The following is a 98,585-nucleotide window of genomic DNA, read 5'->3' as shown; positions in this document are numbered from 1 at the left end:
TTCGGCTGAGCGTCCAGGTGGGCCAGCAGATCGGCCTCCCTCGGGCTGAAGCGCACCACGCGCTGCGCCATCTTCTCCCTGTTGTACTTCGCGCTCGCGCGCTTCTGGGCCTCGCTCGGCATGGTATACTCCCTTCGGCGAGGGGCCATGGTGGTCGGGGGGGGGGAGCCTTTCGGCTCCCCCTTGGCTGCTACCTCAGTAGCCTGACCCTCAGCGCCAAAGTGACTGAGAATCGCCAAATCCTTACCGTCACGCTCATGGCCCCTCCTTTCTTATCTCGTTGCCGCCTTACAGGTGATATTATACGGTATACCCTATACGTTGTCAACGTGAGATGAAAATAAGCTCTAGCCAATAAATAGCCAATGACTGCTAGTTTCCGCAGGTCAAACGCTTGCTTTGCGGAGTTCGATTTACCGTCACATCTGCCACCCCGTGAGGCACGCCCCAGAAATGCATCCCGACCATGCAGAGCACAATGATCGCCGTCCCGGCAAGTGCGATGACGATCCAGGGGTTTCTCGCACTCCAGAACGCATTGGTGTTCTCGTGCTCGATCCACCACAGAAGACCTCTCCGCTCCGATTTTCCCTCGCTCACAGCCAGCCTCCTTCTCTTGTCGAGCGCCCCGGAATGGGCGACCCGCCATCTATTATATCCCCTGGCGACTTCGCCCTCCCGCCGGCAGCCCGTTCGTGCGCGCACCGTTGCCGTGGGAAATGTTACCTCCGACTAACGTTTGGGCAGGAGGCGCTTCCGCGCGGGCGTGGATTGAAGCACAATAGGCGGCGCTGTGTGAAACCTTGAGGTGTAAGGAAGCCTGCATACTATGGAAGCAATGTCGCCGTTCGCGTTCATCACATTGGTCACGCTGATTTCCGGCGCGGGAGGCACAGGGCTCGGAGGCCTCATCGGCGCCCTGTTCAAGAGCGAGTCCAACCGCACCATCAGCCTGCTTTTGGCCTTCGCCGGCGGTGTGATGACCGCCATGGTGTGCTTCGACCTGCTGGCCGAGGCTGAGGAGGCCGCCAACCAGGTGGTCGAGCACGGCGTGCTGCTGGTTATCTTCGCCGTGGCCTTGGGCGTGGCCGTGGTGTATTTGCTGAACCACCTCATCGACCGCAAGACGCGGGCCGAGGTATCGCATACCGCCGACGCCGCGCACCCCGACACCCACGACAATATCGACGAGCTGGTACACGCCGACCACCTGAACATGCACAAGCGCCACAACGATTCGCGGCTGTCGCTGTTCGTGGCTGGCGTGGTCATGGCCTGCGCCATCGCGCTGCACAACATTCCCGAGGGCATGACCATCGGCGCAAGCTTCGCCGTGTCGAGCGACCTTATGTGGGGCACCGGCATGATCATGGCCGTGCTCATCGGCCTGCACAACATTCCCGAGGGCATGGCCGTGGCCGTGCCGCTCATCTCTGGCGGCACGAGCCGCGTGAAGGCCACCCTGCTCACGGCGGCCTGCGGCCTACCCACGGTGCTCGGTGCGTGGCTCGGTTTCTGGCTGGGCGACATCGGGCCTTTGGGCCTCACCCTGTCCCTCGGCTTCGCCTCGGGCGCCATGCTATATGTGGTGTTCGGCGAGATCATGCCCGAGAGCTACCTCATCTACCGCAGCAAGCTGCCCGCCTTCGCCGTCATGGTCGGCCTGGCCCTGGGCATGCTGATGATCTTCTTCTAGGACAGGTTTTCCAGCAAGCGGTTGAGCTTCTTGTCGAAGGTGAGAACTTGAGCCCCCTCAACCACCGAGCGGGCGGCGAGGATGCAGTCAGCGAAATCGAGGCTGTGATCCCGGTAGAGCCCAAGAGCGTAGCGCATGGCGGCCTCGTGCTCGCAGGCGACGTCGTCGAGAAGGAAGCCCATGGTGTTCGCCACATCGGCCCGGTCGAAGCCATAGACTGAGCCGCCGAGCACGTACACGCATTCCGCTATGAACTCGGGCGCCGTGCACGCACCCTGCTCCACGCAAAGGCGCACCGCCTCGAATTGGTCTTCGACATCGGCGAGCAGGTAACGCAGAAGGCAGTTCGTATCAAGGAAGGTCGGCATACTTGGCCTCCAACACCTGCCGATACGCGGCCCTCTCGGCCTCGCGCGATGCAACCGGCCGCTTTCCGGCCAGGGCCCCCGCCGCTCTCAACTGCCGTGGCGCCGGCTTGGGAATGGGCACGATCATAGCGCAGGGCCGGTTTCTCACCGTCACCACGAACTCCGCCCCCGTTTCGTCCACGCGCCGTACAACGGAGGAGAGGTTCGCCTTCGCCTCTGCCAGGGCAATACTCGCTGCCACGGAACCCCCTTCCAGAGTTGATTCTATACGACTGATTCTACCACCTTTTTGACTAAGTAACTAGTCATATAGTCACTTCTATTCTCGAGTGAGTCACTCACCCTCGCCGGATGCCGGCCCCCCTCGCGTTGACGCGGGACGGCCTCTGCTCTATAAAGAACCGGGGCGCCACGTGCATCCCGTCCCGTAAAGACCGTCTGCCCCGAAAGGAATCCCTATGCGAGCTGTTGTACAGTGTGTGAGCGAAGCCAGCGTGAGCGTGGAAGGGAACGTCGTCGGTCGCATCGGGCGCGGATACCTGATCCTTCTGGGCGTGGGCCACGGCGACGACGAGGCCCAGGCACAGCGGCTCTGGGAGAAGATCCGCAAGATGCGCGTGTTCGAAGACGAGAGCGGCAAGACCAATCTGAGCTTAGCCGACGTGGGAGGCGAGGTGCTCGTGGTCAGCCAGTTCACGCTCTTCGCCAACTGCCGGAAGGGCAACCGCCCCTCCTTCACCGACGCCGCCGCGCCCGCCGAGGCCGAGCGGCTCTACGAGCACTTCGTCTCCCTCGCCCGGCGCGACGTGCCCCACGTGGACACCGGCGTCTTTGGCGCCATGATGGACGTGAGCCTGGTGAACCGCGGCCCCTTCACCCTCTGCCTGGACACCGACAACCTGTAGGGCCGCCGCCGAGAGCGGCGGCATTCGATACCGGCAACGGGGCGCCGCGCTGCGGTAGACACCCGACAGCCGTAATGCCGGCGCCGCTCCGAAAAACAGCCCTACCAGTAGAGCTTCTCGTAGATGAGGCGGTGGGACTCATGGCCGTGCCAGTCGCGCAGGGCGATGGTGCCGGCGACGGTCCAACCCTCGCGGGCAAGCAAGTTGCGCATGGGGGCGTTGGCCTCGTACACATCGCAGCACAGGTTGTGGCAGCCGGCGTCGCGGGCGATGCGCTGGGCGGTTCCCAGGATGTAGGCGCCCACGCCCAAGCGGCGCGCCGACGGCGCCACGTTCACCCAGTGCAGCGCCCCGTAGTTGCCGTCACCTTCGGTGATCCAGGTAAGACCGCGGCCGCGCTCGTAGGCCGCGTCGCCTTCCACATCCACGTCGAACATGGCGATGATGCGGCTCTCGCCGACCTTCCCCGCGGGGCCATCCCCGCAACCTTCCGCAGCATCCTCAGCGGAAAGGCACGCGACCGCCGTGGTGTCTTCGGCGGAAAGGTTCCCGGCCGCCGGCGCCTCCTCCGACTCGCGGGCCTCCACGCCGAGCCAGGCGGGATTGCTCACCACCACGTACACACTGCCGGCATCCACAGCGCGCAAGAGGCGGCGCGACGAGGGGTAGCGCTTCGTGCCCTCCTTCACGCCGAGTTTCGCCATGGTGCGGCGCCCGTCGGCCAGAAGCTGCTGCAGCAGTGGCATATCCTCGCGCGTGGCCACCCGGGCCGCGTAATAGCCCAGCTCGCTCGCGCGCCCCTGGAACACGGGCACGTTGCCGCGAGCGCCGTCGTAGCGGCTTGGCGCCGCGCCCGTGCCGCCTTCCGCAGCATGATCGTCGTCGCCCTCGCCGCCCCGGTCGGTGACGAGGAACACCATCACCACGATCATGGCGCAGCCGAGCACGTCCATCGGCGTGACCGCGGTGCCGAGCCACGCCGCCGAGATGATGGTGGCCGACACCGGTTCCACGCACCCGACCAAACCGGCACGCACCGGGCCCGCATCGGTAATGCCCTGGAGGTAGAACAGGTAGGCCGCGAACGTGCCCACGAGCACCATGAGCGCCATGACGCCCACCACCGCCGGCGTCACCTCCACGCCGAGGGTCCACGGTTGCACGCCGGCCATGGCCACCGTGCCGCCCATGGCCATGGCCAGCCCCGTCACGATGAAGCTGCCCCACTTCGCCAGGGGCTTGCCGGGCATCAGCGTGTAGAAGGCCAGCGCCACCGCCGACACAAGGCCCCAGCCGAGACCTGCCGGCGCGATGGCCAGCCGCGAGAAGTCGCCCTGGGTGGCGATGAGCACGGTGCCGCCGATGGCGAGCACAAGCCCCGCCGCCTCGCGCGGACGCGGCAGACGGCGGGTGCGCAGGCACACATAGCCCATGATGAGCACGAGCCCCGTGCGCTCGAGCACGGTGCCCGTGCCGGCGTTGGTGTAGGCGATAGCCGAGAGGTAACTCACCTGCGTGAGCAGCACGCCCAGAATAGCGAACCCGGCGATATAGGCCAGGCTGCGCCCGTCGCGCAGGGCCGCCAGCAGATGACGCGGCTCGCGCACCAGGCAGATGGCCAAAAAGATGACGGCGGCCACCGTCAGGCGCACAGCGGTGATCCACATGACCGGCACGCCCAGCTCAGCCGTGAGCATTTGGGCGCAGTTGCCGGAAAATCCCCAGCAGATGCCGCCGAGTGCTGCGAACACGATGCCGCGCAGCACGTGGCTTTCTCCCGCCGCCGGCACCTTCTCGGCCGCCTTCACGTCCATCGCGCTCCCCCTGCTCTCATGCGCCCAGTCTTCAAGGCGATTTTGACAGGTTGCACAATTTCCGTAAAGGGGCGCGGGCGAAGTATCTCAGCCGCTTAGGCCCAAGGGTCCTCCTGGAAGAACGGCTCGGGCCGGGCGGGCCGATCGGAATAGGGATCATAGCCGTCGTCATCCTCATTAGCGGCCCGCAGGAAGGGGTCGGCCGGGCACGACATCTCCGCAGCACCCGGGCGCGCATCCGCACGCGCGCCCGCCCTGGCCGCCTTCCCCACCTGGCTCGGCAAGGGCTTCACCACGAAATGGGCGTGGGGGTCATGCTTCGGATCGATGGCCATGCTCGTCGGCACCTTCCTTCTCGCCAGCGCGGGTGATATCGTAGGGAGTCGTCTGGTACACATAGTAGTTCAGCCAGTTAGTGTACAGCAGCTGGGCATGGGAAAACCACGTGGCCTCAGGCGCGGCCGCAGGGTCGTCGCCGGGAAAGTAATGGGCCGGCAGCGCCCGGGCCTCGCCGCGGGCCACGTCGCGATCGTACTCGGCCCGCAACGTCTCGCGATCGTACTCGGGATGCCCGAACACGAAGAAGTTCGACGAATCGGTGGACTTCGCCACGTAGACCCCCGCCTCGTCGGACACCGCGATCAACTCCAGGTCGGGATGGGTCTCGATATCGGTCGCCCGCACCTCGGTGAAGCGAGAATGGGGCGCCCAGAACCGATCGTCGAACCCGCGCACGAGGGGCGAGGTGCGTTTCACCAGATCGTGGGAGAACACGCCGAACGCCTTCTCGGGCAGCGCGTGCTTGGGCACCCCGTAGTGGTAGTAGATGCCCGCCTGGGCACCCCAGCAAATATGGAACGTGGAATGCACGTGGGTCTTCGACCACTCCATGATGGCGCACAGCTCGGGCCAGTAGTCCACCTCTTCGAACTCCAGCTTCTCCACCGGCGCGCCCGTGATGATGAGGCCGTCGAAGTGGCGGTTGCGCACAGCGTCGAAGGTGGTGTAGAAGGCCTCCAGGTGGTCGGCAGCCGTGTTCTTGGCCGCGTGGGTGGCCATCTGCAGCAACTCCACTTCCACCTGCAGCGGCGTGTTCGACAGCTTCCGCAGAATCTGGGTCTCGGTGGTGATCTTGGTGGGCATGAGGTTCAGCAACAGCAGCTGCAGCGGACGAATGTCCTGGTGCATGGCGCGATGCTCCGTCATCACGAAGATGTTCTCGCTCTCCAAGGCAGCGGTGGCCGGCAGGGCGTCGGGAATGCGAATGGGCATGGCGGGCTCCTACTCTACGGCGGCCAGGGCCTGATCGATGTCGGCGATGAGGTCGGCGGCGTCCTCGATGCCGCAGGACAGGCGGATGAGATCGGGGGTGATGCCGGCCGCTTCCAGCTCGGCGTCGTTCATCTGGCGATGAGTAGCGTTGGCCGGGTGCAGCACGCAGGTGCGCGCATCGGCCACGTGGGTGGCAATTTGGGCCAGCTTCAGGTTCGCCATGAAGGTCTCGGCCGCGGCACGGCCCCCAGCCACACCGAAGCTCACCACGCCGCAGCTGCCCTCGGGCAGGTACTTCTCGGCCAGGGCGTACTCGCTATCGCCCGCAAGCGACGGATGGCGCACCCAGGCCACCTTCGGGTGAGCCGCCAAATGTTCGGCCACCGCGCGGCCGTTGGCAGCGTGCCGGGCCATGCGCAGATGCAGGCTCTCCAGACCCAAGTTGATGAGGAAGGCGTTCTGCGGCGCCTGGATAGACCCCAGATCGCGCATGAGCTGGGCCGTGGCCTTGGTGATGAATGCGCCTTCCAGCCCGAAGCGCTCGGTGTACACCACGCCGTGATAGCTCTCGTCGGGCGTGGTGAGCCCGGGGAACTTGTCGGCGTGGGCGTTCCAGTCGAAGGTGCCCGCATCCACGATGACGCCGCCAACGGAGGCGCCGTGGCCGTCCATGTACTTGGTGGTGGAATGCGTCACGATATCGGCGCCCCACTCGATGGGGCGGCACAGCACCGGCGTGGGGAAGGTGTTGTCCACGATGAGCGGCACCCCGTGGTCGTGGGCCGCCGCGGCGAAGCGCTCGATGTCGAGCACCGACAGCGCCGGGTTGGCGATGGTCTCGCCGAAGACGCACTTGGTGTTGGGACGGAAGGCCGCCGCCAGCTCCTCGTCGGAGCAGTGCGGGTCCACGAAGGTGCATTCCAGCCCCATGCGGGCCATGGTGTGGGCAAACAGGTTGTAGGTGCCGCCGTAGATGGCCGAGGAGGCCACCACGTGATCGCCCGCGCCGGCGATGTTGAACACGGCGAAGAAGTTCGCCGCCTGGCCCGACGAGGTGAGCATGGCCGCCGTGCCGCCCTCCAGCGCGGCGATCTTAGCGGCCACCGCGTCGTTGGTGGGGTTGGCCAGGCGCGTGTAGAAGTAGCCGGACTCCTCCAGGTCGAACAGGCGCCCCATGTGCTCGCTCGTATCGTACTTCCACGTGGTGTTCTGATAGATGGGCACCTGGCGCGGCTCGCCATCGCCGGGCCGCCAGCCGCCTTGCACGCAGATGGTTCCGATAGATTCGGTCATGGGGGCTCCTTTTGCTGATTCTGTATCTCATAGAGGGGTTCGCCCATTATAGGGGCAACGCGCCCGTGCCCGTTATAGGAAGTACCCAGCCAGTGCCATCGGAAAAACCGAGGAACGTGGCCGCCGCAGGTCAGCAAGACATTCTTTCTCTCTGTGAAGGCGAATCAGCGCCCTATTTTCCGCGCACCGCGTCGTCGGGGTGGATGGTCATGGACTGGAAGCGGTCGGCCATGGCCGCGTTGTCGAAGTGCTGGTCGTAGAACTGCTGGATGGGCGTGTCCACCCTGTTGCCCGAAAGACGCTCGTACCAGCAGTCCAGGGCCTGCAAGGTCATCACGGCGTCGGCCAGCATGAACACGGCGGCCACCACGGTCAGCCCGTAGCGCCAGTTCCATGGGATGAAATTCACGAGCCGCAGCATGAAGGGCAAAAGCAGCTTGATCCATACCACGCCGAGCAGTCCCCAGCAGGCCATGAACGGCAAGCAGGTGCGGCCGCCGAACAGCGACCCGGGCATGTTGGAGTAGTCCCAGGCCACCGCACCGTAGGCGTACTGCATGAACAGGCTGGTCAGCGCTTCGAAGCCACCGCCGATGACCGCGGCCACCAGAAAGATGATGAGCCAGTTGCTCTTGTGGAAGCGATTGAGAAACACCGTCATGAGCACCGCGCCGCACCCGTAGATGGGCGAGAACGGCCCGAACAGAAGCCCTGCACGATCCTGCCATTGGCCCGGCACCACGAACAGAAAGTGCACCACCTCTTCCATGATGAGCCCCAGGACGCTGGCCACCACGAAGATCCAGAACAGGTTGAAGAAATTCAGCGTGATGTAGCCCTTGCCCGTGAGATCGCGGCCCAGGGTGCCGGCCTCGCCCTCGGCGTGCTCCTCGGCCTCGCGCTGCTGGCGGTGGCGCCGGCGCTCTTCCAGAAGCGAGGGGTCCAGATAGCTTTGCAGCGCGATGGTCACCACGAAGGCCACCAGATAAAACACCAGATCCAGCGTGATGCCCTGCAGCATGATGGAGCACAGCACCCCGGCGATCAGCAGCACGTACAGCCCGTAGGAGATGATGGCGGCCCAGCGCCGCTGGTTGCGGAAGAGACGGTAGCCGAAGATGACCGCCGTCAGCGCCAGGGCCGTCAGCACGCCCAGGTGCAGGAAGTTCACCACCACCGTGGAGACGCCCTCGGTACCCAGGCCGTGGGCCTCCACGCTCGTCACCGAGCGATAGATGGCCGTGCCAATGCCCGGCAGCGTCGCCAGGGACACCAGAGCCAGCAGCACGCCGAACGCCTTCAGCACCCGGGGCAGCTTGCGCGCGTCGGCGGGGCTGGTGAACTCGGCGGCAATGGTGGCGGTGGTGCGGTCGAAGGCGGCCTTCTTGGCGGCCGCGGCGCGCCCGGCATCGGCGACGATCGCACCGGGGTGCTCAATGGCGCGGGCCGCCGAGGCCGCCTCCTCGGCGCCGTGCTCCACCCGCGCTTCCACCGCAGCGGCGATGCGCTCGGGGTGGCGCAAGTCGTCGACCGCCTGAGCGACTTTCTGCTTGTCACGAGCCACATCGGCACGCAGTTCGGCGCCGTCGTTGTGCAGCTGCTCGCGCCACTCGTGCTCGGTCTCGGCGAGGTCGGCCCGCTCGAAGGCCACGGCCGCCCGCGCCGTGTCGGCCACCTTCTCCTCAGCGGCGCGGACGGCCCGGGCAACGCGCTTTTCGCGCTCGGGACGCTCGGTGTTCTCGGGTTTCGGCGCGCTCACGGCTCCCCCTTCCCTGCTGACAGTGATTCACCCTGTCAGTATAGAAAGGCGCGGCGGCCATTGATGACCACCGCGCCCAGCATCTGCCAACCTGGCACGCCCCCGTCACGATACGGTTGCCCGCCTCGGAGTTGTCGGGGAGGCCGCGCAGCGCAGGAGCCGCGTGGGAACCGCCCGCGCGGCTCCCGTAAGCCGTCTCCTTTCGTTCTTCCCACACCCCTCCCTTGACCGAAAAGGAAAAAAAGGAAAAAATAGGAAAGAAAGGAAAACTAAGGAAAGAAAGGAAAGGGGCGCGCCCATGAACGACATGATCTTCTCGCCCTCTTTCGGGAACAGGCCCTCCTCCTTCGTCGGGCGCGACGAGATGCTGGAGCAGCTGATCGGCGGCCTCACCTCTGCCCCTGGCAGCCGCGAGCGCGCGGTTGTTCTTCTCGGGCAGCGCGGATCGGGCAAAACCGTGCTCCTCTGGGAACTGGCCGACCGCATGCGCCAGCAGAACTTCGTGGTCGCCACCCCCACCATCGTCTCCGAATCTATGCTCGAGCGCATCGTCGAAAAGATCATCGATGACGCCGATGCCACTTCGAAGGGCAAGACCCGCATCAGCGGGGGCAGTGTGGGAGTGCTCGGCTTCTCGGCCGGCCTTCAGCTGCAGCGCGAAGCCCACGAGCCCGGCAGCCCTCAGCACCAGCTGACCCAACTCTGTCGCACGCTGACCAAGCAGGGCCGCGGCGCCCTCATCCTGGTGGACGAATTGCAGGCCAATACGCCCGAAGTGAAGCAACTCATCATTACCTATCAGGAGCTGGTGGGAGAAGGGCTCAACGTCGCCATCGTGCTGGCGGGATTGCCGGGCGCCGTTTCCGCCACCCTGAACGACAAGGTGCTCACCTTCCTGAATCGTGCGCGCAAGATTGCGCTGGAACCCCTCGCACTCGGCGATGTGGACGCGTTCCTCGCCCGTTCGTTCCGCAAGATCGGTCTCTCTATCGATGGCGACCTGCGACGCACCGCCTCCGCGTTCACGGCGGGCTCGCCCTATCTTCTGCAACTCGTTGGCCACAACACCGTGCAGTATGCCGAACCCGATGGCGCAGTCACCGCAGAGACGCTGGCCGACGCCTTGCGCACCTCCCAGGAGGACTTCGAGAACGACGTGTGCCGCACCACCTTGGCCGCGCTCTCCGAAAAGGACGTGAAGTTCCTGGAGGCCCTCGCCGTCGAGGGAGCCGAGAGCAGCATAGCGGCCATAGCCGACCGCATGGGCGTCACTCCCGATTACGCCCAGAAGTACCGGAAGCGCCTCATCGATGCGGGCATTATTCAGGTCGCCGGGCGCGGTCGCGTGGCCATGGCCGTCCCCTACCTGAGCGACCACCTTCAACGCCAGCGCAATTAACACCTTACTTTGTACTCGCAAGGACACAACGATCCCGCTGGCGGAAGCCGGAACACGGCCTAGCAGTGAGGGTTGATGGGCATTTCGACAACCGCAATCCCACCGCAGCGGCACAAAGCGTGCCCCTTTCCCTCCCCGTGAACGCGGCCGGCCAGCTTGAGGGCAACTTTGCAGTGCCGCGGATCGGGCCCTCCGCTAGCCCCCACTTGAGGGTGCCCCTCTTTCGATAGCGCGGGGCGGGACACAGCCCCCTCTGTGTCGCGCCCCGCTGCTGGTCGCCGCCGGCCGGTGCCGTCCCCTCCTTCCCTGCCGCCCTCCTACGAGGCCTTGCAGGCGTATTCGAGGATACGGCGGGCGGTGCCTTGGCTTACTTTTGTGTCATCGCCTTTGCCGAGGAAGGCGTAGATGTTCCCCTTGTTCAGGCCCAAATCCTTGCAGAGACGGTAGACCGTGACGTTGCGGCCCTCCATGGCTTGCAGCGTTTTCTCGCGCATGCCCGCGATGATGCGGCGCTCGCCCGCGATGGCGTAGCGCTTCGCAATGTAGGCGTTCCACACCGCCCGGTACCGGGGCGGCGCCTCGGGCGACTGCAGGTAAAACGATACCTCTTCGGGATCGCGCAGCTGTTCGGCCATCTGGGCGTAGCTGGATTCCATCCACGTTCCCTGGCTGATGGTCGCCAGATAGCCCGCTTTGTCCTGAACAGCCGCGAACACCATGAGCGCCTCGGCAGCAGCTGGCATCGACGTCGCCACTGAATCGCGGAGTTTCCGCAGGTTGTCCGTCTCTAAACCCGTTAGTTCGCGACAGTACCAACGCAGAAAACCCTTGAACGTCAGGTTCACGCTCAACCCCTTTCTGAATAGTATTAATCGTAACGAGTAATACTAACATAAGCCAATTCGTCATCGCTGACTTTTTCGATGATTGGCCGCAAAAAAGACGCAGCGCATTGAAGGCTCAGGCGAATACCGGAGATGCGAAACCGCCGGCAATCGCAGCGCAAAGCAGCGCGACACCACGCGCTCTCCAGCAGCAAGAAAGCCGCCCCTCGGGGACGGCTTTCCGCGCTTGATGGGCTATTTCTGCCCGCAACGACGCGCCAACGGCCGACACGTTACTTGGTGAGCCATTCCTCAAGCCACACCTTGGATGGGGCCGCACCCTCAACCGGGTCGCTCGCCGAGCTCTCATCCGGCGCAGCTTCCCCATTGGAAGCACCCTCCGCCTCTTCCCGAAAGCGCGCCGGGTCATCCAGGTGCGTCTGGGTAAGGCCCCCGAAATCCCTGTCGTAGTGGGTCACGAAATCGTCCACGCGCTTCACTTGGTAGCACGTCGGACCATGCTGCACATAAGCCAAGCCGTCGATCTTCCCACCGATAGCGCTGGTGAAGGCCACATTCGCCCAGCCAACCTCCTCATGCTGCTCGTTGTGCAGCAGATATAAATTGGGATCCGCAGTCACCTTGAAGTACCCGTTCAGCGGCGCCGTACGCGAGAAAATCGGCAATCTGCCACACCCCTTCGTCGGCGTCGGTAAAGCCGAACGACACCGTGGTGAAGGGGCCTTCGTCACTGGGCACCCTCCACGTTCCCTGAAGTTGGAACCCCTGCTCGAGCCCCTCGGCGAACCGATTCGCCTGCGTGCCCAGCAAGTACGCAAGGCCGCCCGCCAACGCCAGCACGCAGACCATGGCCAGCTGCTGCTGCGACAGCCCGCGCGCCTCGCGAAACTTCCGCAGATTGCCCCTCAGTATAGGCCCTCCTTCGCCCGGCGCGTCTCGTTCGCCGCCCCCCCAAAGCGGGCAACCGTGTCAAAACGTGCCGAAGCAGCCGACCCCTGTCACGCCTTCCGTCCCTTCCAGCCTACCGCAATTGCGCTCCCAAACACGCAACGCTCGCTAACATGGGGCGTGCAGAGAGGAAAGGAGCCCGAACATGAAAGCCCCCAGCCAGGGATTTCCAGCTGGGGGCTTAAATCTCACGTGCCGCAGGCTCTGCTACAGAGCCGCGGCTCCGATGCAGCCGGCCAAAGCGGCGATGGCGAAGGTGAACAGAGCGGCTCCGGCGACGATGGTAATCATGGCGGATCTCCTTTCCGTGCGACGGGGCAATCTCTTTCGCCGCCCCGCCTTCGTGCGGAATAATTTCGATGAGACCACTATGACGGCCCTGACTTACCACCCCCTTGCGCGCCCATTACAGAAATGTCGCTTTCGGGACGGCGCTCGGCGACGTTCGGCGGCGTACTTCTGCATGCCGCTTCCGGGGCCGGGGCGGGGAGTTTTCGAGTAAATCTCGACGAAAGTGGCGCTGGATTGCGAAAAGTTGACGCCGGCGACAGGTTTTACGCGGTCCGGTGGCTATCGCTGCTGCCGTGACCCCTGTTTTCCCAGGTGAGCGCGATATGGCTCAGAGAGAGCCCAGCACTCCGAACAGACGGCGTCAACTTTTCGAAGTTCAGTGCCACTTTCAGCGACTCTTTCCGAAAAAGAAAGCCGTCCCGACACCACGCCCCTGCGGAATCGCCCTAGGCGCGCACCTTGTCGAGGAATGTCTCGGCAGTGAGGTCTTCCCAGGTGGGGATGAGCAGTTCGGCGCGCGCGACGAGGGCGTCCCACGAACCGGAAATGTCGTTGTCGTAGATGGCGCCGGTGCGAAAGCCCGCCGCCCGCAGGGTGTCCAGGGCATAGGCGGCGTCTTCGAAACCCCAGGTGTGGGCGCGATCGGTGCCGAGGAAACTGCGAGCATGATCGTACACGGCCGGCTCGCGCTTGCTCGTGCCCAGGTCGTCTACGGACACGACCGCCTTCATATAGGGCGCGAACCCGCAGCGCTCGATGCAGCAAGCCAGCATGTCGGGCGGTGTGGAGGAGGCCACGGCCATGGGCACGCCGCGCGCGTGCAGGCCCTGTACGAAGGCGAACGCGCCGGGCCGGGCTTCCACCTCGTTGGCGTAGAAGGCGCGCATGCGCTCGAAGATGAGGGCGAGCACGTCCTCGCTGCTGGCCCCCAGACCGCACTGCTCGTGCAGGTACGCGGAGGCTTCGGGCAGCGACATGGTGGTGATAGCGTCGGCGTCTTCCTTGGTCAGCGTAATGCCCGCCTCGGCCGCCAGCGTGCGGTCCACGTCGTGCCACGCGCCCATGGAATCCACGAGCGTCCCATCGCAGTCGAAGATAACACCGATACCACTCATTTTCTGCAACCTCACATTCCTGGCAAAGTCAGCGAGAGGCTCTGGCCCGTTGCAGATTCGCCCGCCTTTGCGCCAAGTTGGCTTCGGCCAACGTCGCGTGCAAAACCAGGGTGAAGATGAAACGAGCCAGAGCCTCGCAACGTCGGGCGGCCCGTGCGCCCCGTCAGGGCGCACGGAACAAGTTACTCCTCCACGCGGATGACCGAGGGAGTGTCAAGCACCACGTTGTCCAGGGAGAGGGCCTCTGCCAAAGCCTCGCGAATGTCGCGCTCGCTGCAGCGATGGGTGACCACCACCTGGTCCACCCGCTCGGCACCCGAGCGGCCGCGCTGCACGATGGACTTCACCGAGATGTTGTGACGAGCGAACACGCCGGCCATGGTCTCCAGGACGCCGGGGCGATCAGTCACCGAGAAGCGCAGGTAGTAGCGCATAACGAGCTCGTCCATGGGCAGGATGGGCAGCTCATCGGTGCAGGTGCAGCCCACGATGGGAGCCACGCCCTGCTGAATGTGACGCGCCACTTCCAGCACATCGCCCATCACCGCGCTGGCCGCCGCACCGGCACCGGCACCTTCGCCGAAGAACATGGTCTCGCCCACGAAGTCGCCCACCACGTAGATGGCGTTGAACACGCCGTTCACCGTGGCCAGCTGATGATTGGTGGGGATCATAGTGGGGTGCACACGCACGTCCACACCGCCCTCGCGGCGATGGGCGATGGCCAGAAGCTTGATGACGTAGCCCATGTCGCGAGCCGCCTCGATGTCCACGGGCGAGATGTTGGTGATGCCGTCGGTGAACACGTCGTCCAAGGTCACGCGCGAGTTGAAGGCGATGGAGGCCAGAATGGCGATCTTGGCGGCCGCATCGAACCCGCCCACGTCGGCCGTGGGGTCGGCCTCGGCGAAGCCCTTCTGCTGAGCCTCGGCCAGCGCATCCTCGTAGGACAGGCCGTTGTCGGCCATGCGGGTGAGCATGTAGTTGGTGGTGCCGTTCACGATGCCCATGACCGAGGTGATCTCGTTGGCGATGAGAGAGTGCTTCAGCGGGTCGATGATGGGAATGCCGCCGCCCACGGACGCCTCGAAGGCCAGCTCCTTGCCCGCGGCGGCCGCGGCATCCATGACCTCCTTGCCATGGGTGGCCATGAGCGCCTTGTTGGCCGTGACCACGTTCTTCCCCGCCGCCAGGGCATTCAGCACCACGGTGCGGGCGATGGTGGTGCCGCCGATGAGCTCCACCACGATGTCGATCTCGGGGTCGTTGATGATGTTGTTGAAGTTGTCGGTGAACAGGTGCCCCACGCCGTGGGCCTCGGCCTCTTCCGATGAGAGCGAGCACACGCGGGCCAGCTCCAGGTCGATGCCGAAGTGGCGGCGGAAGGCGTCGCCGTGCTTCAAGATGATATCGATGCAGCCGCCACCCACGGTGCCGGTGCCCACCAAGCCGATCTTCACTGCCATATTGCGTCCTCTCCCGAGCGCGAAGTCTTGCGGATGGGGACGATTATACGGGCGCACGGCGCAAAAGCTGCGACGGCTCAGGGGAGAGGGCCGTAATTCACGGCCGTCTGAGGCTTCGCGATGCTACGCGAAGATCTCCTTTTCCACGACGAGCTCGTTTTTGATGTGCCCAACGAGCTTCTGCAGGGCGTCGATGCAATTGGGGCGAATGTCGGCTCCGATGAGCACGTACATGAGCGAGTCGCCCACCTCGCAACGACCCTCGTTCAGCCAGGTGCGCACGTAGTACACACCGGGCCAAGTGAGCGCCTCGGCCTCGGCCGCCGCGAGCCCCTCGGCGTCGTAGGAAAACTCCACGGCCACTACCTCGCCGAGGCCCTCCACGCCTTCGCGCACCTGCTGCTTCGGCGTGATGCGCACCACGCCGTTATGGGTGAGGAACATGCCGCACTGGGCCGCCACCGGATCGGCCTTGGCCTCGGCCAGCCACTGGTCCACCGAAGGTTCGGTCTTTGCCATGATAGGTCCTTTCGCTGCGGCCGCGCCGCGCCGAGCAACGGGGCCGTATTATTCACTGACGAGAATATACCACAGCCACCGCACCCCTGGCGCCGCGTCCGGCCGCAGCCGTGAATTTCCGCGCCACTCGGTCTGAATTCTCATACGGATACCCACGGATTTTGCCCACTGGAAATAAACCCTTGCTACCATGGGCCCACCATTGAACGAGAGTAAAGGATTCACCATGGCCCTGCCTGCCTCCGACTTGACCAAGAAGCCCGACCTGCGCACCACCATGGAGCTGGGCGCCGTACTGCCCGAGACCGCGGAAGTGCGCGACGACCACCTGTTCATCGGCGGCGTCGACATGGTTCAGCTGGCCCGCGAAGAGGGCACGGCGCTCTACGTGTTCGACGAGGCCGACCTGCGCCACCGCATGGAAGCCTACCGCGAGGCCTTCCGCAGCCGCTACGAGAACTCCGACGTCATTTACGCCTCGAAGGCCTTCCTCAACAAGGAAGTGGTGCGCATCGCCCAGGCCGAGGGGCTGTGCCTGGACGTGTCGGGCGGCGGAGAGCTGGCCTGCGCTCTCTCGGTGGGCTTTCCCGTGGAGCGCGTGTTCGTGCACGGGAACAACAAGACGCCGCGCGAGCTGGAAGAGGCCATTGCAGCGGGCGTGGGCCGCATCGTGGTGGACAGCCGCATCGAGCTGGCCCGCGTGAACGAGATCGCCGGCCGCCTCGGCGTGGTGCAAGACATCTACATGCGCATCACCCCCGGCGTGGAGGCCGACACCCACGAGTACATCCGCACCGGCTGCGAGGACTCCAAGTTCGGCTTCACCATGCGCGAGGACTTCGCCTTCACCTGCGTCGCCGACGTGCTGGCAGCGGAAAACGTGCGCTTGGCGGGCCTGCACTGCCACATCGGCTCGCAGATCTTCGCCCTGCACTCCTTCCGCGAGGCGGCAGCGGTCATGGTGGAGTTCATGGCGCGCATCCGCGAGCGCTACGGCTACGAGATTGAGGAGCTGGACTTGGGCGGCGGCCTCGGCATCGCCTACCTGGCCGACGACGCCCCCTCCTCCATCGACGACTTCGCCGAGGTCACCTGCACCGCCGTGCGCGACCTGTGCGAGCGCCACGGTCTGACGCTGCCGCGCCTTTTGGTGGAACCGGGCCGCAGCCTGGTAGCCAACGCCGGCGTGACCCTGTACACCGTGGGCATCCTGAAGACGCTGCCGGGCATCCGCAAGTACGTGGCCATCGACGGCGGCATGTCCGACAACATCCGCACGGCACTCTACCACGCCGACTACGAGCCCACCATCGCCAACAAGGCATCCCAGCCGCGCACCGAGATCGTCACGCTGTGCGGCAAGCACTGCGAAAGCGGCGATGCCGTGGTGGTGGACATGCCGCTGCAGAAGGCCGATGTGGGCGACATCGTGTGCGTCTTCGGCACCGGCGCCTACAACATGACCATGGCCAGCAACTACAACGGCCAGCCGCGACCCGCCGTGGTGTTCGTGCGCGACGGCGTGTCGCGCGTGGTCACCCGCCGCGAGACTTACGAGGACCTCTACCAACGCGACCTGTAAGGGCCAGACACAGCTCCTGTCTCATGCACGGGCGACCTTCGGGTCGCCCTTTTCTTTTCGATTCCGTAGCAAGGGGTTCGCAGGTCAGTAATGGGAAGGGCCTTCGCCGCCTTCTGCGGCCCGCGGTCGCTAGAGTGGGAATCCGATGCGATCATCGCGCCCTCGGCGCGTTCTCGCGGCGGTCCGCGCCCTGGCAGCGCCTGCCGCCGCGCTCCACCAGCGAAAAGGATCGAGGCAGCCTCATGAACGCCATCTTCAAACGGAGCAGCGTGCGGCAGTTCACCGACGAACCTGTGGCCATCGACGACATCGAGCGGCTCATGCGCGCCGCCATGGCCGCTCCCTCGGCGGGCAACCAGCAGCCCTGGGAGTTTTACATCGCCCGCGACGAGACCACGCGCATGGCCCTGGCCGCCACGAGCCCCTATGCCGCGCCGGCCAAGCTCGCTCCCTGCGTCATCGTCGCCTGCGCCCGCACCGGCGGTCTGCGCTTTGCGCCCTGCACGCCGCTGGACATGAGCGCCGCCGTGGAGAACATCCTGCTGGAAGCGGCCAACATCGGCCTGGGAGCCGTCTGGCTCGGTATCGCGCCCGACCCCGACCGCATGGCGGCCGTGGCCGTGGCGCTCGGCAGCCCTCGGGGCATGGAGCCCTTTGCGCTTATTGCCGTGGGCCATCCCGATCATCGCCCCGAGCCCACAGGCCCCACCCGCTACGACGAAACCCGCATCCACTGGATTTGAGCGACCGCACCGTTGCGAGCGGTGGGCATCGGGCGGCAGTCAACGCAACTGCGCCGCATCACCGTAGGGACAGGCTTGAGCCCGTTCGGAAGCTAGTCGGACGTGCGGGATGGCACCGGCTGAGCGGGCAGCCTGAAGGCCGCCTCTACGGGTCGGCCCCGCAGGTCGGCCCCGCAAATCACTCCCGTTAATCGTCCCCGCAGGTCGGCCCTGTAGGTCGGCCTCGGGGCCGGCCTCGGGGTCGCCCCGCCAATCGTCTCGCAGGTCGGCCTCGGGGGCCGTGCTACTTCTTTCCAGATCTTCGGGCGTTGTTGCGGGCGGCGGTCACGTCGCTGAAGGCGCGAGTGAGACCGCGTAGGGCGTTCAACATCGTGGTGCGGTCCGATACGGGAGCGCGCATCACGCCGTCGCGCAGGATGGCCCACTCGCGACCGCCGCCGAACAGCTGGGCCGCATCGGTGACGCCTGCCGACTTCAGCGCGTTGAACAGGGCGTCCACCATGCGCTCGCGATCGTCGCCATCCATGGAGGCCAGCCACACGGCCAAGGCCTCGGCGCGCCGCTCGGTGCGCTCGGGCAGCGCCGCCGCTGTGGCGAAGCGCCCATCGTCGGCCACCACGTCCCAGCGATACACCGAATGCTGTTCGAAGCCGCGGCCTGCCGCCTGCACCACTTCGGTGGGCATACCCGACTCCATGAGGATGCCCACCATGGAATCGGCCGGCACCTGCTTGGTCATGCGCCCCGCCAGCGGCGCGTAATCGGTCGCCGAGAAGGTGCCGGGCATGAAGCCGGGACCGTCGTGATTGTACAGATGCACAACGCGCTCCCGCACCGCCGCCGGCGCCTTCAGCACCGCGTACTCGGCCAAGTTGCCGCCCTTGGAATGGCCGCCCACGATCAGATGCTCGGGCAGTCGCAGATCGGCGGCCACCGCCTCCAAATAGCGCAATGCCAGATCCTGGGCCGGCACGGGCACCATGTAGGCCATGTTGAAGTCCTCGCGCCATCCGGTGAGCGTCGTGTCGGTGCCGCGAAAGCCCACATAGGCGAACCGCCCCGGGCACACGAAGGTGGTCGCGGCGAATTGCAGGTCCTGCGTCTCGTCGAAGGCGGCCTCGTGATCGTAGATGAGCAGCTCGCGGAAGCGCGGGCTGGCCGCCATCCAAAACAGCTGCTGGATCATCTGCGCCCGATGCATGCCGGAAAACATAGTGGGAAACAGCTCGGATCGCAGCAGATCGGCGAAGCGCACCGGATGGCGCGGTGCCGTCGCGTCCTGAGCCACCTCGGCCCGATCCAACGTCTCGGCACTCGACATCCCGCCGGCAGCCGCCCGAGAGACCCCAGCCGCTCCCGAACCGCCCCTGGTTCCCCCGGCAACCGCGCCGACAGCGCCCGCAGCCCCACCAGCAGCCGCCCGCGCATCGCTCGAGCGCCGTCCCGCGCGCCGCAGCCGCCCCAGCAGCGCCGCCAGCCGGCGACGCCCCCGACGGCCGCCCTCAGCCTCGTCGACCGCCTCTTCCCCCGCACCTTCCACCGCCGCCAGCATACCCAAGCGCGGCATCACGCCCTCGCCCCGGGCCATGCAGAACTGCGCCAGCAGCGCCGAGTCCACGGCGTTGAAGGGCTCCTCGGCAAAAGGGGCCCGCTGGGTTTCCAAATATGTGAGTACATCGTTCATGGTTGCATTATGCCGCACCGCGCGGCCACCCGCGGCGCCTTCCACCCGCCAGACACAAAGCCGTTGCCTACGTTCCCGCCTTTGACCGCGAAAAGTGCCGATCGCCCGCGTGCCTTCCGCTACAATAGCCCCTGCAATTTCATACAAACGCGCCAAGAGAGAGCGCAGAACCACCGCAGCATCCGCTGCCCCACCCACCCAGGAGAGTTTCCCATGGCAACCGAACCCGCTTCCACCCCCACGGTGGCCCCCAACGCCACCTCATCCGCCCCCATCGGCGGCGACCGCGAGCACTTCGCCAGCCGCCTCGGCTTCATCCTCATCTCGGCCGGCTGCGCCATTGGCCTCGGCAACGTGTGGCGCTTCCCCTACATCGCCGGCGAGTACGGCGGCGCGGCATTCATCCTGCTGTACCTGGTCTTCCTCGTTGTCTTAGGCCTGCCGGTCATGGTGATGGAGTTCGCCGTGGGCCGCGCCTCCCAGCGCTCGGCGGCCCTGGCCTTCGACAAGCTGCAGCCCTCGCGCCGCTGGCACTGGTTCAGCTGGTGGGCCTACATCGGCTGCATGCTGCTCATGATGTTCTACACCACCGTGTGCGGCTGGATGCTCGCCTACACCGCCAAGATGGCCACGGGCACCTTCGACGGGCTGGACCCCGAGGGCGTCGGCGGCGTGTTCGGCGCCATGCTGGCGAACCCCTCCGAGATGGTGGGCTGGATGCTCGCCGTCATCGTCATCGGCTTTTTCGTATGCAGCTTCGGCCTGCAGAAGGGCGTGGAGCGCATCACCAAGATCATGATGATCTGCCTGCTCGGCGTCATGGGCCTGCTGGTCGTCCGCTCGGTCACCCTGCCCGGCGCCGCCGAGGGTCTGGCCTTCTACCTCGTCCCCGACTTCGGGCGCATGTTCGCCGGCGGCATCGGCGGCTTCGGCGAGGCCGTGTACGCCGCCATGGGCCAGGCGTTCTTCACGCTGTCGCTCGGCATCTCGGCCATGGAGGTCTTCGGCAGCCGCATCGGCAAGCAGAACTCGCTCACCGGCGAGGCCCTGCGTATCTGCGGCCTGGACACGCTCGTAGCCATTCTCGCCGGCCTCATTATCTTCCCCGCCTGCTTCGCCTTCGCCGTGGCCCCCGACCAGGGCCCCTCGCTCGTGTTCGTCACCCTGCCCAACGTGTTCAACCAGATGCCCTTGGGCCAGCTGTGGGGCACCCTGTTCTTCGTGTTCATGAGCTTCGCGGCCTTGTCCACCATCATCGCCGTGTTCGAGAACCTCATCACCTTCACCATGGAGAAATGGGACCTCTCCCGCCGCGACGCCATCAAGCGCACGGCCATCCTCGTCACCGTGCTCAGCCTGCCCTGCGCGCTGGGCTTCAACGTGCTGGCCGGCGTCACCGTGCCGGGCATCGGCGACATCCAGTCCATCGAGGACTTCATCGTGTCGAACAATCTGCTGCCTTTGGGCAGCCTCCTGTACGTGGTGTTCTGCGTGTCCCGCAAGGGATGGGGCTGGAAGAACTTCCTGGCCGAGGCCGACACGGGCACGGGCGCGAAGTTCCCCCGCTGGGCCCGCGGATGGCTTGCCTTCGGCCTGCCGACGCTCATTATCATCATCTTCATCATGGGCTACGTGCCGAAGATCATGCTGTGGTGCGGATTAGCCTAGCGGACCTCGCTCACACGTTGGCACCGTGCGACGGCGCACCGTGTCAACGCCACGACCGCCCCGGCACTTCCTCGCGCCTGTGAGCCGCGACTGCCACAGCCGATCCAGCGTCGAAGACCACTGTGGCCGAGCCAACCCCACCCCGCGTGGCGCCGGCATGCGGGCCTTCGACGGTTTCTTCTCGACGGCGCACCGCGTTTCCGCTATACTGCGTAGATGCGCATACGCCCGGGTGGTGGAACGGCAGACACGACGGTCTCAAAAACCGTTGCCGAAAGGTGTGCGGGTTCAAATCCCGCCCCGGGCACCACGAAACAGCAAGCGGCTCCCAAGGGGCCGCTTTTCTTATGCCCGCAGACAAGCCATGTCACCCGCTCGACCCTCGCACGCGACAAGTCCCCTCGCACGCGATGCCATAACGTCCACGATAAGCACCAGGCCCCGGCCCCTGGCCCTCGTCTCTTGGCCCCCGGACCCCGGTCCCTGGTCCCGGGCCCCCGGCCTCCGGCCCCCGGCTCTTGATTCTTCCCCGAGCCCCCAGTACACGACCACGACATCCAAACGCCTCCCTCCCCTTCCTCACCCAGACCTTCCGTGCAACAAACTCCGATAGGTAGACACTGCGACCGCCATTCCCGGAGCAATGAAAATTCGTATCCGACAAAACCCCTGTTCAGAGCCGAGTCGCACCGCGCTGGCCCTTCTGCGCACCGCTAATTCCCCTTCCGCATGTCTACTTATCAGCGTTTGTTGCGCAAAACGGCGTCTTTCGCAAACGAGAACGCAAAAGTCCCTCCTCGCCCGGCGTCAGAAATCTCCCCCGAAGTTCTCGTTGTGAAATTTGCGCACCTCGCGACGCAGTTTCATGTGCCGCTCAATCTGACCGGGCGCCCAACCGCGAAAGCGCTTCCCCACCTTCTTGGAAACAGCCGCCATGAGCTCGGAGAACTCGTAGACATTGGCGAACTGGGCCCCTGTCACCGTCGTCACATCAACGCCCTCGACTTGCAAGGCATCGCGCCGCCGAGAGTCGCGAATACGCGATCCCTCTTCGCTATGGCTGGCGCGACCGTCGTATTCGACCACTACGCGTCGCTCCCACCAGCACAAATCGCCCACGATCCTTTTCTGGCGCGCAATGCGCCGGCCCTTCTCGCTTAGGCGCAGCGGCTCGTTCAACTGCCCCTCCGGCAATCCCAATCCTCCTCGCCGTCGCGATGTCAGAGAAACGATGGCGACTTCCGTCTCCATAACCGACGCGGACTTTCGCCTTACCTGCAACGCCGCTGAACGCGCCAGCTTTACCGGTCGCGCATCTTCAAGCTGGCCAAGAAACGCCACCAACCGCTCGGGTGTCGTCAAGGGGCGACGAACGAGCACACCGTCCCCACGGGTGACGGGATAACTGCCGCACAATTCATATCCCAAGGCGAGTAATTCCCCGAACTCCAGACTGCCGGCCATCTGAGCGAAAATCAACTCGGGAGACGACAGCCACACACCAGGCGCTATCTCGAGAAACGCCCCGCGGGGAAGATTCAGCTGGCACCGATGGCGGCGAATGCGCGCCGTCGACCGCGTGCCGGGCCTCTTCCCCACAAGAATTTCGAGCGGCGCCGAGGGCGCGTCGGCCCCCTGGCCGCAAAACTCGCTCATGTCCCATGGCAGGCCGTGCAGAGCCCGGGCAATCTCATCCCGAGTAGACGCGCACGCCCTCATCCGCGACGACGATGGCAGCAGTTGCGCGGGCAAATCAAGCTTGCCGCGCTGCCCTGACTCGTGAAAATCACGGAGCGAAACCGGGTGGCTCGCCGACCACTTTCTCCAAAGCGCGAGTCCGAACCTATGACTGGGATACACATTCATGAGGGCAGCATAAAGGATGCGACCCACGACAGGCCTCTTGGCCTGAAGGAACCAACGAACCTCTATTCATGACCCGATTGCCGAACAATACCGCTGCCCATCAGGGACTTTCCGCTCAGCCAGAAAGCGAAACAGCCGACGGGCGCCGGCGCGGCCCCATCCAGCATGCCAAGGCCACCGTTGGGAGCGTCGTTGCTCGCAAGCTTCTTCAACAAGCGCCGTCCTTGGCGCAGGACGCCCCACCGTATGGCAACTTGGACTCGCATCTGGTTTCCGAAAACCTCCGATTTGCGCAACAAACTTCGATATGTAGACATTCTTCGAAGAGGAAGGCGGGCCACTCGGGGGAATTCCCGCGAAGAGAAGAAACTGACCAGGGGTTTTGCCAACTGCGAGGGCGCCTCGCCGCCGCAGTGGCTTTCCTGGTGTCTTCCTATCGGAGTTTGTTGCACAAAACATGCCGAAGAAGCCCCCCCCCCGGACTGAATAGAATCAAGAGAACCTGACATGTTGATGCGGATAATGCCTCAGGCGCCGCCGCACCCGTGGCGCCGCTGTGACCGCCTCGCCCGATGCGCCGGCCGCCTGCCATAGGCGCGTGGCCAGCGGCGGCCTCGGGCGGGCGCCCCGCACCCGTGGCGCGACCGTGACCGCCGCACCCGTGGCGCCCTCGGGGCTCGGGCCTGCGGCGTCCGCGCAGCGTCCCTGAGGGCTCGAACCCGGCGTTGCCTCGCCCATGGGGCACGAGTGGCCGCGCAACGCGCCCTACGCGCCCTATTCTACGGGGCGGTAGTACAGATGGATGTCCTCGTAGACGCCCTCCACATTACGGAAGCCACCCGGGACGGTGCCGACGCGACCGAAGCCGAGCTTCTCGTAGAGGGCCACGGCGCCCGCGTTGCTCGCTACCACGGCGTTGAATTGCAAACCGCGGAAACCCAGCTTGGCCGCTTGGCGCAGCGAGTCTTCCACCAGCAGCTGGCCCAGGCCGTGGCCCCGCAGACGCTCAGCCACGGCGTAGCTAGCGTTAGCCACATGCCCGCAGCGCCCCACGTTATTGGGATGCAGGATGTAGAGCCCCACGATACGACCCGCTAAGGTGGCCACGGCCGTGTGCGACTGCGCGGCGAAAAACTCCCGAGCCGTATCCACATCAAGCAGGTCTTCCTGGGGAAACGCCCGACCGGCAGTCACCACGGCGTTCCAAATGTCCACCATGGCCGGCAGATCTTCCTCCCGATAGGGCCGCGTCATCTTCACCGAAATCTTGTCCAGCACGCTCACGGCATACCCCTTCTCACTTGCGTCTCTCACAACCCCATTGTATCCGCCAGCCCCGCGTCTCCAACGCAGAAAACGAGGAGGGGAGGCGCGCGCCTCCCCTCCTGGCGACTAGATGGTGATGTCCACCCAGCGTTTGGCCTCTTCCTCCTCTTCGCGGCGCCGCAGCAGCGAGAGGATGAGCATCATGGCCGCGAACCCGGCCACGGCCGCCAGTACCAGGCGCACCAGCGAGGTGGGATCGCCCGTCTGCGGCAGCAGCACGCGGATGATCTTCGTGAGCCAGTCGTTGAAGATGCGCGTGATCCAACCGTCGGTCTCGGGCAGCGGATCGGGATCCACGTAGTAGCCCGGATCGATGGCGTGACCGCCGGCGCGGGTCCAGCCGTAGGCCCCGGCCGTGTGATAGGCCAGGCCGTAGGCGTCGGCGTAGCCGCGGGCGCTGATCACCGGCAGGGTCTCGGTCACCGCCATGTTCTCCGGCGCCTCCTCGCCCCGCAGGTTCAGGTGGGCCACGTCGTTGTCGAGGTTGTCGTCCTTGCCTGCGTTCAGCGGCACGAACTCGGCCTCGCCCGGTTTCTCCAGGCGAATGCGATACACGTAGGGCTTCCCGTACTCGTCCACGATGGGCGCCCCGGAGAACAGGTAGTTGCCCTCCAGGTCAGTTGTGGTGGTGGCCACGATCTCCCAGGTGCCCTCAGACAGGATGCCGTCGTCCTCAGCACGCGGCAGCCCGGCCTTCGGGTCGGGAATGTCGCGACGCAGCAGCTTCTCCAGGCGCTCGGCCGCCAGCGGATCGTCGCCGTCGGCGTCGGCGTCGGCGCTGCCCGTGCTTGCCGCGGCCCGCGGAGCCACCGAAGAGACGACCGCACCGCCATCGGCGTCGGCGCCCATATCGGCCCCGGCATCGCCGGCGTCACCGGTGCCCGCGCCCGAGCCATCGCCCGAGCCCGCGCCGCCGTCGCCCTCTCCGTCGCCCGCGCCGTCCGGCGTCTCATCGCCGTCGCCCTCGCCGTCGCCGTCGGCGCCCGGCTCGTCGGGGTCGGCCACATCGTCGTCCACGATCCAGCCGATGTTCAGCCAGCGATCGGTCGTCTGCAGCGGCTCGCCATCCACATCCAGATCGCTCGTCGCCACGCCGTCGGTGATGCGGCTCATCCAGCCGGCCGCCACGGCCGCGGCGAAGGTGGTGGACTGGCGCTCCAGCACCAATTCCTTGCCCACGACCAGCTCGTCGTCCTCGGCCTGCAAGCCGTCCTTGTCGGAGTCGATCCACACATGGCCGCCGAAGCTGGCCCCGCTGAAGGGCACCAGGCCGGCGTCGTTGTGCATGCTGGACACCGAGCCCAGGGTGGACCACTCCACCCCGTCGGGGCCGAGGATCTTCGACTCCGGCGCGTCGGCCTCATCGGCCGGCATCGCCAGCACCATCAGGCCGTCGCACACCACATCGCCCTCGGGCACCATACGGGTGTTGCGCTCGTCCAGGTCGGAATCAAGCTCGGTATCGGCGCCGCGGTTCAGAGGCGCCACGCTGAAGCCCGTGGGGATCTCGGTCACATGGACGCGGTAACCGTAGATCACCTCGATGCTGGCATTGCGCACCACGATCTCGTCGGTCGCCGGTAGATCCTCGAAGGAGTAGCGGCCGTCGGGACCGGTCACCTGGAGGCTCGGGGTCTCGTCCTCGGTGGGGATGCGCTCGTTGAAGTCCTTGTCATACACCCACAACCCGTTGTCCACGTCGTACCAGTAGCGGGTCAGACGCACCGTGGCCCCGGCCACGCCGCGCTCGCCGCTCTCGCGCACGCCGTTGTTGTTGTCGCGCCACACGATGCCGGCGATGGTGTTCAGGTTCGGCGCCTTGGCACCGGCGTCCAGACGGTGACCCAGCGGAGCGGGCACGTCGAACAGCACCTTCTCACGCTCATCGTCGTACTGGGAACCGAAGGCCGTGACCCCGCCGTTTAACGTCTCGCGGCTCGCGTACACGTGGCCGTCGTTGATGGTGGCGCCGCTGGCGTAGGTCATGGCCTTGTGCAGCACCAGGGCGCCGGTCTCCTCGTCGCGGGTGAGGTCGGAGTCCAGACCGCCGCCCACGTGGTAGCGCGACATCACATAGCCGTTGTTCAGCTCGGCCATGTACACGGTGTAGCGCGTCTGCAGCACCTCGTCGGTGGCGCCGCGATCGTTGTAGCCCACCAGCTTGCCGTCAGCGCCCTTCTGCACATAGCACTGCAGGTTGTTGAAGCGGTAGATGCCCTCGTGATCGGTCTCCACCGCGCGGGCTCCCGGAGGCGCCGGCTTCACGGAATCCTGCGGGCCGCTGCCGTTGGTGGGCTCGTAGTTCTCCGACTCGCCCAGCACCGAGGGCACCGTGGTCAGCGCGTAGTTCTCAGCCAGGCCGAACTGGTCATGCTCGCCCATGGCGTACAACGAGACACCGCCGAAGGCCTCGGCCGCGAACAGCGGCAGCCCCGCCTGATGCATCAAGGCGGCACCGGCACCGAAAGCAACCACCGAGACCGTCTCCGGTCCGTCGGGATCGGGCGTCTCCGGCTGATCGGGATCGGGACCCGGCTCGGGCTCCGGTGCAGGGTTGGGCTCGGGCTCCGGCTCAGGCTCGGGCTCGGGCTCCTTCACGCCCAGCGACACAACGAGCGTCACCGTCATGCCCGGGCGCATCGAGGTGCCCGCAACGGGATCGGTGCCGATGACCAGGCCCTTCTTCACCGTGTCGTGGTACTCCTCGCGCACCGCGTCCTCGTCCACCACCAGACCCTGGGCACGCAGCGCCGCGGCAGCCGCAGCCACCGTCTGGCCCTTCACCACGGGCAGATCGAACTCGTCGTAGGCACGAATGCGGGCCACCACCTGATAGGCAGTGCGCGGTGCCAGGTTGCCCAAGGTCACCACGCCGGTACCGTCGGGGCGCACCCACGCGGTATTGGCGGGCACCGTCGCAGAGCCGGCGGGAATGGCCGCGTACTCCCAGCCATTGCGGGCATCGGCGTCTTCCCAGCCCGCCGTCTCCAGCCACCAGTTCTCCTTCTCGGTGAAGGTGATGGTGCTGGATGAGGCCTCCAAGCCGCCGTCGGCGAAGGCCACGGCATCCAGCCTCGACTGGCCGCGCGTGCACACGTAGAACGGATCGCTCACCGACCACGTGCCGTCGGAAGCCTGCTGGCGGCAGATGACGCCGTACTCGGTCAGCGGCTTGATGCTGAGCGTGGCGCCGCCGGCCAGGGCCATGCCGTCGCTGAAGCGCCCGGTGTTGTCAGCCGGCCACGGGAACACGGTCGCGTTGTCCACCGTCGGGTCCTCCTCGTCGGTGAACCAGGTGGCCCCGCCGTCGATGGAGTACTGGGTATTGGCCGTCACGTAGCGCACCGTGACCGAGCGGTCGGTGGCCGTCAAGTTGCCCACCTGGGGCTTGTCGCGATTGTCGCCGAAGGCCGGGTTGGGCACCCAGCGGCCCACGCCGCCCGCGGCGTTGGGCACCGTCGGGTCGTAGTATTCCTGGGTCACGTACACAGTCTCGCCCACGAGCGGGTCTTCCAACGGCACCACGGAGCCGGGCCCGTCGCCCTCGCCCGCATCGCCGGAGCCGCCACCCGCGCCGTCGCCGGCCTGAGTCGCCGGCTCATCGGCACCGTCCGCCGCAGCCGCGGCAGGCGCAGCCGCCGACCCGTCGGCACCGTCACCCTGGCCGTCGCCCTCGTCGCCCTCACCCTCGGGCACATCCAGAGACGTCTTGTAGTTGCGGATACCGTCGTAGTTGGCATCGTCCCAAGCCACGCCCGAGATGCTCGCCTGACCAAAGGGACCGAAGCCGCCGTTCATGCAGTCGACATCGCGCGTGGTGGACAGGTCGAAGGCCATGCCGTTGGCATTCACGTAGTAGGCCGGATCGGTAGCGCCCACCGCGTCGGCCTCGGTCGTGGCCGCATCGGCCAGCACCAAACGGCCGTCCAGCACGGTCACATCATCGGTCTGCTTGTTCACCTCGTTCAAAGTGATGGCGTAGCGGCCCGTCGTGTAGCCGGCATTATTGGCCACGCGATCGTTCAGCGCCGTCACGTCGCTCGGGCGATGCACCTTGGAAGCCGTCTGGGGAGCCTCCACCACTTCGCCGTCCACCACAGTGTCGGTCAAAAGGCGCGTCACCGGCAGACCCAGCACGCCGTCGTCGGCCGCCGAGCCCTCCACCTCCAGGGTGTAGCCCAGCATGTACCAGGGCTTGAACGCGTCGCCCAGGTAGGCGTCCTCGTTCACCACCTCGCGCGTGGCCGAGGGCAGATCGTCGAAGGCGAAGCGGCCCTCGCCGTCGGTCACCGTGCTGATGGTGCCGTCCTTCTCAGCCACCCACTCCCAATGGTAGGTCGCACCATTGATCTCCACCGGGCCGCCGTCCACGTTGGTCGCGGCGATAGCCCCGGCCGAAGCCGGCAGCTGACCGTCGCCGGGCTGAGCCGGCGTGGTGCACTGGCACTCCGCCGAGCCGTCGGCCACCAGCTTCAGGCCCCAGGCGTGCAGGTACACCGTCTTGCCCTCCAGGCGCTTCTCGCCGCGGGCCGGGGTGCCGTCCAGCTTGCCGTTGTAGTTCTCGTCCTGGAACAGCACGCCCTCGATGGTGCTCGTGGGCTGCTTCAGCAGGGCCGCGTCGTTGTAGGCGCGATCCGAGCCGGCCGCCAAGTCGTACTGGTCCAAGGTCGCCGTCGCGTCGCGCGGCGCGGCCACCTCGGCCGCCGCCATCACCGAAGCGGTCAGCACCGCGGCGAAGGCACCGGGCGCCATCCGCGCGCGCGTTGCCGCGGCCCGGGTGACCGCATCCTTCTTCTGATCCAGGGCCTCGTCCAGGCTCAGCAGGCCCAGGTCCTGGTTGTCGTTGTTCGAGGCACTGCTCTCGTGCACGTTGCCCAGCACCGAGCTGTCGTCCTTGCGGTTCAACAGCACGTCGTACTCACCGTCGCTCATCAGATTCGCATTGAAGTTGATGAGGTCGGAGTCCTGAGTGAAGTTGTCCTTCTGCTGGTACTTCGCGATCATCCACGCGCGCTGCTTGTAGCCGGCGTCGGTGTAGCGCACCTTGTAGCCGTAGACGATCTTCTTGCCCGTGACCGGATCCATGGTCTGGGTGGGCAGGTCCTCGAAGCGGTACACACCGGCGCGGATAGTGCCGTCGGAGTACTCCTGCACCGCCGTGTACTGCACGTGCTGGCTCGCGTCGAAGGTGGGCGTCTCGTTCCAGGTGTTGGCCGGGTTGGCCCGGTAGGCATCCCAGGAATCGGTGCCGACGACCCATTCCTCGTCTTCCACCCACACGCCGTCCACGGACTTGTAGCGCTCCAGGGTCACGCGGGCGTTGTTGATGCCGTCCTCGCTGACCAGCTCCTCGTACACCGTGCCGTCACGATAGGCCTCGCCCAGCTCGGCGGGCTCGTAGATCGCATCCACCTCTTCGGTGGTGCTACCGTTGTGCACGGTGCGCTTCATCAGCACCCAGGCGCCGCTGTCGTCCTTTTCGTAGATATACAGCTTGCCGTCGGCGCCGAACTCGGAGTATTTGATCATATCGCCGCGCAGGCCGTCCTCGCCAAAGCGGTAGGCCTTCATGGTGCCGTCGGTGGCGTAGTCGATCACCACGCGCTCGCGCGCGCCGTTCTCGTCGGCCGGCCCGTACAGCACCGGGTCGCCCGTCAGCTCGTCGATGGTCTGCACGCCGTCGTTGTCGGCATCGTTCCAGAAGATGCCCACGATGTCCTGGGTCGGAGGCGGCAGCTCGCCGGCGTCGCCGCCGCCGATGGTGTCGAAGCCCTCCTCGTAGGCCCGCGCGCTCATCCAGTCGAAGGTGAGCGGCTCGGCTCCCAGGTTGTTGGCGAAGTCGCTGCCCGCGATGGCCTGCTCGGCCGTCACGGTCCGCGGCGCGTCGGTGCGGTCGGCCAGGATGATCTGGCCCTCCAGCATCTCCTGGCGCATGCCCAGGTAGCGCTTGGGCGTCACCGTGGTGGTGGGGTTGCCGTTCTCATCGGTGCCCTCCACCGTGTCGGCCACGAATTCCTCGCGCCCGATCAGCGGGTAGTCCTTGGAGATGCCCAGGTTGTCGGGCAAATCGGAGTCCACGGACAGCGCCGTCGCCTGATCGCCCTCGTGGTAGCGGGTCATCATCCACGCGCCCTCGTCGGTGTCGTTCAGCATACCCAGCTTCACGCGGTAGCCGGCCAGGTACTGCTTGCCCGTATCGTCGGTGTAGGCCGTGGGCAGGTTGTCGAACTGGTAGCGGCCGTCGGCGTCGGTCTTCACCGTCAGCACGCCATCGGCGGCTGCGGCATCGGCCGCCCAGTCGTCGCTCACCAGCGGATGCTCGGCGTCGTCCAGGGTGGTGTAGATGTCGGCACCGAACTGCTCGTTACGGAACCAATGGTTCTCGTAGGCGGCATCGATCTTGCCCGACAGGTTCAGGCTGTCATCGTAGTCGGTCATGAAGGCCGGCAGGTCGGGGTTCGTCCGCGCCGGATCGTAGTACCACTGCTCCAGGGTGATGGTCTGCCCCTCCACGCCCGGTTCATCGACGCTGTACACGGGCACCTTGCGCTTCACGGGGTCGCCGTTCTCGTCGGTCACCGTCTCCTCGCGGTAGGTCACCTCCTGCAGGCCGTCGTAGTTGGCGTCCTCCCACACGCGGCCCGACACCGAGCGGGTGGGCACCGGCAGCTGGCCGGCGTCGCCGCCGTTGTAGGCCTCGGTCGCGCCCTTGCGGGCACGCATGATGTCAAAGAGCACCGAGCCCGTGCCGCCCTCGACCACATCGGCCTCGGGCACGGTGACGAGCGTGGTCTTGGCGCCGTCAACGGTCACGCTGTCGGGCTTGGGCCCGGCCAGGATGATCTGGCCGTCCTGGGCGCGCACGCCGGCGGCCACGCCGTCGGCCACCGCCTCGCGGCCCAGCAGGTGGTAGCTCGCCTCGGTACCGGCCAGGGTGTCGTCCAAATCGGAATCGGCTTCCAGTTCGTCGCCCACATGGTAGCGGGTCATCAGCCACGGCACCTTCGACGTGACGGTGTTGGTGGCGGGGTCAACCACTTCCTGCTGCTCCAGGCCCGCCAGGGTCAGACGATAGCTGGCCAAATACAGCTTGCCGTCGGCGCTCACATAGGCCGTCGGCAGGTTCTTGAAGCTGTACTCGCCGTCGCCGTTGGTGGTCAGGGTCACATAGCCGTCGTCGGACAGGGCCGCCGCCAGGGCGTCGGCGTCGGTCTCGTCTACGGCCCAATCATCGGTGGCCACCGCCGCCAGCATGTTGAAGCCGTCGCGGCAGAACTGCTCGTTGCGTACCCACGCGCCCGCGCCATCGGCGGCCGCCGGGTCGAAGTACCACTGCGACAGGGTCACGGCCTCGCCCTCGATGCCCGGCTCGTCGTACACCTTCACCTTCTGCGTGACCGGGTTGCCCTCGGCGTCTTCCACAACATCGCCGTTCCCGTCCAGCACCGGCTCGTCTTCCTCGCGGAAGTCCTGCACGCCGTCGTAATCCTCGTCGTGCCACACGCGACCGTTCACCTCGCGGCGCGGCACCGCCACCTCGCCCACGTCGCCGCCCTGCACCTCGGTGGCGCGCGCGGTCAGATAGTCGTACAGCACGGTGCCAGTGGCGTCCTGGTACACGTCGCTGCGATTCACCTCGATCTGCGAGGGCTGATAGCTGTTCTCACGGCCCGTCTTCACGGTGTCGGCCAGGATGATCTGGCCGTCCAGCGCGCGCAGCTGGGTGGTGCCCGCACCGTCGGCGCCTTCCACCTCGCGGCCGATCACCGGGTAGGTGGTCTGGCGCAGGCCCTGGTCGTCGCGCACGTCGGAATCACCCAGCACATCGTCGCCCTGGTGATAGTGGGTCATCATCCACGGCGTCTCGTACAAAAGCTTCGTGGGATCGTCCTCGTCGTACACCTTGTCGCTGTGCAGCCCCACCAGCACCACGCGGTAGGCGGCCAGGTAGTGGGCGCCGTCGCCGTCGGTGTAGGCCGTGGGCAGGTTGTCGAAAGTGTACACGCCGTTCTCGTCGGTGTGCACGAGCACCTTACCATCCTCGGCCGTCTCGCCGGACGGATAGGTGGCGCCCTCGGCCACGTTGCCCTCGGCGTCCAGCAGCGGATTGCCGTCGGAATCGGTCTCGGCCTTCATCTCCACGGGCACCTTCTGGCCGGCCGCGTCGGTGTACTCGCGCAGCCACCAGGTCTCGTCGATACCCTGGACGTTCTTGCGCACCTCGGTCTTCCAGTTCGCGCGCACGCTCGTGCGCTCGTCGTCGCCGAAGCGGTCGTTGCGCACCCAGGTGCCATCCTTATAGTAGTACTGCTCCACGGCCACGGTCTCGCCGACCAGGCCCGCTTCGTCCTCGTCCATGATGCCGTCGTAGTTCTCGTCGTTCCACACCGTGCCGGTGATAGACGAACGGGGAACCTCCACCAGGCCCACGTCCCAGTGCTCGATACGCTGGGCAGCACCCAGGTCGTAGCCGGCACCCTCGTCGAAAAGGCCCTTCTTACGCGCCACCAGGCGGACGTTCTCGGTCACCACGCCCTCAGCGTCCGGGCTCTTCACTTCGCCGGCCACCACGATCATCTGATCGAAGGACACATCGGCGTCGTGGCCGCCGGTCATGGGCAGCGTGCCCCCGCCCAAGCCGGGCGAGGTGAGCGCGCCGGAATCCAGCTCGTTCAGGTAGTAGGCGTACACCGGCTTGCCGTTCTTCAGGTAGTCGGTGCCATCGGGGTTGGTCACCTTCACGGCCCCCATATTGGCATCCGAGTCCAGTTCCTCATCGAACTCGCCCGTGATCAGGTTCTTGGCCGTATTCCGCAGGCTTAAGCCCCAATCGCGCGTGACCAGCTTCAGGTTGTCGCGATCGATGCGCACGCGGTAGCCGGCCAGGTACTTGGCCTTGTCCTCCTCGCGCACGGTCTTGGGCGCGTTCGGGTCGGCCACGTAGGTGGACACGCCCTTGAACACGTAGCTGCCGGCATTGGAGGTGCGGGCCGTCTTGTACTCCAGATCGTTCAGCACCCACCGGCCGTGCCCGGTGCCGTCCAGGCCGGGCTTGCCCGGGTCGTAGCCGTTCGGGTTGTCGGGATCGGCATCGTCGGGCAGCCAGTAGTACTGCTCCAGCGTCACGGTCACCTGGCCCACGCCGATGGTCTTCACCAGGTCGGTGGGCACATCGTCCTGCACGCCGTTGTAATTCACATCGTTCCACACGTAGTTGCCGAGGAAGCCCTTGGTGCCGTCGATCCAGCCTAAGGCCAGCTTGTCGTACACCTTGTAGCCCAGCCACGGCTTGGTCGGATCCTCGTACACGGCCTTGTTCGAGCCGCCGCCCACGGTGGGCACTTCGGCCCGGAAGCTGTTGGTCTCGGCGATACCGCTCTTCAGCCACAGGTCGTTGTCCCACATGGCGGCCACCTGGTTGGCCAGGGTGCCGCGATCGGCCTCGGGCTGGTCCTCCACGTTCTTCTCGGGACGGGAAAGCGGGCTGTCCTCCCAGTTCATCACCGAGGGCTTCAGCACGCGGTTCTTCATGTCCTTGCAGACGATCTTGTACAGGTGTCCCGGCTCCAGCTTGAAGGTGAAGGCGCCCGTGGATTCCACCGACGTGCCGTCGGCGTTCACGCGGGGCTCCCACTTCCACTGCAGGGTGTCGTAGTCCTCCACGGCCACCAGCTTATTGCCGGCGTCGTCGAAGGCGCGCTGCCAGTTCTCGTTGTCGCTGGCGCGCACGTACAGGTCGTTGTCGGTCTGCACCACGGCGCGGTTGCCGTCGGCATCGTAGGCCTGGCTCCAGGTCTTGTCCTGCTCGTTGTACACCTGCACCGACACTTCCATGTTCTTCAGGCGCAGTTCGTTCACCGGCAGAGCCGTCACGGCATCGGAATCCGAAGTGAGCGGGTTGTCGGCGTCCAGGTCAACGTTCACCCAGTCCAGCACGCCGTCGATCAGCTCGGGATCCACCGAGCCGTCCAGCTCCACCATCTTGTCCAGATTCAGGGTCTTCTTGCCGTCCACCATGATGAAGTAGTCAGCCTCGCCCGCGGCCTTGTCCACCTCGGGCGCGTTGTCCGGGGTCAGGGCCAGAGGCATGATGCCCGCCTCGGCCGCCGCCGCGACGTTCGGGTCGGCCGCGTCGCCCGCAGCCCCGTCGCCTGCGCCAACCACGCCGTCGAGGCCCACCGCGCCGGTCTCCACCATGGCATTCAGCTTGGCCACACTTTCAGCCGTAGCCGACTTCCCGAAGATGTCGCCGGGATTGTCGCCGCCCTCGCCCTCGCCCTCGCCGTCGCCATCGCCGTTGCCATCGCCGTTGCCGTCGCCGAAGTCGGGATCCTCTTCCATTTCCTCGTAGCCGGCCAGCTTGTCGTCGCGGAAGGCCACGCCCGTGTAGGTCACCGGCATGGCGATGCCCACGTTGTAGCTGGTCATCTTCGCGTCGTAGATCTCGTTGCCGGTCTTGGGCGAGCCGGCCTCGTAGGCATCGGCGTTGTACTCCATGGCGTCCACGGTGATCACGTCGGAGGTGGCCGTCATAATGCCGTTCTTGCGCTCCACCTGCATGTACGCGCTCGCATCCTGCGTGCCGCCCACCTCGGTGCCCAGCTTATCGGTTACGGGCACCTCGCTCGCGCCGATGCGCTTGGTAGTGAGCGCATAGTGGCTGTAGGCCTGCGGGAAGGTGAAGCGCAGACGGTACTTGCCCGGCTTCAGCATCGAGAACATATAGTGTCCGCGGTTGTTGTAGTAGTCGCTCTCGGTGGTGTAGACGTAGGCGCCCAGATCGATGTCCTCGTTCGTGGAAGCCAGATCGTAGCCGCCGTACACGTTCAACAGGGCCGAGCCAGTCTGCGGATTGGCCTTCACCCAGATCAGCTTGTCGGAGTTCTTCGACTCCTTCACCTGCACCACGGCCTCGCCGTTGCGGTTCACGGGAATGCCGTACTCGTTCAGCAGTTCCACCTTCACGCCGTTGATGCCCGGGTCTTCCTTCACGTCGTCGTGATTCAAGTCGCGGAACAGGGCACGGGTGTCCTGGCCGCCGTCGTAGGTGTACTTCACCTCGCCGGTCTCGGGGTCCACCGTGCGCTCGTTGGACAGCATGTAGCGGCCGTTCACACCCTTGTGGTAGGTGGTCTCGTTGCCGAAGAAGTCGGTGGTCTTCTCGCCGTCGGTGTCGTTGGTCAGGCCGTCCCAGTTGTCGTCGAGCCACACGTAGCTGCCCAAATAGCCGTAGCCCTCGGGCGCGTCGATGTACACGCCGGCCTGTTCGAGCTCCTTGTTCTTATAGGTCATGCCCGTGGGGCCGGTGCGGTAGTCCACCATGGACAGGAAGGTGTTCCACTGGCTCGTCTGGTACAGGTACTTCTGCAGCGGCGTGGCCTCTTCCATGTTGATGCCGTCGATGGACTTGTAGGTGGAGCCGGCGCTGCCCAGGAACTTGGGCAGGTTCAGCGGCGCGTGCATCTCGAAGGCGATGCGCACATCCCCGCTGTTCTCCATCAGGTGCAGCTTCTGGTCCACCACGCGGGTCCACAGCATGCCGATGGAGCGCGTCAGCTCGTCGGCCTCGGTGGGATGGGCCTTCACGTAGTCCTTCAGGTCGTTCAGGTTCACCATATTGATGCTGGCCATGCGGGCCGTGGCCGACCACTTCGCGAAGCTGGATGCGTTCACGCCGGCGTTGGCCTCGATATTGCTGCTGGTGTGAATCCAATCCACCAGCTTCTCGTCCATCTGGTCGGTGGTGGAGTACGCCGTCACCCAGCGGGTGACGAACTCGCCGTACTCGTCCTCGCCCCAATCGTAGCCGTTGGCCTTGGCGTAGGCGCGGGCCTCGTCGACGGGCAGCACCTTATCGGCCGGCGAGGCCGGCGACAGCTTGCTGATAGAGCCGTCGGTGTTGCGCTCCACCTTCAGCGGGCCCAGCCACACATCCACCTGCTTGGGGTTCATCACGCCGGTGATGGGATCCACCTCGTCCTTGGTGCGAATCTCGTACATGCCCACCTGGTTCTGGGTGGCATCGTCTACCGTGGTGTCGGTGTAGTAGGCCTTGATGGCGTCCAGATCCTTCAGCCAGCCCGACCACTGGGACTGGCGCAGGTTGTACACGTCGCCCGAGGAATCGTAGGTCGAGGCCTCGTAATCGTCCTTCTCGGGCAGGCGGTCCACGAAGGTGGCGTGCTTGTACATCAGCGCCGACGCGGCGCTGCTGCCGGCGTACTGGTCGATGAGCCACCAGCGGTAGCTCGAGCCCTCGGTGACCGCCGCGGTGCCCGAACGGTACTTGAACATCTCGTCGGTGTAGTGGGGCACCACCTGCTTATCCTGCTTCACATCGTCGTTCTCCTTCCAACCCACGGAAGGCGCGTCGATGCGCAGCAGCGTCTCGGAGGAGTCGCCGTTGCCGTTGCCGTCGGACAGGTCGGAGCGGTAGGAGGAGTCCTTGTTCACCGTGGAGTCCGACGAGTTCAGCATCTCGTTGGTGTAGTACTGCAAGCGGCCGCTGGCATCCAGGGTGGTGAAGGGGTAGTCGTAGAACTCGTAGCTGCCCGCCTTGTCGGCATAGGCCTGCATCACCAGCGCCGTGCCCGAGTCGGTGGTGGCGTTGCGGTTCTCATCGAACTGCATCATGAAGTCCACGATGAGGGCCTCGCCCGGGTTCAGCGTGCCGCGGTCGCCGTTGGCGCCGGCGAAGCTGAACACCAGCGAGCGTCGCGTGTTGGTGGTGGCCGAACCGGTCACGTTGTCGGTGAAGGCGCTGTTGGGATACAGGTAGGAGAACTGGTCGGCACCGGAAATGGTCGAGCCGCCGTAGGCGCGGATGGTGCCGCCGGCGTTGCTCGTGCCCGACAGGCTGGTGTCGCGGATGGCCGCAGCCGTGTCGTCGATAGGCTGCTTGCCGTCGGCGCCGAACAGGATGTCGTCGTACTCGGTCAAGCTGCCGGCCAGATACACCTTCTTGTCGCCCTCGTCGTCGCCGTCGCTCTCGCGCACGGCATCGGAGGAAAGCGTCATGATCTCGCCTCCGTCGCCCAAGGCGAACACGGCATCCTCGTCGGCCGCGTCGGCCGCATCGGCCGCCTGGGCGGCGGCGCGGGCGCGCGACGCGGGGTCAGCGGCACCCTCGGCCTTCCATTGGGCGTACAGGGTCAGCGACAGCGAGGGCACCGTGAAGGCCTCGTCGGGATCGTAGGCGGTACCGGTGCCGTCGGCGCGGCTGTTCCACCCATCGAAGGTATACCCGGCCGGGGCCGTGAAGGTGCAGAAGGGCAGCACCACCACCGAGCCGTTGGCGTACAGCATGGCCTCCATCTCGCCGGCGCCCCCGTTGGCGTCAAAGCTCACCTGCGACTGCACTGCCTCGTCCAGCTCCCACTGGGCGAACAGGCCCGCGCTCGTATCGGGCACCTGGTAGGCATCGCCGGGCTGATACATCGTGCCCGAGCCGTCGCTGACGGTGTTCCAGCCGATAAACTTGTACCCGTAGCGCGTGAAGGAGCACTCGGGCAGGGTGATGGTGGCGCCATTGGCGGCCACCACGTCGGCCATGGTGCCTGTAGCGGCATCGTGGTTCTTCACGAAGTACACCGTGGAGTTCACAGACTCGTCTTCCACCGGATTGCCGAAGCGGTCCAAGGTCTCGCCATGGGGACCCTTCTCGGTACGGTAGCCCGTCTCTTCCTCGATCTCGTACTCGCGGAACTTCACCAGGCGGTAGGACCACAGCGGCACCTGGGTGTTCATGGGCTTGGCATCCACCGAAGTGGCGCTCGTGGGGCGATGCTGGTAGTCCACGTTCAGGGGGTTGGTGGCCTTGCCGTTGGCATCGGTGGCCAGCATCTGGGTATAGGGGACGTACTGCAGCACGCGCGAGTAGGGGCGCTCGTCGGACACCTGAGTCTCCAAGGAGTTGGCCTGGGCCGCGATGGTAGCCGAGGTGGTGACCACGTCGCTCGGCTTCACCAGCGTAATGTCGTAGTGCTCGGGCGTGACCAGGTTGCCCTCTTCGTCATAGGTGGCGCGTTGGAAGCCGCGCAGGGCCTTTATCTGGGCAGCCACCGACGCGCTGATATTGTCCACCGTCTCCTTGCTGGCCGTGGGCACCTGGTCGCCGCCGATGATGTCGATCGCCTCCAACTTGGCGATCAGCGCCTCCAGCTTGGTCACGAAGGCGCGGCGCTCGGTATCGCTCGCGTCCACGCCGGGCACGGCACCCGCGGCAATGTCCTCGGGATCCATGTCCACGGGGTTCCACTTCCATTCCGAGGGCACGTAGCCTTGGGCCATAGAGGCAAGTTCCTCGGACAACTTGCGAATCTCGGCCGCCTGGGCCAAGCGCGCGTTCTGGGTGGCGTTCAGCGCCGGCAGCTTATCGAACATGGTGGCCGGCGTGGGGCCGAAGTTCTGGATACGGGGCAGCAGCGCCGACAGCTCGGGGTTGGTGGCCGTATCAGTGGGGAAGGCGTCCTCGTTGTAGCCGAGCATGCGCAGCTGCGACTGGCTGATGTTGTACAGCTTGATCTCGTAGCGCATGAACAGCGAGTCCTCGGGATCCAGCTTGATATTCTTGCTCGTCCAGCTGTAGCCCTCCGAGGCGGTGCCGGTGAAGTACCACTGGGCCACGTCGATCTTAATGGTGGGCTTCTCGTCGGAACGGAAGAAGCCAGCGCGGGCACGCTCGAACTCGGCGTACTTCGTGTCGTCGTAGCGCGGCACCGCCGTGGCGAAGTGGTTCACGTGCACCGAGTCGGACACCGAGCCCTGGGACCACTGGGCGTACAGGGTGATGTCGCCCTGGAACTGGGCCACCTGCTTGTCGCTGTACCAGGTACCCAGGCCATCTTGGCTCGTGTTCCAGCCGGCGAAGGTGTAGTTCACGCGGGCATAGCGATTCAGCGGCAGCGCGAAGTCCTGGTAGGACATGGCGTCCACCACGTAGTTCTCCTTCAGGGCCAAACTGTTGCTCGGGTCCTCGCTGTTGGTGATCTCGCCGCGCGGCGCGTTGGAGTTGAAGGTGATCTTGATGGGCTTCGGCTCGTGCTTCCACTGGGCGTACAGGGTGATGTTCTCCCCCACGTTCAGGCTGTCGCCGGGCTGGTAGGCAAGGCCCGACCCATCGGCTGCGGTGTTCCAGCCGTTGAAGAGGTAGTCCTTGCGCGAAAGGCCGGTGCCGGCCGCCACGCTGACGGCCTCGCCCGTGGTCACGGTCTGGGCGGCGGGCGGGGTGCCCGTACCACCGTTGGCATGGTAGGCCAACGTTACCGTGTCGGCGTCGCCGTCGCCGTCGAGCGGGTCGGCGCCGCCCTCGGCCACCGGAGCCGCGCCCGCGCCCATCAGGGCTGCGCCGGGCGCCGCCGCCAGGGTCGCCGGGGCCGCCGACGCAGGAGCGGCCGCCGCGGCTGCCGCCGTCTCGTCACCATCGGCAGCGGGCACGTAGTTCACCGAGTCCACGGTGAACATCTCGGACACCGCGTCCACGATGCGCTCGTCGGTACCCTCGTCCACCAGCAGGTTCACCGCATCCTTGTCAGCCGGCTCCGAAAGAGGGGCCACGCTGTACAGCGGCTGGGCGCTGCGGTCGATCTGGATCTTCGGCAGCTCGGTGATGAAGGCGCTGCCGTGGATCATGGCGGCGTTGTCGGTGATGGAGTCGGGCATGGACGAACCGGTCTGGCGCATGGGCGTCAGGGCCTCGATAATCAGGTTGCCCTGCATGGTGCGGGTCCAGCATTCCTTCTCTGCACCGCTCGCGCCCTCGGCCTGCCAGCGCTTGTAGGCCTCCTCCGAGTACTCTTCCTTGCAGTCCTTGCACACATACACCGTATAGGTTACGGGGGCGCCGCTCGCGTCGGTGGTGGTGCGCGTCTCGGGCTCCACGTGGTTGATACTGCAGCCCAGGCGGGTGGTGATCTCCTCGCCGAAGAACGACAGCTTGTGGGGGCCGATGCGCTTCACCTGGCTCATATCCAGGTTGCTCACGTTGCCCAGGTTGCGCTCCACATAGCGGTACAGGATAGACTTATCGATGTCCAGGCCGTCCTCGAAGCTGCGCTGCATCGCCCAGGCGGTGTTGCTGCGCGTGGGGTCAACGTCGTCGGGCATCTCCACCTCGGCGGTATAGGGATCGGCATCCACGGCCAGGCGGAAGCCCGTGGGCACGGGCACCTCCTGGGCCAGGCTGTCATCCACCACCACTTGGCGGGTGCGGTTCACCGAGGCCGTAACGGCCGCGGCGTCGATGGGCTTGCCCGTGGCGTCCACGGGCATGGTGGTGCCGTTCACCTGGGCGGTGTCGCAGGCCTTCACCACCCAGCGCACCTGACGCACCTGGCCGCCCGTGCCCAGGTTCGTGAAAGTGCGGTTGCTCTTGTCGCTGACGCGGGCATAGCCCACCAGCGTCCAGCGGAAGTTCTTCTCATCAGCGGTATTGTAGTCGTAGGTGTCGTCCTCGCCGTTGAAATAGTCGCGGTCGGCGTCGGTGCCGGGCTTCGCGAAGTTCTCGCGATCCTGATAGAAGTTGGCGTTCTGCTCCACGTAGCCGTTGTTGGCCGTCTTCGTGTCGGTGACGTTGCGGCGCACGTACACGAACACCCACAGCTTCTCCTCGATCGCGCGGTTGGCGGCGGCCTCTTCAGCCTCGGCCTTCTTCGCGGCGATCTGCTCGGGCGTCAGGTTCTTGGTCTGCTCGGGGTCGGTCTCGTCGAAGGTGACGGGCACCCGGCGGGCGTTGGCGGCGATGACGTAGCGGTAGATCGGCGTCTTGCCGTCGCCCTCGTACTTCACCACAGGGATCGGGTTGCCGTTGTCGTCCAGAATCAGCTTGCCCGCTTCGTCCTTCTCGTATTTCGTGGTGCCGTCGGCCTCGGTCTCGTACTCCACGGCGTAGTCTTCCTCGCCGGTGCCGATGAAGTACCGGTAATGGGTCACGCCGTCGATGCGCTTGGTGTTCTTGAAGCTGACGCGCCAGGCGCCCACTTCCTTGCCCTTGTCGTCGTAGTAGTGGATGCCCTCGCCGGCATCGTAGGTCTCGCCCGTGCGCGGGTTGGTAACTTCCCACTTATAGGTGCCGGGAATCTCCCACACGCCGCTCTTCACCGAGGTGATGGACGGCGTCACGCGACCCACGGGCGTGGAGATGGAGTTCAGCGGCGCGTTCTCGCTCGACTGCGAGCCCAAGGCCCACAGCGGCACCTGCCAGTCCACGATGAAGCTGTTCACCGCGGCACCGGTGTTGATGGCCTGGGTCACGTACAGGTCGTTGGAGCCAGACTGGGTGGAGTCGATGGCATTGGAGTCGTCGGTGGGCGAGCGCACGGCGCCGGTGTCGGCGCGCACGCTGGCCGAGGGCTTGCGGATGTCGAAGGTGCCGCTTACGCTGGCCAGATGGCGCTCGGGGAAGCCGCGGTTCACGGACACGTACTGGTCTTCGCCGTCCTCGCCCGGCACCGCATCGCCGTTCTCGTCCACCACCAGCTTCTGGCGCTCGTCGCCGCTCGTGTCCTTATGGTCGCGGTCGTAGTCCACATCGGGCACCACTTCGCCGGTGTCCGGGTCAATGTGGGACAGCTTGTCGTCCACCAGCACGCTGCCGGCGGCCCACTGGAAGTACGAGGGCGACTGGCTGTTGAACCAGTCAGTGCCCAGCGAAGTTACCGAGTCGACGGCCACGGTGGGCTTCAGGTAGGTCTCGCCGGCCTCGAAGGTGAACGTCGTGGCCGCGCCCAGCGCATCCAGGATGGGCGTGAAAGTGGGGTTGCCCTCGGCGTCGTAGACGATACGGCCTTCCGCGTCGCGGTTCACTACGTAAATGGTGGCCGCATCGTCGCGAGTCAGGCGGATGTCGCCCTTCACGAACTGCGAAGTGGCATCGGCATCGTCCACGATGGTCACGTCCACCGCCTCGTCGAAGGTGTGGGACCAGCCCGTGGCCTGGGGCAGCCAGGAGGCATCTTGATTCTCGGTGGCGAAGTAGGCCTTGGAGGCCTCGGCGCTCCACGTGCGGATGGCCTCCAACTGCTGGGCATAGCCGAGCGCATCGCCGTCGGCGTCGGTCAGACCCTCCAGGGCCGACTCCTCATCGCCCACGTTGTCGATGCGGGTGCGCACCTTCAGCGTGATGGAGTCGCCGGGGCCCACGTAGCCGTCGGCCCGCACGTTGTCCCAGAACGCCGACAGCATGCTGGGATGCTTCACGAATTCCAGGTCGGAGGCATCATCGGGCGGCGTCAATTCGAACACCACCACTTCACCGCCGTGGATGCGCTGCTTCACATCGGGGCTCTGGGGCAGATCGTCCAGATCGTCCACATCGCCCTTGGCGTAGTCTTTCTGCACGTAGCCGTCGGCGTCGTAGTCGGGCTGCACGCGCACGCGCAGGGTCCACCCGGCCTCCACCAGCTGCTTGGGCGTCAGGCGCTCGTACTTCGTCTGCTGCTGCGAGCGCTTGGGGAACTTCGCCGAGCCGGTGAACTCGTCGAAGACGGTCTTGGTGCCCGTGGTCACACCGGTGTCGGTATGGCGGTCCTTATAGGTGCGCTCGATGTAGAACGAGTAGTTATCGCCCACGTAGTCGGTCAGCAGCTTCTCGTAGTTGGCGCCGTTCACGTCCTCGCCGAGGTTTCTCAGCAGGGCCTCGTCGTAGAAGGTCACCTGCTGCGGCAGGTACAGCGAGAACACCAGCTTGGCGTGTTGCAGCGCGCCTTCCTTGCCCTGCTGGCCCGAAGCGGCGTTGTTGGCGCCCTGGTCCTTGGTGCTCTGGTTCTTCAGGGTGGCCGCCAGCCATACCTCGTCGTCGTACTGGAACGGATCGCCGTCCTGAGTCAGCTTCGCGCCCTCCGAGGCGCCCTTGCCCGTGGTGCTGTGGGCGCTGTCGGACACCGTGCCGTCCTGGGGACGGTCGGCCGGAGCGGTCTCGATCTCCATGGCCGAGCCCAGCGTGGGGGTCTTCAGGCGCATCTTGTTCGCCGCGAACACGCCGCCGTCGATATGGGTGGCCTGGGTCACGGTGGGGTTGCCCGCATCGTCCACGCCGCGGCGACCGAAGGGCTCGGTCTTCGCATCGGCAATGTTCGTGTCGGTCTGGCCCGTGGTCATGTTCGTGGCCGTGGAGTTCAAGCGCTTGGTGGTCTCCTCGGACAGGGCGTACTGGGTGCGCCAGTTGAACTCGGAGATGTTCAGGCCCTTGTTGCCCGTGGCGCCCGTGAGGGGCACCAGCGTGCCGCCCGAGCGCTTGGTGCCGCTGTTCTCGGTGTAACTGCCGAAGTAGCCCAGCAGATGCGTGTACTGCACCTGGTCGTTGGTGGCCGTGCCGCTGTTGTAGTAGTTGTAGGGCAGGCGGGTGATGTTCTGGAAGCTATGGTAATGATGGCTGCGGTGGCTGTTCCAGCAATCGGACGCGTAGGAGCCCGGGAACACGTTGTCGTATTCCCACTGGAAGCGGTAGGCCGCCGAGCCGTGCACGTCGTTGTACGCGGTGATCGACAGGTAGTCCGTCGTGCGCCACACCACATTGTTCCAGTTGCCGTTGCTGTTGGCCGCGGTCATGTAGGCTGCCGACACGGCATCCAGGCGCTGATCGTGGTCGCGGCTCGTGCCGGCGCCGCGGTAGCGGGCCGGAGCGCCCACGGTATAGGGGTCGGCGATACCGCCCGCCGTGATGGCATCGTCGGTAAGCGCCTTATAGCCGGTCATGGCGCTGGACACATAGGTGCGGATGCTCTCGGTGGCGCGCGAGGCCTCGCTGTGCGCGGGCTGTTCGTTCCATTCGGGCTCGGTGGACATGGCCACGCTGAACTTGAAGGTGTCCATCTCATGGGACCGAATGCGCTGCTCAGTTTCAGGGTCGCCGTTCAGGTCGTTGCCCTTCGGGATGAAGCGCACCACGAAGCGGTATTCCTCGTTGTTGATGTCGGCCGCCGGGTACTGGGTCTCGTCAGCCGTCACGCGCTCGTAGGTGACCGTGGCGGTGAAGTTCTCCTCCAGCCAGGCGCGGCGCTCGTTCTGGTTCACGCCGCCCGGATTGCCCCGGGTGGCGCCCTCCGACTTGGCGATGTCCCAATCCTCGTAGAGGAATTCCTGGGGCGTATCGGGCCACTGGCCGTAGGGCTGGCGCGTCGTGCGGTGCACCGGGGTGACGCCGTAGGGCAAAACCACCGTCACCACGGGCAGCACCAAGTCGCCCATCTGGCCGCCGGCCACAGAATAAGTGGCCCAGCGGTTCTCGTTGATCACATAGCCGCCGTAATCGCGGTCGTTGGCGTAATGGCGGGCATAGCCGTCCCACCAGAAGCGGTTCTCCACATGCACGTTCACCTGGCGCGTGTCGGTCTCGGCCTCCAGATAGTAGTTGGCCGAGTCCTTGCCCACGCCATCGGTTACCGTGCCGGCCATCTCGGTGCCCTCGCCATCCACCACGGCATCGGTCAGCACGTCGGGCAGGCTGATGGTGTTCCACACGCGCACCACCGGCTTGCGCATCACGGCCTGGGTGCCCGTCTGGGCGTACAGAACCGCGCCGCTGTCGTCGGTGGCGTCCTTGTAGGCGCGCTTCCAGAAATCGAGGTTGGCCGCCGCCGTACCCATCACGTCGGTCACGGTGTCGCGGTCGGCGGGGTCGGTCAGGCGCACCGTGTTGTTCTGCACCGTAAAGCCATTCACCGCTGGCATGTTCGGCGAGCCCGCCAGCTGCTGCTCGTTACCGCCGCCGTTGTTGCGGTAGTAGCGCTGCAGGGTGAACTTATAGTCCATACCGTAGGGCTGCATATGCCAGGTGCTGTTGGCGCTTCCGCGGGTGCGGTTCAGGCCCTCGTAGTGATCGTAATCGAAGATCTGATAGTAGGCGCTGGAAAGCGACGGCTCCTGGCCGGCCAGCTTGTCCTGGCCCGGCTTGGCGGCGGAACGCAGATCCAACGGACGGGTCATCACGCGGTCGTACCAGGTCTCCGACTCGTTGTTGCCGAACACGTGGGACGGAATGTTCACCTTGATCTGATAGCCGCCGTCGTTCAAGGCCGCCTGGATGGCCTCCACTTCCTCGGCCGTGAGCCCCGTGGCGTTCACCACGTCGGGATCGGTCAGGTTGGCGGGGGCACCGTCGATGGCACGCCCGAACCACTTGCCCAGCTCCTGCTTCACGGACACCTTCAGCACCCAGGGCTGGGAGCTGTCGCGGTAGGCCTCGGATTGGTTGGTGACGCCGCTGGCCGCAGTATCAACCGGCACCGAAGAGTAGGTGGACGTGGCGGTGTTGGCCGTAGCGGCCACACCAGCGCGGGCGGGATCCTGGTAGGCCGCCGGCGCGTAGTAGCCCTTGTTGGTATCGGCCGCCGGCGTCTGCAGCACCTCGATGTCCATCAGCTTGGTGATGTCGATCCACTCGGTGTTCAGCTGCGGATCCTGAGAATAGTTGCCGCCCACCGTGGTGGTCTTCTTCAGCAGGTAGGCGCGGGCGCCCGCCTTGATCTGGGCCGCCAGCACGTCCAGATTGGCCGCGCTGATGTCCACCCCGCCCTCGGAGGGCGCGGTGCCCTCGTCGGCGGTATCGGCGTACAGCACCATATCATCGGCCCGGTAGGGCTCGGCCTCCGCAGCGGCGCCCTCGTCGGCGCCGGTCGCCTCATCGGCCGCCCCGGTGCCCGCGGGCAGGGCCTCGTCGTTGGCGGCATTCACGGCCGCGTTGATCTCGGCCTGGGTGGCATCGTCGAAGAACTCGCCGTTCACCGGCTCGGGGCGCTCAGAGGCGGTCGGCACCGCCTCATCGGTCGCGGTCGGCGCGACGCCGGCGCCGGCACCCGCCAGATCGGCCGTCAGCGGCGCCGCGCCCGCGGCCGCAGGCTGCACTGCGGCGCCCTCGGTCACGTCGAACAGCTCGGGAGCTGCCTTTACAGAAAGCGGCACCGTGGGCAGCGAGACGAAGCCCGCGCAGCTGGCGGACGCCTCGTTCAGCACCTCGGCCACCCCGTCGCCCAGGGCGCGGGCCAGCTCTGCGGTAAAGCCCGTCACACTCGGCTCGCCCTCGGGGGCCGCCGGATCGCCCTCTTCCGCCCAAGCGGTGGTCTCGGTCAGGGTCACGGCCGGCAGGGTGACGCAGCTTTGGCCATCGGCCACGGTGAACTCCACCGGATCGGTAGGCATCACGTACATCAATTCCTGACCGCCCTCGCCGATGAACTTCGAAGAGCGCATAAAGTACAGGCGATAGGTACCGGGCTGCAGGTTGTCCACCACGGCCATGCGGCCGAGGGGCAGCGACTTGTTCTGCGTCAGCAGCGTTTCTGTGGCCTGGGCGTCATCGCCCTCGCCCTCCATGGTCACCGAAGCCAAGCGATAGGTCACGGAGGCGGCCGGATCGGCGGCACTCGCCTCCTCGCCGGTCACGTCGATGCGCACCACGGCACGGCCTTCTACCAGGCGCGGCGGCTGGTCGTCCAGCACGCAATCCATGGTCAGCGCCACGGCCTTGCCGTGGCCGTCGGACTCGAAGCGTTGGCGCGCCACCGACGGATCGGGCATGAGGAAGTCCCACGTGCCGGTGCGCTCCACTTCCTTCTCCACCTCGGTACCGCCCTCGTTCACACGCACCATCTCGGTGTAGGTGAAGTCCATGGCCGGCGCCTTCAGCATTTCCACGTAGTAGGCGCCGCGCGGCAGGGTGGAGGCCAGGGTCAGCTCCTTGTTGGCGGGCACGGTGATCTTGTACCGCTGCTCAAGCTCGGCGGCGGTCAGGGGGTTCTCCCCGTCGTTGGGGGCCACCTGGCCCGTAGCCGGATCCACCACCTCGCCGTTCTCGGTCTTCAGCACCACCTCGGCCGCATGGTCGGCGGCCCGGGCGTTCACCGTCAGGCTCACGGCGCTTTCGGTGTACACGTGATCAACGGTGAATTCAAAGCGGTGGCTATCCTCGCCGAGGCCCACCACGTAGAAGTCCTGCGGCTCGGCCTGGGTGTAGCCGCGGCCGCCATCGCCCACGGCCTCGTCCATCTCAGGCCCGCTCGTGAAACACACGGTGTAGTGGCCGCGGGGCAGGTTGCCCAGGCAGACCCAGCCGTCGTCGCCGGTCCAGGTGCCGCCCGCCACAGGCAGGTCGGTCAGGGCCACCGCGTTGCCATCGGCGTCGGTGCCCTGGGCCACGTTGCCCTCGGCATCCACGATCTCGGCCTTGGCGGGATGGTTGAGGCTCGCGCCGTCGGCGTGCAGGCGCACCCACACCGGGCTCGTCAGCTCGATGCGCGTGAATTCCCACGACGCCTTCACCGATGAGGCGCTCGCAGAATCATAGGTGGCGATCTCCACAGCCTTGTTGGTGGCATCGCCCTCCCAGGCCACGTACTTGCCGTTCTCCTCGTCCACGATATAGGTGGTCGTGCCCAGGGTAACCACTTCCTGGCCCGCGGCAGCATCGCCCACCAGCTTCGACAGACGGGTGGGATTCGTGCCGTCGGCGGAGTACACCTTCTGGGTCTCCTCCTTGGTCACGCCCGACAGATCGACGGTAACGCCCTCGCCGTCGTTCTTCGACACCATGCGGTCATGGGACACCACGTGGAAGCTGCGCGGCGGCCACAGGGTGGTGTTGGTGACCACCTGGTTGTTCTCGTCGATGGTCTTGTACTCGTATTCCTTCGTCTCGAAGGGCAGGCCCTCGGGCGTGGTGCCCACCTTCTCCACGACGACCCAGTAGTCGCCCTCTTCGAAGGTGACGGGCTTGGCCGTCGAGGGGCCGCCGGGCAGGTCGACATCGGCGTCGCCCCCGTCGCCGTCGGCGTCCCCGTCGGAGCCGTCGCCCTCGGAGCCAGCGTCGCCGCTGCCGTCGCCCTCATCCCCGGAACCGTCGCCCGAGCCCGTGTTCTGCACCACATGGTCGCTGGTGATCAGGATGTCCTGGTTGGGCCACGCCTGGTAGGTGCCCACCTTGCGGCCGTCAACGCCGTAGACGCTGAACACCACGGGGGTCTTCAGATCCTCGGCGGTGAAATGCACCGTCAGCGTCGATTTGTACTCGGGCTCCTCCTGGTCGAGCACCGTATCGTCCTTGGGCACCTCGGTCACGGTGCCGTCCAGAATGGGCTCCACGCCGCGGGGCATCACGTAAGTGAACTCCACGCCGTCCAGATTGCGGTCGCCGTAGTTGTAGGCCGTAAGCTCGCTCACGAAGTCCTGGTTGTACTGTAGGGCCGTGGTGTACTGGCCCAGGATAACGCCGCGGTTCTCGTTCAGGCGCTGGCCGGAGTAATCGTTCCACCAGGGCGTCCAGCCGGCGTGGGTATCCTCGGAATTGTACTTGCGCTGGGCCTCGTAGTTGGCCACGCCCGTGGCCACGGCATTGCCGTTAGTGTCGGTCATGGCCGTGGTGGCACCGCTGATGAAGCGGCTGGAGGTGGCCAGCCAGGCCTTCTGCATATGCAGGCGCGTCTCCGACCACACCAGCGGCGTCTCGGAGCCCCAGCGCTTCTCCACGATGCCGTTGGACACCGTCTCGCCATCGGCGTTCTGGGTGGTGCCGTACTCGGTGGCAGTGCCCGAGCCGTCGGCCAGCTGGGCGCCGTGGCCCAGGGTACGGGCCTTGGTCACGTAGTGGTACCAGTCGCGCACGTAACGGTAGCCCGTGGCCAGGGCACTGCCGCCGTCGGTGTTCATGGCCCACCGCGACGAGCCCGTGGCGTCGAAGGTATCGGAATCGCTGTTATTGTTGTAGGCGCTGTCGTTGTGGTCGTGCCACCACAGGAAGTGCACGTTGCTCGGCAGCTTGCCGCCGGTGCCGCCCACGGTGCCCGTCTGGGGCCAGGGGGTGTAGCGCACTACCTGCTTGTTGTTGGCCTGCTTGATGTCGGTATCACTTAAGTAACCGGCACTGTAGCTGTCAGTGGCCCCGCTGCCGGCCAGCTGGGCCGAGCTATAGTTCAGGCCGTTGCCGCTATAGCCCCAGTTGTCGTTGGTGGTAGCGTAGCCGTTGTAGTGGAACTGGCTTGTGGCCTCGCCGGGAATATAGGTGTAGGAGCCGTCGAACATCTCCCACTTGTCAGTCTGCTCGGCCACATCGCCGGTGAAGGCCGAGTCCAGCATCAGGTAGTCCATGTCCATCAGCACGTCATCGGTCTTGAACTGCAGCGCGCCGGCGAAGTTGTACACGTGGTCGGTGCCCGTGGTATAGCGCAGCGGGTTGATGCGGCCCGTCCAGCTGTAGGAAGCGTCCACGTAGTCGCGATAGTAGTACTCGCCCACACGCGGGAAGTAGGCCGGCTCCAGACCCGTGGTGCCGATGTTGCCGGTCACCTTGTTCTGCATGTACACCTGGGGCAGGTTGTCCACCGAGGCGTACACGTCGAAGGACAGCTCGATGCGGTCGCCCACCTCCATGCGGGTCTGGTCGGGCATCAGGTCGTCCACCGGGCGGTCGTAGGCGATATCCTCGTCCACGATGGAGCCGCCCTGCTCGCCGGCGTCGGTAGATTCCTTGTCCGCCTCGGCCACGGCCACGTCATCGCTCTCCACGATAGCCGTGTCCTCGGGCACCCAGTGGATCTTGTACAGAGTGAAGGTAGTGGTCTGGCTCACATTCGTGGCCCGCGGGTTCAGGTTGGCGAAGTAGCGGCCGTCCTCGCGGTTCGTGCCGTTGAAGGTGTTGTTGTAGATCATGGCCCCGCCGTAGTCGGGCATGGTGTAGTCTTCCACCTTCTCCACCACCAGCTTCATGCCGTTGGTGCGCTGGGCGTACACGTCCTTATCGGCGGCGTCGGCCTTGGCCGGGTTCCGGGTGGCCGACTGGTACCAGTCAACCTTCAAGTGCTCGGCCAGGTACTTGGCCGTGATATCGGCGTCCCCGGCCTGCTTCAGGTACTCCTGGGGCACCAGCTCGTAGAACACCGGGTTGTACAGCTCGCCTTCCAGGTTCTTCTTGCCCACGTTCTTCGTCTTGGGCATATTGGCCAAGGTGTTCTTGTACCACATCTGCTCGCCAGCGATGTAGCTGGTCTTCTGGGCGGCATTGGCGTTGTAGGGCGCCTCGGCCTGGGTCGCCGTCTGGAAGGCCTGGGCCTGGAAGCGCATCACGGGGCTGCGGCGCTGGATGGTCTTGCCCGCCGTCTTGCCCTCGTCCTGCTTGGTCAGCAGCGTGTCGTGGGCCACGGCATCGCCGTCGGTCAGTTGGGGCGCGCCCGTCGTGCCGTTGTTGGGCGTGAACTCGCTGACGCCCGCGCTCACGTTGGCGTTCTTCGTGGCCGTGCCCGTGGGCACCTTCGTCATGTCGATGAAGTCCAGCACCGTGTTCTCGTTGTCGGTGTGGGTGAAGGCCACGTCCACCTGGGTCTGGGGCGACCAGGAGTCGGGCTGCTCGGAGGCGCCCGAGACATTGGACAGCGTCAGGTCGTCGCGGCGGGTGTCCTGATAGCGGGCCACGCCCAAAAGCGACACGTCGTCCAGCGGGAAGGCCGTGGAGGCGTTGCCAGCGGTGGCAGGCACGTCGTAGTAGGTCCAGCGCACACCGGTCACGTCGCGGAACACGTTGCCGTTGGCCGTGTGGCCCTCGCCCGACAGCGTGCCGTCGACAGTGGAGTCGATGTCCTCGCCGTACTTCGCGGCCAGCTCGTCGTAGGTCACCCACGCGCCATTGCTGCCGGTGATGGGCTGCGTGGCCAGGGGCATGATGCTCTCGGTCACCGTCTCGCGCGTGTCCAGCCAAGCGCGGGACAACGGCGCCTGGGGAGCGTACCAGTTGGGCACGTAGTATTCGATCTTCAGCGCCGGGCGCTCGGTGGCCTTCGTCGCCCCGTCGCCGGTCAGGTTGTCGGCGGGCACTACGGTCTCGGGCAGCTGATGCAGGTTGCCGTCGGGGCCGTTCGTGCTTTCCGGCAGCAGGGCCGTGCTGCCCGCAGCGGCACTCGGGTAATCCAGCACCGGAGGCTTGCCGTCCACAAAGGCGCTGCTGTGATCGGTGGCCGTATAGGTGGGCTGCTCGGTCAGCTCGAAGTAGCGCACGCCGTCGGGGTTGCCGTTGGCGTCGAAGCCCGTGGCACCCTCGGCCGTGTTGTTCTGGGCGCGCATGAACGACACGGTCATGGTCATGGTGGACTCGTGCCACGTGGTGTTGCGGATGTTCGACACCACCAGGCGCATGCGATTGCCGTCGGCGTTGGCCAGCTGGTTGCTGGACGACACCGGGTTCACCGCGCCCGCGCCGCCGTTGCCGGCCGGGTCGTAGAACTCGGGCAGGATGCCCACCTGATTCGTGGCGTGCCTATGGAACAGCACGCTGGAATAGTTGTGCGCTGCCAGCTGCGTGAAGCCATCGAAGAAGATGTCCCGGTAGTCGTAGCTGTACTTCAGCAGCGAGGCGTCGCTCTGCACGCAGTTGTCGCTACCGCCCGCCGCGTTGGTGTGGGCGCCGGCGATGTAGCCCTTCTCGCGCGTGTCGGTCGCGAAGGGGCGGCTCACGCGGTCGTTGCTGTCGGCCGTGCCGTTGTTGTTGTACACGCGGTACTGGGTGAAACCGTGCAGCGGGGCCACCGTGGCGTAGAAGTTCGCTTGCAGGGCCTGGCCCTGGTAGCTGGGGTTGTCGCTATGCACGGCCCCGTTCACGGAATCGCCGTAGTTCTCGGCGGTCTCCAGCTCGTCGGTCATCTGGGTGATCACGCGAATCCACACGCCGCGACCGGGATCGATCTGGCTGGAGGCAGCGGCGTTGTCCTTGTCGGCGTCGCGGTTCAGCTCGCCCACGCTGAAGGTGAGCACGCGGTTGTTGTCGTATTGCTCAACGCCGTCTTTCTGGGACAGGTCGGTCTGCTGGGGCGCGTCGGCCACCGACACGGTACCGTCGGCGGCCCGCAGGTCGGCCTTCACATTGTGCGGCGCGCCGAAGGAACCGTCGGCCTGCTTCTGGGCGGCCGTGTTGTTCTCCACCCACTTGCCCTGGGCGGCATCGTAGTACTTCTGCACTTCCCAGCCCACGATGCGCTGGCCCTCAGGCACTTCGAAGCGGCCGTTCACCTGCTGTAAGGGCAGCGAGGAGGTCTCGAAGCCCGTGGCCGTGCTGCCCGTATAGTACGTGCGGTCGGTGCGAATCTTCTCGTCGCCGGCGCCCACGTACAGGTTGTACTCCACGTAGTCGCCCGCGTACAAGTCGCCGTTGGGAATGTCCACGCCCGCGCCGCTTGCCGGGTCGAAGCTCACCGGCGAGGCGATGGAGCGGTCGTCGTAGTCGTAGCCGAAGATCCAGGTGTCAGCGCCGTTCAGGCTCACCTTCTTGCCACGCTGCATGTCGGTGACCAGAGCGCCCAGGCGGTGGGACACATCGGTGCGCTGATCGTCATATTCCGTGGAAGCTTCCTTGCGCTTGTTGGGGTCGCGGGTTTCCACGGGCTGCACCACGGCCAGATGGTTGTTCATGGTGGTGCCGTCGAACTCGTTGCCCTGCTTGTCGAAGGTGGGGGTGGACCAGTAGTTCCAATGGCCCTTCACCGGATCGGTGCCCGTCTCCTCGGCCGTGCGGAAGTCGCCTACCTCGCGGTCGGCGTACACGCCGTCGTAGGCGAAGGCGAAGTTCGTGGCCGCGTCCTTGTTGCCCTGGCTGCGGCCGGTCTCGGGAACCTCGCCCAGGTACTGGCCCGAGTCCAGCATGGTCTCGGGCTTCTCGCGCGTGGCCAAAGGCGAGGTGAAGGTGAACTGCAGCGAGGTCACATAGGGGGCCGCGTAGGTGAGGTTTACCGTGGACTCGCTGGCCCAGGCGCTGTTCGCCCCGCCCAGGGTGTTGGTATGGTCGAGCGTCTTATAGGTGCCCACCAGATTCGGCCTCACCAAGTTCGCCACGGCTGCCTTGGCCGTGGCCACGAAGGTCGGATCATTCACCTCAGCCGCCGTCGGGTTTGCCTGGTCGGCCCAGCCGTTGTTCTTGTTGCCCTTCTGGGCCTCGATGTAGCCGGCCAGATTCAGACCGAAGTCGTAGCCCGAGCCCGCACTGCCGTTCAGGGCGTCGTACAGCGCCTCGGCGGTGATGCCGGGGTTCGCAGCCTGCAGGGCATCCACGGCCGCCGAGGCGCGCAGGTACTTCTCCAGGTCGATCACGTAGCTGCCCTTGTAGTTTCCGCTGGTCAACGGCGCACCCGTGAAGGCGGGGATGCCGGCGGCATCGGCCACCGAGCCCGATACCATGCCCAGGCTCACCATGTCGTTCCACGACAGGGTCACCGTATTGGTGCGGCCGGCCGTGTGGTACACGGTGAAGGTGAAGTCCTGGGCCTGGAACCAATCGGCGCGACGGGCATGACCGCCCACGGGCACGAACTGGCTCGGCACGTACACCTTCTGCACGCGCAGGGTGCTGGGGGTGGCGCCGGTTACCAGGTTGTCGAAGCCCTCGGTCCACGATGCCTTCAGTTTCACGGTGCTGATGTGGGCCGCACGGTACTCGTCGTCCATATCGATGTTCTTGTCGGTGCGGTTCCAGAAGCGCACCTCGTAGGTGTCCACCACCGGCGTCAGATTGTCGTCCTCGTAGTCGGCCAGGTTGCCCTCGATATTCAGAGTACCTGCGCCGTTGTTCCACTGAGCCCGCGAGATGTCCGACCCGTAGGAGAACGGAATGAGGTAGCCCAGGTAATAGGCGGTGTCCTGGGGCTGGCGGCTATAGCCCGCGCTGGAGCTGGCACGCCAGGCCGGCGACTTCTTGGAGCCCGTGCCGTCGTAGATGCGCTGGTCGGGGTCCACCGGCATGTTGTTGAAGTTGTAGGACCAGGTGCGGGCCTTGTTGCGGGCATCGGCCACATCGCTCACCGTGTTGGTGCCGGGGCGCTTCTGGCCCTTGTACACGTAGGGGCGACCGAGCACGCGCACGTCCACCGCGCTCGCGTCGTCGCGGTCCACCGACTTGTACACGCCGTTCGATTCGGCGGTGATGTCGCCGTTGCCGCTGTAAGGGCCCAGATCCATGGTGTAGCTGGTGATGAACTCGTTCACATCCAGCTTCAGCACGGCCGGATTGCCCGTGCGCAGGTACTCGTGGGTCTCCTCGCCATCGCGCTCGAACTTGATCATGCCGGCGCCCGCGGCGCTCGTCACGTAATCGAGGCCCTGGGTGGACACCTGGGTCTCGGCGCCGCCGGCCACCTCGTAGATGCCGTCGCGGCGCATGATGAAGGTGCGCCCCGCACCGGCAAGCTCGCCGTACACCTTGAAAGCGCCGTTGCCGTTCTCGTCCGTGCGCAGCAGGTTGCCATCGGCGTCTACCCACGCGCCGGCAGCGTCGAAGTACTTCTCCGTAGCCGAGTCGTAGGTGTAGGGGGCCACGCCCTTGTTCGCGCCCCACTTCTTCGTGGTGAACTTGATATAGGCGTCCTTGTAGGTGCGCAGGTGATCCAGCACGCCCGCCTGCACCTTCAGGCCCATGGTGAGGAAGCCGTAGTAGGACAGGTCGTCGTCGGGCTGGCACCAGGGCATCACGTCGTCGATCATCAGCTTATCGGCAAACGACACGTAGTTCACGCCCCAGTCGTTGGGATAGTAGCCGCGGCTGCCCACGGAACTGGAATAGCTGGGGTTGCCCCAGCCCGTATCCCAGCGATACAGGTTGTAGCGGTACATCGCGATATTGAAGGCCGTGTCGCCGCCGAACAGACCGTGGCTCGTCATGTTCCTGCCCTCGGTCGATTCGCCCAGCTGCGTGTAGGCGGTGTCGTTCCAGGTGATGCCCTTCTCGGTGTAGTTGCCGTCGGTCAGGGCGATGATGCGGTTGTAGGAGCGCAGATGGCGCATGCGGGCGGCGCAGTCGTCGTGGCGATAGTAGCCGCCGCTGCGATGGTAGTCCTGGTAGGACCACGCGCTGCGATAGGCGTTCTTCTCCTGCTTGGCCGGCGTGTCGCAGCGGGTCATGGCCACATGCCCGGCGCGGTCGTTGCCCGAATGGGTGCCGCCTACCTCCAGTGCGGTGTCCACGATGGTGTCCACGCCGGTCTTCGACGTCTCGGTGTACATGCGGCCGTTGATCTCCAGGGCCATGCGGTCGGCGATGTCCTCGCGATCGACACTCAACCCGTAGATGTCGGCACCGAAGTCGGGACGGTCGAGCGCGCTGCCCTCGTTGGCATTCTCCACGAAGCTGCCGTCAGCGTAGCGGTTGGTGTTCTGGGCCAGGGAGCCGTCCGTGTACTGGTACTGGTTGATGCGGATGTCGTAGACGATCTTCTCCACGGTGAAGTCAGGCGCGCCGGCCGTGGCCCCGGTCACCGACTGGTTGGAATAGTCGTCTACGGGATCGCGGTAGTAGTCGGCGCGATCCACGTTGCCGGGATTGGTGGTCTCCGAGCCGTAGCTGGCCACGTGCTTGCGGTCGGTGCCGGCGCCCTCGGTGGCCAGCAGGTTCAGGCGGAAGTACTGGCCCGTGGAGCCGTAGCCGGCCTGGTCGGCATCGGCCGTGGTGCCCTGCAGCAGACGCTTGATCTCCTCGCCGCTGATGTACATGGTCTTCTTGTCGCTGTAGTACACCGTAATACCGTCCACGAAGGGCGCGGCGTCGCGGCGGATCTTCAGATAGTAGGAATCGAAGTAGCCGTTCGGCACCGTCTGGGTCATGTGCATGACCATGCCGGAGTTGTAGGTCTCCGGTCCCACCCAGGTCAGATTGCGGCCGCGGAAGTTGTCCGAATTCCACGGGCCCTGCTCGGTATGGCAGGCCCACGGGCCGGGAGCGCCCTGGTTGTAGGCGCTGTTTACCTGGCGGAAGTCGGCCAGCAACGACACCTGCGACTTATAGCCCACATCCAAAGCGAAGTTGTACTCGCCATCGGTGTAACCCGAATGGCCTTCATGATGGGTATCCCAGGAACCGCGGGTGTACTGCGAGAAGCGGCGGTTGTTGGTCGGCGCCGCAGTGGTGTTGCCCGCGTTGGAGTCGTACAGACCCGAGCGGTTCATGGTGTCGAAGTACATCTTCGACATATAGATCCACGACTGGTCGATGCGCGTGACGGGGCTGCCCACCATGAACAGCGCCGAGGGGTTGCGCAGCTTGCGCAGGAAGTTCTCGGTCTTGGCGTTCAGGTAGATACCCGTATCGAAGTTATGGTCGGCATAGCCGTCGAACACGATGTTCTGGGCGTTGTCCCAATCATTGGCCGGGGCGGTAGAGGCATCGTCGCAGGCCATGTCTTCCCAGCCCACCAGCTTCACCGACTTCAGGTTCGCGATACCGTGAGCGCGCAGCATCTCCTCGGTGATCACCAAATCGCCGTCGGCGTTCAGGTAGTACTCGCAGGCCGTCGGGGTCGGGGTCGCGTCGCCCGAGCCGTCGCCCGCACTACCGGATGAGTCGCCCTCCCCGTCGCCCGTGCCATCACCGGAGCCATCACCGGAGCCATCGCCGGCACCGTCGCCGGTGCCGTCGCCGGTGCCGTCACCGCCGCTCGTTCCCGGCTGGGGCGTAGCGGTCACGAAGCTGTGATTGCCCGCGCAGGTCTTGTCGTGGAAGAACGACGGCGTGCGCGTGGCCGGGCCTGCGGCCGGCGTGATAGCGGCTGCGGCCAGATAGGCGTCGTCGGGCGAAAGCGTCCAAGTCACTTCCTTGTCCTTGGCTCCGTCGCCCTCGCCGTAGCCCTTCAACACGATGGTGCCCACGCGGCCCTTGTTGTAGGTGGCGAACAGCTCGGCGTTCACCGTCATCTTCGTGGTATGGAAGCCCACATAGTCGCTCTTAGAGCTGCCGTCCAGCTGGGCGACGGTCTCCCAGGCCAAGGGCAGGTCGATGGTCACGTCCACCAAGTCCAGCGTCGAGACATTGCGCTGGTTGCTCAGATTCGCCCACAGCTTGAAGTCGCGGTCGTAGGGCACGCTCGTGCGCGTACCGGAGCCATCGCTGGCCGCCGTGGTGCCGTAGGTGGCGTTGTTCATATAGGCGTTGAATGTGGGGCCGTACTGGCCGTAGGTGTGCAGCTCCATGGCCGGGTAGTACACTTTCACATGGCCGGTGCGGGCGCTGCTCTGGGCCTGCTTGTCCAGCTTCTGGGTCTGCACCAGCTTCGCCGTGGCACACACCTTGGAGTAGTCGGGCGTCGAAGAATTGGCCGGCTGCTGGCAACCGTTCTTGTACCACCAGTTCACCTTGCCAGTCAGGCCGATATGCATAGTTTGGGCCGAGGCGTTCTTAGCCGGATCCACCTCACTGTAGCGCACTTCGATGCGCTCCAGATAGCAATCGGTATAGGCCGCGAAGGCGGCATGGCTGGTCAGGTCGATGTCGAAGGCGGTCGCTGTCGGATCGGCCGCCTGGGCATCGGCCCACAGGGCCAGCAGCTCGTCGCGCGTCAAGCGTACATGGTACCCCTCGCCGTTGTCGGTGGCCACCTTACCGTCGCCGTCGTTGGTGGTGGCCGCCGCGCCCTGACCGTACAGGCGGTTGGTAGCCGCCAGGGCCGTCTTCACGCCACCGTTGTCCTGCACGGTGCGGAAGTAGAACACCACATCGGTCAGCGAGCTTTCCAGATTCGCCGGGGTGTTGTCGGCGCGCACTGTTTGGCCAAACTTGAACAGGCCCTCGCTGAAGGTAACCTTCTTCGTGAGGAAACCCTGCACATCGTTTACCGGATCGCCCAAATAGGTGCTCAGATCGTCCATGTTCACGGTGACCACCGCATCGTCCGAGCGGTTCAGACCCGTGTTCTTCACCGTGAAGTTGTAGTTCACGTCGTCGGCGTAGTTCGCCACTTCCACGCCGTCGTTGGTTGCCGTGGCTGCGGTACCCAAATTGGGACGACTCGTAGCCGGCTTCGTGGTGGTGTAGTCGATGGCAGATGCAAAGGCGCCGAACGTCATGGTGCTCTGGCTGGCCAGACGATTTATCTTAGTGTTGCCCGACTGCTCTTCACGCTTGCCCTTGCCGATCATCATATCGGGACCGTAGGACGCCGTGGTGGTGAAGCCCTGGGCCTGGGTGGTCACGTTCTTGTTGTCGTGGCTGTCGGCGCGACCGGTCAGGTACACCACCGGTGCGGTGTTGGCCACCGGCACATCGAACTGCGTGGCCACGTCGCTGATCTTCGCCTGGCTGTTCACCCGGTCGAAGCGCAGGCGCACCATCTTCAAGGGCGCATCGGTGGCGTTGCCCGCCGCGTCGTTCAAAAGCCCGTAGGTCTGGTTGCCCGCCGCGTCGAAGGCCTCGCCGTCGTCGGATACGCGCACGGTCAGCGTGGCCGTAGTCGCGCCGCCGGCACCCAGATCCAACGAGATGTTGGGATAGGTGGTGCTGGCCACCACGCCCGTGGTGGCACCGGCCTTCACCTGGGCGTTGATCTCGGCCAGAGCCACGGCGATGTCGTAGGAGACATCGGGGGCCAACTTGCTGTCGGCCGTGCCGTCGGGCTCGCCGTTCATAATAGTGGCCGTGGCGTTGTTCTGGTTCAGCACGTCGATGCTGCCCAGCTCGCCATAGGAATAAAACCAGCTGTTCTCGGCCGCCAGCTGGGGCGTGCCGTCATCGTTGTACAGCTTGTTGCCCGCCTCGTCGTAGAGCGGCTCGCGGCCGTACACGAAGCCGGGCACCACCACGTTGCGCGTCAGGAAGCCGCGCCACAGGGTGTGGCCCGCCGTGGTCGTGCCGCCATCGGTGACCGACTCGGCCTCCTGCGTCAGCCCGTTCACCATAAGGTCCAGGCCAAAATCGCTGATCTCGTAGGGCGATTCATTGGTCAGGGTGTACCGGAAGAAGCTCGTCTCCTCCTCCAGATCGCCCCAACGGTAGGGAACGGCCGTCTGATTCAGGCGCTTGCCCTGATGGTCCACGTAACCGTAGCTGGTGCCCACCGTGGGCTTGATGGGAATGTACATGCTGGTCAGCGTAGCCACGTCGGCCACGTTGCTGTTGCCCGAGGGGTTCGCGTAATCGGTGCTCCACTGGGCGTACAGCGGCAGCGATCCCACTTCCTTCGAAGTACCCAGGATTTCCACCGTAGCGTCGGTCATGTCGGTGGGCACGATCTTCTTGTCCTTCGAGAACTGGGTCATATAGATCTTCAGGTTGGTGACATAGATCTTATCGCCCGGGGCGGCAAGCCCCAGCTCGTCCACTTTCAGCACATAGCGACCCGTGTACACCGTGTTGCCGCTGGCGTCCTTGGTGGTCTCGGGCTTGAAGACGCCCCACAGCTTCTGACCGGTGTTGGCCTTGTACAGCGTCTTGGTCTGCTGGATGATGTCGGCGTTGTTGCTCGCGCTCGCATAATAGGTCAGGTCTACCTGGCTCACCTGAGCGGCGTAGTCGGGGGTATAGCCGGTCACATTGCCCGCATCATCGGTGACCTCCGCACCGAAGACGTCGGGACCCACCTCCGGATGATAGGTGCCGAAGAACGCGCTGCCCAAACGGATGCGATCGGTCACGAAGTAGGGCGTCTTCTGGGTGGCGCCGGGTACGAGCGAGGGGGTAATCAGGGTACCTGTGCCCTTATCGCCCGCGGTATTCACCGTGGTGATGGTGGCAGTGTTGATACCGTCGGGAATGGGCCCCACCGAGAAGCAGGCGGGTGCCATGCGCGAGGCCGAGTCGTTGCCGATGCGGAAACGCCAGCCAGCGTTGTCGGTGGCCACCAGAACGGGGCGCACCTTCGCGTCGGTCTGACGGCCGCCGGACCAGGTGCCCTCCTTCTCCAGGTTCGCGTCCACCCCGCCCGAGCCGTCGTACATCGACACGGGGCGCGCCGTCAGCAAGGGCTTCGTGATCAGGGGCTTGAAGGTGGCCGTGGCCTCGTCGGAGTTGCCGGTGTACAACTCGCCGCCCTGCATATAGGCGCCCGACTGGCCGTCGACCACATAGCGACGCTTGCCGTAGGTCAGGCCCGTGCGGTTGGTGTACCAGTTGTTCTTGCCATCGGACAGCGACTCGATCATCACGCCCGACACATCGATGTTCACCGGCAGCGTGAAGGCCTCGAAGCCCGTCATCTGGGACGTGTCCCTATAGGTGCCCGCCGGAATAATATGGCGGAACAGCACGCGGAACAGGCCCGTGAACTCGGTAGTGGGCTTGGTGGAGCCCACGTACTTGCGACTGGGAGCCGCGGCAATGCCCTGGGTTTCCAGGTACTCGGCAATGCCCGCGGCCGTGTCGGTGCTGCTGCCGATGTGCCAGACGTACTTCTTGCCATCGGCCGACAGCTCGGTACGCACCGGCACATTGAAGAAGCGCCAGCTGAGGTTGCCCGAGGCGTCGCGCACCTGGAACTGGATGGGCATGACCGCATCTTTATTCAACGCCGCCTGGCCCGCTTCCAGATCGAACCAGTCCGAGATGTCGGCGATGGACTGGGTAATGGTGGCAGGCGCCCCCTCTTCCGTCGAGGTGTTGGGCACTTCCCGGGTCAGTTTGGAATAGGCGCTGCGGTCCACGCTGATGTCGATGCCCGACAGGTGGAAGCCGCGGGGCAGCTGGTCGGCCAGGGTCATGCCGTAGCTGGTAGCGTCCTTCTCATCTTCGCCGTACAGGGGCACGTTGCCGGTGTTCTTGATGTTCTTGATGCGGTAGGTGAGCATCCGGCCCATGGCCGCTTCCACGTCGGTGGCCTTCTCCACCTTGGTATCGGGGTCGATGGCCACCTTGCTGACCGAGGCGCCGTAGCTGGGCGCCGTGAAGTTCGACTTGTAGGCGTTCTCGCCGGTGAAGGTCTTCATCCACTGGTAGTCGAGCGACTGGCCGTCCTGGTCGTAGCCGCGGTTGCCGAAGTTGGCGGTGGCCAGCACCTCCCACTTGGCATTGGCGTACTCGCCGGCGGTCTGGCTGTAATTGGTGGTGTAGGGCAGCGCGATGATCAGCACCAGCTTGTCCGACTCGCTGGCAATGATCTCCTCGCGCTCCTCCTCGGTGGGCTCGGTGCCGTCGGGATTCTTAATCTGCGCGATAGCCGCGGGGTCGTGCGAGATCAGGTGCTTGCCGTAGGGCATGTCCTGCTCGGTGTAGTCCAAGGTGATCTGACCCGAGCGGCCGCCGGTGCCGTAGGGCAAAGGCGTCAGGCCCAAATCGTCGGCGTTGGAGAAGTCGTCTACGTTCAACGAGGCAATCTGGTCATTGCTCAGGGTGGACACGTCGTAAATGAGGATACCGCCCGCCTTGGGCTTGCCGATGTACTTGGCCTTCGAATCGCTGACGTCCACGTTGGTGTTCACCTTGTAGGCTTCGGGATCCTTGATGTCCTTGCCGGTGTTCTCGTCGTACTTCAGGGTAAGGGTGTCGTTCGAGCGCAAGCCGGCCGTCGAGCCGTCGGCCGCGTCGAAGCGGAACACGTAGTTCATGAAGTCGATCTCGGACTCGCGAGTTTCCGAGATGTTCTGCACTGTCACCTTCCACACGGCATAGTTGTAGTGGTCCCACAGAACGGGCTTGCTCACCACGCTCTCGTTCATCAGCTCCCACTTCAGGTTCGTCTGGATGAAGGTGGCCTCCAGCACGTTGGAGGCGCCGTCGCTGCGCTTGGTGCCAGGCGCCACCACGGTGTCCTGGGCGCCGCGGGTTTCCACGTTCGAGCCGTCGGTGTAGGTGTTGTAGGAATAGCCCAGCTTCACCGTGGCGCCGGTGTTGTCGGGCACGCTGCCCACGAACTTCACGCTGAACTTCTCGTTGGCCGGGTCCTTCGGCAGCTGGTAGGGCTTCTGCGTGTTGGTGGAACGGTAGCGCAGCGTCCAGGTGCCGGTCATGCCGGCGGTTATGTACTGCTGCATCTCCTGGGAGGTGAGCCAGGTGTTGCCGCCGTCCTTCGAGAAGTCGTAAGTATTGATGGTGGACGTGGTGGGGTACAGAGCCAGCCGCTGCTGGTTGTTGGTGTACATGGCCTTGCCTTCGGGCCACTTCGTCTGGGCCTCGCGCCATTCCTTCTCGTTCGTAGTGGTCACCGTGGCCGTGTCGGTAAAGTACAGGTAGGGAATTTCCAGCGTGAACTTCACTGCGGCGTTCTTCACCTGGTCCATGCCGCCGGCGGTGCCAATGAACGACTCGTGCTTGCCGAGGAAGCCGGTCTTCTTCGTGGGGTTGGGCATCAGGGTGACCTCGATGATCTCCTGAGATTTGATCATGTTGGCGTTGGTCATGCCGTCCACGGCGGTGCCGCCCGAAATGTGCAAGTGCGGGTCCAGATAATCGCTCGGCAGCTGGTACAGCTGGCTGGCGAAGGGCACGGCGGCCGAGCGGACGCGGCTGCGCAGCAGGCTGCCGCCGGCCTCGGCGTCCAACAATAGATTGGGAGCGTTATCGGCGTCGCGGTAGCCCTCGGGCACCTCGGCCTTCTCGGTCTCGGCGCGGTCGGCCTCGGCTTCGGCACCATCGTCGTCGGGAGCGTCGGCCTCGTTGGCGTCGCCCACGCCGTCGCTGGGGCGAGGACCGCCCGGCGTAAGCGCACTGCCGGGCGCTTCCAGGCCGGGCAGCGTGGGCTGGGGCTTCTCAGCCTGCTCGCCCTGGGCCGCCTCCACCTGCTCGTCGGTCATGAAGGCGTCGCCCATGGCGGTCTCGGTGAAGACCGTATCAGTGTTGAAGCACTCGGCGTACACCACGGACTCGCCCACACCCGCCGTGGAGAGCTGCACGTCGAACTGGGCATGCACGGGAAGGGTCTGCTCGGGAGCCGCTTCGGCCTCGGCCGCCGCGGCGGCGTCGGCATCCTCGGCGGGCTTAGGCGCCACGAAGGTCACGGCGGCCTCCGTATAGGGGGCAGCCACGTACAGCTGGCGAGCCTGGCCAGGCTCGATGCGGCCATCGTCGCCGGTGCGGGCCAGCTGGATACGGCTGTCGTCCGTCACCGTATAGGGCAGCGGCTTTAAGCCCAGCGCCTCCAGCGAGGAGGCCTTCATGGGATTGATGGCGGCGATCTGCTGCTCGGACAGCCCCGTCACATCCAGCACGAGCACGCCGCCCTTGCCCGGCACGCCCACATAGGTAGCATCCTGGGAGTCGTCGGCCGCGGCCGCGGCGGCAGCTTCCTCGGCCGTGAGGGGGTTGCCGTCCTCATCGGCCTGGTGGGCCATGAGCACCGCATCGGTCACGCCGCCGGCACCGGCGTAGTCGGCGGGGAAGGCGGCGCCCAGGGCGATAGCCGTGGCCGCCGGCGCATCGGCGGGCACCTCATAGCGCACCAGGTGGACCGCATACCCCGTGCCGTCGGCGAAGGCCGTGCGCGGCATGAGGGCTGCCTGGGGCGTCACGGTCAGCGTGGCGGCCGCATCACTCTCCTCGTTGGACACCTGGTAGGAGCCCACGGCGGCGCGCTTCGCGTCGCCGTACTGGGGCAGCGGCGCTTCCTCGCCCTCAACCGCACGGGCAGTGAAGGAGTGCATCTCGTACCCATAGTATATGGGTACGAGCGTACCTGCAGGTACGCTGCCCGCGAAACCCACCTCGAAGGCCGGCAGGGCCGCAGCAGCATCCAGCTTGCCGTCGTTGGCGTCGTAACGCCAGATCAGACGGCCGCTCACGCCAGCCTGCAGGTCCTCGTCGGTCAGAGCGCGATAGGAACCGGCGTGCTCCTGCCAGAGCGACCAGCCCTCGGGCAACGCCTCGGCGAACAGGGCCACGCGCGGGGCGCTGGCCACCGTTTCGGCGCTGAGGGCCGCATCGGCCGCCGCCTCGCGGGCCTCGCGCTCGCCGGCGGCGGCATCGGGGGCGCCCGACGTCGCCTTCGCGGCCTCGTTGGCCAAGGCGGTGCGCAGCTTCCACTCTTCCTGGGAATAGGTGGCGGCCACATCTCCGCTATCATTAGTATAGAGATAGGGCACGTCCATGGTGAACACGAAGCGGTCGCCCGCCTTCGATCCCGCCAGCGTGCCGCCTTCCAGCAGCAGCCCGCGATTGCCCAGCTCGAAGGAAGCCTGGGCGCGCGCGTTCTTCAGGAACAGACCCTGGCTGGCGCTGTAGGGCACACTGGACATCACCAGATGAGGACGCACGCGACCGGTCAGATCGACGCGATCCTCCTCGGCCACGCCCTCGCTGTCCACCGTCACCTGCGGCAGCACGTCGGACGCGGGGATCAGCCCCGCGGGCACCAGCGACGTCAGCACCGCCTCGTCGAGGGCCTGGCCCTGGAGGGCCGCCGCCCACGACGTGTCGGGCGCAGTGCTCTCGGTCGTGCCGCCCGTGCTTGCCAGGGGCGCCGCCTCGTCGGTCAGCTCGTCGGCATAGGATACCAGTGCCGTCGCATCGAACATGGTCACTGCCAGCAACAGCGACAGGCACACCGACAGAACGCGCACCCACAGCTTCGTCGAGAAGGTGTTCACCGGCGCGGGCGGCGCCGGCACCCGGGTGTGCCAATGAGCGTCGGTGTCGAAGGCCGCCTTGCGCGCGGCGTTCGTCACGTCGTACTGACCCTTACGTTCGTTGTTTTCCATCATGCTTCTCCGTCTTGCCAGCCTCTACGTCAAGCGCATTCCGTCCTGCGCTTTTCATGCCTTTTTCAGCATAAGGGCGCAGTTCGGCCACAGTGATACTTGGTAACGAATTCTAGAACTTATCGAAGCGCTGTCTAGGTGGTAACAGTCCAATAACACTCTCATATTGGTGCAATGGCTCATTTTTTTTGAAAAAAGTGCACAATTGTTAAGAGTTTATGAAGTAAATGTTGCTAGCTTATGGATAAGCTGACAGTGTTACTCGCTTTTTACCGTGTCAAATACAGGGTAGTGAATGGGTAAATTGGTACTTTTCGGGGCTTACCTAATAATGGCGAGTTGAATCTGAAATTGCTTTCAGCATTCTTTCAGAGAGCAACGCACCTTATTGACACTTTGTCTCTGGCACGCTCTTGCCCTTAGTTTCCACTCATGCTACCTCCCGACTTCGGAGCATGAAAAAGGGCCCGCATGCGCGGGCCCTCAGGCAGTGCGTAAGGGGATGAGACAGGATTACTGCTGGGTCTGATCGCCCTGGGTGCCGTCGGCGGCCTGGTCGCCAGTACCGTCGGTCGTCTGATCGCCCGCGGTCTGGTCACCGGCAGCGTCGCCGCCCTGGGTGCCAGTCTGGTCACCGGCAGCGTCGCCGCCCTCGGTGCTCTCGGGCGCAGTGCCGTCGGTCTGCTGATCCGTTGCGGCCTCGCCGCCCTGGGTGCTGACCTGGTCGTCAGCCGACGGCTCCTGGCCAGCGCTCTCGTCGGTCGGAGCCTGATCGGTGCCGGCCTCGGTGCCCTCCTCCACGGTGGGCGTCTCGGTCTGGTTGGCGGCGTCGTCAGCGGCCTGCTGGTAAGGAGCCAGGTCGATGGCGTAGGGCAGGCCCTCGGGCATCGGGTTGATCACGACTTCGGCATTCTCGCGATACTCGGCGAACCAAGTAGCGAAGCTCTGGCTGTCATTGCTCTGCTGCATGTACTCCAGGTAGCTGCGGAAGTCATCCGGCAGCTGATCCAGCGAGGTCAGGCCGCCCTCGGGCAGGGTGAACTCGTCGGTCACCTTAATAATATGATAGCCGTAGTCGGTCTTCACCAGCTCGCTGACCTGGTCCTTGGACAGACCGTTGACGCCGTCCTGGAATTCGGTCACGAAGGTGGACAGCTTGTCCCAACCCACATCGCCGCCGTTCTGGGCGCTGGAGTCGGCAGAGTACTGCTGGGCGGCTTCCTCGAAGGACAGCTCGCCGGCATTGATCTTGTTCAGCACGTCCTGGGCCTGGGCAGCCAGCTCCTCGTCGGAGACGGTGTCATCGGACTGGAACAGGATGTGGCTGACGCGCTTGGCGCCGTTCCACTGCTCGGCAGCCTGCTGGGCCTGGGCCAGCACGGCATCGTCGCCACCTTCTTCGGTGTTGGAGGCGGCCACGGCCTCAGACAGCTTCTGCTGCAACAGGGTCGGGGTGATGACCTTCTCGATGTAGGACTCCTCGGTCATGTTGCTAGCGGTGAGCGCCTCCTGGAAGGCCTCCTCGCTCTCGAACATCGCCTTGGTCTGCTCCAGCTGGGCATCGATGTCGGCCTGCTCCACCGCTACGTTGTACTCCTTGGCAGCCTGCTCGTAGAGGTCCTGGTCGACGTAGTAGTTGATAACTTCCTCGCGCACGGACTCGGGCGTGTAGCCGTTGGACACCATCCACTGGCCCCACTGCTCGTCGGACTCCAGGTTCGCGCCCTTGCGGAAATCGGCAATGTAGTCGGTTACGGTCTGTTCCATGATGTTCTGGCCGTTGACCGTGGCAGCTACATCGCCGCCGGCGCCATTGCCGCCGCAGCCCGCGAGACCAGCACCCAGAGCCAGGGCGACCGACACGGCGCCTACGCTCTTGAGCGTCTTGCTCTTCACAAACGAGGTGAATTTCATGATTCCCTCAACCTTTCACTCCGTTGCCCAAACCCTACGCCTGGACACATTCGTTCAGCTCCGCCACACCTGGCCTCCCCGCCAGGCCCTGCACATTCATACAGGGAAGGCGTGCGCTGGGCATAGCAAGCCCTTTTGTGGACGAGCGATTATTATTCCAAAGGACGTTCGCTCGAAGCGACGAACCACGGAGACCGCACACACCCGCAACAAAACCCACACATTCCTGCAACTCCCCTGAAAAATAAGGGTTTTCGTCACCTATCATCACCCTGTCAATACCCTACCCCACCGCACATTTTCGCCCCTTTGTCCCCCTGTCAAGGGTGTCAAGGGGACGGCTCCCTTGACAGCACCCCCAGTGTCAAGGGGACGGTTCCCTTGGCAGCGGCACCTCCATAGGGGAGGGCTTCAGCCGTCCCGAGTGTCAAGAGAACCGTCCCCCTCGACAAGCGACAAACCCTCGACAGAATCGCTTCCTCGGCGGTGTTTGGACAATAGCATGCGCTCGTAAATTTTACGGACGTATCTTTCCGCCTCCGCATAATGCTCCTTGCAACGAACGAACCGGGCATCGCCCGCCGAACCGCAAAGGAGCAGAACATGGCCGCCACTCTTCCATACATCCTCCGCGAGACATCCTCGGGCATCCATTCCTATCGCATCCAGGACGAGATGCTGCGCCGCCGCGAGATCCAGTGCACGGGCCCCATCGACGACAGCGCCGCCGACGACCTGTGCTTGCAGTTGCGCTACCTGCAACAGGCCGACCCCGCCGGCGAAATCACTATCTACATCAACAGTCCCGGAGGCTCGGTGCTCAGCGGCCTGGCCATCTACGATGTAATGAAGGCCATCAGCTGCCCCGTGCGCACCGTGTGCCTGGGCATGGCCGCCAGTATGGCAGCGCTGCTGTTCATCTCCGGCGACAGGCGGGACATGCTGCCCCACTCGCAGGTGATGATCCACGATCCCATCCTGGCCAGCCCGGCGGCCGGCAGCGCGCTGGAGATGAAGGCCCTCAGCGACAACCTGATGCGGGTGCGCGAGATAACCGGCCAGGTGATCGCCGAGCACACGGGCAAGACCCTCGACGAGGTGCTTGCCACCACCTCCCACGACAGCTACTTCGAAGCGGCACAGGCGGTGGAGTTCGGCCTGGCCGACCGTGTAATAACCACCCTCTAGGCGCGTTGGCATCTAACCCGCTTTGCCGCCCGGCTCGCCCCGGGCGGCCCCGACCACCCCATCACAAGCAGCAGCACGCAGCACGCAAACCACCGACAAAGGAGGCCATCATGGCAAACGAAAACCTGAACGAGCAAATCTGCGGCGCCCCCGACTTCCAGGAAACGGAAGCGCCGGAAAGCACCCCCGGTATGCAGATCGGTGCGGACGACCTACCCGAAGAGAGCGATCTGCCTGAGGAGGATGACGACCTGTTCGAAGAGGAGGAAGACGACTTTGCATGGTACCAGGCTGAGGTGTACCGGTACGAGCAAGCGGTTCTGGACTACGACCTCTACGAGGGCGACGACGGAAAGTCGGACGACTATCTCGATGACTACTATCTCAACGAGTATTATCTCAACTGCGACGCCACGGTATCCTCCGTGTCTGCACCAGCAGAAGAAGTAGCAGCCGTCATGCCCGAGAAATGCCCGCGCAACGACTTCGACGACCTGGATGTCTCGGCGGGTTACGCGAAATCCAAGCAGAACCCCGTGCCCATTCGCACGCACCGCATCTTGGCCGAGGGAGTGGAGGTTTCGAACGACACCTGGAAAACCGGCCTGAACAACAACGACCTCATCATCGGCCCCACCGGCTCGGGCAAAACCCGCCACTACATCAAGCCGAACCTGATGCAGGGGGCGCTCCCCGTCACGGGAACCAATCCCGAGAGCTTCATCGTCACCGACACAAAGGGCAACCTTCGCAACGAGGTGGGCATCGTCCTGAAGCGCAGCGGCTTCTTGGTGCACACCATCGACTTCACCGACCTCCCCAAAAACCACCTCGGCTATAACCCGCTGGCGTTCGTCCGCATCGATCCCCTTACTGGCGAGGCTCGGGAGCAGGACGTCATGCGCATCGCCACCACGCTGTGCCCGCCCACGCTTTCGAACGACCCCTACTGGAGCAATGCTGCCCGCTCGCTCATCGCGGCGATGATCGCCTACACCCTGGAATGGCTGCCGAAAGAGCAGCAGCACCTGGGCACTGTGTACGACCTCATCACAGCGGCCGACAGCAACCAAATGGAGGAGAACTTCGTGGAAATTGCCAACGCGCGGCCCAACTGCCTGTTCGTGAAGCAGTTCAGCTCGGTACGAGCGGTGCGCGATGCCGAGAAGACCTTCACCTGCATCGTGGGCGTAGCCACCGATCAGCTGTCGTCGCTGGTGTTTTCCGACGCCATCGCGTTCTACACGACGTCCCCGCAGGTTGACTTCAGGAAGTTGGGCACGGACTTCGCCGGGCTTTTCCTTACCGTCAGCGATACCGACCGATCCATGGACAAGCTGGTGAATCTGCTGTACAGCCAGGCCATCAGCGAGCTGTGCATCTTCGCCGACACCGAGTGCGCTGGCAGCCGGCTGCCCCATCCGGTGCGACTGTACCTGGACGATTTCGCCGCCAGCGCGGTCATCCCCGACTTCGACAACATCACGTCGGTCATCCGCTCGCGCGGCATCGCGGTGAGCATCGTGCTGCAGAGCATCACCCAGCTCAGCGCCATGTACGGCCAGGATCGCGCCCGTACCATCATCAACAATTGCGCGCATATCCTGTATCTGGGCGGCCACGATCTGGACACGGTGGACTACATCGCGGCCCTGGCCAGCTGCCTGCCCGATCGCATTCTCAAGCCGCCGGTGAACAACGCCTTTTTGTACACCGACGGCGCGGGCGGCCAGCAGGTGCGCCGCTACCCGCTTGAGCAGCACCCTTGCTACGCGCAGCTGCCCGAGGCGAAGAGGGCGGCCGAGATCGCCGAGAGAGAGCAGCGGGAAGGGGAGATGTTCCCCAGTCTCGAAGAGGAAATTCGCTGGATGCGCGCCGAACAGGCGGCGTAACAACCGCGCGATGCGCCGGGTGCCGGGATGCCCTTGCGGCATCCCGGCACCCTCCCCCGGCGGGTCGCGCTACAATATTCCCACCGCAACAGAGAGGACACCCCGTGAACAGCCGCGACACCGCCATCCCCACCGCTGCAAGCCAGAACGCGCCCGCGATCACCCTCAAGCAGGTTGCACTGCTGCAGCGGCGAAGGGAAAAGCTACAGGAAGCCACCCAGGAGCTGGAATCGCTGCTGGCTGGTCGCAACACCGCGCTGGCTCAGCTGGGGACGGAAACAGCCGCCGAGCAACGGGCGCTGGCCGAACGTCTGGCCCGGGCCTACGCCCGCAACGAGGCCATCGATCGCCTGAAGGAGCAAGGGCTCTTCGCCCGCTACCAGCAGCTGCCCTTGAACGAGGCACCCCTGGCCACCGCACCCGAAAGTGCCATCGTGCTCCCCTTCTTCTACTGCGCCGTACGGCTGGCGTCCGACACGCCGTGGTATGCCGGCACCGTGGAAGACGTGGCGCAGCTGGCGGCATCGGCCCAGAATCGGGCCGCCAACCCGCGGGCGCTGCTGTTGGAAGAGCTGTGTGATGCCACCGACTACCTGGCCGAAGGCGTGCCGCGCCCCGACGACTTCTTCGCCATGATGGACGACGTATACCAGGTGCTGGCCGGCACCCCCATCGCCGACGCCATCCCGCCACACCTACGCGAGATGGTAGCAGGTCCTTACCAGCAGGCGCTGGACGAGGCCGCTTGGGCGGGACTGCCCCTCATGTCACCCCAGCAGTTGGACGAGGCGGTGGCCAGCGGCCAGCTGGACGCCGACATAGTGCGGCAGAACCGCGCGGCATTCGAAGCGCAGTGGAACCAGCTGCTGGACGAGGCGCAGAAGCGCTCCTCATGGGAAACGGACGCCATGACGGCGGCCGAGCAGGAAAGTCAGCGGCAGCACCGGCGCATCGCCGGGCAACTTGAAGCGTGGCGAGACAGTTTCTCCGATGCGGACGAGTTCTGCCAGCAGTACCTGAACCTGCGCGAGGAAGTGTTCGAGGGGGGAGGCTGCCCCGACAACTTCGCCAACCTGGCGTCCCGGGCCGCCGAGACCCTGCTGGCCCAAGAGGGCTTGAGCCAGCTGGCCCGCAAGAATACCGTCGATGAGGCCATATACCTGCTGGGCAAGATAAAAAGCCGCCTGACGGCGAGGGCTTGCCATGAGTAGCCTGCGTGACCGTCTGCTGAACTTCCTGCGGGACGATTACTGCAGCCACGGCGACCACCCGCTGCAGTCTCAGCTGGGTGATTTCAAATACGAGGAGCATCGCCAGGCCTTCCGTGTGCAGCTGAAGCAGCTACTGTGCGACGGCGCCACCGAAGAGGCCCAGCGGCTGCTGGTAGCTCACGGGCATCTGGCCCCGCAGCCGGCGCTCGCCGAGGCCGCTCTACGGAAGGCGGCCGAGATGGCCCTGACCTCAACGCCCGACGGCACCGCCCCGCGGCGGCGCGGCAACCTGTGCGAGCGGGTGATGGAGTGCGCCCTGGATACGATCATGGAAAAGCGCGCTCTGGGCAGCGCCGAGGAACGCGAGGGGCGGTTGCAGTGGGCCCGCGAAGACTATCGCAAGCAATCGGGCCCCGAATGGCCGCCGTTTTCCCTGGAAGGCGCCGCATACCAGGCTGTCATCGAGCGCCTCGTAGGGGCCGAAGCGGAAGCGTGGCTCTATGATGCCGGCTACCCTGCCGCTGCCCTGCGTCGCCGGCAGCAACAATTGCTGCAGCAGGACGATTGGGAAGCCGCGATGAAGGAGCCGCCAAGCGGGCGAGCCAACGACGAGAACATCAAGACCGCCACCTCGGTGGCCGACGAAGCGAGCACCACCATCACCGCTCCGCGGCGTCCCCGCCTGAAGGACATCCCCCTGGGCCTGGTGGAGCGCTACCAACGCGTGGCCTACACGAATCCAGCTGCGGAAGATCAGGCGCGTCCAACGCCCACGACCCTAGCTTACCAGGCCAACAGCACACCAGCCGCGGCTGACGGCGACCTGCAGGCATCCATCGTGCAGCTGTGGCAGGCCATGGCACGGGAACCCGAGGGTTATTCCGATGTGTTGGTGCCGCTTCTGCTGGACGATCGCAGCGGTGCGGGCCTGTACCTCATGGGACCCGATCTGCTCCAGGGCAACGGCTGCGCCCTAGAGGCGTGGTGCAGCCGCGCCACCCGCGAGAAGATGCGCGCATTGCCCCGGCCTGCGTTCTTCTTCGTCATCCTGCGTCGCAGCCCCGATCCCGACCCGAATCTTCTGGGACTGCCCTTGCTGCGCCGCCAGCCCAACGGCGCCGACACGCGCCTGGAAAACATGAACGCCGAGGTGCTGGCCCCCGAGCGCACCGTCGCTCTGGCGGCTGCCAACGCCCTGGCCATCTTCCAAGACGAATGCGCCACCAACCCGCGCTTCAACCAGAACCTGGACTTTTACCGCAAAACCAACCTCTTCGTGCCACCCGACTGCCCCGTCCGTTTCCGCGCGTTGTTCGGCGAGGACGATTTCTAGGCATTGCCCGGCTTCCGTGCTACAATCGGCAACGCCACATCGTAATAGCCTGTCCCGCGAGGGGCTTACCTCTTTGTACTCAAGAAAGAGATGCTGGGGAGCGTCTCCGTTCTTTGCTTTCTTGAGTGACAAGGGGCATTGCGATGTGGCAATCGAGGTGGACGCTCTCCTCATTGGAAGCCTCCGCCTGAAACCACACGCAAGGAGGCTTTATGACTGAACCCATGACCCGCGACCAGCTGCTGGAAAACCTGCAGCGCGCCCACACCATCCTGGCCGGCTTCGCCAATCTGGAGCAACAGGACCAATCCCTCAAAAAGCAGATCATCACCCAAATCCCCGCCCCGGCGCCCCTGCCGTAGCGAAAGCATGCAGCACTAACACTTGCCGCGGGGAAAACATCTCAAACAGGAGGAGATTATCATGAAGAACGTAAACGCTAAGAAGATCGTGGCCGTCGTGGCCGCACTGTCCCTCGCATCCATGGCCCTCATGGCCGGCTGCGCCTCCCAGCGCACCGATGCCGCCCTGGACTATCCGGGCATCATGACCCAGCCTGTCGAGGATACGGTCAAGCTCGCTGCCGAGAAGGCCGCTGAGGAGAAGGCAGCCAAGGAGCTGGCCGCCCAGCGCGAGGCCGCTAAGAAGGCCGCCGAGGAGGCCAAGGCCGCAGCCGATGACGCCGCTCTCGATGGCGGCGAGATCGTCGAGGACGAGAACGCCCCCGAGGGCACCGTCGCGGTGAAGACCCCCGACGGCGAGACCCGCTACGTGCCCGCCGACAAGGCCGAGTCCAACTCCGGCTCTAACGGCGGCGGCTCCAACAAGGGCTCCAATGCTGGCTCCAGCTCCAACTCCGGTAGCTCCAGCTCCAACGGTGGCAGCTCCAACAGCGGTTCGAACTCCGGTTCGTCCAACTCCGGCAGCTCCAACGGTGGCGGCAGCGCCTCCAAGCCGGCTCCTGCTCCCGAGCCTGAGCCTGCTCCGGCACCTGCTCCCGAGCCTGAGCCTGATCATAATGACAACTACGTGGAATCTGATACAGGCATGAACAACGCTCAAACCTATGGAGACTGCTTTGACTGTGGCCACTCAGGAAAAGCCAGTGGTAACAGCTATTGCCCCGCTTGCGGTTCTAACAACTACGTCCTTTATTGGAAATAGTAATATAAGGGTGTAATCAACTGAAAGTTGATTACACCACCTCCAATCCACCCACCAAATCCCGCGCGAGTCGCGGGATTTTTTCTTTCAAACAGGAGGAGATCATCATGAAGAACATCAACAACGCTTTGCTCTGAGGGGTTCCCTGTCGAGGCTCTCTTCCTTATACAGATACTATCTCGTATAAGGTAAAAGAGAGCCTCGACAGGGAACCCCTCAGAGCAGCTTTACCATTTGCGTCCAGCTCATAGGTATGGCCTCGGCCCAGCCAGCGCGGCTACGCCGCAGCACCCGCGCTTCGTCTCCCCTCTACGCTCGTAAATTTTACGAGACTCAAATTCTCCCTTCATAAACTACTTCTTGTCCCCAGCGGTTGCCACATCGCAGGACAGGGGCGCCGGGCTTGCTTCCCGACGCCCCCGCACCTTGAGAACCGCATAGCAAAGATGCCCTGCCGGGCATCACCTCCCATGGCGACACGAGCCGCGTCGCTACTCTTCCCGCCAGCCCAACCATGAGAAAGGAAATCATTATGGAACGACTCATTGCAGAACCCGACTTCATCAATCTGCTGCTGCACAACCACGAGATAGCCACCCCCGACCAGATCAAGATACTGAGGCATCCCCGCCGCGACAACCAGTCCACCGTGGTGCGCATCAAGGGCGCAGCAGGCAGCGGCAAGACCCTCTGCCTTCTGGCCAAACTGCTTCAGGAGGCGATGCAGATTCCCGAAGGAGCCCCCGCCGCCCCGGAAAACTCACTCATGTTCGTGTGCTTCAACCGCGAGATGGCCCATTACGCCGCCAGGCTGCTGAAGCCCTTTCCCGAGGCCAAACGCATCAAAGTGACTACTTTCGACAGCCTGGTGTACCAGCTGCTAATGCCCACCCTCGACAACGAGGCCAAGCCGCCCTGCAGCGATGCGGCCTTCCCCGCCCGCGAGCACTGGAAGATCGACTACTCGACGGACTTCACTGCCGAGGCCATGCGCGCCGTAGGGCAGCGCCGCCGACGGTACTTCGGCACCTACCTTCTAAACACCACCGGCCAGCAGGGGCCCAAGAACATCAGCTGGATGAACGACGAGCTGTGCTGGCTGGAGGCCCACTACCAAACAGAGGCGGAGGCGCAACGCTTCTACCCGGCGGCCCCTCGCACCGGCCGGGGGAGCACACATCTTCCCGACCAGAACGCACGGCAGGTGATCCTGGAGATCTGGCACGAGCAGCGGCAGCTGCTGAGGGCGGCGAAGCGCTTCACCCTGGAGCAGGCGGTGAACCGACTGATGAAATCGAAGGAGCTGCCCCGTTTCGCCATGATAGCGGTGGACGAGGCGCAGGATCTGGCCACTCGGTCCATCCAGCTGCTGCTGAAGATGCGCGAGCACGAGACAAGCCGCGTGTACCTGGCAGTCGATGAGGACCAGCGCATCTACCAGCGTGATTTCTCCTGGAAGCAGCTGGGGGTGGCGCGGCGAGCCACCACCTACAAACTGACGGAGAATCTGCGCAACGGCTACGAGGTGGAAGCGTTCGCGCTGCGCTGCCAGGGCATTGTTGGGGATGCGGTGCCGATCGGCACGCACGTGCAGCTGCTGCCCGGCGGCGAGGAGAAGGTGCTGGAGCTGGCGGCCACCTTGGCGGCGCAGTCGGATAGCACCACGTTGCTGGTGGGTGGCCCCGAATGGGACGCGAAGCTGACCGAGCGCGGAGTGCCGGTGCGCAACCTCGTGAAAAAGTCCAACGATGCCGAAAAGCAGTCGCGACAGGAGATAAACATCGCCCTGCCGGGGCTGTACGTGATGGGCGAGCTGAAGTGCAAGGGGCTTGAGTTCGACAACGTGCTGATACCCTCGCTGGAATGCGGCACCGACGACCCCGACGACGCGCTCCGACGCCGCTACGTGCACTTCACCCGCGCCCGCGACAACCTGTACGTGGTAATCGGCTCTCGTATTCCCTCCTGGGCCCAAAAAGCCTTCCACGACCTGCTGTAACGCGCCAAGGCTTCGGGCGGGCTAAAGCCCGCCCCTACGGCGGCATCCCCACACCCGCCCCGGTGTTGTCGAGGGGACGGTTCCCTTGACAGCCCTGATAGCGAGCCTGCAAACAAAGAAGCCGGGTCAGGTGACCCGGCTTCTGAAGTTTATGGTGGAGCCTAGGGGGATCGAACCCCTGACCTCATGGCTGCCAGCCATGCGCTCTCCCAGCTGAGCTAAGGCCCCGTAAAAGTGCGAGGAATATATTAACACAACGCCCCGACCGCGCAAGTACTTTTTCAAAAAAATTTCCCGTGCGCGTGAATTAGCCCGAAATCCGCCCTACTCCTCGGCCTCGTCGGCTGCGGCGGCCGTAGCGATAATCTGATCGATGATGCCGTCCAGGGCGCCTTCCACGTTGTAGGCCTCCACACGGCCCTCATCCACAAGGCGCGCGAAGTTGGGGTCCATGGGCAGCGTGGCCACAGCGGGGATGGCGTACTTGGCCGCCACGGCCTCGCCCTGGGGCTCGCCGAAGATGTGGTGCTCCTTGCCGCAGTCGTCGCACTTGAAGTAGGCCATGTTCTCCACGAGGCCCACCACGGGCACCTCCATGGAGCGGGCCAGGTTCACGGCCTTGCCCACGATCATGGCCACCAGCTCCTGGGGCGCCGACACGGTGACGATGCCGTCCACGGGCAGCGACTGGAACACGGTGAGGAACACGTCCGAGGTTCCCGGAGGCATATCGACGAACATGTAGTCCACCTCACCCCAGTTCACCTCCTGCCAGAACTGCTTGATGGCACCGGATACCACGGGCCCGCGCCACGCCACGGGCATGTCGCCCTCGGGCAGCATCAGATTCACCGACATCACCTCGATGCCGCTGGCCGACTTCGCCGGGTTGATGCCGTCGGCGTCGGCGGTCAGGCGAGAATCCACGCCGAAGGACTTCGGGATGGACGGACCGGTGATGTCGGCGTCCAGGATGGCCACCTTATGGCCGCGCTTGTTCATCTCGGAGGCGAGCAGGCTCGTGACGAGGGACTTGCCCACACCGCCCTTGCCCGACACCACGCCGATGACGTGCTTGATATTGGAGCGCTTGTTGGTCTCCAGCGTGGACGGCGCCGCCGCAGTCCGGTCGCCGCAGCCCGAAACACCGCAGCTGGAGCACTCGTGGGAGCATTCTTCTGCCATGATTCCTTCTTTCTCTTCTCGTGCGACCGCATTATTCGCGGCCAAGATAGTTCGTGGGGCATCATAGCACAAACCCCGAGGGCGCGGCGCGCATCCTCGGGGTTCGCATGACACAAAATGAAGGGTTGAGCGGGAAATTTAGAACTCGTCGGGCATGTCCTTGCCATCGCCCGATGCGTAGAAGGTCGCCTCGGCCGCCAGATCGTGCACCGACTTCCCCTCGTGGAAGGGCAGTTCCAAGAACTCGGCGATGGTGGGCACGAGCGGGCTGCAATCGACGTAGTGGCCCTTGTCGTTGAACTGGTTGGTGTCCTGCGCGCGCCAGTACTGGTCGTTCACGTCGGTCAGATAGTACAGACCGTCGGCCACTTCCATGTACACCGAATGGTTCGTGTGCAGGTAGGTGGGCAGTTCGTCAAAGGTGATTGCCAGGGCCTCGACGTCCTTCTTTCCCATAGGTGCTCCTGTTCTCGCAGACTTGCCTTGATCGGCAAGTTTACCCTTCGGACCCTTCCACCTCAACGTCATTCTGCATTTCCCCCATATCCTTCTCATTGCCGGAAGGATAGAAGGTGGCCTCGGCGAAGATGCCCTTGATGGTGTGGCCCTCATCGTTGTAGGGCAGCTCCAAGAACTCGGAGATGGTGGGCACGAGCGGGCTGCAATCCATATAGTGGCCCTTCTCGTTGAACTTCTCGGTGTCCTGGACGCGCCAGTAGCGATCGTTCACGTCGGTGAGATAGTACAGCCCCGTGGGGGTCTCCATGTACACCGAATGATTGGCGTGCAGATAGGTGGGCACGTCGTCGTATGCGATATCGAGTGCCTCGTCTACTCTCTTACCCATGGGACATCCTCTCTCGAGCGGTCTCGCGCGGGGGCGTCCGCTCCTGACGGTGCTCCCCGCCTGGTGGGACCATCATACCAAGGACACCGTGTCAACGAGAGCGCACGGTCGATATTTATAAGCCTTTTGCTTCGATTTTGCGAAACGGGAGCGGGATGGGAAAGCGAGAACGGGTAGGCGGGGCTGGCGGGGGGGATAGGGGAAGCGAGCTAGAGGCAGGGAGCAGGAGGATTGGCGGCGCCAGGATAAACGGGCGGGGGAGGCCGGCGGGCTCGGAAGACGGGTGGGCGGGCGCTGGCGAGAGGTGGCGGAGCTAGGGGGCTGGCGGGCTGGCGAGAGGTGGCGGAGCTAGGGGGCTGGCGGGCGGCCTCGGGAGGCGGCTGGTTCGGCTGTCGCCCTCTTTTGCGCAACAAACTCCGATAAGTAGACACCCCTTCCCCCACTTTCAAAGAAAATGGGGGAAATTGAGGCAAATTACGGCGAAAAGGCGGATTCGCAACCTCTTTTACACGGAGACGTGTCTACTTATCGGAGTTTGTTGCACAAAAACAGCTATTATCGTTACGAGAACGAACACTCCCGCATGTAGGAGGTCCCATGACGCTGATCGGAATCATCTCGGACACCCACGGCTTCCTGAGCCCGGCGGCCTACGCGGCCCTGGCCGACTGCGACCACATCATCCACGCCGGCGACATCGGCGGCCCGGCCATTCTGCGGGAGCTGGAAACCTTGGCGCCCGTCGCCGCCGTGCTGGGCAACAACGACTTCGCGGAATACGGAAGCACCGTGGGCCATTTCGCGCGGCCCGTCATCGACGGGGTGAAGTTCCTCGTGGGCCACAAGCCCGGCGACGTGCGCGTGAACCGCGGCGGCGCATCGAAGGGCCTGGGGCCGGGCGATCCCATCCCCGACGTCATCATCCACGGGCACACCCACGTGCCCGAGCTCGTGGTCGGCCCCGAGGCGCGGCCCGCCAACATATATATGTGTCCCGGCGCGGTGTGTCGCCCCCGCAGCGATTTCGGCCGCACCATCGCGAAGATGGAAGTGGAGAACGGCCGCGTACGACACACCTGGATCGAGAATCTGAACGGCAAGGTACTACTGGAAGCGTAGAGCGGGGCGGCGAGTTGGCCTCAATTGCAGGCGGACTGAAGGCCGCCCCTGCGGAACAACGGCGATGGCCGCATCTTTGACCGGGCTCGGAGCCTTCTACACGCCCAGCCCTACGGTGAAGTGGGCCATGTAGAAGGTGAAGCGCATGAGGAAGATACCGGCCAGGGCGCAGGCGGTCGCCACGGCGAGCCGCACTACCGGCGACCGGCCCTCGCACCCGCGCGACCGCCACGCTATCACGATGCCGACACCGGCCAGCAGGGCGAACACGCCCACATAAGCCGGAAAGCCCGCCACCAGATCGGTGGCGTGGACCATCTCGTTGGCCATCACGGCCAACTGCGTCCCCAAGCACCCGTACACTGCCACATTCGCCACCAAGGCCGCCCCGGACAGAGCCACCAAGGGTCGCGTCCAGGGCCGATACCCCACACCAGCAAACCCCGACAGCGCCAACAAAGGGCCACCCACCAGGGCATTCAGCAACAGCGATACGGGAGCAAGAGACAAGTTCCACACGGGGATGGTGTCCACGCTGTAGGCGAAGGCCGTCGCAATCACGAACACCACGGCCGCCCCGTCGATGGCCACCAGCAGCACCCGCTGCAGACCGCGGCGCGGCGCCAGCGCAAAGGAGTACAGCCAGTACATCCCCGCCAGGGCCAGAAAGATCACCGCGCAGAACACCTCGGTAGACAGCGGGCTGCGCCCCACCCCCGTGAACACGTACAGCGCGTTTGAGGGGTTCCCCAGATGGGTGGCCGACGCGATGAGCCCCACCATGGTAATGGCCAGCGGCAGACACGAGAGCCGATCCAGCCGCTGGCGCAGCGTGCCGTCGACGCGGCCGAACAGCACGGGCAGGTTCATCAGCAAATAGGCCACCGCCCCCGAGGGAGCCAGCGTGGTGAACAGCACCAGGGTGATCTCGCTGAATGCGGTGGAGAACCCGTCCATGACCGGTGAAACCTAGCGGTAGAAGCGCGGCAGCGTCACCGACAGCTCGCGCGCCGCGCCCAGCCCTTCAAGGGAAGCGCGGGTCAGCTGGGCCAGACCGCGATAGAAGGGGTGTGTCGTGGCCTCTTCCAGCACCTCCAGATAGTGGGGCGCCCAGGTGAGCAGATGGTCGCGCAGGTACTCGTCCACCAATTCGGGGCGGTTCTGCGCCAAGAAGGCCAGCATGGCCAGCATGAGCCCGATATGGTCTTCGGGCGTGCGCTCGTCGGTGGTGCGGTTTATGCCAGCGCGGCGCATCCACGCGCGCAGAGCCAGGGTGCTCTCACCGAAGATGACGCACTCGCGGTCGGTGTACACCGACCCCCACGGCGGAGCCGGGAAGCGACCAGGGCCCACGAACTGGCGGCGGTACTCCCACACCAAGTCGTCGTTATCGGCACCGGCGGCCAGGCCCTCCACCATCAGCGCGAGGGCCGCCTCGGCGGCCGCGGCATCGGCGAAGGGCCAGTCGGCCGCAGCCGTGGCGGCGTCCAGCTCGGCCAGGGCCGCAAAGGAATCTGCGGCATCGCCCGTCCGCGGGTCGTTCAGGAAGAACGGCGCCAGGGCCGATCCCACGAAGGCCACAGCCTCCATCAGAGCAGCCTCTTCGGCCACTTCCTGCGTCACTTGGTTGGTCATACCCGTTCCTTTCACTGGTCTTAGCGCTTGTCCCAGCGCCCCTCTCGGCCGCCCGCAGCCACGGACGCAGCCGTCCTGCTTCGGCCGCCCGCAACTGCGAGCGACTCGCGCGGGCGGGCTGAAGCCCCCTGCGGGATGATACGGGCCGCCGCCTCATCCCGCGTCACAGCCGCGGCCCCGCCCCATGCCCCGCGCTACACGATCTCGCGGCGGTTCTGTATTTCTCCGGTCCCCGCGCGGGAGGGCTCGTCTTCCAAACACCGGGGAAGCGTGATCACCACATGGGGGGAGGTTACCGACGCGGACGGCAGCGGCGCCAAGTCGGCCACCGTACCGTAGCGCGCCCGCAAGTCGCCCACCTCGCCGAAGTCCAGGGCACGCAGCGGGCAGGCCTCCACGCAGATGGGCGACTTCCCCGCATCCAGCCGATCCGCGCAGAGGTCGCACTTAGCAGAATGACCTGCCTCGCGATCGACCTTCGGCGCCCGGTAGGGACAGGAAAGCGCGCAGTAGCCGCAGCCGATGCAGCGCTGGCCGTCCACGGTTACAATCCCGCGGTCGTCCTTGTGCATGGCGCCGGTGGGACACACTTTCACGCAGACCGGCTTCGCACAGTGGTTGCAGGCCACCGATACGTAGTAGGTGAAGCAGTCCTGGGAAAGAGCGCCTTCCGCGTCTTTTTCCCACGTGCCGCCACCATATTCGTACACTTGGCGAAAGGCCACGTCGTAGCCGAGATCGTGAAAATCTTTGCAGGCGAGCATGCAGGTCTTGCAGCCGGTACAGCGCTGGCCGTTGAAATGGAACCCGTACTGCACGGTCGCCCCCCTTCCCCGCTCACTATAGACGTCGGCGGCCCGAGACAAACTCGAACCGCCGACCATCCTACCACGGGAGCCAGGGTTTCATGCCCACAGCTCCCCGGAACCGCTTACAGAATCTCGCGCGGGTTCAGCAGCGCGCCGGACTTGTCGTCGACGGGCTTGCCGTTCACCGGAGCCGTAATCACCAGGTTGGGCTCGGTCTCGCTGGCCGCCGGCAGAGGCGCGATCTCGGACAGGTCGCCGTACTTGGCGCGCAGATCGGCAATGTCGCCGAAGTCCAGGGCGCGCAGCGGGCAAGCCTCCACGCAGATGGGCTGGGCACCTGCGGCCACGCGGTCGGCGCACATGTTGCACTTCACCGACTTCATCTGCTCCGCATCCACCTTCGGCGCGCCGTAGGGGCAGGAATTCATGCAGGTGCCGCACCCGATGCAGGTCTCGGGATCGCTCTTCACCTCGCCCGTTTCCTCGTCCTTCGAGATGGCGCCCTGGGGGCAGTTCGCCATGCAGATGGGCTTGTCGCAATGGTTGCAGGCCACCGACACATGGTACACGAACGCGTCGTTGGTCCAGCAGCCGGCCGCATCCTGGGTCCAGTCGCCGCCGCCGTACTCGTGAATATTGCGGAAGTTGATGTCGTTGGCAAGGTCGTTCTTGTCCTTGCACGCCAGCACGCAGGTCTTGCAGCCGGTGCAGCGCGTGCCGTCGAAATGGAAACCGTACTGAGTCATAATTCACTCCCCTCGTTACGCCTTGGCGATCTGGCCGATGTTGCTGTGCTGCGGGTTCGCCTTCGCCAGAGGCGTGGGACGGTACTTCGTCAGCGTGTTGATGCAGCCGCCATGGTCCACGCGGTCGCCGGCCATGTCGGCATCGTGCCACATGCCCTGGGGAATGCTCACATTGCCGGGGATGACGCGCGGCGTCACCTTGGCCTCGATGCGAATCTCGCCGCAGTCGTTGAACACGCGGATGGTGTCGCCGTCCTTGATGCCGCGAGCCTCGGCGTCCACCGGGTTCACCCACGCCACGTGCTGGGCCGCCGTCTGGATCACCTCGTTGTTGGCATAGCTGGAATGGGTGTGGGCCTTGTAGTGGAAGCCCGTGATCTGCAGCGGGTACTCCTCGGTGCAGGCCTCGTAGCCCAAAAAGCCGGGATCGTAGATAGGCAACGCGGTGACCACCTCGTCCTCGGCCAGCTCCCAGGTGGCCTCGAAACCGGCCAGGGTCTCGGAATAGATCTCGATCTTGCCGGAAGGCGTCGGCAGCGCGTTGGCCACCGGATCCTCCACGAAGTCGGCCAGCTTCACGATGGGCTCGGGCTTCATCTTCCACACGCCCATGGCGTAGCCCTCGTCCCACGTGGGCATGTCCATGCCCTTCTCGGCATTCGCGGTACGGGCCTCGTCGTAGATCTCGCGCAGCCAATCCTCGCGGGTCTTGCCCTCGGTGAACTCGTCGCCCACGCCCAAACGCTCGGCCAGATCGGCGCACACCTCGTAGATGCCGCGGCGCTCGAACTTCGGCTCGTAGACCGGGGCGCCGAAGATGACGGCGATCATGTTGTCGGAATAGCCGTCGGACGAAATGCTGATCTGCTCCTGCGAGGTGAGGTCGGGGATGATGATGTCGGAGTACTTCGCCGAGTCGGTCATGAACACTTCCGAGGTCACGATGAACTCCACGAGGCTCTCATCGGCCAGAATGTCGTGGGTCAGGTTGATGTCGGAATGCTGGTTGGTCAGGCAGTTGCCCGCGTAGTTCCAGATGAACTTGATGGAGGAGGACATCTTGTCGGCGCCCTGCACGCCGGCGTTCAGGGCGGTCAGCTCTTCGCCGTGCAGGATGGCGTTGGGCCACTCGAAGGTGGGGATGTTGGTGGTCACGGGGTTCTCGCCCGTGGGCAGCATGCCCAGACCCACGCTGGCGCAGCCCTCGCGGCGGCCGTCGTTCATGCCCGGCTTGCCGATCTGGCCCAGCAGCTGGGGCAGCACCATGATGGCGCGAGCCGTGATCTCGCCGTTGGCGCGGCGCTGGGGGCCGTAGCCCTGGCCGATGTAGACCGGGTCGGACTCGTGCATCTCGCGGGCCAGGTCGATGATGCGCTGCTCGGGGATGAGCGTGATGGCCGCGGCCCACGCCGGGGTCTTCGGGGTGGCGTCGGGACCGGTGCCCAGGATGTAGTCCTTGTAGGAGGCGTTCTTGCCCTTGGCGGACTCGGGCAGGGTCTCCTCGTCGTAGCCCACGCAGTAGGTGTGCAGGAATTCCTCGTCGGCCCAGCCGTTGTTGATGATCTCGTAGGCCAGAGCCGCGCACAGAGCGCCGTCGGTGCCGGGACGGATGGGAATCCACTCGCCGCCCTGGCCGCAGGTGGTGTCGGTCATGCGCGGGTCGATGGTGATGACGCGGCAGTCGGTGGTCTCGCGAATGTAGGCGAAGTCGTGGGTGTGGCCGCCACCGCCCATGCGGGTGTCAGCGGGGCTGTCGCCGAACAGCACCACGAGCTGACCGGGCTGGATGGTCAGAAACGAGCTGCCGTAGGTACCGCCGCCGTAGGTGTAGGTGCCCGCCGCGGAAATGTGGGCCGAGCTGTAGGAGCCGTAGTAGTTCAAGAAGCCGCCGGTCAGGTTCAGCAGGCGCTTCACCGGGTTGGCCTGCACCTGGCCCTGGCACACACCAGAGGAATAGTGCGAGGTCATGGCCTCGTCGCCGTAGGTCTCGCGGATGCGCTTCATCTCGGACGCGATGGTGTCCAGGGCCTCTTCCCAGGAGATTTCCTCGAACTTGCCCTCGCCGCGCTTGCCCACGCGCTTGAGCGGCTTGTTCAGGCGATCGGGGCTCTGCAGCCAGCGGCGGATGGAGCGGCCGCGCAGGCAGGCGCGCAGCTGGGGCTCGCCCAGCTCGGCCGAGCCGGTGTTGTCGGACTCGACGTACTTGATCTCGCCATCCTGGACGTGGCACTGCAGCGCGCAGCAGCTGCCGCAGTTCACCGCGCAGTGCGTCCAGACGATGGTGTCGGCAACCGCCTCGCCGGTATCGGCCAGCTCGCCGGTGCTTTCGGCGGCCGGCGCGCATCCGAACAGCGACGCGGTGCCCATGGCGGCTGCGCCCAAACCGGCCAGCGCCGAACCCTTCACGAACGTGCGACGCGACACTGACGTCTTCTCATGGTTCGTCATGGTTCCTCCCTCTCTTGTACACGTTGGAAAGCGCCTTCCCTACGCGCTTCCCCGGGACCTGCCCAAGCGCCCTCGTGCGCTTCAGGCGGTGTTGATTTTATGTCAGCAGCGCCGGGCTCCGTGTCACATAACCCATGTGAATTTCTCGTTTTCCCAGCTCATCGCCTTGTGAATCCCGGCCCAATTTCCCACTCCCTGTTTTCAGCCCGCACGCGACCCAGTATACTTTTGCCCGAGAAGGAACGCGGGGCGGGCCGTAAGACGAGCAGAGGAATGCCGACATTGGCAAGCGCATTGCGGCCCAACGTGGCCTCGCTGGGCTATGGGCTGTTCCTTGCCATCAACGCCGCCAGCGTGTGGGGCGGCTCGTTCCCGTTTCTGCCCATCGACTTCCAAACTTCCGAGGTGCTGTTCTGGTTCTTCCTGGCCCAGTCGCTCGCATTCGCGCTCAGCTTTCTTGCCAGTGCCGTGGGCACCTACCTGTTTCCCGCCCAGACGCGCAGTTTTCTGGTGAAGGTGGTGGTGGCTCCCTACATGCTGGGGTGGTGCCTGCTGATCGGGGCCATCTACTTCCGGGCTTGGGCGCTGCCGCTGTCGTTTGCAGGCGGCGGCCTTTTGGGGCTGGGATCGGCCGGCTTCTACATGCTGTGGCAGCGGCTGTTCGCCAGCCAGGACGCACGCGAGGGCAACCAGAGCCTCATCGCGGGCACGGCCTGGGCGGCCGTTCTGTACTTCGCGCTGTACCTTATTCCCGTGGCGGTTACGGCCTACCTCATTCCGCTCGTGTTCCTGCCCCTGTTCAGCCTGGCCGTGGTGCTGAAAAGCCGCACCATCAACCTGGATCAGCCCATGTTCGAGGACGTGCCCCGCGAGCATCCGCGCACCTACCGCCACATCATCTCCCATGTGTGGCGCACGGCCCTGGCCATCGGAGCGCTGGGGTTCTGCACCGGCGTCATGCGGTCGCTGGCCGTGGTCGATCCGTCGGTGGGATCGCTTGTGAACGTGCTTTCCATGGGCGCCACGCTGGTGGCGGCCCTGACCCTGCTGGCCGCCTGGATGGTGAAGAACCTGCGCTTCAACGTATGGAACGCCTACCGCATCTTCTTCCCCCTGGTCACCACCGCGTTTCTGCTGCTGCCTCTTTTGGGCTCGGGCTACGCCCGCATGCTGGCCGCCGTGCTGTACGCGCTGTGGAGCGTGGCCATCATGCTGATGATGATCCAGTGCGCCCAGGTCTCGCGCGATGGCGGGATCAACCCCGTGTTCATCTACGGTATCTTCGGCGGCATCGTGTACGCCCTGCACGATGTGGGTTTTATCGGTGGCCACTACGTGGAGTCGCTCATGGTGTTCGACATTCCCTCGGTGGTGCTGGTGGCCGTGGTGGCCATCTATCTGCTGGGACTGATGTACTTCATCGGCCAGGGCGGCTTCCGCCAGGCGCTCGCGCCGAGTCGCGCCAACGAGATCGAGCTTTTGGCCCTGCGGCGCAAGGGCGCACCCCGCACCGAGGAGGCCGCCGGGGAAAGCGGTGCGGCAGCGAGCGAGCCTGGCAGGGCGGTCACGGTCGGCAAGGTGGCCGAACCCGGCGCGGGAGCCGCCGTTGGCGGGGCGACCGGGGCGGCCGCGATCGGCAGGGCGAGCGGGGCGTCCGCGATCGGCAGGGCGGGCGGGGCTGACGTGGAAACGGCTTCGGAGAAGGAGGAGCCCGAGAAGCGGCCCCACAGCCCGGGCGAGTTCCGCGACCGATTCTCCAAGCAGATGGCCATGGTGCGCGACCACTACGGCCTGTCGGCTCGCGAAACCGAGGTGGCCGAGCTCATCGCCCGCGGCAATTCCGTCGCTCGCATCGCCGAGATCCTCGTGGTGTCCGAGAACACCATCCGCACCCATTCCAAGCGCATCTACACCAAGCTCGACATCCACAAGCGCCAAGAGCTGATCGAGCTCGTAGAGAGCTTCGATCCCGAAGGACGGTAGCGACCGCAGAGTCAGGCGCACTCGCGCCTTACTGGCAAGTGGCGCCCGTCCGCCGCCCCATTACAGTTAGAGCCGCCCCGCAAGGGCGGCTCTCTTTATCTTCCATTGCGAGGAGGCTACGATGGGGGCGGCCCTGACGGGCTGCTGGCCGGCCGCGCCGGATGGCCCTTCGCCCCTGCCCCTCCAGAAGGCCCGGGGGGTGTTGCCACCGGCGCGGCCAGGCCGCGGGCGGACGACTGATAGAGATCTGCCGGGCGCGCGGCGCCACGGCCGGGTAATGTGGGTGTCGCGGGCCCGCGGCGGGACCGGCCGGCCGGCCTTCGGAGAGGATACATCATGGAAGAGAGGGGCACAACCGCGGCGGTGCTCGGCCTCGACGTCGGCAAGGCGTCGCACTGGGCCCGCGGCATCGACTCCTCGGGGCGCGTGGTCCTGAGCGGGCGGGTCGCCAACAGGGCGGCCGGCGTGGACGCCGTGCTGGCGCGCGCGGGCTCGGGGCGCTGGTGGTGGTCGACCAGAAGCGCAACATCGGCGCGCTGGCCGCCGCGAGGGCCCGCGCCGCCGGCAACCCGGTCGCCTACCTGCCGGGATCGGCCGAGAAGGCCCTGCGCGACGCCGAGGCCGGCGTGGCCAAGACCGACCGCATAGACGCCGAGGTGATCGCGAGGGCCGCGCTGGGGACGCCCCACGTGCTGAGGCCGCTCGCCGAGGAGGCCCCGCGGGCGGCCTCCGTCCGGCTGCCGGCCTCCCAGCTGGACTTCTGCACGAGGTCGAGAACCCAGGCGAAGAACCGCCTGCGGGCGGTGCTCCTGGAGGCCGATCCCGCGCCGGAGGCCGCCGTCGACCCCTCCCGCGCCTGGCACACGGCGGTGCTGGCCGAGATCGGGGGGCCGGCGGACTGCGCCGAGGCGGGCATCAGGCGGTTCAGGGCGGTGGCCGAGCGGGCGGGCGGCGCCTCGCGGGCGGCCAGCTCGCGGCTCTGGGGCGCGCTCGCGGCCTCGGCGTCGGCCGGGAGGCCGTCGGCTCCGGCGGAGGGGGCGCTCGCCCGCATGCTCGCCCGCGGCATCCTTGCGCTGGACGGGGAGGCGTCCGAGCTGCGGGCCCTGATGGCCGCCGAGCTGGAGTCCGACGAGACGCGCCGCTGCCTGCTCACGGTGCCGGGCGCCGGCCCGAAGACGGCCGCCGCCCTGGTCGCCGCCGTCGACGTCTCGCTGCTCCCCAGCCACGACGAGCTCGCGAGCTACTGCGGGGTCGCCCCGGCCGACAGCCAGTCGGGCACGAGCGTCAGGTCGGCCAGGCCGCAGCGCGGCGGGAACAAGACCCTGAAGAACCTGCTCATATTCTCCTGCAACTCGCTGGTCGGCACCGGGAACAGGTTCGGGAGGTACTACGAGGAGTGCCGGGCGAGGAACATGCGGCACAACGCCGCCCTCAAGGCGGTGGCGCGCAAGAGGCTCAAGGTGATCTGGGCCATCATGAGGAACCCGAGGCCCTACGAGGAGCCCGTCGCGTAGGCGCCGCACCGATCCGCGGCCCCCGGAGGGGGCCTGGCTCGGTGCGCCCGAATCCCTGCTGCACCGAGCCAGCCAAGGGGTTGACAAAACTATAGAGACACCCCCCGCTTTCCGCCCGGCATCCACGCCACCACTACCCTCGCTTCACCAATCGTCTTCGCTCAGATACCCCAAGCGGGTACGACCAAGCACGTGCTATCGAGGGCACCCAACTGCTCTTTCATGCACACAAGGGCCCCTTCCCCCACCGTAAGGAGTGAGCGCTCGAGAAGATCGAACGCTTTCACATCTCGCTTTTGAGGATTGGCGCTTCGCTTGATCTCGATGGGATAGAGCTTGCCATCGCGCTCCATGACAACATCAATCTCCCGCGCATCCCGATCACGATAGAACCACAGCAACGCATTGTCGCCGCTGTTTCCCACGCTCTTTACTAATTCCGCAACAACGTAATTCTCAAATATCTGCCCACTCAGCGCTCCCGCCTCCAACGTCTGGGGGGAACTCCACCGCCCAAGCCATGCCGCCAGCCCCGTATCGGTGAAGTACACCTTGGGTGTTTTGATCGCACGTTTAAGGGCATTGTTCGAGTAGGGATGGAGCAGAAAGACGATATCCGACTGCTGCAAAATGCCCAGCCATTCTTGGGCCTTGGCCCGGGGAATATCCACATCGCGAGCGAGCGACTCCAAATTGAGCAATTGGCCCACTTGAGCAGCAACGGCAGCCATGAACTTGGCAAACTGGACCACATCGGCGCCCTTGTCCAGGTCTCTCACATCGCGCTCAACATAAGTTTGCATATAGCTGCTGTAATAGCGACCTGGATTCCCGCTTCTCCCATTGGCCACAGCGGGCATCCATCCTTGGAATGCCCGGCGATAGATTTCTGGGAGCAGCGCGCTCTTGCGCTCGGCAAGTCGCTCTTTTAAGGCGGGAATCGTCAAATCAAATTTCTCAAGAGGGCCGTGCCCATAAAGCTCATGCTGCGAAAGTGGGTACATATGGAGGATGCCCACTCGACCTGCCAACGATTCGCCAGCGAGCCTCATCAGCGGGAAGGGCTGCAAGCCGGTAAGCCACACGGCGCCTACCGCCTCAGGATGCTCATCCGCAAATATCTTCAGATACGGAAACAATTCGGGCGCGTACTGAACCTCGTCAATGACAAGAGGAGGTTCGTGGAGTTGGAGAAAGAGTTGCGGATCGCTTTGCGCCAGTTGTCGTTCTTGCAAATCATCAAGCGTAACTACCGATCGATCCGCGTCGGCCAGACGGTTGAGCATCGTCGACTTACCACACTGCCTCATTCCCGTAAGCAGCACAATGGGGAACTCCGATGCATAGGCGAGAAACTCCCCCTCAATATCTCGAGGTATGTACTCCATAAAACACCTCTTTGCATTTCTCGGCTAATCTTATCACAAAACTAAAATTAGCCGATGTTTTGAAGTTTGCTAGTACTCAGTCGGCTGACTTTTTAGCACTAAACGAATTTGCATGCATAGATGTCCCATAATCACACCTCTTAGCCCCGCATCTTCTCTTAGAATGGCTCCATTGATTGTTCTCGATGCGAGGATGGCCATGGGCGTTGTCTCACAATACAGCATGTTTCACGATGCACAGAACGCAAGCAGCGCTTGGCGTCTTCTTCGAGCCCGCAATGCCCCGCTCATTCTGGCTATTCTGGATACTCACTTCAATGATGAAACCCGGCAATTGCCCGCAGCAGAACTAGCGAGCATGGTCGAACTCGATCTGCAAGATCTCAGATTTCGCACGAACATCGAGTACGACCGCACCGGTGTCGAAGCGTGCGAGCAATGGCGAAAGGACGGCTATCTTGCGCGCCAGACGGCAAAGCAGCGACGGGAGGAGTCGTACGAGCTGACAAGCGGCACCCAGGCCGCCCTTGCGTTCGCAAAGCAACTCATCCAACCGCGTCATGCGGCCACCCAATCTCGACTATCTCTTATTATGGATGCGGTGCGGACACTAGCCACCGCATCTAGCACCGACATCGACAGACGCCGAGAAGCTCTCCTGGCGCAGCGCGCCATTCTTGATGAGCAGTTAGCGCAAATCGAAAATGGCACCTTCACGGTAGTCGAAGGAGAAGACGGTCTTGAGCAACTCAGCGACATTATTGCACTCGTCAACGAAATCCCCCTCGACTTCACACGCGTTAAAGACGACTTTCTCTCACTGAGCAAAGACCTTTTCGCCACCATCGTCGGCTACGGCGAAAACCATCAAGATATTCTCAACGACATATTCGCCGGCATCGATCATATTGGGCAATCCAGCGCCGGTCGATCGTTTCGCGGCTTTTATGAATTGCTTCGCGACAACGATCTCATGGAATCCTTCCAAGATGACATCAACGCCATCTTGGAGACAGACTTCGCCGAGGCACTCACATCCCAGGAGCGTCGGCAGCTGCACGGCGTTGTTCGCAATTTTCTCGCACAAAGTGGCGACGTGAATGATGCGCTTCTATCACTCAGTCACGGGCTGCAACGGTTTGTGCAAAGTCAGCGTTATCAGACCGAACGACAAATTAAAAAGGACATCGATCGAGCCCTCCTCGGCATTCACGAGCTTCTCACCAGTCCTCAGGGCTCCCATTTCAAATTCGAGCTATCCCTCACCTCGCTATCGATGAAACCCATTGCGCGCTGGAGACTATGCAACCCCGCCGAAAACCAAACGGAGCCCCTTTTGGAAATCGAGACCTGCGCAGCTTCGCCACTCACTCTGAACGAGCTTTTAGAAGAGGCTCGTGAAACTGAAATCGACCTCGAAGAACTAGTGGCGAATGTGAACGCCACCCTGCGCGCTCTACCCCAGACGCCATATCAACCCATCTCGGTAGGTGATGTACTGAAAAACCACCCTGCTACCCAAGGAGCTGCCAGCGTTATAGGCCTTATCGGTCTCGCCTTTGATCAAGGAAGAGAGACCGCAGAGACTGAGCAAGTGCACTGGGAAACCGAGGATGGGAGATGGAAACACTCGACAATAGCGCGTTTCGAATTCTATCGGGAGGTAGTCTCGTGAGCGCAGTAACCGAAATTCAACAGGACAAAACTGAGAAACCAGGTACGTTATGGGAAAGCGACCAAGGCGTCTTGTCGCTAGAAGGACGACGCGTTCTCCTCCAACTCATACGGGGACCTTTTTTGGACGAAAATCGCCACCCTGATCTCTGGAAGACACTTGTGGCAAATCGCGCGACGATCGTACAGCGCTGCAACGACCTTCTGCTCGACCTTGTCGTAGACGTTGACAAGGGAATCGCGTTCGTGAGAAATGCCCCAGCTCAGGATGAAAGCATCCCCAAAGCAACACGCTCCATCAACTTGGGCCTTATCGACACGCTCCTCCTTCTCGTCCTGCGGCGCGAACTCCTTCTATCCCTCGAAGCCCGAGCCATCATAGATAAAAACGAAACGCTAGATTCCTTGACCCAATATCGGCCGCTTGCGCGCCTCGATGAAGCAGCATTCGCAAAAAAGCTCAGCCAATCTTGGACGAAAATGCGCACCCACAACATTGTGATGCCCCTTGATGAATCGGAGACACGTTTCGAAGTCTCGCCCGTCCTTTCCATCGTGTTTGGCGCCGACGAAGCAGACTTTGTGGCGGAAAGCATTGAACAACTTCTCGACGAATCGATCTCAAGCGAAAGCGCGACAGCCCCCGAGGAGCGTAACCTATGAGCGAGCAAACCGCGCCCGCAGAGCAATGGCGCCTCGGTGTCATAGAGGTTGTCAATTGGGGCACCTTTTGCGGACATCACATCATTCCCGTCGATCGTCGGGGCACCCTCATCACGGGAAAATCTGGCTCGGGCAAGTCAACCCTTCTCGATGCCATCGCCACCGTCCTTACGCCACCTTCCAAGCGTCGTTACAACGCTGCAGCCAAAACCGAATCGTCTTCGCGAGAAGACCGGTCCCTCGTAAGTTATATTCGCGGGGCCTTTGGACATGAGGCGACTGGCACAGGGGAAATTGTCAGTCGCCACCTACGCGAGAAGGCCGTGTGGAGCGGAGTTCTTCTACGCTACGAGCACGACGCCAAAGAGGACAGCGCTTACTTCGAGCCCGTCAACCTCATAGCGCTCTTCCAGTTGAAATCAGGATCGGTAAGCGGTGCCGACATCTCAAGCGCTTATGCAGTTACGCGCGGGCACACCAGCTTGCTTGATTTTCGCGAAAACATAGAGCGCGGCTTGGACTTCCCAAGCCTCAAACGACAGGTAGGAGCCAAGGGCAAGGTGTCCAAGAACTTCTCATCCTACGCCACTTATTTCTGTCGCCTTCTGGGCATTGCCAGTCCGCAAACACTGGAGCTGCTCCATAAAACGCAGGCTGCAAAAAACTTTGGCTCCCTTGATGAGCTGTTCCGTCGGTTCATGCTGGAAGAGCCGCGCACTTTTGAACTTGCCGAAGCCGCCATCGAACAATTCACCTCACTTTCGCATGCCTACGCGGGCGTAGTAGACCAACGGCGCCAGAAAGACACCCTTGAACCCCTTGAAAATTGGAAACGTGCCCTCACCACCGCAAATAAGCAGTTGGACACGCACAAGCGTCTCGACAAGCTGCTCGATCCCTTCACGAGACACCTCGAACTAGGTATCGCAGAAGCCCAGCTGGAGCGCCTCATCCAACATGCTTATCAACTCGAAACTGAAAGAATCGAGCGTAAGGCAGAACTCGATCGCGCCATCGTCGAACGACAGCGCGCCCAGGCTTTGTATGACAAAAATAACGGCTTGGCATTGAGCCAAGCAGAAAACGATGCGCTCACTGCCCAAATGAAACTCGACGACGTCGAGAGGAACCAACGCCAACTGGAAAACGATCTCTCAGTCGTGCCCGATGTCTCACTACCAACTACTCGCAATGAATTTGAGGCTATGCGAAAACACATAGCCAGCATTGCCGAAAAGGCTCGGGAAGATTTCGACAGCATCGCCCAAGCTGACACGAACGCAGCATCTGATATCGTAAAGGCAAAGGAGCAGATCGAGAGCATCGAACGAGAACTCCAACACCTGCGCCGAAAGCCGACCAACATCCCAGCGGAGTATCATCGTGTCCGTCAGCAAATTGCTCGTTCGATGGGCATTAATGATGCCGATCTCCCCTTTTTCGGAGAGCTCTTGGATGTTGCTCCTTCGGAAAGCGAATGGCACGGCGCCCTCGAGCGGCTCATCGGACGCCAATCGCTCGTCATGCTCGTTCCCGAAAACGCAATCCGAGCTGCTCGCACGTGGATCAACAACAACCATCTGGGTTTGCGATTGGAATTCGAATCCATTCCCGCTCAGATCGAAGTTCCCGTTGTCTCGCTCTCCCCTCGATCAAGCGCGCGAAAGCTCGTCGTCGCCGACGCTACCGCCCATCCGGAATTCGCACAATGGGTCAACCGCCAATTACGTCGCCAATTCAACTATGAATGTGTCGACACTCCCGACGAAATGGCACATCATCAATACTCTCTGACGCGCGAAGGTCTTATAAAGCGTGGGAATCGCCACGTAAAAGACGACAAAAGACACCTGAACGATAAAAGCCGATGGCTTTTAGGCACCACCAACGACGCGAAAATCGCCACCTTGTCTGATCAACTGCACGATCTTCAAGAGGCTGAAATCGCGGCCGCGAAACAAAAAGCGACCACGCAACGGCTCATTCAGCAGGTAGCCGTCATTGCGCGACTATCCGCTTCCCTAGAGGGCGCAGTATGGGAAAGCTATGACCGCATAACTGCGACAGACGATCTCGCACGAGCTAACAAACAGATTGACCTTCTCAAAAAACGCAGTTCGAAACTTGCAGAGACAAGGTGCTTACTGGAGCATGCCACCACGCAGGAGCAGGAAGGGCGTCGGTCTCTCGCAGAAACAGAAAGTGCCCTTGCCAACGCGATCAGAGAGCGGGAAAACTGCAAGCATAATAAGCAGGTCATTCAGGAAGGCCTCTCCGGAAGTTGCACCTTTGAAGAGGCCGACCGTCTAGGGCTCGAGCGGCTTTTCTCAGACACTGGTCTTGCGTACCTCGATGATGCAGCCATACTCTGGAAAGCGTCATCGGCCGTTAAGAGCACCTTGGCCGGCAGCTGCAGCAAAGCCCAAGCAGACAAATACCAAGCACTTAAGGAAATCGAGAGCATCCAGACTGAATTCAAACGCAGCTGGCCCTCTCAATCGGCGGATCTCGGACTAGGGGGAGGCGAGATCGACGGCTACCTAGATATTCTTCACAGAATTAAAGCCATCGGCCTTCCCGACTACGAAAACAAGTTCCTCGAAGTACTCACCGACTTTAGTCGCGACCGCATTACCGCACTCAGCTCCGCCATTCGCAATGCGTTCGCCGATATTCGGGAAAAGCTCAATCCCGTCAACAAATCCCTATCGCTGTCCGAATATGCCCCTGGTATTTACTTGAACATAATTGTGCAAAAAAGTCTTCCAAATCAAGCAAAGGACTTTCTAGCTGATCTTCGAAACATCGTTGAAGGAAGTTGGGACGCCGAAGATATAACGGCTGCCGAAGAAAAATATACAGCGCTGGAGTCCCTCATAGGCAGACTCAGTTCCTCGGAGTATGCCGATCGGACGTGGCGCACTCAGTGTCTCGACACGCGATTGCACGTTACCTTTATCGCACAAGAAATCACGCCCGAAGGCAACGTGCGCAACGTCCATGCTAATGACGCCGGCCTTTCTGGCGGCGAAAAGCAGAAGCTGGTCATATTTTGCCTAGCCGCCGCCTTGCGATACCAACTGGCACTGGAAGAAAGTGCCACCCCTTCTTACGGCACAGTTGTTTTAGATGAAGCCTTCGACAAAGCCGATCCCTATTTCGCAAAAATGGCTATGGGTATCTTCGAGACATTTGGATTCCACATGGTGCTTGCCACGCCCGTGAAACTGCTCAAGACACTCGAAAACTACGTCGGATCATTTGTGTATGTAAACAAAAACGAAGACAGTCGATCAAACATCTCAGTCCTTGCGTTCGAAGATGATAGCGTTAAGGAGGCGATCGATGCTGAGCGTTGAGGAAGCACGCGACAAGATGGCTCGATACTTCGAAAAAATGTACCCGCTTTGGGCTCAGCAGCTTGTCAGCCAGCTCTTAAATGGGACTTCCTCCGAGCATGATGGCGCATCAAAAACAATCGGACTTGCCCCTCCCACCGAAGCGCAGGCTCTGCGCAACCTTGACCAAACAATGGCATGGGTGAGAAGTTGGAAAGATGTCGGCACCTCTTTCGAAGTTGCATATTCGAAGCGGAACTGGCCGGCGGCGGGAACACAAACGATTCCCATCAGACTGACTTTACCCAATAAGGAATCCATCGCGGCATTTTGCCGCCAAGAGGATTTATGGACACGGTGCATCCTTCGTACGAAGGAATTGGCCGAGAAGGTTCTGTCCCTGCGCGCAGCCGAATGCGGCGCAATTCCCTTTGTCCAGCCCTATATAAAAGCGTTCGTATCGCTGTCCGACGAAAACTGGAGCAAACTCCTGGCTGTGATGCTTTGGCTCCAAGAGCACCCCAGCACCTGTTGTTACGCACGGGAGATGCCCATTCGCGGTATTGACACCAAATGGGTAGAATCGCACAAAAAACTCGTGTGGGGACTTGGAGCGATCGTCACGGGACGTACAATCTGCATCAACCTTGCTGCCCCCAGTCAGTTTCGCGCGCGCTTGCTTGATCCAGCTGCAACACTCAAAGGACTCTCCGAATTTTCCGCTTCTCCAGAAGAATTGGACCGCCTTCAAAGTCCCCCGGCATTCGTGATAATTTGCGAAAACCTTATCAGCCTCCTAACCCTCCCATATCTCTCGGGAGCCATTGGCATCCATGGATCAGGATATGCAGTGCACGAACTGGCACGCGTATCCTGGTTACATCAGGCAAGAGTTTTCTATTGGGGCGACCTCGATTCCCATGGCTTTGCCATTCTCAGCCGTCTTCGCACACACCTGCCCCACGCCAGGTCCATCATGATGGACCTGGATACGCTTGAAAGCCATCTTGATCTCTGCGTGCAGGAACCTCAGCCGTTCCACGGTCAACTCGATCATCTCACACCAACCGAATGGGCGGTGTTTGAAAAACTCACCTCTACAAGCCCAGCCCTCCGATTGGAACAAGAAAGGCTCCCTTACCAGTATGTTTGCGAAAGAATCCTCGAAGCGATCTAGTGCTTAGGAGCCCCACTGCCTCCTACACAGTCCATCCTTTCAAAAGCTCACCTTCCATCCCAAGTTCACCCATCATACGAGACAGAGGCTCTCGTGAGTCCGCATCAACCTCTAAAGCAGCAGCTCGTACATGACGACTTGAATGTCGCCGAGGGCTGGGTAGTGTACGGTCCACAGACCGTGGTCGGTGAATCCGCAGGACTTGTACAGGCCTCGGCCGCGAATGTTATGGGGGAAGGTGTCCAGGCGCAGCGCCACCAGCCCGTCGCCGCGAGCGATTTCGATGCCACCGCGGAGAAGCTGCCGCGCGAAGCCGCGACCGTGATAAGCCGGCAGCGTGGCAACCACGTGCAGCACACCCACCTGCTCGGGCGCCGCGTCCACGTCCCAGGACACGGCAGCATAGCCGGGAGCCCCCTCGTGGTTCACCACCATGGCACTTGCAATAACGGCACCTTCGCCGTCGACCGCACCCGCCGGCGAGACGCCGGCCCCGCTCGTCGCTGCTTCACTGGCCGCGACTTCACATCCCGCGCTTTTCACATCCTCTCCTTCGCCGAGAAGGCCGATGATCACCTGGCCGGCTTCGAGCGATTCTCGCAGAAACGCCGGCGATGGATGCTCGCCGTGACGCCAACGTACATCGAAGTCGGTGCCCTGCATCTGATCGATCATCTGAGTGTAGAAGTCCAACACCGCATCGAACTCGTCGATACGCGCCCTGCGCACTGTCAGCATCGCTCGCCCCTTCCGTCGCGCCTTTGGCCTCACCCTACCACGGCACCCCCACCCAACAACCCTCCCTTAGGTCGTCGGGAATCGAAAAACGCCCGACAGCATTACCTCATAGAGGACGAGTTGAGCCCAGCGAAGCCATCCCGCCCTTCCGAAACGGTTCGCTAACGGGGGTGGGGGCCATTGGCTGCCGCTCTCATCTGCGACCTATGATGGGAATCGTCAGAGATGGAAGCCCGTGCCCCCGCCACCCGTTTCAAGGAGCCCACCATGGTCAAGACGATCACCTTCGACCAGCTGAAAACCGCCGTCGAAAATGCCTACGCCGCGTGCAAAGATCTCCAAGGCGGCCAGAACGCCCACTATATTCCCTATCTAGCCAACGTGGATTCCGGCCTGTTCGGCATCAGTGTCTGCCTGCCCGACGGGCGCGTCATCTCCGTGGGCGATACCGACTACCGGCTCGGCATCGAATCGGTATCGAAGGTGCACACAGCCATTCTCGCGCTGCGCCAGCAAGGCGCCCAGTCGCTGCTGGAGAAGATCGGCGCTGATGCCACAGGCCTGCCCTTCAACTCCATCTTCGCCATCCTGCTTGAAAACGACCATCCTTCCACGCCGCTCGTGAACGCCGGCGCCATCGCCGCTTGCTCGCTCGTGGAGCCCGTGGGCAACGCCGAGGCCAAGTGGAAGGCCATCGTGGACAACATGACCGACCTTTTGGGCGGTGCGCCGCAGCTCATCGATGAGCTGTACCAGTCGGAAAGCGCCACCAACTTCCAAAACCGCTCCATCGCCTGGTTGCTGCGCGACTGCGACCGCCTCTACGACGACCCAGCTATGGCCCTCGACCTGTACACGCGCCAGTGCTCGCTGGGCGTGACCGCCGAACAGCTGGCCATATCGGCAGCGGCCATCGCCGCCGACGGACGCAACCCCGTCACCGGCAAGCAGGTATTCGACGCCGCCCTGGCGCCGAAGATCGTCTCGCTCATGGCCACGGCGGGCTTCTACCAGCACTCCGGCGACTGGCTCTACACCGCGGGATTGCCGGCGAAGACCGGCGTGGGCGGCGCCATCATCGGCGTGGTGCCGGGCCTGTGCGGCCTGTGCGCCTTCGCCCCGCCGCTCGACAACGCTGGCAACTCCGTGAAGGCCCAGGCAGCCCTGAAGCACCTCATGAACTCGCTGAGCCTCAACGTCTTCAGCAACACCCACTACGAGCTGGCGGGTTAACGCATCAAGAAAACTTTTACTTCAGGGCAACAGCAGTCCATGGGCGGCGGCAGTTTCGCGAATACGCTGCCGCCGTTCTTGTGATAGCGAATCGATATACGCCCCAAGCGCCATCAACTCCTCAGGTTGTTCCTGAAGATAAGCAAGGAGGAGTCGCACGGCCTCAATATCCTTCGGCCTTTTTGAAGCAGGCCGCCTCTCCCTGTTGATATAAAGCTTGTGACAGAGATAGGAGGCGGGCGAAGGGACTTTGATCTTGTATCCACGAGCCGTAACAAAAAGGGGTTTGAACATGTCGGTGTTGGCCAGTTTCTCGGCAACCACCTCGGTGTTGGGAATCTTCACCAGCCCTGGACCGGTCCCCATCTGGCTCGCAAGAAACTCCACCTCGAGCCCCTCTTTGTAGAAAGCCCGCAAGCAACCGCCTTCGGTCGGAGAAAGAAAGCCCGCCTTGGCCATCTCCGTCGCCAATTGCTCGCTGCCA

At 64.2% G+C, this 98,585-nt stretch carries 50 protein-coding genes, 2 tRNA genes and 3 pseudogenes (1 of these 55 only partly in view); 24 read left to right on the top strand and 31 right to left on the bottom strand.

The window, feature by feature from the left end; all coding sequences use genetic code 11:
* Nucleotides 1-372: 372 nt before the first annotated feature.
* Nucleotides 373-600 carry a hypothetical protein gene (locus G503_RS0112770; RefSeq protein ID WP_028027864.1) on the bottom strand — a complete coding sequence of 76 codons (228 nt, stop codon included), beginning with the start codon at nt 598-600 and terminating at the stop codon, nt 373-375.
* Nucleotides 601-829: 229 nt separating this feature from the next.
* On the opposite strand from G503_RS0112770, the gene G503_RS0112765 reads away from it, so the two are divergent.
* On the top strand, nt 830-1,696 hold the full coding sequence (locus tag G503_RS0112765) for a ZIP family metal transporter (RefSeq protein ID WP_235715572.1): 867 nt from the start codon (nt 830-832) through the stop codon (nt 1,694-1,696).
* Here G503_RS0112765 and G503_RS0112760 read toward each other — a convergent pair.
* The gene (locus G503_RS0112760; protein WP_028027862.1) at nt 1,693-2,064 is read right to left on the bottom strand and encodes a PIN domain-containing protein; all 372 of its coding nucleotides are present in this window, start codon (nt 2,062-2,064) and stop codon (nt 1,693-1,695) included. The two genes, G503_RS0112765 and G503_RS0112760, sit on opposite strands and share 4 nt — an antisense overlap.
* Nucleotides 2,048-2,305: a type II toxin-antitoxin system Phd/YefM family antitoxin gene (locus G503_RS0112755; protein ID WP_028027861.1), complete on the bottom strand. Its 258-nt coding sequence runs from the start codon at nt 2,303-2,305 to the stop codon at nt 2,048-2,050. Before G503_RS0112755 ends, G503_RS0112760 begins: the two co-directional genes overlap by 17 nt.
* Nucleotides 2,306-2,522: 217 nt before the next feature.
* Here G503_RS0112755 and dtd point away from each other — a divergent pair, with 217 nt between their 5' ends.
* On the top strand, nt 2,523-2,969 hold the full coding sequence (gene dtd, locus G503_RS0112750; RefSeq protein WP_028027860.1) for a D-aminoacyl-tRNA deacylase: 447 nt from the start codon (nt 2,523-2,525) through the stop codon (nt 2,967-2,969).
* 101 nt (nt 2,970-3,070) lie between these two features.
* On the opposite strand, the gene G503_RS0112745 is transcribed toward dtd, so the two are convergent.
* The 5 genes from G503_RS0112745 to G503_RS0112725 all read right to left on the bottom strand — a co-directional run bounded on the left by G503_RS0112745 (nt 3,071) and on the right by G503_RS0112725 (nt 9,107).
* A complete protein-coding gene (locus G503_RS0112745; protein ID WP_028027859.1) occupies nt 3,071-4,783 on the bottom strand; it encodes a GNAT family N-acetyltransferase in 1,713 nt (570 codons plus the stop codon).
* 95 nt (nt 4,784-4,878) lie between these two features.
* The gene (locus tag G503_RS0112740) at nt 4,879-5,118 is read right to left on the bottom strand and encodes a hypothetical protein (protein ID WP_051191292.1); all 240 of its coding nucleotides are present in this window, start codon (nt 5,116-5,118) and stop codon (nt 4,879-4,881) included.
* A complete protein-coding gene (metA, locus tag G503_RS0112735) occupies nt 5,096-6,055 on the bottom strand; it encodes a homoserine O-acetyltransferase MetA (RefSeq protein ID WP_028027857.1) in 960 nt (319 codons plus the stop codon). Before metA ends, G503_RS0112740 begins: the two co-directional genes overlap by 23 nt.
* Before the next feature lie 9 nt (nt 6,056-6,064).
* Entirely contained in the window at nt 6,065-7,348 is a 1,284-nt protein-coding gene (locus tag G503_RS0112730; protein WP_028027856.1) for an O-acetylhomoserine aminocarboxypropyltransferase/cysteine synthase family protein, read from the bottom strand.
* Nucleotides 7,349-7,520: 172 nt separating this feature from the next.
* On the bottom strand, nt 7,521-9,107 hold the full coding sequence (locus G503_RS0112725) for a putative ABC transporter permease (RefSeq protein ID WP_235715571.1): 1,587 nt from the start codon (nt 9,105-9,107) through the stop codon (nt 7,521-7,523).
* A gap of 298 nt (nt 9,108-9,405) precedes the next feature.
* On the opposite strand from G503_RS0112725, the gene G503_RS0112720 reads away from it, so the two are divergent.
* Complete coding sequence (locus G503_RS0112720) at nt 9,406-10,506, top strand: AAA family ATPase (RefSeq protein WP_028027854.1); 1,101 nt, start codon at nt 9,406-9,408, stop codon at nt 10,504-10,506.
* Nucleotides 10,507-10,823: 317 nt separating this feature from the next.
* Here the strand turns inward: G503_RS0112720 and G503_RS15325 are convergent, their stop codons facing one another.
* The 5 genes from G503_RS15325 to G503_RS0112685 all read right to left on the bottom strand — a co-directional run bounded on the left by G503_RS15325 (nt 10,824) and on the right by G503_RS0112685 (nt 15,690).
* A complete protein-coding gene (locus G503_RS15325; RefSeq protein WP_028027853.1) occupies nt 10,824-11,351 on the bottom strand; it encodes a hypothetical protein in 528 nt (175 codons plus the stop codon).
* 272 nt (nt 11,352-11,623) lie between these two features.
* Nucleotides 11,624-12,016, bottom strand: coding sequence for a hypothetical protein (locus tag G503_RS0112710; protein WP_156892024.1), 393 nt, complete (start codon nt 12,014-12,016; stop codon nt 11,624-11,626).
* 1,020 nt (nt 12,017-13,036) lie between these two features.
* Nucleotides 13,037-13,705, bottom strand: a complete 669-nt coding sequence (locus G503_RS0112695) for an HAD family hydrolase (protein ID WP_035023120.1) — start codon at nt 13,703-13,705, stop codon at nt 13,037-13,039.
* A gap of 182 nt (nt 13,706-13,887) precedes the next feature.
* Nucleotides 13,888-15,171 carry a homoserine dehydrogenase gene (locus G503_RS0112690; RefSeq protein WP_028027849.1) on the bottom strand — a complete coding sequence of 428 codons (1,284 nt, stop codon included), beginning with the start codon at nt 15,169-15,171 and terminating at the stop codon, nt 13,888-13,890.
* A 123-nt stretch (nt 15,172-15,294) separates the two neighbouring features.
* A complete protein-coding gene (locus G503_RS0112685) occupies nt 15,295-15,690 on the bottom strand; it encodes a molybdenum cofactor biosynthesis protein MoaE (protein ID WP_028027848.1) in 396 nt (131 codons plus the stop codon).
* Nucleotides 15,691-15,916: 226 nt separating this feature from the next.
* Here G503_RS0112685 and lysA point away from each other — a divergent pair, with 226 nt between their 5' ends.
* Complete coding sequence (gene lysA, locus G503_RS0112680; protein WP_028027847.1) at nt 15,917-17,272, top strand: diaminopimelate decarboxylase; 1,356 nt, start codon at nt 15,917-15,919, stop codon at nt 17,270-17,272.
* A 242-nt stretch (nt 17,273-17,514) separates the two neighbouring features.
* The gene (locus tag G503_RS0112675) at nt 17,515-18,015 is read left to right on the top strand and encodes a nitroreductase family protein (protein WP_028027846.1); all 501 of its coding nucleotides are present in this window, start codon (nt 17,515-17,517) and stop codon (nt 18,013-18,015) included.
* Nucleotides 18,016-18,298: 283 nt separating this feature from the next.
* Here the strand turns inward: G503_RS0112675 and G503_RS15820 are convergent, their stop codons facing one another.
* Complete coding sequence (locus G503_RS15820) at nt 18,299-19,699, bottom strand: Mbeg1-like protein (protein WP_156892023.1); 1,401 nt, start codon at nt 19,697-19,699, stop codon at nt 18,299-18,301.
* Between the two features lie 213 nt (nt 19,700-19,912).
* Between G503_RS15820 and G503_RS0112665 the strand changes: the two genes are divergently transcribed.
* Nucleotides 19,913-21,367 carry a sodium-dependent transporter gene (locus tag G503_RS0112665; protein ID WP_084636655.1) on the top strand — a complete coding sequence of 485 codons (1,455 nt, stop codon included), beginning with the start codon at nt 19,913-19,915 and terminating at the stop codon, nt 21,365-21,367.
* A 226-nt stretch (nt 21,368-21,593) separates the two neighbouring features.
* Nucleotides 21,594-21,677 (top strand) — tRNA-Leu (locus tag G503_RS0112660).
* A 497-nt stretch (nt 21,678-22,174) separates the two neighbouring features.
* Here G503_RS0112660 and G503_RS15815 read toward each other — a convergent pair.
* From G503_RS15815 to G503_RS15305, 5 genes are all read right to left on the bottom strand, one after another.
* A complete protein-coding gene (locus G503_RS15815; RefSeq protein ID WP_051191289.1) occupies nt 22,175-23,260 on the bottom strand; it encodes a hypothetical protein in 1,086 nt (361 codons plus the stop codon).
* A 35-nt stretch (nt 23,261-23,295) separates the two neighbouring features.
* Complete coding sequence (locus G503_RS16445) at nt 23,296-23,448, bottom strand: hypothetical protein (protein ID WP_156892022.1); 153 nt, start codon at nt 23,446-23,448, stop codon at nt 23,296-23,298.
* A gap of 559 nt (nt 23,449-24,007) precedes the next feature.
* Nucleotides 24,008-24,517: a GNAT family N-acetyltransferase gene (locus G503_RS0112645; protein WP_235715570.1), complete on the bottom strand. Its 510-nt coding sequence runs from the start codon at nt 24,515-24,517 to the stop codon at nt 24,008-24,010.
* Between the two features lie 108 nt (nt 24,518-24,625).
* Nucleotides 24,626-64,906 carry an InlB B-repeat-containing protein gene (locus tag G503_RS15310; RefSeq protein ID WP_156892021.1) on the bottom strand — a complete coding sequence of 13,427 codons (40,281 nt, stop codon included), beginning with the start codon at nt 64,904-64,906 and terminating at the stop codon, nt 24,626-24,628.
* Between the two features lie 510 nt (nt 64,907-65,416).
* Entirely contained in the window at nt 65,417-66,817 is a 1,401-nt protein-coding gene (locus G503_RS15305; protein WP_035023114.1) for a peptidylprolyl isomerase, read from the bottom strand.
* A 603-nt stretch (nt 66,818-67,420) separates the two neighbouring features.
* On the opposite strand from G503_RS15305, the gene G503_RS0112630 reads away from it, so the two are divergent.
* The 7 genes from G503_RS0112630 to G503_RS0112600 all read left to right on the top strand — a co-directional run bounded on the left by G503_RS0112630 (nt 67,421) and on the right by G503_RS0112600 (nt 75,604).
* Nucleotides 67,421-68,005 (top strand): ClpP family protease, encoded by a 585-nt coding sequence (locus G503_RS0112630; protein ID WP_028027843.1) that lies wholly within the window; start codon nt 67,421-67,423, stop codon nt 68,003-68,005.
* A 110-nt stretch (nt 68,006-68,115) separates the two neighbouring features.
* Complete coding sequence (locus tag G503_RS15300; protein ID WP_051191287.1) at nt 68,116-69,897, top strand: VirD4-like conjugal transfer protein, CD1115 family; 1,782 nt, start codon at nt 68,116-68,118, stop codon at nt 69,895-69,897.
* A 104-nt stretch (nt 69,898-70,001) separates the two neighbouring features.
* Nucleotides 70,002-71,108 (top strand): hypothetical protein, encoded by a 1,107-nt coding sequence (locus tag G503_RS0112620; protein WP_028027842.1) that lies wholly within the window; start codon nt 70,002-70,004, stop codon nt 71,106-71,108.
* Nucleotides 71,101-72,441, top strand: coding sequence for a hypothetical protein (locus G503_RS0112615; RefSeq protein WP_028027841.1), 1,341 nt, complete (start codon nt 71,101-71,103; stop codon nt 72,439-72,441). Before G503_RS0112620 ends, G503_RS0112615 begins: the two co-directional genes overlap by 8 nt.
* Nucleotides 72,442-72,653: 212 nt before the next feature.
* The gene (locus G503_RS16440) at nt 72,654-72,803 is read left to right on the top strand and encodes a hypothetical protein (RefSeq protein WP_156892020.1); all 150 of its coding nucleotides are present in this window, start codon (nt 72,654-72,656) and stop codon (nt 72,801-72,803) included.
* 61 nt (nt 72,804-72,864) lie between these two features.
* Nucleotides 72,865-73,605, top strand: coding sequence for a hypothetical protein (locus G503_RS0112605; protein WP_028027840.1), 741 nt, complete (start codon nt 72,865-72,867; stop codon nt 73,603-73,605).
* 532 nt (nt 73,606-74,137) lie between these two features.
* The gene (locus G503_RS0112600) at nt 74,138-75,604 is read left to right on the top strand and encodes a UvrD-helicase domain-containing protein (protein ID WP_028027839.1); all 1,467 of its coding nucleotides are present in this window, start codon (nt 74,138-74,140) and stop codon (nt 75,602-75,604) included.
* A 152-nt stretch (nt 75,605-75,756) separates the two neighbouring features.
* Here the strand turns inward: G503_RS0112600 and G503_RS0112595 are convergent.
* From G503_RS0112595 to G503_RS0112580, 4 genes are all read right to left on the bottom strand, one after another.
* Nucleotides 75,757-75,832, bottom strand: a tRNA-Ala gene (locus G503_RS0112595).
* A gap of 96 nt (nt 75,833-75,928) precedes the next feature.
* Nucleotides 75,929-76,789 (bottom strand): Mrp/NBP35 family ATP-binding protein, encoded by an 861-nt coding sequence (locus tag G503_RS0112590; RefSeq protein WP_028027838.1) that lies wholly within the window; start codon nt 76,787-76,789, stop codon nt 75,929-75,931.
* Nucleotides 76,790-76,927: 138 nt separating this feature from the next.
* Nucleotides 76,928-77,245, bottom strand: coding sequence for a hypothetical protein (locus tag G503_RS0112585; protein ID WP_028027837.1), 318 nt, complete (start codon nt 77,243-77,245; stop codon nt 76,928-76,930).
* A gap of 40 nt (nt 77,246-77,285) precedes the next feature.
* Nucleotides 77,286-77,636 (bottom strand): hypothetical protein, encoded by a 351-nt coding sequence (locus G503_RS0112580; protein ID WP_028027836.1) that lies wholly within the window; start codon nt 77,634-77,636, stop codon nt 77,286-77,288.
* Between the two features lie 597 nt (nt 77,637-78,233).
* Here G503_RS0112580 and G503_RS0112575 point away from each other — a divergent pair.
* Nucleotides 78,234-78,755 carry a metallophosphoesterase family protein gene (locus G503_RS0112575; protein ID WP_028027835.1) on the top strand — a complete coding sequence of 174 codons (522 nt, stop codon included), beginning with the start codon at nt 78,234-78,236 and terminating at the stop codon, nt 78,753-78,755.
* Between the two features lie 96 nt (nt 78,756-78,851).
* On the opposite strand, the gene G503_RS0112570 is transcribed toward G503_RS0112575, so the two are convergent.
* The 5 genes from G503_RS0112570 to G503_RS0112550 all read right to left on the bottom strand — a co-directional run bounded on the left by G503_RS0112570 (nt 78,852) and on the right by G503_RS0112550 (nt 84,393).
* Nucleotides 78,852-79,712: a dimethyl sulfoxide reductase anchor subunit family protein gene (locus G503_RS0112570; protein WP_028027834.1), complete on the bottom strand. Its 861-nt coding sequence runs from the start codon at nt 79,710-79,712 to the stop codon at nt 78,852-78,854.
* A gap of 12 nt (nt 79,713-79,724) precedes the next feature.
* A complete protein-coding gene (gene dmsD, locus G503_RS0112565) occupies nt 79,725-80,390 on the bottom strand; it encodes a Tat proofreading chaperone DmsD (protein WP_028027833.1) in 666 nt (221 codons plus the stop codon).
* 194 nt (nt 80,391-80,584) lie between these two features.
* The gene (locus G503_RS0112560; RefSeq protein WP_028027832.1) at nt 80,585-81,208 is read right to left on the bottom strand and encodes a DMSO/selenate family reductase complex B subunit; all 624 of its coding nucleotides are present in this window, start codon (nt 81,206-81,208) and stop codon (nt 80,585-80,587) included.
* A 113-nt stretch (nt 81,209-81,321) separates the two neighbouring features.
* Nucleotides 81,322-81,945, bottom strand: coding sequence for a DMSO/selenate family reductase complex B subunit (locus G503_RS0112555; protein WP_028027831.1), 624 nt, complete (start codon nt 81,943-81,945; stop codon nt 81,322-81,324).
* Nucleotides 81,946-81,960: 15 nt separating this feature from the next.
* Nucleotides 81,961-84,393 carry a DMSO/selenate family reductase complex A subunit gene (locus G503_RS0112550; RefSeq protein ID WP_028027830.1) on the bottom strand — a complete coding sequence of 811 codons (2,433 nt, stop codon included), beginning with the start codon at nt 84,391-84,393 and terminating at the stop codon, nt 81,961-81,963.
* Nucleotides 84,394-84,666: 273 nt separating this feature from the next.
* Between G503_RS0112550 and G503_RS0112545 the strand changes: the two genes are divergently transcribed.
* The 3 genes and pseudogenes from G503_RS0112545 to G503_RS15295 all read left to right on the top strand — a co-directional run.
* Complete coding sequence (locus tag G503_RS0112545) at nt 84,667-86,376, top strand: helix-turn-helix domain-containing protein (protein ID WP_028027829.1); 1,710 nt, start codon at nt 84,667-84,669, stop codon at nt 86,374-86,376.
* Nucleotides 86,377-86,712: 336 nt separating this feature from the next.
* A pseudogene (locus G503_RS16975) lies at nt 86,713-86,850 on the top strand (IS110 family transposase); the annotation flags it as partial.
* A gap of 14 nt (nt 86,851-86,864) precedes the next feature.
* Nucleotides 86,865-87,890, top strand: a pseudogene (locus G503_RS15295) (IS110 family RNA-guided transposase); the annotation flags it as partial.
* A 161-nt stretch (nt 87,891-88,051) separates the two neighbouring features.
* On the opposite strand, the gene G503_RS0112535 reads toward G503_RS15295, so the two are convergent.
* Nucleotides 88,052-89,278, bottom strand: a complete 1,227-nt coding sequence (locus G503_RS0112535; RefSeq protein WP_028027828.1) for an ATP-binding protein — start codon at nt 89,276-89,278, stop codon at nt 88,052-88,054.
* 199 nt (nt 89,279-89,477) lie between these two features.
* On the opposite strand from G503_RS0112535, the gene G503_RS0112530 reads away from it, so the two are divergent.
* The 5 genes and pseudogenes from G503_RS0112530 to G503_RS15290 all read left to right on the top strand — a co-directional run bounded on the left by G503_RS0112530 (nt 89,478) and on the right by G503_RS15290 (nt 96,130).
* Nucleotides 89,478-90,953: a DUF3375 domain-containing protein gene (locus G503_RS0112530; RefSeq protein WP_028027827.1), complete on the top strand. Its 1,476-nt coding sequence runs from the start codon at nt 89,478-89,480 to the stop codon at nt 90,951-90,953.
* A complete protein-coding gene (locus G503_RS0112525; RefSeq protein WP_051191282.1) occupies nt 90,950-91,615 on the top strand; it encodes a DUF4194 domain-containing protein in 666 nt (221 codons plus the stop codon). The genes G503_RS0112530 and G503_RS0112525 overlap by 4 nt, the downstream gene beginning before the upstream one ends.
* Nucleotides 91,612-91,815 (top strand): annotated as a pseudogene (locus tag G503_RS16970) (ATP-binding protein); the annotation flags it as partial. The gene G503_RS0112525 and the pseudogene G503_RS16970, both read left to right, overlap by 4 nt.
* Before the next feature lie 498 nt (nt 91,816-92,313).
* The gene (locus G503_RS0112520; RefSeq protein ID WP_371821127.1) at nt 92,314-94,974 is read left to right on the top strand and encodes an ATP-binding protein; all 2,661 of its coding nucleotides are present in this window, start codon (nt 92,314-92,316) and stop codon (nt 94,972-94,974) included.
* The gene (locus tag G503_RS15290) at nt 94,961-96,130 is read left to right on the top strand and encodes a Wadjet anti-phage system protein JetD domain-containing protein (RefSeq protein WP_035023110.1); all 1,170 of its coding nucleotides are present in this window, start codon (nt 94,961-94,963) and stop codon (nt 96,128-96,130) included. The genes G503_RS0112520 and G503_RS15290 overlap by 14 nt, the downstream gene beginning before the upstream one ends.
* A gap of 111 nt (nt 96,131-96,241) precedes the next feature.
* On the opposite strand, the gene G503_RS0112510 is transcribed toward G503_RS15290, so the two are convergent.
* A complete protein-coding gene (locus G503_RS0112510) occupies nt 96,242-96,868 on the bottom strand; it encodes a GNAT family N-acetyltransferase (RefSeq protein ID WP_028027824.1) in 627 nt (208 codons plus the stop codon).
* A 267-nt stretch (nt 96,869-97,135) separates the two neighbouring features.
* On the opposite strand from G503_RS0112510, the gene glsA reads away from it, so the two are divergent.
* Nucleotides 97,136-98,101, top strand: coding sequence for a glutaminase A (gene glsA, locus G503_RS0112505; protein ID WP_028027823.1), 966 nt, complete (start codon nt 97,136-97,138; stop codon nt 98,099-98,101).
* Nucleotides 98,102-98,122: 21 nt separating this feature from the next.
* On the opposite strand, the gene G503_RS0112500 is transcribed toward glsA, so the two are convergent.
* Nucleotides 98,123-98,585 carry the 3' portion of a GSU2403 family nucleotidyltransferase fold protein gene (locus G503_RS0112500; RefSeq protein ID WP_028027822.1) on the bottom strand. 188 nt of this gene lie beyond the right edge of the window, so 463 of the gene's 651 nt are visible here — the last part of the coding sequence; its start codon lies beyond the right edge, outside the window; its stop codon occupies nt 98,123-98,125.

Source organism: Adlercreutzia mucosicola DSM 19490, from assembly GCF_000422625.1.
GTDB lineage: Bacteria > Actinomycetota > Coriobacteriia > Coriobacteriales > Eggerthellaceae > Adlercreutzia > Adlercreutzia mucosicola.
The sequence above is the reverse complement of the archived record's forward strand: the minus strand, read 5'-3'. Positions and strand labels throughout refer to the sequence as shown.

Bases quoted from the DNA above. Each gene is read 5' to 3' on its own strand.
- G503_RS0112765 (WP_235715572.1), top strand. From the start codon at position 830: ATGGAAGCAATGTCGCCGTTCGCGTTCATCACATTGGTCACGCTGATT.
- G503_RS0112760 (WP_028027862.1), bottom strand. From the start codon at position 2,064: ATGCCGACCTTCCTTGATACGAACTGCCTTCTGCGTTACCTGCTCGCC.
- dtd (WP_028027860.1), top strand. From the start codon at position 2,523: ATGCGAGCTGTTGTACAGTGTGTGAGCGAAGCCAGCGTGAGCGTGGAA.
- G503_RS0112745 (WP_028027859.1), bottom strand. From the start codon at position 4,783: ATGGACGTGAAGGCGGCCGAGAAGGTGCCGGCGGCGGGAGAAAGCCAC.
- G503_RS0112740 (WP_051191292.1), bottom strand. From the start codon at position 5,118: ATGGCCATCGATCCGAAGCATGACCCCCACGCCCATTTCGTGGTGAAG.
- metA (WP_028027857.1), bottom strand. From the start codon at position 6,055: ATGCCCATTCGCATTCCCGACGCCCTGCCGGCCACCGCTGCCTTGGAG.
- G503_RS0112730 (WP_028027856.1), bottom strand. From the start codon at position 7,348: ATGACCGAATCTATCGGAACCATCTGCGTGCAAGGCGGCTGGCGGCCC.
- G503_RS0112720 (WP_028027854.1), top strand. From the start codon at position 9,406: ATGAACGACATGATCTTCTCGCCCTCTTTCGGGAACAGGCCCTCCTCC.
- G503_RS0112695 (WP_035023120.1), bottom strand. From the start codon at position 13,705: ATGAGTGGTATCGGTGTTATCTTCGACTGCGATGGGACGCTCGTGGAT.
- G503_RS0112690 (WP_028027849.1), bottom strand. From the start codon at position 15,171: ATGGCAGTGAAGATCGGCTTGGTGGGCACCGGCACCGTGGGTGGCGGC.
- G503_RS0112685 (WP_028027848.1), bottom strand. From the start codon at position 15,690: ATGGCAAAGACCGAACCTTCGGTGGACCAGTGGCTGGCCGAGGCCAAG.
- lysA (WP_028027847.1), top strand. From the start codon at position 15,917: ATGGCCCTGCCTGCCTCCGACTTGACCAAGAAGCCCGACCTGCGCACC.
- G503_RS0112675 (WP_028027846.1), top strand. From the start codon at position 17,515: ATGAACGCCATCTTCAAACGGAGCAGCGTGCGGCAGTTCACCGACGAA.
- G503_RS15820 (WP_156892023.1), bottom strand. From the start codon at position 19,699: ATGAACGATGTACTCACATATTTGGAAACCCAGCGGGCCCCTTTTGCC.
- G503_RS0112665 (WP_084636655.1), top strand. From the start codon at position 19,913: ATGGCAACCGAACCCGCTTCCACCCCCACGGTGGCCCCCAACGCCACC.
- G503_RS15310 (WP_156892021.1), bottom strand. From the start codon at position 64,906: ATGATGGAAAACAACGAACGTAAGGGTCAGTACGACGTGACGAACGCC.
- G503_RS15305 (WP_035023114.1), bottom strand. From the start codon at position 66,817: ATGAAATTCACCTCGTTTGTGAAGAGCAAGACGCTCAAGAGCGTAGGC.
- G503_RS0112630 (WP_028027843.1), top strand. From the start codon at position 67,421: ATGGCCGCCACTCTTCCATACATCCTCCGCGAGACATCCTCGGGCATC.
- G503_RS15300 (WP_051191287.1), top strand. From the start codon at position 68,116: ATGGCAAACGAAAACCTGAACGAGCAAATCTGCGGCGCCCCCGACTTC.
- G503_RS0112615 (WP_028027841.1), top strand. From the start codon at position 71,101: ATGAGTAGCCTGCGTGACCGTCTGCTGAACTTCCTGCGGGACGATTAC.
- G503_RS16440 (WP_156892020.1), top strand. From the start codon at position 72,654: ATGACTGAACCCATGACCCGCGACCAGCTGCTGGAAAACCTGCAGCGC.
- G503_RS0112605 (WP_028027840.1), top strand. From the start codon at position 72,865: ATGAAGAACGTAAACGCTAAGAAGATCGTGGCCGTCGTGGCCGCACTG.
- G503_RS0112600 (WP_028027839.1), top strand. From the start codon at position 74,138: ATGGAACGACTCATTGCAGAACCCGACTTCATCAATCTGCTGCTGCAC.
- G503_RS0112590 (WP_028027838.1), bottom strand. From the start codon at position 76,789: ATGGCAGAAGAATGCTCCCACGAGTGCTCCAGCTGCGGTGTTTCGGGC.
- G503_RS0112585 (WP_028027837.1), bottom strand. From the start codon at position 77,245: ATGGGAAAGAAGGACGTCGAGGCCCTGGCAATCACCTTTGACGAACTG.
- G503_RS0112580 (WP_028027836.1), bottom strand. From the start codon at position 77,636: ATGGGTAAGAGAGTAGACGAGGCACTCGATATCGCATACGACGACGTG.
- G503_RS0112575 (WP_028027835.1), top strand. From the start codon at position 78,234: ATGACGCTGATCGGAATCATCTCGGACACCCACGGCTTCCTGAGCCCG.
- G503_RS0112570 (WP_028027834.1), bottom strand. From the start codon at position 79,712: ATGGACGGGTTCTCCACCGCATTCAGCGAGATCACCCTGGTGCTGTTC.
- dmsD (WP_028027833.1), bottom strand. From the start codon at position 80,390: ATGACCAACCAAGTGACGCAGGAAGTGGCCGAAGAGGCTGCTCTGATG.
- G503_RS0112555 (WP_028027831.1), bottom strand. From the start codon at position 81,945: ATGACTCAGTACGGTTTCCATTTCGACGGCACGCGCTGCACCGGCTGC.
- G503_RS0112550 (WP_028027830.1), bottom strand. From the start codon at position 84,393: ATGACGAACCATGAGAAGACGTCAGTGTCGCGTCGCACGTTCGTGAAG.
- G503_RS0112545 (WP_028027829.1), top strand. From the start codon at position 84,667: ATGCCGACATTGGCAAGCGCATTGCGGCCCAACGTGGCCTCGCTGGGC.
- G503_RS0112535 (WP_028027828.1), bottom strand. From the start codon at position 89,278: ATGGAGTACATACCTCGAGATATTGAGGGGGAGTTTCTCGCCTATGCA.
- G503_RS0112530 (WP_028027827.1), top strand. From the start codon at position 89,478: ATGGGCGTTGTCTCACAATACAGCATGTTTCACGATGCACAGAACGCA.
- G503_RS0112520 (WP_371821127.1), top strand. From the start codon at position 92,314: ATGCTGGAAGAGCCGCGCACTTTTGAACTTGCCGAAGCCGCCATCGAA.
- G503_RS15290 (WP_035023110.1), top strand. From the start codon at position 94,961: ATGCTGAGCGTTGAGGAAGCACGCGACAAGATGGCTCGATACTTCGAA.
- G503_RS0112510 (WP_028027824.1), bottom strand. From the start codon at position 96,868: ATGCTGACAGTGCGCAGGGCGCGTATCGACGAGTTCGATGCGGTGTTG.
- glsA (WP_028027823.1), top strand. From the start codon at position 97,136: ATGGTCAAGACGATCACCTTCGACCAGCTGAAAACCGCCGTCGAAAAT.